The sequence below is a fragment of the Serratia grimesii NBRC 13537 genome, assembly GCF_001590905.1.
GTDB classification, from domain to species: domain Bacteria; phylum Pseudomonadota; class Gammaproteobacteria; order Enterobacterales; family Enterobacteriaceae; genus Serratia; species Serratia grimesii.
Genome location: NZ_BCTT01000001.1, coordinates 1 through 115,343 on the forward strand (window position 1 = coordinate 1; position 115,343 = coordinate 115,343).

Annotated in this window: 102 protein-coding genes (1 of these 102 running past the window's edge); 52 read left to right on the plus strand and 50 right to left on the minus strand. The window is 53.4% G+C overall.

Annotation, left to right across the window (positions count from 1 at the left end; translation table 11 throughout):
* Window positions 1-112: 112 nt before the first annotated feature.
* Entirely contained in the window at window positions 113-1,111 is a 999-nt protein-coding gene (gene add / locus SGR01S_RS00005; protein ID WP_061806117.1) for an adenosine deaminase, read from the minus strand.
* Window positions 1,112-1,248: 137 nt separating this feature from the next.
* Window positions 1,249-2,004 (minus strand): DeoR/GlpR family DNA-binding transcription regulator, encoded by a 756-nt coding sequence (locus SGR01S_RS00010; protein WP_061806118.1) that lies wholly within the window; start codon window positions 2,002-2,004, stop codon window positions 1,249-1,251.
* A 100-nt stretch (window positions 2,005-2,104) separates the two neighbouring features.
* Here SGR01S_RS00010 and SGR01S_RS00015 point away from each other — a divergent pair, with 100 nt between their 5' ends.
* Complete coding sequence (locus SGR01S_RS00015; RefSeq protein WP_061806119.1) at window positions 2,105-2,698, plus strand: NUDIX hydrolase; 594 nt, start codon at window positions 2,105-2,107, stop codon at window positions 2,696-2,698.
* The gene (locus tag SGR01S_RS00020) at window positions 2,698-3,066 is read left to right on the plus strand and encodes a hypothetical protein (protein ID WP_037415882.1); all 369 of its coding nucleotides are present in this window, start codon (window positions 2,698-2,700) and stop codon (window positions 3,064-3,066) included. The genes SGR01S_RS00015 and SGR01S_RS00020 overlap by 1 nt, the downstream gene beginning before the upstream one ends.
* A gap of 68 nt (window positions 3,067-3,134) precedes the next feature.
* Here the strand turns inward: SGR01S_RS00020 and SGR01S_RS00025 are convergent, their stop codons facing one another.
* Entirely contained in the window at window positions 3,135-4,316 is a 1,182-nt protein-coding gene (locus tag SGR01S_RS00025) for a MalY/PatB family protein (RefSeq protein WP_061806120.1), read from the minus strand.
* Window positions 4,309-5,928, minus strand: coding sequence for a maltose/glucose-specific PTS transporter subunit IIBC (gene malX, locus SGR01S_RS00030; RefSeq protein ID WP_037414827.1), 1,620 nt, complete (start codon window positions 5,926-5,928; stop codon window positions 4,309-4,311). The genes SGR01S_RS00025 and malX overlap by 8 nt, the downstream gene beginning before the upstream one ends.
* 275 nt (window positions 5,929-6,203) lie before the next feature.
* Between malX and SGR01S_RS00035 the strand changes: the two genes are divergently transcribed.
* A complete protein-coding gene (locus SGR01S_RS00035) occupies window positions 6,204-7,235 on the plus strand; it encodes a Mal regulon transcriptional regulator MalI (RefSeq protein ID WP_061806121.1) in 1,032 nt (343 codons plus the stop codon).
* Window positions 7,236-7,237: 2 nt separating this feature from the next.
* Here the strand turns inward: SGR01S_RS00035 and SGR01S_RS00040 are convergent, their stop codons facing one another.
* On the minus strand, window positions 7,238-8,125 hold the full coding sequence (locus SGR01S_RS00040; RefSeq protein WP_200875962.1) for a LysR family transcriptional regulator: 888 nt from the start codon (window positions 8,123-8,125) through the stop codon (window positions 7,238-7,240).
* A gap of 192 nt (window positions 8,126-8,317) precedes the next feature.
* Here SGR01S_RS00040 and ampC point away from each other — a divergent pair, with 192 nt between their 5' ends.
* Window positions 8,318-9,454 carry a class C beta-lactamase gene (gene ampC / locus SGR01S_RS00045; RefSeq protein ID WP_037414833.1) on the plus strand — a complete coding sequence of 379 codons (1,137 nt, stop codon included), beginning with the start codon at window positions 8,318-8,320 and terminating at the stop codon, window positions 9,452-9,454.
* 36 nt (window positions 9,455-9,490) lie between these two features.
* Here ampC and SGR01S_RS00050 read toward each other — a convergent pair whose 3' ends face one another.
* The 3 genes from SGR01S_RS00050 to SGR01S_RS00060 form a co-directional block, all read right to left on the minus strand.
* Window positions 9,491-10,645, minus strand: a complete 1,155-nt coding sequence (locus tag SGR01S_RS00050) for an MFS transporter (protein WP_061806122.1) — start codon at window positions 10,643-10,645, stop codon at window positions 9,491-9,493.
* 77 nt (window positions 10,646-10,722) lie between these two features.
* Window positions 10,723-11,325: a TetR/AcrR family transcriptional regulator gene (locus SGR01S_RS00055; protein WP_037414838.1), complete on the minus strand. Its 603-nt coding sequence runs from the start codon at window positions 11,323-11,325 to the stop codon at window positions 10,723-10,725.
* Between the two features lie 147 nt (window positions 11,326-11,472).
* Window positions 11,473-12,387 carry a LysR family transcriptional regulator gene (locus tag SGR01S_RS00060; protein WP_037414841.1) on the minus strand — a complete coding sequence of 305 codons (915 nt, stop codon included), beginning with the start codon at window positions 12,385-12,387 and terminating at the stop codon, window positions 11,473-11,475.
* Window positions 12,388-12,489: 102 nt separating this feature from the next.
* Here SGR01S_RS00060 and SGR01S_RS00065 point away from each other — a divergent pair, with 102 nt between their 5' ends.
* Entirely contained in the window at window positions 12,490-13,641 is a 1,152-nt protein-coding gene (locus SGR01S_RS00065) for a serine hydrolase domain-containing protein (protein WP_061806123.1), read from the plus strand.
* 50 nt (window positions 13,642-13,691) lie between these two features.
* Here the strand turns inward: SGR01S_RS00065 and SGR01S_RS00070 are convergent, their stop codons facing one another.
* Window positions 13,692-15,215 (minus strand): YdgA family protein, encoded by a 1,524-nt coding sequence (locus SGR01S_RS00070; protein ID WP_061806124.1) that lies wholly within the window; start codon window positions 15,213-15,215, stop codon window positions 13,692-13,694.
* 141 nt (window positions 15,216-15,356) lie between these two features.
* Window positions 15,357-16,535, minus strand: a complete 1,179-nt coding sequence (gene manA / locus SGR01S_RS00075) for a mannose-6-phosphate isomerase (RefSeq protein ID WP_061806125.1) — start codon at window positions 16,533-16,535, stop codon at window positions 15,357-15,359.
* A gap of 556 nt (window positions 16,536-17,091) precedes the next feature.
* Between manA and SGR01S_RS00080 the strand changes: the two genes are divergently transcribed.
* The 4 genes from SGR01S_RS00080 to SGR01S_RS00095 all read left to right on the plus strand — a co-directional run bounded on the left by SGR01S_RS00080 (window position 17,092) and on the right by SGR01S_RS00095 (window position 20,314).
* A complete protein-coding gene (locus tag SGR01S_RS00080) occupies window positions 17,092-17,445 on the plus strand; it encodes a hypothetical protein (RefSeq protein WP_061806126.1) in 354 nt (117 codons plus the stop codon).
* Window positions 17,446-17,705: 260 nt separating this feature from the next.
* Window positions 17,706-19,103, plus strand: coding sequence for a class II fumarate hydratase (gene fumC, locus SGR01S_RS00085; RefSeq protein WP_037414854.1), 1,398 nt, complete (start codon window positions 17,706-17,708; stop codon window positions 19,101-19,103).
* Between the two features lie 61 nt (window positions 19,104-19,164).
* Entirely contained in the window at window positions 19,165-19,854 is a 690-nt protein-coding gene (locus SGR01S_RS00090; RefSeq protein WP_061806127.1) for a helix-turn-helix transcriptional regulator, read from the plus strand.
* Between the two features lie 91 nt (window positions 19,855-19,945).
* Window positions 19,946-20,314 (plus strand): VOC family protein, encoded by a 369-nt coding sequence (locus tag SGR01S_RS00095; protein WP_061806128.1) that lies wholly within the window; start codon window positions 19,946-19,948, stop codon window positions 20,312-20,314.
* Here the strand turns inward: SGR01S_RS00095 and tus are convergent.
* On the minus strand, window positions 20,304-21,242 hold the full coding sequence (gene tus / locus SGR01S_RS00100) for a DNA replication terminus site-binding protein (RefSeq protein WP_061806129.1): 939 nt from the start codon (window positions 21,240-21,242) through the stop codon (window positions 20,304-20,306). The two genes, SGR01S_RS00095 and tus, sit on opposite strands and share 11 nt — an antisense overlap.
* 162 nt (window positions 21,243-21,404) lie before the next feature.
* Entirely contained in the window at window positions 21,405-22,670 is a 1,266-nt protein-coding gene (locus SGR01S_RS00105) for an MFS transporter (protein ID WP_172479810.1), read from the minus strand.
* 274 nt (window positions 22,671-22,944) lie between these two features.
* Between SGR01S_RS00105 and SGR01S_RS00110 the strand changes: the two genes are divergently transcribed.
* The 3 genes from SGR01S_RS00110 (at window position 22,945) to bioD (ending at window position 26,050) form a co-directional block, all read left to right on the plus strand.
* Window positions 22,945-23,835: a LysR family transcriptional regulator gene (locus tag SGR01S_RS00110; protein ID WP_037414863.1), complete on the plus strand. Its 891-nt coding sequence runs from the start codon at window positions 22,945-22,947 to the stop codon at window positions 23,833-23,835.
* A 159-nt stretch (window positions 23,836-23,994) separates the two neighbouring features.
* The gene (mlc, locus tag SGR01S_RS00115; protein WP_037414867.1) at window positions 23,995-25,212 is read left to right on the plus strand and encodes a sugar metabolism global transcriptional regulator Mlc; all 1,218 of its coding nucleotides are present in this window, start codon (window positions 23,995-23,997) and stop codon (window positions 25,210-25,212) included.
* Window positions 25,213-25,378: 166 nt separating this feature from the next.
* Window positions 25,379-26,050: a dethiobiotin synthase gene (gene bioD / locus SGR01S_RS00120; RefSeq protein ID WP_037414870.1), complete on the plus strand. Its 672-nt coding sequence runs from the start codon at window positions 25,379-25,381 to the stop codon at window positions 26,048-26,050.
* On the opposite strand, the gene clcB is transcribed toward bioD, so the two are convergent.
* A complete protein-coding gene (gene clcB, locus SGR01S_RS00125; protein ID WP_061806130.1) occupies window positions 26,047-27,327 on the minus strand; it encodes a voltage-gated ClC-type chloride channel ClcB in 1,281 nt (426 codons plus the stop codon). The two genes, bioD and clcB, sit on opposite strands and share 4 nt — an antisense overlap.
* 276 nt (window positions 27,328-27,603) lie before the next feature.
* On the opposite strand from clcB, the gene SGR01S_RS00130 reads away from it, so the two are divergent.
* The gene (locus SGR01S_RS00130) at window positions 27,604-29,091 is read left to right on the plus strand and encodes an MDR family MFS transporter (protein WP_061806131.1); all 1,488 of its coding nucleotides are present in this window, start codon (window positions 27,604-27,606) and stop codon (window positions 29,089-29,091) included.
* Window positions 29,092-29,126: 35 nt separating this feature from the next.
* Here SGR01S_RS00130 and SGR01S_RS00135 read toward each other — a convergent pair whose 3' ends face one another.
* Together SGR01S_RS00135 and SGR01S_RS00140 are read right to left on the minus strand one after the other, a co-directional pair.
* Window positions 29,127-29,426 carry a DUF1161 domain-containing protein gene (locus tag SGR01S_RS00135; RefSeq protein ID WP_037414878.1) on the minus strand — a complete coding sequence of 100 codons (300 nt, stop codon included), beginning with the start codon at window positions 29,424-29,426 and terminating at the stop codon, window positions 29,127-29,129.
* Between the two features lie 89 nt (window positions 29,427-29,515).
* Complete coding sequence (locus tag SGR01S_RS00140) at window positions 29,516-29,884, minus strand: DUF1283 family protein (protein WP_061806132.1); 369 nt, start codon at window positions 29,882-29,884, stop codon at window positions 29,516-29,518.
* Window positions 29,885-30,030: 146 nt separating this feature from the next.
* Between SGR01S_RS00140 and SGR01S_RS00145 the strand changes: the two genes are divergently transcribed.
* The gene (locus SGR01S_RS00145; RefSeq protein ID WP_037414885.1) at window positions 30,031-30,357 is read left to right on the plus strand and encodes a YnfA family protein; all 327 of its coding nucleotides are present in this window, start codon (window positions 30,031-30,033) and stop codon (window positions 30,355-30,357) included.
* 36 nt (window positions 30,358-30,393) lie between these two features.
* Here the strand turns inward: SGR01S_RS00145 and ydfG are convergent, their stop codons facing one another.
* From ydfG to SGR01S_RS00200, 11 genes are all read right to left on the minus strand, one after another.
* On the minus strand, window positions 30,394-31,143 hold the full coding sequence (gene ydfG / locus SGR01S_RS00150) for a bifunctional NADP-dependent 3-hydroxy acid dehydrogenase/3-hydroxypropionate dehydrogenase YdfG (RefSeq protein ID WP_037414888.1): 750 nt from the start codon (window positions 31,141-31,143) through the stop codon (window positions 30,394-30,396).
* A gap of 185 nt (window positions 31,144-31,328) precedes the next feature.
* Window positions 31,329-31,850: a GNAT family N-acetyltransferase gene (locus tag SGR01S_RS00155; protein ID WP_061806133.1), complete on the minus strand. Its 522-nt coding sequence runs from the start codon at window positions 31,848-31,850 to the stop codon at window positions 31,329-31,331.
* 97 nt (window positions 31,851-31,947) lie between these two features.
* Complete coding sequence (locus SGR01S_RS00160) at window positions 31,948-33,390, minus strand: MFS transporter (RefSeq protein WP_061806134.1); 1,443 nt, start codon at window positions 33,388-33,390, stop codon at window positions 31,948-31,950.
* A gap of 166 nt (window positions 33,391-33,556) precedes the next feature.
* Window positions 33,557-35,878: a TonB-dependent Fe(3+) dicitrate receptor FecA gene (gene fecA / locus SGR01S_RS00165; protein WP_082797585.1), complete on the minus strand. Its 2,322-nt coding sequence runs from the start codon at window positions 35,876-35,878 to the stop codon at window positions 33,557-33,559.
* Window positions 35,879-35,989: 111 nt separating this feature from the next.
* Window positions 35,990-36,946 carry a ferric citrate uptake sigma factor regulator FecR gene (gene fecR / locus SGR01S_RS00170; protein WP_061806135.1) on the minus strand — a complete coding sequence of 319 codons (957 nt, stop codon included), beginning with the start codon at window positions 36,944-36,946 and terminating at the stop codon, window positions 35,990-35,992.
* Window positions 36,946-37,467 (minus strand): ferric citrate uptake sigma factor FecI, encoded by a 522-nt coding sequence (fecI, locus tag SGR01S_RS00175; protein ID WP_061806136.1) that lies wholly within the window; start codon window positions 37,465-37,467, stop codon window positions 36,946-36,948. Before fecI ends, fecR begins: the two co-directional genes overlap by 1 nt.
* 92 nt (window positions 37,468-37,559) lie before the next feature.
* Window positions 37,560-38,639, minus strand: coding sequence for an ABC transporter ATP-binding protein (locus SGR01S_RS00180; protein ID WP_061806137.1), 1,080 nt, complete (start codon window positions 38,637-38,639; stop codon window positions 37,560-37,562).
* Complete coding sequence (locus SGR01S_RS00185; protein WP_082797586.1) at window positions 38,639-39,592, minus strand: carbohydrate kinase family protein; 954 nt, start codon at window positions 39,590-39,592, stop codon at window positions 38,639-38,641. The genes SGR01S_RS00180 and SGR01S_RS00185 overlap by 1 nt, the downstream gene beginning before the upstream one ends.
* Before the next feature lie 19 nt (window positions 39,593-39,611).
* Window positions 39,612-40,451: a carbohydrate ABC transporter permease gene (locus tag SGR01S_RS00190; RefSeq protein WP_061806138.1), complete on the minus strand. Its 840-nt coding sequence runs from the start codon at window positions 40,449-40,451 to the stop codon at window positions 39,612-39,614.
* A complete protein-coding gene (locus tag SGR01S_RS00195) occupies window positions 40,441-41,349 on the minus strand; it encodes a carbohydrate ABC transporter permease (RefSeq protein ID WP_061806253.1) in 909 nt (302 codons plus the stop codon). The genes SGR01S_RS00190 and SGR01S_RS00195 overlap by 11 nt, the downstream gene beginning before the upstream one ends.
* 9 nt (window positions 41,350-41,358) lie before the next feature.
* Window positions 41,359-42,609 carry an extracellular solute-binding protein gene (locus SGR01S_RS00200; RefSeq protein WP_061806139.1) on the minus strand — a complete coding sequence of 417 codons (1,251 nt, stop codon included), beginning with the start codon at window positions 42,607-42,609 and terminating at the stop codon, window positions 41,359-41,361.
* 101 nt (window positions 42,610-42,710) lie between these two features.
* Between SGR01S_RS00200 and SGR01S_RS00205 the strand changes: the two genes are divergently transcribed.
* The 9 genes from SGR01S_RS00205 (at window position 42,711) to SGR01S_RS00245 (ending at window position 57,601) form a co-directional block, all read left to right on the plus strand.
* Window positions 42,711-43,883, plus strand: a complete 1,173-nt coding sequence (locus SGR01S_RS00205; protein ID WP_061806140.1) for an ROK family transcriptional regulator — start codon at window positions 42,711-42,713, stop codon at window positions 43,881-43,883.
* Between the two features lie 313 nt (window positions 43,884-44,196).
* Window positions 44,197-45,528 (plus strand): guanine deaminase, encoded by a 1,332-nt coding sequence (guaD, locus tag SGR01S_RS00210; RefSeq protein WP_061806141.1) that lies wholly within the window; start codon window positions 44,197-44,199, stop codon window positions 45,526-45,528.
* The gene (gene xdhA / locus SGR01S_RS00215) at window positions 45,525-46,958 is read left to right on the plus strand and encodes a xanthine dehydrogenase small subunit (RefSeq protein WP_061806142.1); all 1,434 of its coding nucleotides are present in this window, start codon (window positions 45,525-45,527) and stop codon (window positions 46,956-46,958) included. The genes guaD and xdhA overlap by 4 nt, the downstream gene beginning before the upstream one ends.
* A complete protein-coding gene (gene xdhB, locus SGR01S_RS00220; RefSeq protein ID WP_061806143.1) occupies window positions 46,948-49,341 on the plus strand; it encodes a xanthine dehydrogenase molybdopterin binding subunit in 2,394 nt (797 codons plus the stop codon). The genes xdhA and xdhB overlap by 11 nt, the downstream gene beginning before the upstream one ends.
* Complete coding sequence (gene xdhC / locus SGR01S_RS00225) at window positions 49,334-50,107, plus strand: xanthine dehydrogenase accessory protein XdhC (protein ID WP_061806144.1); 774 nt, start codon at window positions 49,334-49,336, stop codon at window positions 50,105-50,107. Before xdhB ends, xdhC begins: the two co-directional genes overlap by 8 nt.
* 331 nt (window positions 50,108-50,438) lie before the next feature.
* Window positions 50,439-51,791, plus strand: coding sequence for a 4-hydroxyphenylacetate permease (hpaX, locus tag SGR01S_RS00230; RefSeq protein ID WP_061806145.1), 1,353 nt, complete (start codon window positions 50,439-50,441; stop codon window positions 51,789-51,791).
* Between the two features lie 42 nt (window positions 51,792-51,833).
* On the plus strand, window positions 51,834-53,462 hold the full coding sequence (locus SGR01S_RS00235; protein ID WP_255212207.1) for a thiamine pyrophosphate-dependent enzyme: 1,629 nt from the start codon (window positions 51,834-51,836) through the stop codon (window positions 53,460-53,462).
* A gap of 461 nt (window positions 53,463-53,923) precedes the next feature.
* Window positions 53,924-56,125, plus strand: a complete 2,202-nt coding sequence (gene dcp, locus SGR01S_RS00240) for a peptidyl-dipeptidase Dcp (protein ID WP_061806146.1) — start codon at window positions 53,924-53,926, stop codon at window positions 56,123-56,125.
* Between the two features lie 270 nt (window positions 56,126-56,395).
* The gene (locus tag SGR01S_RS00245; protein ID WP_061806147.1) at window positions 56,396-57,601 is read left to right on the plus strand and encodes a serine hydrolase domain-containing protein; all 1,206 of its coding nucleotides are present in this window, start codon (window positions 56,396-56,398) and stop codon (window positions 57,599-57,601) included.
* 30 nt (window positions 57,602-57,631) lie between these two features.
* Here the strand turns inward: SGR01S_RS00245 and SGR01S_RS00250 are convergent, their stop codons facing one another.
* From SGR01S_RS00250 to SGR01S_RS00270, 5 genes are all read right to left on the minus strand, one after another.
* Window positions 57,632-58,939 carry an MFS transporter gene (locus tag SGR01S_RS00250; protein ID WP_061806148.1) on the minus strand — a complete coding sequence of 436 codons (1,308 nt, stop codon included), beginning with the start codon at window positions 58,937-58,939 and terminating at the stop codon, window positions 57,632-57,634.
* 144 nt (window positions 58,940-59,083) lie between these two features.
* Window positions 59,084-59,725, minus strand: a complete 642-nt coding sequence (locus tag SGR01S_RS00255) for an N-carbamoylsarcosine amidohydrolase (RefSeq protein ID WP_061806149.1) — start codon at window positions 59,723-59,725, stop codon at window positions 59,084-59,086.
* 9 nt (window positions 59,726-59,734) lie between these two features.
* Window positions 59,735-60,487 (minus strand): maleate cis-trans isomerase family protein, encoded by a 753-nt coding sequence (locus tag SGR01S_RS00260; protein WP_061806150.1) that lies wholly within the window; start codon window positions 60,485-60,487, stop codon window positions 59,735-59,737.
* 15 nt (window positions 60,488-60,502) lie between these two features.
* Window positions 60,503-61,297 carry an alpha/beta fold hydrolase gene (locus SGR01S_RS00265; protein ID WP_061806151.1) on the minus strand — a complete coding sequence of 265 codons (795 nt, stop codon included), beginning with the start codon at window positions 61,295-61,297 and terminating at the stop codon, window positions 60,503-60,505.
* Window positions 61,294-62,445: an FAD-dependent monooxygenase gene (locus SGR01S_RS00270; RefSeq protein ID WP_061806152.1), complete on the minus strand. Its 1,152-nt coding sequence runs from the start codon at window positions 62,443-62,445 to the stop codon at window positions 61,294-61,296. Before SGR01S_RS00270 ends, SGR01S_RS00265 begins: the two co-directional genes overlap by 4 nt.
* A gap of 330 nt (window positions 62,446-62,775) precedes the next feature.
* Between SGR01S_RS00270 and SGR01S_RS00275 the strand changes: the two genes are divergently transcribed.
* The 4 genes from SGR01S_RS00275 to SGR01S_RS00290 all read left to right on the plus strand — a co-directional run bounded on the left by SGR01S_RS00275 (window position 62,776) and on the right by SGR01S_RS00290 (window position 68,644).
* Complete coding sequence (locus SGR01S_RS00275; protein WP_061806153.1) at window positions 62,776-63,834, plus strand: 2,5-dihydroxypyridine 5,6-dioxygenase; 1,059 nt, start codon at window positions 62,776-62,778, stop codon at window positions 63,832-63,834.
* 65 nt (window positions 63,835-63,899) lie between these two features.
* A complete protein-coding gene (locus SGR01S_RS00280; RefSeq protein ID WP_037414946.1) occupies window positions 63,900-64,373 on the plus strand; it encodes a MarR family winged helix-turn-helix transcriptional regulator in 474 nt (157 codons plus the stop codon).
* 160 nt (window positions 64,374-64,533) lie between these two features.
* Complete coding sequence (locus SGR01S_RS00285; protein ID WP_061806154.1) at window positions 64,534-65,076, plus strand: (2Fe-2S)-binding protein; 543 nt, start codon at window positions 64,534-64,536, stop codon at window positions 65,074-65,076.
* Entirely contained in the window at window positions 65,069-68,644 is a 3,576-nt protein-coding gene (locus SGR01S_RS00290) for a molybdopterin cofactor-binding domain-containing protein (RefSeq protein ID WP_061806155.1), read from the plus strand. Before SGR01S_RS00285 ends, SGR01S_RS00290 begins: the two co-directional genes overlap by 8 nt.
* Before the next feature lie 208 nt (window positions 68,645-68,852).
* Here SGR01S_RS00290 and hpxO read toward each other — a convergent pair whose 3' ends face one another.
* Window positions 68,853-70,010 carry an FAD-dependent urate hydroxylase HpxO gene (hpxO, locus tag SGR01S_RS00295; RefSeq protein ID WP_061806156.1) on the minus strand — a complete coding sequence of 386 codons (1,158 nt, stop codon included), beginning with the start codon at window positions 70,008-70,010 and terminating at the stop codon, window positions 68,853-68,855.
* Between the two features lie 150 nt (window positions 70,011-70,160).
* Window positions 70,161-70,655: a DUF1003 domain-containing protein gene (locus SGR01S_RS00300; RefSeq protein ID WP_037414954.1), complete on the minus strand. Its 495-nt coding sequence runs from the start codon at window positions 70,653-70,655 to the stop codon at window positions 70,161-70,163.
* A 238-nt stretch (window positions 70,656-70,893) separates the two neighbouring features.
* Here SGR01S_RS00300 and SGR01S_RS00305 point away from each other — a divergent pair, with 238 nt between their 5' ends.
* From SGR01S_RS00305 to SGR01S_RS00315, 3 genes are read left to right on the plus strand one after another with little or no spacing between them, the layout of a single operon-like run.
* Window positions 70,894-73,101, plus strand: a complete 2,208-nt coding sequence (locus SGR01S_RS00305; RefSeq protein WP_061806157.1) for a xanthine dehydrogenase family protein molybdopterin-binding subunit — start codon at window positions 70,894-70,896, stop codon at window positions 73,099-73,101.
* A 14-nt stretch (window positions 73,102-73,115) separates the two neighbouring features.
* A complete protein-coding gene (locus SGR01S_RS00310; RefSeq protein WP_012145048.1) occupies window positions 73,116-73,574 on the plus strand; it encodes a (2Fe-2S)-binding protein in 459 nt (152 codons plus the stop codon).
* 11 nt (window positions 73,575-73,585) lie between these two features.
* Window positions 73,586-74,890 (plus strand): c-type cytochrome, encoded by a 1,305-nt coding sequence (locus SGR01S_RS00315; RefSeq protein WP_061806158.1) that lies wholly within the window; start codon window positions 73,586-73,588, stop codon window positions 74,888-74,890.
* A 36-nt stretch (window positions 74,891-74,926) separates the two neighbouring features.
* On the opposite strand, the gene SGR01S_RS00320 is transcribed toward SGR01S_RS00315, so the two are convergent.
* Window positions 74,927-76,096 carry a cupin domain-containing protein gene (locus SGR01S_RS00320; RefSeq protein ID WP_061806159.1) on the minus strand — a complete coding sequence of 390 codons (1,170 nt, stop codon included), beginning with the start codon at window positions 76,094-76,096 and terminating at the stop codon, window positions 74,927-74,929.
* A 582-nt stretch (window positions 76,097-76,678) separates the two neighbouring features.
* On the opposite strand from SGR01S_RS00320, the gene SGR01S_RS00325 reads away from it, so the two are divergent.
* From SGR01S_RS00325 to licT, 3 genes are read left to right on the plus strand one after another with little or no spacing between them, the layout of a single operon-like run.
* Window positions 76,679-78,544, plus strand: coding sequence for a beta-glucoside-specific PTS transporter subunit IIABC (locus tag SGR01S_RS00325; RefSeq protein ID WP_061806160.1), 1,866 nt, complete (start codon window positions 76,679-76,681; stop codon window positions 78,542-78,544).
* Complete coding sequence (locus SGR01S_RS00330) at window positions 78,541-79,953, plus strand: glycoside hydrolase family 1 protein (protein WP_061806161.1); 1,413 nt, start codon at window positions 78,541-78,543, stop codon at window positions 79,951-79,953. The genes SGR01S_RS00325 and SGR01S_RS00330 overlap by 4 nt, the downstream gene beginning before the upstream one ends.
* Window positions 79,954-79,978: 25 nt before the next feature.
* The gene (licT, locus tag SGR01S_RS00335) at window positions 79,979-80,818 is read left to right on the plus strand and encodes a BglG family transcription antiterminator LicT (protein WP_061806255.1); all 840 of its coding nucleotides are present in this window, start codon (window positions 79,979-79,981) and stop codon (window positions 80,816-80,818) included.
* Here the strand turns inward: licT and SGR01S_RS00340 are convergent.
* Window positions 80,815-81,735 (minus strand): LysR family transcriptional regulator, encoded by a 921-nt coding sequence (locus tag SGR01S_RS00340; RefSeq protein WP_061806162.1) that lies wholly within the window; start codon window positions 81,733-81,735, stop codon window positions 80,815-80,817. The two genes, licT and SGR01S_RS00340, sit on opposite strands and share 4 nt — an antisense overlap.
* 99 nt (window positions 81,736-81,834) lie before the next feature.
* Here SGR01S_RS00340 and SGR01S_RS00345 point away from each other — a divergent pair, with 99 nt between their 5' ends.
* Both SGR01S_RS00345 and SGR01S_RS00350 read left to right on the plus strand, forming a co-directional pair.
* On the plus strand, window positions 81,835-82,407 hold the full coding sequence (locus SGR01S_RS00345) for a chromate transporter (RefSeq protein ID WP_061806163.1): 573 nt from the start codon (window positions 81,835-81,837) through the stop codon (window positions 82,405-82,407).
* Window positions 82,404-82,925: a chromate transporter gene (locus SGR01S_RS00350; RefSeq protein ID WP_037414968.1), complete on the plus strand. Its 522-nt coding sequence runs from the start codon at window positions 82,404-82,406 to the stop codon at window positions 82,923-82,925. The genes SGR01S_RS00345 and SGR01S_RS00350 overlap by 4 nt, the downstream gene beginning before the upstream one ends.
* Before the next feature lie 56 nt (window positions 82,926-82,981).
* Here the strand turns inward: SGR01S_RS00350 and SGR01S_RS00355 are convergent, their stop codons facing one another.
* The gene (locus tag SGR01S_RS00355) at window positions 82,982-83,341 is read right to left on the minus strand and encodes an AprI/Inh family metalloprotease inhibitor (RefSeq protein ID WP_061806164.1); all 360 of its coding nucleotides are present in this window, start codon (window positions 83,339-83,341) and stop codon (window positions 82,982-82,984) included.
* A 229-nt stretch (window positions 83,342-83,570) separates the two neighbouring features.
* On the opposite strand from SGR01S_RS00355, the gene SGR01S_RS00360 reads away from it, so the two are divergent.
* The gene (locus tag SGR01S_RS00360; RefSeq protein WP_061806165.1) at window positions 83,571-84,290 is read left to right on the plus strand and encodes a 2-phosphosulfolactate phosphatase; all 720 of its coding nucleotides are present in this window, start codon (window positions 83,571-83,573) and stop codon (window positions 84,288-84,290) included.
* A 3-nt stretch (window positions 84,291-84,293) separates the two neighbouring features.
* Here SGR01S_RS00360 and SGR01S_RS00365 read toward each other — a convergent pair whose 3' ends face one another.
* The 6 genes from SGR01S_RS00365 to SGR01S_RS00390 all read right to left on the minus strand — a co-directional run bounded on the left by SGR01S_RS00365 (window position 84,294) and on the right by SGR01S_RS00390 (window position 91,031).
* The gene (locus SGR01S_RS00365; RefSeq protein WP_061806166.1) at window positions 84,294-84,953 is read right to left on the minus strand and encodes a dihydrofolate reductase family protein; all 660 of its coding nucleotides are present in this window, start codon (window positions 84,951-84,953) and stop codon (window positions 84,294-84,296) included.
* 76 nt (window positions 84,954-85,029) lie between these two features.
* Window positions 85,030-86,040 carry an alpha/beta fold hydrolase gene (locus SGR01S_RS00370; RefSeq protein ID WP_061806167.1) on the minus strand — a complete coding sequence of 337 codons (1,011 nt, stop codon included), beginning with the start codon at window positions 86,038-86,040 and terminating at the stop codon, window positions 85,030-85,032.
* 413 nt (window positions 86,041-86,453) lie between these two features.
* Window positions 86,454-88,058, minus strand: a complete 1,605-nt coding sequence (locus tag SGR01S_RS00375; RefSeq protein WP_061806168.1) for a GMC family oxidoreductase — start codon at window positions 88,056-88,058, stop codon at window positions 86,454-86,456.
* A 21-nt stretch (window positions 88,059-88,079) separates the two neighbouring features.
* Complete coding sequence (locus SGR01S_RS00380) at window positions 88,080-88,610, minus strand: sugar dehydrogenase complex small subunit (RefSeq protein WP_061806169.1); 531 nt, start codon at window positions 88,608-88,610, stop codon at window positions 88,080-88,082.
* An 11-nt stretch (window positions 88,611-88,621) separates the two neighbouring features.
* A complete protein-coding gene (locus SGR01S_RS00385) occupies window positions 88,622-89,902 on the minus strand; it encodes a cytochrome c (RefSeq protein WP_061806170.1) in 1,281 nt (426 codons plus the stop codon).
* 223 nt (window positions 89,903-90,125) lie between these two features.
* Window positions 90,126-91,031 carry a DMT family transporter gene (locus SGR01S_RS00390; RefSeq protein WP_061806171.1) on the minus strand — a complete coding sequence of 302 codons (906 nt, stop codon included), beginning with the start codon at window positions 91,029-91,031 and terminating at the stop codon, window positions 90,126-90,128.
* A 178-nt stretch (window positions 91,032-91,209) separates the two neighbouring features.
* Here SGR01S_RS00390 and SGR01S_RS00395 point away from each other — a divergent pair, with 178 nt between their 5' ends.
* The 4 genes from SGR01S_RS00395 to SGR01S_RS00410 all read left to right on the plus strand — a co-directional run bounded on the left by SGR01S_RS00395 (window position 91,210) and on the right by SGR01S_RS00410 (window position 93,803).
* Complete coding sequence (locus SGR01S_RS00395) at window positions 91,210-92,079, plus strand: helix-turn-helix domain-containing protein (protein ID WP_061806172.1); 870 nt, start codon at window positions 91,210-91,212, stop codon at window positions 92,077-92,079.
* A 20-nt stretch (window positions 92,080-92,099) separates the two neighbouring features.
* The gene (locus SGR01S_RS00400; RefSeq protein WP_061806173.1) at window positions 92,100-92,537 is read left to right on the plus strand and encodes a VOC family protein; all 438 of its coding nucleotides are present in this window, start codon (window positions 92,100-92,102) and stop codon (window positions 92,535-92,537) included.
* Between the two features lie 428 nt (window positions 92,538-92,965).
* Window positions 92,966-93,304 (plus strand): MoaF-related domain-containing protein, encoded by a 339-nt coding sequence (locus SGR01S_RS00405; protein WP_037415903.1) that lies wholly within the window; start codon window positions 92,966-92,968, stop codon window positions 93,302-93,304.
* A 10-nt stretch (window positions 93,305-93,314) separates the two neighbouring features.
* Window positions 93,315-93,803, plus strand: coding sequence for a nuclear transport factor 2 family protein (locus tag SGR01S_RS00410; RefSeq protein WP_061806174.1), 489 nt, complete (start codon window positions 93,315-93,317; stop codon window positions 93,801-93,803).
* 31 nt (window positions 93,804-93,834) lie between these two features.
* On the opposite strand, the gene SGR01S_RS00415 is transcribed toward SGR01S_RS00410, so the two are convergent.
* The 3 genes from SGR01S_RS00415 to SGR01S_RS00425 form a co-directional block, all read right to left on the minus strand.
* Window positions 93,835-95,031, minus strand: a complete 1,197-nt coding sequence (locus SGR01S_RS00415; RefSeq protein WP_061806175.1) for a multidrug efflux MFS transporter — start codon at window positions 95,029-95,031, stop codon at window positions 93,835-93,837.
* Window positions 95,032-95,155: 124 nt separating this feature from the next.
* Window positions 95,156-96,370: a glycosyltransferase family protein gene (locus tag SGR01S_RS00420; protein WP_061806176.1), complete on the minus strand. Its 1,215-nt coding sequence runs from the start codon at window positions 96,368-96,370 to the stop codon at window positions 95,156-95,158.
* On the minus strand, window positions 96,363-97,193 hold the full coding sequence (locus tag SGR01S_RS00425) for a mannosyl-3-phosphoglycerate phosphatase-related protein (RefSeq protein WP_061806177.1): 831 nt from the start codon (window positions 97,191-97,193) through the stop codon (window positions 96,363-96,365). Before SGR01S_RS00425 ends, SGR01S_RS00420 begins: the two co-directional genes overlap by 8 nt.
* A 227-nt stretch (window positions 97,194-97,420) precedes the next feature.
* On the opposite strand from SGR01S_RS00425, the gene SGR01S_RS00430 reads away from it, so the two are divergent.
* The 8 genes from SGR01S_RS00430 to SGR01S_RS00465 all read left to right on the plus strand — a co-directional run bounded on the left by SGR01S_RS00430 (window position 97,421) and on the right by SGR01S_RS00465 (window position 105,456).
* The gene (locus tag SGR01S_RS00430; protein WP_073963393.1) at window positions 97,421-98,269 is read left to right on the plus strand and encodes a GNAT family N-acetyltransferase; all 849 of its coding nucleotides are present in this window, start codon (window positions 97,421-97,423) and stop codon (window positions 98,267-98,269) included.
* Between the two features lie 247 nt (window positions 98,270-98,516).
* Entirely contained in the window at window positions 98,517-99,389 is an 873-nt protein-coding gene (locus SGR01S_RS00435) for a MurR/RpiR family transcriptional regulator (RefSeq protein ID WP_061806179.1), read from the plus strand.
* A gap of 18 nt (window positions 99,390-99,407) precedes the next feature.
* The gene (gene ddpX / locus SGR01S_RS00440) at window positions 99,408-99,971 is read left to right on the plus strand and encodes a D-alanyl-D-alanine dipeptidase (protein WP_061806180.1); all 564 of its coding nucleotides are present in this window, start codon (window positions 99,408-99,410) and stop codon (window positions 99,969-99,971) included.
* 83 nt (window positions 99,972-100,054) lie between these two features.
* Window positions 100,055-101,557: an ABC transporter substrate-binding protein gene (locus tag SGR01S_RS00445; protein WP_227021854.1), complete on the plus strand. Its 1,503-nt coding sequence runs from the start codon at window positions 100,055-100,057 to the stop codon at window positions 101,555-101,557.
* A 48-nt stretch (window positions 101,558-101,605) separates the two neighbouring features.
* Window positions 101,606-102,622 carry an ABC transporter permease gene (locus tag SGR01S_RS00450; protein ID WP_061806182.1) on the plus strand — a complete coding sequence of 339 codons (1,017 nt, stop codon included), beginning with the start codon at window positions 101,606-101,608 and terminating at the stop codon, window positions 102,620-102,622.
* Window positions 102,623-102,627: 5 nt separating this feature from the next.
* Window positions 102,628-103,515, plus strand: coding sequence for a D,D-dipeptide ABC transporter permease (gene ddpC, locus SGR01S_RS00455; protein ID WP_037415905.1), 888 nt, complete (start codon window positions 102,628-102,630; stop codon window positions 103,513-103,515).
* The gene (locus SGR01S_RS00460) at window positions 103,515-104,519 is read left to right on the plus strand and encodes an ABC transporter ATP-binding protein (RefSeq protein ID WP_061806183.1); all 1,005 of its coding nucleotides are present in this window, start codon (window positions 103,515-103,517) and stop codon (window positions 104,517-104,519) included. The genes ddpC and SGR01S_RS00460 overlap by 1 nt, the downstream gene beginning before the upstream one ends.
* Window positions 104,509-105,456, plus strand: coding sequence for an oligopeptide/dipeptide ABC transporter ATP-binding protein (locus SGR01S_RS00465; RefSeq protein ID WP_037415043.1), 948 nt, complete (start codon window positions 104,509-104,511; stop codon window positions 105,454-105,456). Before SGR01S_RS00460 ends, SGR01S_RS00465 begins: the two co-directional genes overlap by 11 nt.
* Window positions 105,457-105,554: 98 nt before the next feature.
* Here SGR01S_RS00465 and SGR01S_RS00470 read toward each other — a convergent pair whose 3' ends face one another.
* Both SGR01S_RS00470 and SGR01S_RS00475 read right to left on the minus strand, forming a co-directional pair.
* The gene (locus tag SGR01S_RS00470; protein WP_051922508.1) at window positions 105,555-106,241 is read right to left on the minus strand and encodes an ATP-dependent Clp protease proteolytic subunit; all 687 of its coding nucleotides are present in this window, start codon (window positions 106,239-106,241) and stop codon (window positions 105,555-105,557) included.
* A gap of 192 nt (window positions 106,242-106,433) precedes the next feature.
* Complete coding sequence (locus tag SGR01S_RS00475) at window positions 106,434-106,715, minus strand: YjcB family protein (RefSeq protein WP_037415046.1); 282 nt, start codon at window positions 106,713-106,715, stop codon at window positions 106,434-106,436.
* Window positions 106,716-107,010: 295 nt separating this feature from the next.
* Here SGR01S_RS00475 and mrdA2 point away from each other — a divergent pair, with 295 nt between their 5' ends.
* Both mrdA2 and SGR01S_RS00485 read left to right on the plus strand, forming a co-directional pair.
* Complete coding sequence (gene mrdA2, locus SGR01S_RS00480; protein WP_037415049.1) at window positions 107,011-108,936, plus strand: peptidoglycan DD-transpeptidase MrdA2; 1,926 nt, start codon at window positions 107,011-107,013, stop codon at window positions 108,934-108,936.
* Window positions 108,937-109,038: 102 nt separating this feature from the next.
* Window positions 109,039-110,757, plus strand: coding sequence for a penicillin-binding transpeptidase domain-containing protein (locus SGR01S_RS00485; RefSeq protein WP_061806184.1), 1,719 nt, complete (start codon window positions 109,039-109,041; stop codon window positions 110,755-110,757).
* 35 nt (window positions 110,758-110,792) lie between these two features.
* Here the strand turns inward: SGR01S_RS00485 and SGR01S_RS00490 are convergent, their stop codons facing one another.
* Both SGR01S_RS00490 and osmB read right to left on the minus strand, forming a co-directional pair.
* Entirely contained in the window at window positions 110,793-112,031 is a 1,239-nt protein-coding gene (locus SGR01S_RS00490; protein WP_061806185.1) for a putative porin, read from the minus strand.
* Window positions 112,032-112,484: 453 nt separating this feature from the next.
* Window positions 112,485-112,697: an osmotically-inducible lipoprotein OsmB gene (gene osmB, locus SGR01S_RS00495; RefSeq protein ID WP_037415059.1), complete on the minus strand. Its 213-nt coding sequence runs from the start codon at window positions 112,695-112,697 to the stop codon at window positions 112,485-112,487.
* Window positions 112,698-113,169: 472 nt separating this feature from the next.
* On the opposite strand from osmB, the gene SGR01S_RS23520 reads away from it, so the two are divergent.
* Complete coding sequence (locus tag SGR01S_RS23520; RefSeq protein ID WP_037415062.1) at window positions 113,170-113,304, plus strand: AcrZ family multidrug efflux pump-associated protein; 135 nt, start codon at window positions 113,170-113,172, stop codon at window positions 113,302-113,304.
* 185 nt (window positions 113,305-113,489) lie between these two features.
* Here the strand turns inward: SGR01S_RS23520 and SGR01S_RS00500 are convergent, their stop codons facing one another.
* The gene (locus SGR01S_RS00500; RefSeq protein ID WP_061806186.1) at window positions 113,490-114,380 is read right to left on the minus strand and encodes an alpha/beta hydrolase; all 891 of its coding nucleotides are present in this window, start codon (window positions 114,378-114,380) and stop codon (window positions 113,490-113,492) included.
* Window positions 114,381-114,563: 183 nt separating this feature from the next.
* Between SGR01S_RS00500 and SGR01S_RS00505 the strand changes: the two genes are divergently transcribed.
* Window positions 114,564-115,343, plus strand: partial view of an MFS transporter gene (locus SGR01S_RS00505; protein WP_061806187.1) — the 5' portion only. Its footprint extends 657 nt past the window's final position; the window shows 780 of its 1,437 coding nt (coding positions 1-780); it begins with the start codon at window positions 114,564-114,566; its stop codon lies beyond the right edge, outside the window.

Genomic DNA, 115,343 nt, shown 5'->3' on the forward strand with positions numbered 1-115,343 from the left:
TAATTGCCCTACGTTTGTGGCAATTCCCCTTGCACGCAACTAACAGGTACCAACGAAATCATCTGTCAGGCTTAACTGACATGTATGACGCAACATTGGACCCATTCTTCAATTAGCCGCGAACTTTATCGCGCAGCGCCTGCTTTTCCTGCTCGCTGAGGAACGCCATTTTCAGGCCATTTTCTTGAGCGGTGCGGATCTCCGCCTCTGTCAGCCCGGCCTGTGGTGCCGCGACCAGGTATTCATGCTCAATTTCGATGCCCTGAACCGCCGGGTCGTCGGTGTTGATCGACGCCATTACGCCGTGGCGCAAGAATTTCGCCAGCGGATGCTGCGACAGTGACGGCACAGTGCTGGTCTGAATGTTAGAGGTCAGGCAGGACTCGATACCAATACCCTGTTCCGCCAGGAAATCCATCAATGCCGGATCTTCAACGGCTTTCACACCGTGGCCGATGCGTTCGGCACCCAGTTCGCGGATCGCCTGCCAGATGCTTTCCGGACCAGCGGCTTCACCGGCGTGCACGGTGATGCGCAGACCTGCATCACGGGCACGGTTGAAATGATTGAGGAACAGGCTGCCAGGGAAACCGAGTTCGTCACCGGCCAGATCCAGCGCGGTAATACCATCACGGTGTGCCAGCAGGCCTTCCAGCTCTTGCAAACAGGCGGCCTCGCCGAAGGTACGGCTCATGATGCCGATCAGGCGCACATCAATGCCCAAATCGCGAGAACCGGAACGAATGCCATCAATCACCGCTTCTACCACCCCAGCCACCGGTAACTGGTGTTTCATCGCCATGTAATACGGCGAGAAACGCAGTTCGGCATAGTGCAGACCGGCGTTGGCAGCATCTTCAACATTTTCGTAAGCGACACGACGACAGGCATCTAAATCGCCCAACACCGCCACACCCCAGTCCAGCTTTTGCAAAAAGCTGACCAGATCCGGTTCGGCATGGGTAATTTGCACGTGTGGACGCAGGGCTGCCAATTCGTCGGCCGGCAGGGCAAGGTTAAACTGACGGCCCAGATCGAGGATGGTTTGCGCACGGATGTTGCCGTCGAGGTGACGGTGGATGTCGGTCAGCGGAAGGCGGGAGTCAATCATGATGTGCACTCGTTATTTTGTTGTAGGTAAAGTGCAGATCAGTATAAAAACAAAATGATGAAAATTGCCATGTCGTTGCATAAAAAAGTGACATAAATCACAAATAATGCGGAATTTGCCGCATTATTTGACGTTGTTTAGGCCTTAATGACAGTCACTCCGGCTTGTTCCAACGGGGTAATCAGTGTGGCATCGGTCGAGCGTTCGACAATAATGCTTTGCGCCAGGGTGATATCACCAATCGCATATTGTGAGGCGGCATTCAGCTTGGCGGCAGAGGCCAACACCACGGTTTCGGCCGCTCGCGCCGCCAGCGCGCGTTTAATATAGGCCTCTTCAAGATCGCCGGTGCTCAGGCCGGCGGTGGGGTGTACGCCGGTCACACCCATAAAGTAAATATCGGCACGAATGTGCGACATCGCCTCAACCGCCGCCGCGCCTACGCTGACGATCGAATGTTTGTACAACCGCCCACCAATCAGGATCACTTCCACTTTGGGGTGATCAACCAGACCGACCGCGACGCTGGGGCTGTGGGTGACAATGGTGGCCTCAAGCGTGGGCGGCAGGTGTTTCACCAATTCAGCGGAGGTGGTTCCACCATCGAGGATCACCACCTGTCCGGGGGCGATCATTGCCGCGGCGGCTTTGGCGATCGCCCGCTTGGCGGCGGATTCCTGGCCGTTTCTTTCGGCAAAGGCAGCAATGGCAGGGGAGACCGGCAGCGCCCCGCCGTGTACGCGTTGCAGCAAACCTTCACTGTCCAGTTCGCGTAGATCGCGTCGCAGTGTGTCTTCAGATAACCCAAACATTTCACTGAGTTGTTTGGCCAGAACCTGTCCGTCTTGGGCCAGTTTTTCCAGAATGATCTTTTTACGTTGGCTGGTAAGCATGGCGTTTCCCCGTTAAATTTACTCTGCACGAAATATCTTGATCATACACGAAATTGCACGATAGTATCAATTTCCTTTCCTGCCTGTGGAGTTAACCAACATGACTGCTACCCAAGATCGGGTTCGTATTGTTGAAACCCGAGTGCTGTCCGATGACTGGTATCTGCTGAAAAAGACCACCTTTGATTTTTTACGACGTGATGGTGTATGGCAACGACAGAGCCGTGAAACCTACGATCGCGGTGACGGTGCGACTATTTTGTTGTTTAACCGGCAGGCGCAAACCGTGGTGTTGACGCGCCAGTTCCGTTTCCCGGTGTTCGTCAATGGCCATGATGGCATGCTGATCGAGGCCGCTGCTGGTCTGTTGGACAATGCATCGCCGGAAGAACGCATTCGTGCCGAAGCAGAAGAGGAAACCGGCTATTTCGTGCAAAATGTGCAAAAAGTATTCGAGGCTTACATGAGTCCCGGTTCGGTCACCGAGAAATTACATTTCTTTGTTGGTGAATACCACGCAGACAGCCGGGTCGGTGATGGTGGTGGAGTGGAAGCCGAAGGCGAGGATCTTGAAGTGCTGGAACTGCCGTTAACGGAAGCGTTGCAGGCAATTCGGCAGGGGGTAATCGTTGATGCTAAAACCATTATGCTATTGCAGTTTGTTGCTCTGAATCACACGCTGGACAAAATATGATGAAAGCTCAACTGATTTTGATTGCCGGTCCTTATCGTAGCGGCACGGATGGTGAACCCCAACGTATTGCCGCTAATTTGCAACGATTGGAGCAGGCCGCGCTTGAGGTGTATCAGCGTGGTCATGTGCCAGTGATTGGCGAGTGGTTGGCACTGCCCTTGGCAGCAGCGGCAGGTTCTACGCAGCATGGCGATGCTATTTGCGAAGAATACCTTTATCCGGTTGCCCACCGTCTGATTGCTCAGTGTCAGGCGGTTTATCGTATTGAAGGGGCGTCGGCAGGGGCTGACAATGACGTGCGGTTGGCCAATGAGCGTGGTCTTGCGGTGTATCACCGGCTGGCGGATATCCCCCAACTCTTGGCCTAAGCTTGCACTGGGTTCCGAGTGATATGTCTCCCTCTCCTAAAGGAGAGGGAGTTAACCGTGCGGGTATATCAAGCCTGTGCCAGCACAAACGTCAGTCCGCTAATCAGCTTGTCCATCCCGGCTTCAACCTTACTGCGCGGACAGCCGACGTTTAAGCGTAGGAAACCACGGCCTTCTTCACCGTAGGTGAAACCGGGCATGATGGCGACTTTCTCGCGCTCAATCAGCACCTGTTGTAACTGACGATCGTCAATACCTAACGGCCGCAGATCGATCCAGGCCAGATAGGTCGCCTGCGGTGGTTGCCAGCCCAGTACAGGGAATGCCTGATTCAATCGCTCTGCAACGTAGGTAAGATTGGCCTGCAGGTAATCGCGTAATGCATCCAGCCAGGGTTCTCCGTGGCGATATGCGGCAATATGCGCTGCTACAGCTAACACGGCGGGTGACGATAACCCATCGCGGGCCTTCAACTGTTGAGTGTAGGCATCACGAGCAGTGTCCTCGCTGATAAAACCGTAGGCGCCGGTCAGAGCCGGAATATTGAAGGTCTTGGAACCCGATGTCAGCAATGCCCAGGGAGTGGTTGCGATCTGGCTCCACGGGGTATGACGCTGTTTTCCCCATACCATATCCATATGGATTTCATCGCTGATCACACGCACATCGTGGCGCTCACAGAGCTCCGCCATGTGTTGCAGTTCCTCTACGCGCCACACTTTGCCGGTCGGGTTATGTGGGCTGCACAGCAACAAAATTTTGGTTTGAGGCCGTGCCAACAAGGCTTCCAGGTGCGCCATATCACACTGCCAATCATTGCCGTTTTTATGCAGGGGACAGGCCAGCAGTTGACGCTGATTCCCGAGGATTACCTTATAAAAAGCGTCATAAGCGGGGGTATGAGTGACCACGTATTCACCCGGTGCCGACCACTGGCGAATCAATTGTGCCACCATGTAAATCACCGATGGCCCATAGACCGCCATGTTGGTATCGATGGGGGTATTAAACCGCTGCTGATACCAGTGACGGACTGCACCAAGGAAATCTTCATGCTGCCAGCGACTGTAGCCGAGTACGCCATGCTGCAGGCGCTGTTGCAGCGCCTCAATAATGCAGGGGGCGGTGGCAAAATCCATATCGGAGATAGTGAACGGCAGCAGGTCATCGCTGCCAAAACGGTCGGCGATGTAATCCCATTGCGTGCACCAAGTGCCGTGCCGGTCGACCGGGGTAGAGAAATCAAACATGTGATGCTCCCTGCAAGGGTGCAGCAGGTTGTGCTGCAGCTATCAGTGAGTCTAATTCATCTTTCACCGATTGCACCTGCGGGCCGATCACCACCTGCAGATTGTGTTCATTGAGGTGTACCACGCCAATGGCGCGATGGGCTTTTAGCGCGGCGTCATCCACTTTGGTCATATCGTCGACCGACAGACGCAAACGGGTGATGCAGTTATCCAGTGAAATAATATTCTCACTCCCACCCAGTGCCGCCAGAATAGCGGGCACGTTGTAGCCTGACTTGCCGACTGAGCCCACAGGTGCGCTTTGGCTACCAGCCGTTTCGCTCTCGCGGCCCGGTGTCTTGATATTAAAGCGCTGAATGGAGAAGCGGAAAATGGCGTAATAGGCAGCGAACCAGATGGCGGCGACAAGGGGGACCAAATACCACTTTGTGGCGGTGCCGTGCAGGATGCCGAAGACGACAAAGTCGATAATATTGCCGTCGGTATTGCCGATGGTTACTCCCAGCAGTGCCATTACGGTAAAGCCCAGTCCGGTTAGAATGGCGTGAATGAGGTACAGGAAAGGTGCGACAAACAAGAACAAGAACTCGATCGGTTCGGTTGTACCGCCGACCACGCAGGCTACCACGCCGGAAATCAGCAGGCCTTTAATTTTATGGCGGTTTTCCGGTTTGGCACAGTGGTACATCGCCAATGCCGCACCTGGCAGCCCACCGAGAAAGGCTGGCATCTTGCCCTGTGACAGGAAGCGGGTCGCACTTTCGGCAAAGCCGGTCGTGGTCGGGCAGGAAAGCTGTGCCTGGAAGATAGTCAGTGCACCGCTAACGGTATGACCGCAGACATCCAGTGTGCCGCCCGCTTCGGTAAAGCGGATCAGCGCCACCAGAATGTGATGCAACCCAAACGGCAACAACAGTCGCTCGCCAGTGCCGAAAATCATCGGCCCAAAAGCACCAGCACCATTAATCACCCAGCCCAGACCGTTGATACCTGCGGCAAACCACGGCCAGATCAGCGGAATAACCAGCCCACACAGGCCCAGCACGACGGTCGTGACGATAGGTACAAAGCGGGTGCCACCGAAGAACGCCAGTGCATCCGGTAAGCGAATGGTATTGAAACGCTCATGCAGCAGATAAACGATAATCCCGACGATCACCGCACCCAGAATCCCGGTATCAATAGATTGAATACCGAGGATATTCTGGATGTTGTTGGCTTTCAGCACTAGCGGATCGGTCGTAGGTAAAATGCCGGTGGTAGTCAGGTAAAAGTTGGTCGCCAGGTTCAATACGGCGAACCCGACAAAACCGGAGAAGGCGGCAACCCCCTTGTTTTCACGCGCCATGCCCAACGGAATGGCAATGGCGAACATCACAGGCAGGAAGCTGAAGGCAAAGGAGCCGATCTTGCTCATCCAGGTGAACAGTAACTGAAAGGCAGGATGACCAATAAACGGCAGTAGGGTGATGACATCGCGGCTACTCAGCGAACTGCCGATCCCCAGCATGATGCCGCAGAACGACAGCAAGGCGACGGGCAGCATGAATGTCTTGCCCAGACTTTGGAAAAACTCCCAAAGCGTTATTTTTTGTTTTTTAGATGCTGGCATAACCGGCTGCTCCTGGCGAAAAAGCGTGCAAAAGTAATGTGTACCCTGTTAGGTAAAAATAAGATAAAACGTTTTACCTAGCAAAAATGCGCCGCTAATCACAATTCCAGCGTACGCTTTGCGGTGACAATGGTGATGTCAGTAAAACGTTTTACTGGCCAAACAGATTCGGTATACCATTTGTTTCAAGAGACATATTCCGTTGTCTTTCACGGCCTTGCTAAGCCGTGTAAGACGATGGGGACAAAATGCCCAGGATCGGGCTCGCAGAGGTTATGACCATCAAAAAAATCACCATCACCGATGTCGCCCAGCAAGCCGGTGTCTCTGTTACCACGGTTTCGTTGGTGCTCAGTGGCAAAGGGCGTATCTCATCTACCACCGTGGCACGGGTGAATCAGGCGATTGAACGCTTGGGCTATGTGCGTAACCGCCAGGCTGCGACACTGCGCGGCGGAGAGTCGGGCGTGATTGGACTGATTCTGCGTGATATATGCGAGCCCTTTTACGCAGAAATGACGGCGGGCTTGAGCGAGGTACTTGAGGCGCATGGCAAAGTGCTGTTTCTTACTCAAAGTGGCCGTGACGGTAAGGGGTTGATGCGGTGTTTTGATACTCTGCTAGAGCACGGGGTGGACGGCATTGTGCTGGCGGGGGGCGTCCGTCTGGCCGAAGGGCTGAAGGAAAAAGCGGCAGAACAGGGGGTGCCTTTGGTCTGTGCAGCACGCTCCAATGGGCTCGAAGGGGTTGACGTAGTGCGGCCCGACAACATGCAAGCGGCCAAAATGGCGACTGAATTCTTGATCAAACGTGGGCACAGCCAAATCGCTTATCTGGGCGGTGAAAGCAGTTCTCTGACCCGTGCCGAACGACTCGGAGGGTTTTGTTCCACGCTGGTACAGTATGGCCTGCCTTTCCGCTCCGATTGGATTATTGAGTGTGACTGCCATCAGCGTGCGGCGGCTGAAGCGGCTGAACGTTTGCTGCGGCAACACCCGAATATTAGCGCTCTGGTTTGCCATAAGGCATCGGTCGCGTTGGGCGCCTACTTTGGTATCGTGCGCAGTGGGCGCAGTATTGGTTCGGAAGGGGTAGACACCTACTACGGTCAGCAGGTGGCGTTGATTGGTTTTGGCGACGTGCCCGAAGCCGAACTGACCGAGCCGCCGTTGACATTGGTTTCCAGTTCGGCACGGGAAGTTGGCCGCAGTGCCGCTTCACGCCTGCTACAGCGGATTACGGATGCCGAACTGCCGCCGCAAAACGTCATCCTGCCACCGATGCTGATCAAACGCGGCTCGGCCTGATCTCAATCCTGCTCATCGTTGGCCTGTTGCAGCAGCCAACTGACAAACATTTTCATCGCTGGCGTCATATCGCGTGATTTCAGGTGGGTGAGCCAATACCCACCCAGATTCGCTTCGGCGGCGAAGGGGCGTTGCAAGACGCCTTCCCGGAGTTCTCGGGTAAACATACGTGCCGGGGCTAACGCTACACCGCTGCTGTGAATTGCGCCTTCCACCATCAGCCGAGACGAATCGAACACCGGGCCGTTAATACGCCACGGTGTGATCCCTGCTGCGGTGAACCAGCATTCCCATTCGTCTTTGCGGTAACTACGCATCAGCCGCTCATTTTGCAGGTCTTGCGGTGTGTGCAGGCGTTCAGCGACATCGGGTGGGCATAACACCGTCAGTGGTGCATCAAACAGTTTAACGTTATGGGTTGCCGGCCATCGGCCCTCACCAAAGCGGATAGCAAAATCCATCCCGTCAGCCGACAGATTGACCAGGTTGTTATTGGTCAGCACCCGCAAATCGATAAACGGGTGTGCTTCTCTGAAGGCTGCCAGGCGGGGCATTAGCCAACCGACGGCAAAGGTACCGACCACGGCGACTGTCAGCACCTCATGGAAATGCCCACCTTCAAACTGTTGCAACACTGATTCAATGCGGTCAAAAGCATCCGTCAATATTGGCAGCAGTGCCTGTCCTTCCTCGGTCAGATCCAGCCCACGCGGCAGGCGGCGGAACAGCTGAATACCCAACTGTTGTTCGAGTGTGCGTACCTGCTGACTGACAGCGGCTTGGGTCACACTCAGTTCCAACCCAGCGCGCGTAAAGTTCAGATGACGAGCGGAAGATTCAAACGCTCGCAGGGCATTCAGGGGAAGTCGGTTGCGCATAATGTTAGCCATAAGTTTTTCTTTATGCTGGCTGAAATTATTATCGCTTGTCAACTCAAGGCTAAACCACGATATTTTGCGCAGCTGTTGCGGTAATCACGCAGTCAGAAAAGGAATCACATCACCATCCAAGGATATTCGCGTGTTGAATGACAACAAAATCTTTTGTCATCGGCCGATACCCTGCAACCCATGAGCTTTTACATGATGAAAATAAATCGCCTGGCAGCCGCGCTGCTCGCCACATTGATCCTGCCTGCTGGCCATGCTGCCGATAAAGCAGACATTGACGCCATCGTTCAACCATTGATGCAGAAGTACGGTGTGCCGGGCATGGCAATCGCCGTGTCGGTGGGGGGAAAACAGCAGTTCTATCACTACGGCGTTGCGTCCAAACAGACAGGTAAACCGATCACCAACCAAACGCTGTTTGAGATTGGGTCATTGAGCAAGACTTTCACTGCCACACTGGCCGCGTATGCGCAAAATGAGGGCAAACTGTCGTTCTCTGAGCCAGCCAGTCGTTATCTGCCTGAACTGCGCGGTAGCGCATTTGACCATGTCAGCTTGCTGAACCTGGCGACGCACACTTCCGGATTGCCATTGTTTGTGCCCGATGAGGTAACCAACAACACACAACTGATGGCTTATTATAAAAACTGGCAACCGCAGCACCCGGCAGGTAGCACGCGCGTATATTCGAACCTGGGTATTGGCATGCTGGGGATGATCACGGCGAAAAGCCTCAACCAGCCGTTTGCTCAAGCGATGGAAAAGACTTTGCTGCCGGCCTTGGGCATGACGCATACCTATATCCATGTACCTACCGCTCAAATGGCCAATTATGCACAGGGCTACGACAAGCAAGATAAACCGGTGCGTGTCAATCCAGGTCCGTTGGACGCTGAATCCTACGGTATCAAGTCCAACGCCCGCGATCTGATCCGTTACCTGGACGCCAACCTGCAACAGATTAAAGTGACAGAAAAATGGCGTAGCGCACTTGCAGCGACTCATGTCGGTTACTACAAGGCAGGGGTTTTCACCCAAGATTTGATGTGGGAAAATTATGCTTACCCGGTCGATTTAGCTCGCCTGACCGAAGGCAACAACGCGGGGATGATCATGAACGGCACCCCAGCAACGGCTATCACGCCACCACAACAGGAACAGGCCGCCAGTTGGTATAACAAAACCGGCTCGACAGGCGGCTTCTCAACCTACGCTGTATTCATCCCATCGCAAAAAATCGCTGTGGTGATGCTGGCTAACAAATGGTTCCCGAATGATGATCGGGTTGCGGCGACCTACCGCATTGTTCAGCTACTAGATAAGCCGTGATCACCACAGGGGCGCCGTGGCGCCCCTGTTTTTATATTAACTCCAGCCTTGTTTACCGTTACGCAAATAAGGTAAAACGGAGGTTAATGCCAATATGGCTAATACCATCCCAATCCACAATGCTGAACGCAAACCATAACCTGATGCGATCGCCATACCGCCAAAATAGGAGCCACCACCTAAACCAATATTAATGACCGAGGTATGCACGGCATTAACCATTGGTCCCGGATGAGCTACGCTGACAATTCTCGCCATCATGGCAGGATTCATTGGTACGCCGGATAACCCAATCAGAATTACTGCGATAATAGCGATTGCTTGATATTCCGCGAATAACGCCATGCCCAATAAAGACAGACTCAGAATCGTTAATCCTACGACCATAATCGCCAGGCTGTGACGATATGCCAGTCGGCCCGTTATCATATTGCCCACGATATTGGCTAATCCATAAAGCATTAAAATAAAGGGCACGGCTTGCATACTAAAATTGCTTACATCGACCAATACAGGGACAAAGTAACTGAATGCCGCAAAGCTAGCACCCAGAATTAAACAGCTTGTTGTGCAGGCTTTCCAATAGGCTTTATTTTTAAATGCGTTGAGTTCCTCTGCCATTTTTAGCGTTCCACCTGCGGCCAAAGAAGGTAACAGGCGAGCCAGGGCGAGCAGGCAGATGAAAACCAGAACGGCAACCAGACCAAAGCTTATACGCCAGCCCCAGTGTTGATCAATGATGGTTGCAAGCGGGACGCCGAAAACGTTGGATACCATAAAACCAGCGATGACAACCGAAGCGGCGCGAGGGCGATGTTCGATAGGCACTAACGCCATGCTTGTTGCAAGCGAGAGACTCAAACATCCAGCACACAAAACGCCCGTCACAATTCGGATCGCAACTAAAAGGGAGTAATCCGAGATAAAGGCGCTCGAACCTTGCACGACGACATACAGAGATAATAGCCACAATAATGTGGTTCGATAGGGGGCTTTAAACTTGAGGAAAAAATAGGTTAATACAGGACCACCCAACATGACACCAAAGGCATAATAAGAGATCAAATGACCGACTTCACCTACGGTGATCCCAAAGGCTTCGGATAAGGTAGACATCATGCCTGCCACCATTAATTCGGCCGTGCCAAGTGAAAAAATAGACAGCCCCAAAACATACACTGCTAACGGCATAGTGTTAATATTCTCCTGGTATTTGAATGATCGTTACAAAAATAATTAATAAAATGGGTGGTTTTTTTATTTTTGTTTTATAAGTTGATTAACAGGCCAGCGACGACATCTTCGAGGGTATTTCTATCCGAAATGTTTTTATTCAACACACGTAAACCGTAATAACCGGCCATAAAGCCTCTGGCCATTTCAATTGCCGATGCGCGGGTACCGAGCTCTCCGTTCTGTTGGCCTTCGATAAACACGGCGACCAGTGTTTGTTCCAGGCGTTGCCGATATTCTTGATTCAGACTGGCGACCGCTTCATCTTTACTGCCTCGTTCCAGCGCGGAGAACAAGACCATGGCATCATGTTGTTCGGGCTGTGAGAGATCTTCGGCAATACCCCATAGCAGAAGAGTGCGTAATCGTTCTTTGACTAACCCCGGTTGTGTGAGAATCGCTAGTTGTGCTGACATAGTGTGCTCATGACTGCGCAACAACGCCTGCTCATACAGAGCTTGTTTGCTACCAAAGGCATTATATAAGCTTCCTCTCCCCAATCCGGTCCCATTGCATAAATCTTGCGCAGAAGTGCCAGCATAGCCATTGGCGCTAAAGACGGCCACGGCGGCATCAATGACATCCTCATCTTCGAACTGTCTTGGACGGCCTGGATAGATAGGTTTTTCAGCACTCATGGAGGATCGGGGGGCTTGAAATGAGTTGAGGCCGTATAGTATTGATTGTGGAACGATCAGTCAAATAATTTTCCATCTTATTCATCATGTTACATGAAGGTTGTTTTTATTGTTATTTATCAATGTGTTGATTGTTTTTCATTATCTTTAGGCCTTGGGGTTGTGCTGCTGAGCCCGCTTCTCACGCATAAAATCAATAAACACCCGTAGCTTGAGCGGCATGTGTCGATTGGCGGGAAAGTAGATGAAAAAGCCGGGGAAGTCACTGCTGTAATCCGCCAGAATTTCCACCAACTGCCCATTGTTGAGCTCGTGCTGTACGGTACTGGCAAAGCGTTGGGTGATGCCCAGGCCGGCGAGCACGGCGTCTTTAATCAGCCTGTCTTCGTTAAATATCAGGCTGCCACTGGCTTCCAGTGTGAGTTGCCCGCCGTCCTGCCTGAAATACCAGGGCTCAAATTTTCCGCTGCCGGGGAAACGGTAGCGCAGGCAGTTATGTTCGCTCAGGGCCTGCGGTGTCTGAGGAGTGCCGTGCTGTGCCAGATAGCCCGGTGTGGCGATGATCACACGCCGTTGGTTATTGTCGATAGGCACCGCAACCATGTCTTTTTGCACCATGGCACGCATACGGATACCGGCATCGAAATTGTCCAGTACCAAGTCAGAAAAGTGGTCGTCAGTAAACAGCTCGAGCTGTACCTCAGGGTAACGCGTCAGAAACTCCGCCAGATAGGGCATCACTAATAATGAAGCGGCTAACTGCGGCAAAGTAATGCGCAACAAACCAGAAGGGCGGCCGTGCAGGCTGCGGACGTCATCAGCAGCCACGTCTATTTGTCCCATTGCCGGGGCCACTCGCTGGTAAAACAGGCGTCCTTCATCGCTCAGCCGAACCGACCGGCTGGTACGATTAAATAACCGGACACCTAAACGTGTTTCCAGAGCCTGAATGTTTTGCGATACAGCAGGTGGGGTGACCCCAAGGTGATTGGCCGCCTGGGTAAAGCTGCCTAACCGGGCCACGGCTTCAAAAAATGGCAGTAACTGCAACAGTGAGCTCATCTATTGGTAATCTCTGCTTAATGATTCGTTAAGTAACCCGGTATTTAATTTTATAATAATCACATTAGACTGATTTTATTACCCCTCAGAGAGCAATAAAACATGTCGACAGTGAATCCGTCATTAGCAGAAAGAGTTCAGGCGGTCAGCCTGCGGGCGATTGAAGAAGAGCGTATCGTCGGCAGTGTGGTGTTGGTGGCGCAATATGGCACAGTCATTTACGCTGAAGCCAACGGGTACGCTGACCGTGAACAACAGCGACCTATGCGGCGTAAGACACAATTCCTGCTGTCGTCTGTGTCCAAGCCCTACATCACCTTGGCGGCGATGCGCATGATCGAACAGCAAAAACTGAGTTTGGATGATGCGGTCAGCCGCTGGTTACCTTGGTTCACGCCAATACTGCCCGACGGCCGTTGCCCAGAGATTAAAATCCGCCATTTACTGAGCCACACATCCGGGTTGAGTTACCGCTTTAATCAGCCAACAGATGGGGCATATCAGCGCTTGGGCATTCAAGACGGTATGGCGCTGTCGTCATTGACGCTGGAGCAGAACTTGCGCTTGTTGGCGCAGGCGGACTTGTTGGCCGAACCTGGTCGCGAGTTTAATTACTCACTGTCTATCGACGTATTGGGGGCAGTGCTGGAGCAGGTGGTGGGTAAGCCATTGCCACAGTTATTCAATGACTGGGTTGCACACCCGTTGGGATTGGAGAATACCGGTTTTTACACCACCGATGCCGACAATCTGGCAACGGCTTATTACGATACGGCTGCCCGTCCAGAGCCGATTCGTGATGATATGCGCTTGGCATTGCCGGAAGGTTTTGGCTTCGATATTGAATTATCGCCCTCACGAGCGCGTGATCCTCAGGCCTATGCCTCCGGTGGAGCCGGTATGGTCGGTGATGCTGACGACGTGTTGCGGCTGGTGGAAACATTGCGCAACGGCCGCGAAGGTATTTTACAACCGGCCACAGCAGAACTGATGCGCCAACCTCATGTTGGGGCAGAGGCCGAAATTCAGGGCCCGGGTTGGGGTTTTGGTTTCGGTGGCGCGGTGTTAGTGGACGCGCAGTTGGCGGCGACACCACAGCATAATGGTACTTTGCAATGGGGCGGCGTGTATGGTCACAGTTGGTTTTATGATCCGCAGACGGCATTCAGTGTGGTGGCGTTGACCAACACGGCATTTGAGGGAATGAGTGGGCTCTATCCGCAGCAGATCCGCGATGCGGTGTACGGGATTTAGCGATAAAAAAAGGGCCCGCCAAGCGGGCCCCAACTTATGCGAACAGAGAGTTATTGGGCTGGAGCAGGCACTGCGTCCTGCGCCGGGGCACCGTCATCAGCTGGAGCACCCAGCAGACCGAACGTGCCGATGAACTCCTGCAGTGACATCTTGTTGCCGTTCAGATCAACCTGATTGTCGGCGTAATGGAAGCTGCTGCCGATCACGCCGTCTTTCAATGTGGTCAGTTTGAACATCTGTCCCATTGCTGCCAAGCCTTGCACCTGCTGCTGCGCCAGTTTCTGAGATTCTTCGGCACTGTAGCCCTGCAGTAACGCAGTTTGTGAGGTGGTTTCAGTTGCCATCGCGACAGGAATGCTCAGGTTCGCATCCAGTTTTTTCACTGAACGCGCAATCAGTTGGTCTGGCGACTCTGCCGGAGAGCCTGCTTGTGCAGGGTCGGTCAGGTCCAGGTTCAGGGTAAAGGTACTTTCACCCTTGCTGTTTTTCCAGCTCAACGGTGCGACGCTAATGGTCGGGTTGCCTTTCAACAACAGCGGCAGGTTTTGCAGCAGGATATCGGTGGTTTGTTGCTGATAGGCGACAGGATCCATCGTTTGTGCCTGTTGCAGCATTACCATCGCTTGTTGGTTGTAACGGTCGGCGAACTCTTTCAGTGATTTTGCATCCAGTTTGTCGATTTTCAACGTCAACTTACCGGAGCCGAAGTCACTGTTTTGGATCTTCAACGCGTCCATGGTGTAATCGATCTGGCCGTTCAGATTACTGTCTTTTTCACCGAATTGACTTGCTAATTTAAAGCCGTCCAGCGTCAGGGTTTCTTTACCGTCAACGGCAACCTTGACCTGTTTCACGGCCATATTCTGGTTACCCAGGCTGAGATCGAACTGACCCGCGTGGGTATTGCTCTTCAGCGTAGCGCCCTGCAACTGGACTTGTTCGATTTGACCAAACTGGTTCGGGCCACTGATCACGGCGCTGTCGCTGCTGGCGTCCAGGGTGATGGCTTTCATATCGCGTGATACATCGGCATTGATGGTCGCACCGCTGAACTTCAGTGCTGACTTGTCTTTTTGATATTCCAGCGGGATCACGTCAATAGCAGACGAGGTATCGCCTGAGTAAGAAATGCGTGATTCAGCGGTGAACAACGATTTGCCCTTGGTGATCTCAAACAGGCCTTTGGTTGCTGGGGTGTTTTCCAGTTCGGTATGTACCGATGCCATGCTTGGCAGCAGGTTGAATTTCTTTAACTGGGCCAACGGGAAGGGACCATGGTCGATGGTTTCCATGAACGCGACTTCGTCACCGGCTTTCAGGGGAGCATCGTCAGTCGTAACGCTGCCGTCAGCGCGCAGGACATAGCGAATTTTGCTGCTGAAGATACCACGTTGGTAATTTTCATAACCCAGTTTGACACCGGCTTTTGGCAGATAGGCTTTGAGTTGGCTGTTGGCGTTATCAACCACTTCACCCATCCGTTGTTCGATCAGTTTGCCGGTGTACCAGGAAGCCCCGGTCCATGCTGCGCCAAGAACCACAATGACGCTAACAGCGACTAACGATTTTTTCATAGTTCTGTTCATCCTTATTAAGCCATCTGTCTTAAGCAGATGGATGGGCAAGTTTGGGCCAATAAAAAAACGCCCGCAGGCGTTTAATTGTGAAGGTAAGCCACTCTTTCAGCAACCAATTTGCGGAAATTTACCGAGCGTTTACGACAACAGGTTATAAACACGGGCGATTCGGCCCGAACCACTGACGCTAACCGGCGATTCAAACGCGCCGATAAAGCAGGATTCACCCGGTTTCAGTACCAATTGCTGGTTTTGTTTAGTTAGCACGGCTTCGCCGTCAACGCAGAACAAGATAGCTGCGCTATTTTGTTTCAGCGCCTGTGGATTGGCGGAAAGATCGTGTAATGAGAACGCGAAATCGTCAACCGGGATAGGGAAGAATAGCTCATCGCCGCGTTTTTGTGGCTCAGTCAGCAGGCCGGCAGCGGGTTGCGGGCGGAACTGTAGATTAGCCAGTAATTCTGGGATATCAATGAACTTTGGTGTCAGACCGGCACGCAGTACGTTGTCCGAGTTGGCCATTACTTCCAGTGCAACGCCTTTCAGATAGGCGTGTGGGGTTTCGGCATACAGGAACATGGCTTCACCTGGCTTGAGCTGAACCACGTTCAGCAGCAATGGTGAGAACAAGCCGCTGTCTTCCGGGTAGAAACCTGCGATAAAGCGCACGGTATCCCAAGGTTCACCCTGTTGGTTGTTCAACGCGGCTTTCAGTACGCCGAGTGCCAGCGCTTTTTGCTCGCCGCTCATCGCCAACAGGCTGGCAAACAGCGCTGACAAGTGGGTGACGTCAGGTTGTTGCAAGAACGCCGCAATATCGTGATGTGCACCGGCAAGTGGCTGCAACAGGGAAACAATATCGGACAATTCACGGAAGCCGTTCATCGCCAGGAATGGTGTCAGGGCAAACACCAGTTCAGGCTTGTGATTGGGATCTTTATAATTGCGCTCGGCCGCATCCAAAGGAATGCCCGCTGCGTTTTCTTTAGCAAAACCCATTTCAGCTGCGGACTTGCTTGGATGCACTTGAATCGACAGCGGCTGATCGGCGCACAGCACTTTAAACAGGAACGGCAACTCGCCAAAACGGCGGGCGACGTCGGTGCCCAACTGCTTGGACTGATCTTCATCAATGACATCGCGCAGTGAGCGCAAATTGCCGTCGGTACCTGCTACGCGTGAGCTGCTCTTCGGATGAGCGCCCATCCACAGCTCGGCCATCGGTAACCCTTGTGGGTTGGCGATACCATACAGCTGCGTTAATGCGTCGTGACTGCCCCACGCATAGTTTTGCACTGCGTTGATCATTTTTTGCATCTTGATAAACATCCTTTACGTTCGCCGCCGGGTGACGGTAAGTAGCTGACTGATTTATCCCCTTTGGTTTTCACGCTGCCATTTGAAAGCCAGAAGGGATAAAAGGCTAAAACAAACAAATTAGGTGAGCCCCATCCTACACCCGAACGACAGCGCGAAAGTGGTGTGTGATCAAACATGTGGCTCATCTGTGCCGCTGCCCCGCGGCGAGCAAAGTATAACGTGAGAGCACCAACAGTCACAATTCCCATATCCCTTGGCAAAGACTGCGGTGGCACAACAGAGCGCGGGGGAGGCGGAAAAAAAAGTGTGTTGCTACGGCACAGTTTAAATCTGATATGCATACCAAAATAAATATTATGGGCGCAGTGTTTTCCTCCAATATATTTCAATCTGTGTTTTTTGACGTGAATTATTACCGGGTGAATATATCTTTCATCTTAATTATTTCGATTTCATCTGCAATCACACAAATGGCTTAAATTGCCTAACAGCGTCGCTATACAGTGCACACCAATAAACCGACTCTTTGATAATTACTTACGCTGAGGCGCTAATGAAAAAACTTTTACTGGCTCTGGCTCTGTGCACTTCGGGTGCTAATGCGGCTGTTGTTGTTACCCATGCTTATGGTTATGGCGTTGCCAGGCCCGTGGTGGTCGCGCCCAGACCGGTGATCGTGGCACCACGTCCGGTGGTCGTTGTACCGCGGCCGGTGGTTGTGACACCAGCACCTGTGGTGGTGACTGCCGCGCCGGTGGCAACAACCACGGTCGCTCATCCAGTCGCTGCGGTGGCCGGTGCTGTCGGTGTGGGAGTTTATCGTCATAATGAGCGTCAGGATGCCTACGATGAAATCAACCATCTGCAAGACCAAAGAATTAACGCCTATAATCAACACCACCATTAATACTGTAATAAGACCTAAATATTAAGAGCGCCAGATGGCGCTTTTTTATTATTCAGTGGTGTCAGGTCCAAAAAAGAGGCGGGAATAGGCTGTCAGAAAATAATGCCCGCACACTGTCTATGACAATGGGGGAAAAATGCTGTGAGGCAACTCTCTTAATGCGAATAGTTATTATGTCACTATACTGGATGGGTGTGCCGGCGGGCTTGAGCACGTTGGCGTAATCGTACATTTTTAGGAATTGTACTAAGGAGATCGTGATGGCAGCCGTTCGTATTGAAAAAGACTCTATGGGACCTATCGAAGTGCCGGCAGATCGGCTATGGGGCGCGCAAACGCAGCGTTCTCTGGAGCACTTTCGCATTTCTTCTGAAAAGATGCCGACCGCTTTGATTCACGCGCTGGCATTGACCAAGCGCGCCGCGGCCAGCGTGAATATGGACCTGGGACTGCTGCCGGCCGAGCGGGCCAATGCGATTATCCGCGCCGCCGATGAAGTGCTGGCGGACCAGCATACCGATGAATTCCCTTTGTCAATCTGGCAGACCGGCTCTGGCACCCAGACCAACATGAACATGAATGAGGTGTTAGCTAATCGTGCCAGCGAGCTGTTGGGGGGCGTACGTGGCGAAGAGCGGCGGGTGCACCCGAATGACGACGTCAACAAGAGCCAAAGTTCCAACGACGTGTTTCCGACCGCGATGCATGTCGCAGCTGTGATTGCTGTGCGTGAGCATCTGATCCCCGAATTGAAAGTGCTGCATAAAACCTTAAGCGATAAAGCGGATGCTTTCCGCGATATCGTTAAAATAGGCCGGACCCATCTACAGGACGCCACGCCGCTGACGCTCGGCCAGGAAATTTCCGGATGGGCAGCGATGTTGACACATAATCTGCACCATATTGAAGCCAGCATTCCACATATCTGCGAACTGGCGTTGGGCGGCACCGCCGTGGGCACCGGGCTGAATACACATCCGGAATATGCCGTTCGGGTTGCCAAGGCGCTGGCCGATCTGACGCAACAGCCGTTTGTCACGGCACCCAACAAATTTGAAGCACTGGCAACCTGTGATGCGTTGGTACACGGCCACGGTGCACTCAAAGGGTTGGCAGCTTCGCTGATGAAAATTGCTAACGATGTGCGTTGGCTGTCATCCGGCCCACGTTGTGGCATTGGTGAAATCTCCATCCCTGAAAACGAACCGGGCAGCTCTATCATGCCGGGTAAGGTGAACCCGACTCAGTGCGAAGCGATGACCATGTTGTGCGCTCAGGTTCTGGGCAACGACGTCGCGGTGAATATTGGTGGTGCCTCTGGCAACTTTGAGTTGAACGTGTTCCGCCCGATGGTGATCCACAACTATTTGCAGTCCATTCGCCTGTTAGCCGACGGCATGCAAGGCTTTAACGAGCATTGTGCGGTGGGTATTGAACCTAATCGTGATCGTATCAGCCAGTTGCTGAATGAGTCATTGATGTTGGTGACTGCGCTGAATACGCATATTGGCTATGACAAAGCCGCAGAAATCGCTAAAAAAGCGCACAAAGAAGGACTGACCCTGAAGGCATCGGCGCTGAAACTGGGTTACCTGACAGAAGAACAGTTTGATCTGTGGGTACGCCCGGAAGAGATGGTTGGAAGTATGAAGAAGTAATTGATTGTCTCAATGGCGCAGGGCTTACTTAAGGTAAGCCCTTTTTTATGGAGAGAAATAGATGTCACGTACCGAGCGTTTACTCGATCTGATGCAGATACTGCGGCGGCATCGCTACCCGGTTACCGGCCATGCGTTAGCGCAGGAAATGAAGATCAGTATGCGTACGCTGTACCGCGATATTGCCACGTTGCAACAGCAAGGGGCTGAGATAGTCGGCGAGGCGGGTGTCGGTTATGTGCTGCGGCCTGGTTTTATGTTGCCACCGCTGATGTTTTCACAACAAGAAATAGAAGCGCTGGTCTTGGGGATGCGCTGGGTAGGTCGCCGTGGTGACAGTCAACTGGCGGGGGCAGCCAATAACGCGTTGGCGAAAATCGCCGACGTATTGCCTGCGGCGCTGCGCGATGAGCTGGAGTCCAGCACGTTACTGATTGGCCCGATGGATTTAGTGAAAGTCGCCGATGAGACGCTGGTGCTGATTCGTGGCGTCATCCGTCAGGAGCGTAAACTCGCGGTGGATTACTGTGATCGCGATGGTAAGGTCAGTGAACGTATTCTTTGGCCATTTGCGCTGGGGTATTTTGAACAGACGCGAATGCTGGTTGCCTGGTGCGAGCTACGCCAGTCATTTCGCCATTTCCGTCTCGACCGCATTCACCGGGCGACGCCAATGGTGCAGCGCTATCCGAGAGGCCGCCGCTTGTTGATGAAAGAGTGGCATGAGGCTCATGGGATCCCTCCGCAGTAAATCATCACTGCTGCCAAAAACTGTCAGCAGACACGTTTAGCCTTGGGTTATCGGGAGCCAGTCGGTTCCCTTCAGCCATAAGGTGAGTACGATGACAACGCCGAATATGACCCTCCTGTACGTTGATAATCCAGAAAAGAGTGCTGCTTTTTACCGCCGGTTATTGGGGTTGGCACCGGTGGAACTTTCTCCAACCTTTGCGCTGTTTGTGCTGAGTAACGGCTTCAAATTGGCGATGTGGTCGAAACATACCGTGGAACCTGCCGCAACGGTTACCGGTGGTGGCGGAGAAATCGGCTTTATGTGTGAAGAGTCGCAACAAGTGGATGCGCTTTACCAGCAGTGGCATGAACAAGGACTTGAGATAATTCAGCCACCCGTGACGCTGGATTTTGGTTACAGCTTTGTCGCCATCGACCCGGACGGCCACCGTCTGCGAGTTTACAACCTCAGCGAGTAGGGACGTCGGTATAAAGATGCAGTCGTTTAACCAGCAGTCGTAGCGGTTTTGCGTCTGGCTTGTATTTGTGTTTGACCGCAGCGGCGTCGTAATTAAGCAATTCGCCAATTTTTGGCACTTTGGCACCGTGTTCCACCTGACACAGGGCAATTAGCGGCAGCGGGCAGGGGTGTTGCACCTGCTTTTGCTGCGGTTGATACCAAACCCGTGCGATAGGCTGTACTTTTACCGGGCGTTTGATTTTCAGCGCCGCTTGCTGTGGCAGACGGCTGACGTCATCGATCTCGCGGCTGACCAATTCGGCCCATTGCTCGCGATTATAGGGCGGGACTGCGCGGCCAGCCTTCAGACTTTTTTCCAACTGAGCCAGAATGTCGTCGCGTTTCACGTTCTTGATAATATGCTTGTTGGCCCAGCCGAAACGAACCGAATCCGGGTTCGTCAAAACGGTAAGAGTACGATAGGCGCTGAGGGTGATCAGGCCATGCAGGTGAGTGTGAACAAAGTCAAAACGTTGTTCCGGTGCCAGGCCGGAGTCGACGGTAATAATCTGCTCCAACTCGGCCTTGAGCCGGTTAATCAAAGCAACGTGCTCTTGTATTCTCAGGTATTCCGGTTGTTCCACCGCCAGGCAGATCACGCCGGGCAGGCGTACCGCCGCTTTACTGCTGACATTATGCTTGTTGTGGTGGATAAACAGCCGTTGGAAGTGCTCTAGCGCTAAATCACGCGCAGTTTGGCCAAGGTGCTGTTCGACAGCGATCTGCTCCACTGTCACATGCTCTTTGCCTTTTTCGATCTCCGGCAAACTGAACACCCGCCCAGCCAACAATCGCAGAGGAAGGATCTGCTGGTGGAGAGCGGCCAGCGCCTGTTCCAGCTCATTGAAACAAGCATTCATCCTGCTGATTAAACCGTACTTGTCCATTATTCACCTCTCATTTTAGTTACAACATACAATAAGAGAACAGCAAACAAAAGGGCAACATCAGCCACTGTGGTGAATTTAACCTCGCGTAGTCCAAGTCTGACAGGGGAATCAAGGTCACCGCCTGCGTGAATTAATCACAGGCAGGCGATGAACAGAGGATTAAATGCGTGCGGCTTCCGGTAATTTCTTCAGGTAATGTACGACCAATAAAGCCAGCAGCAACATCACGCTGATAAACGCGACTACGCCATTCCAGCCGAAACTGTGCCAGAAAACGCCGCCAAGTGTCCCCGCTACGCTGGAACCTACGTAGTAACAGAACAGATAAAGCGAGGATGCCTGGCCTTTGGCCCGGCGAGCGCGACGGCCGATCCAACTACTGGCGACAGAGTGGGCGGCAAAGAAACCCGCAGTGAACAGCATCATGCCAATAAAAATAACCGCTACCGGAGCTAGGGCAGTGATCAGAATACCGATCAGCATAATCAGCGTTGAAACCAGCAGCACGGGCCCGCGACCAAAACGGCTGGTCATGGCACCGGCTTTCGGTGAGCTGTATGAACCGGTCAGATACACCACCGACAGCAGGCCGACAATTGCTTGGCTGAGATGGTAAGGATCCGACAACAGGCGGTAGCCGATATAGTTAAACATGGTCACGAAGCTGCCCATCAGTAGAAAACCTTCGGCGAAGAGCAATGGCAGCCCCTTGTCGTGCCAATGCAGACGAAAGTTGATCAGCAAAGTGCGTGGACGCAGTGAACTTGCGCGAAAATGCGTTGAAGCGGGCAAAATGCGCCAGAACATACAGGCGGCAGCCAGGGCAAATAATCCGATTACGGCCAGTGACACACGCCAGGAGAAGAAATCGGTCAGCACCCCAGTCACCAAACGACCACTCATACCACCGATCGAGTTACCGCTGATATACAACCCCATTGAAAAAGCGACGAAGCTAGGATGGATCTCTTCGCTCAAATAGGTCATACCGACGGCAGCGACACCGCTCAGTGAAAGCCCTATCAGCGCACGCATCAGCAGGATGCCTTGCCAACTGGTCATAAAGGCGCATATCAGGGTGCAGATTGCCGCCAGCAGCAGTGCCACAACCATGACCGGTTTGCGACCGATGGCATCAGAGAGTGGGCCGGTAAACATCAGGCCGAGTGCCAACAAGCCGGTGGAAACCGACAATGACAGGCTACTTTCGGCGGGGGAGATGCCAAAGTCTTGCGATAAAACCGGCAGAATCGGTTGCACACAATATAGCAAGGCGAACGTCGCCAGACCGGCAGAAAACAACGCTAGCGTGACGCGTATAAATTGCGGTGTTCCGCGTTCGATGTAGGGAAGCTTGTTCAGGGTGGAACGTTGGGTTTTTGGCGCAGCAGCCGCATCGTCGTTGGCGGCTAGCGTCGACGGCATACTGGCCGTAGAACGCACAGGGGTTGTCACAGTTTTTCCTTACCGAACTTGGTGTGATTGATACCCGTCATCTTTCAAATTACAGCGTTGTTACCTGCATTCGCTTACGCCAGTCGCTTACTCAAGTAAGCGTTTGGGGATGTGCGAGCTGGGCGCCTGGCTGCAACTTGAAAGCTATTGGGCATATATCAGCATTTAATGAGTTAACAAAATCATAGGGAGAGGGCAGTTTTTTGTCTAATATATTAATAATTAAAATTGAGATGTTTAAAGTATGAATATTGAGTTGAGACACCTGCGTTATTTTGTCGCCGTGGCGGAAGAATTGCATTTTGGTCGTGCAGCAGAGCGCTTGCGGATTTCACAGCCACCGCTTAGTCAGCAAATCCAGGCGTTAGAAGAAATGGTTGGTGCGCGTTTGTTGGCACGTAACAACCGCAATGTCAGCCTGACGCAGGCGGGAGAAATGTTCCTGAAAGAAGCTTATCAGGTACTCGATCAGGTCGGCCGGGCGGCGGAGAAAGCGGCCCGTTTGGAGCGCGGGGAATTGGGGGAATTAACCATAGGTTTCACGTCTTCAGCCCCTTTTATCAGCGTCGTATCGCGTAGCTTGCGGGCTTTTCGGCAACAACACCCACAGGTGCATATTAAAATGCGCGAAGTAAACACCAAACAGCAGATCGAACCCTTGCTCAATGGTGAGCTGGATCTGGGTGTTATGCGTAATACGCGTTTACCAGACGCATTGAAACATCAGCTTTTGCTGTGTGAGCCGTTGGTGGCCGTGGTGCCGGAAGGGCACCCGTTAACCTATGTTGCACCAGGCACATTGCGCTTCCAACATTTAGCTGAAGAGCCTTTCGTGTTTTTCTCACGTGAGGTAGGCACCGCGCTGCATGACGAAATTTTATCCTTGCTGGCCAAAGCGGGGATCACCCCTTACATCACGCAGGAGGTTGGCGAGGCGATGACCATTATCGGTCTGGTGTCTTCCGGATTGGGTATTTCTATTCTGCCGGCGTCTTTCGCACGCGTTAAAATCGACGGGGTGCAATATTTGCCGTTGGCAGAACCGGACGCAATGACGGAAGTGTGGCTAGTGCACCATCGACAAAGGCCATTGACCGCAGCGGCCAAATCGCTAATGACATTGCTGTTAACCTGAATGTCTGGCTGGGTAAATAAAACACAATCCGCAGTGAAAGTGGGGTGAATTTGTGCAGCAAATCACATAACGAATCAAATAGTTGACGCTGTATTACAAAAGCCCCACCATAGCCGATAGTCTTTATTTAGAAGCGCGAAAAATAGTAGGAGCAGGTTTGTGATTGCTGTTGGGCAGCCTGGGCATATTGATCAAATCAAGCAAACAAATGCAGGGGCAGTTTATCGGTTAATCGATCAACTGGGCCCCATTTCGCGTATTGAATTATCCAAACGCGCGCAGCTCGCCCCCGCCAGTATCACCAAAATCGTTCGCGAACTGCTGGAAGCGCACCTGGTTAAAGAAACCGAATACCAAGAAGTCGGCAGCCGTGGCCGTCCTGCAGTGGGGTTGGTGCTGGACACTGAAGCCTGGCACTATCTGTCCGCTCGCATCAGTCGTGGCACCATTACGCTGGCGCTGCGTGATATCAGCAGCAAATTGGTGGTCGAAGAGCTGTTGCCTTTAGCCGCCGAGCATCCCGACCCCCTGTTAAAACGTATTCTTGGTGAAGTTGACCAATTCTTCATTCGTCATCAAAGCAAGCTTGAGCGGCTTACGGCTATCGCTATTACGCTGCCAGGCATGGTTGACGCTGTTTCTGGTGTCGTGCACCGCATGCCATTTTACGACGTAGAAGACATGCCCTTAGGCCCGGCGCTGGAAACGCGTACCGGTCTGCCGGTTTATCTGCAACACGACATTAGCGCCTGGACAATGGCCGAAGCCTTATACGGTGCATCACGCGGCAGCCAAAACGTGATTCAGGTGGTGATCGACCACAACGTAGGGGCGGGTGTGATCACTGGCGGTAGAGTCCTGCACGCCGGTAGCCACAGCGTGGTTGAGATTGGTCATACTCAGGTGGATCCTTATGGCAAACGCTGTTACTGCGGTAACCACGGTTGCCTGGAAACTGTTGCCAGTATCGAAAACATGCTGGAAATCGCGCAGCAACGTCTTGGCACGTCGATGAGTTCAAGTCTGCATGGCGCACCACTGACGGTTGAGTCGTTGTGTGATGCCGCGATGGCGGGTGATCAACTCGCGAAAGACATCATCCTTGGGGTTGGACACAGCGTAGGCCGGATTTTGGCTATCATGGTCAATCTGTTCAATCCGGAAAAAATTCTGGTCGGTTCACCGTTGAACCGGGCGGCGGACATTCTTCATCCGGCAATTGCCTCCTGTATCCGCCAACAATCGCTACCGGCTTACAGTGAGCATGTGAAGGTAGAATCCACGCAGTTCTTCAATAAGGGCACTATGCCGGGTGCCGCGCTGGTAAAAGAAGCGTTATATAACGGCTCTCTGTTGGTGCAGTTGTTGCAAGGATAGGCCATATACCCTCATTACCAATCAGTAATTCTTATCGTTTAACGACAAAAGGTTGAGCTACCTCAAGCCCCGTCGCCCCGGCATCCTCTAGACTTTTCCCGTTCGTCTCTTTCGCCGTCTTTGCGGTGATATTTTGGTTAACGGTGCATCTCGGGGCAATTAAGTCATGTTAACGCGTTTATTTGTTACAGGTACGGATACCGATGTCGGTAAAACCGTGGTTTCCCGCGCTTTGTTGCAGGCATTTGCTGCACAAGGCCGCTCTGTGGCCGGCTATAAGCCTGTTGCCGCACGCTGTCAGGAAACCAGCGAAGGCCTTCGCAATAAAGACGCTTTGGTTTTACAGACATCCTCAACCATGCCGTTGTCGTATCAAGAAATTAATCCTATCACCTGCCTGGAAGAGGTGTTTCACGCCCAGCCTACCGACGACATCAACTACGGCGTGATGAGCAGCGGTTTGCAGCATTTATCCGCGAAAGCCGATACCGTGGTGGTTGAAGGAAGTGGCGGTTGGCGTGTGTTGATGAACGACATGCGGCCTTACGCCGAATGGGTTATCCAAGAGCAATTACCGGTGGTTTTGGTGGTAGGAATTAAACTAGGTTGTGTTAGCCACGCATTACTAACCGCACAATCCATTATCAATGATGGTCTGCCTTTATTGGGCTGGGTGGCAAACCGCATTAATCCAGGTTTGGCGCACTACGCTGAAACCATCGAGGCGTTGCAGCAGCGCATTCCTGCGCCGCTGCTGGGGGAGATTCCTTATTTGCCGCGTGCTGAGCAGCGTGAGTTGGCGCATTATCTGGATATTACGCCTCTGCTGGGCCGTTAAGCATTGTGATAGACCGATACTGAACGTAAGCCACGTGACACGGTGGTTGCGATCACGCAAGCCAGCAAGATGCCAGGCAGCAGCGTATATTCACCGGTCATTTCGAACACCATTAATGCAGCCATAATTGGCGCGTGGGTGGTTGCAGCCAACAGCGTGGCCATGCCGGTTAACGCCATCAGCAGCGGCACCGCACTGCCTAATTCCGGCCAAAGGGCACATAATTGCCCAACCACTGAACCGAGTGCAGCGCCAACAAACAGGGTGGGCGTGAACACCCCGCCAGGCGCACCGGAACCGCTACTGGCGAGTACAGCCAGCAACTTGCAGATCAGAATCGCGCCAACCAATAATACCCCGGGCGGCGCGCTAAGCAGTGACTGCACCACGCTGTAGCCGTTGCCCCACACTTCAGGAAACAGTAACGAGAGTAACCCCACAATCAACCCACCGAGCGCCAATTGCAGTGGTGGCTTCAGACGCAATGAGCGGAAAGCATGGCCGGAAGCCGACATTGCCCATAAAAATAGCGGCCCGCAGACACCGGCTAATATGCCGAGTAGCGCCATCAGCAGATATTGTATTGGCCAAGGTGCAGGCAAGGGTTCGACCAAATACAGCGGCGCTTGGCCACCATTGAGCAGGTTGGTTACCAATAGTGCGCTGACGGCGGCAATGACCACCGGCCCGAGAGAGGCCAGCATCAGGGTACCAAACAGTATTTCAGCGATAAACAAGCTGCCCGCCAGTGGTGCATGGTAGGCACTGGCCATCCCGGCTGCAGCGCCGCAGGCCACCCATAGCTTCCACTCTTTCTCGTGAGTGAAGCGTTGGGCAAAGACCGACCCCACCAATGCTGCCAACAGAATCATCGCGCCTTCGCGACCGATAGCGCTGCCGCTCGATACCACCAGCAGTGAAGCCAGACATTTGACCAGGCTGGCGCTGACGTCGAGTCGGCCGTCGCCTGTTTCGATCGCTTCCATATAATCGGTGGGAGCTATCTGCCGCTGGTGCTGATAACGCTGATAAATCCACAGCAGCAAGCCGGCGGCCAGGCCACCCAGTGCAGGCGTTAATGCTCTGCGCCAGCCAGGTAACGCGGCTGCGGCAGCCACCAGGCTGCCTTCACCATGATCAAGCAACAACCACTCTAGCCCGAGCATTGCACGGTGAAACAACCAAACCACCAACGCGGCGGCAATACCAAGAAAAATGGCAATAAACAGACGGCGCAGCAGGGCGCGATAGTGGTGCAGGTGGACCAATCGTTTCATGCGTCAATAAAATCGTGAGAAAAATGAAAGGTTCAGCTTTGCATTGTGCTTGGCGGCCCGACCGAAGGCCAGAGAATCTTTACAGATTCGCCGATAGCTTCGCGCTTTGTTGGTTATGTAGATAAATTACCCTGACTTACAGTGACACTGTCACTATGCGTTCAAATGGTGCGCTTTACGCCAGTAAAAACAGCTAAGTAGACTCAGATAACGGCAGCGTTTCTTTCGGCTGGTATAATTGGGTGAAAATAAGAATCCACGGTTTGTAATAACGCTATGACAAATAACGAAGTATCTGCACCCATCGCACACCGTCCCTTGATCCTGATTGCCTGCATGTTGGCGATGTTTATGTCAGCGATTGAAGCAACCATTGTCGCCACGGCGATGCCGACCATTATTGGTGATCTTGGCGGGTTTTCCCTGCTCGGTTGGGTATTTGCGGTCTATTTACTGGCCCAGGCCATTACCATTCCAATTTATGGTCGACTGGCGGACCTGCTGGGGCGCAAGCGGGTATTTTTCTTTGGCGCATCGCTGTTCTTACTGGGTTCGGTACTGTGCGGTTTCTCGCCGAACATGTACTGGCTGATTGGTTTTCGGTTGCTGCAAGGGTTAGGCGCCGGGGCTATTATGCCAACAGCGACCACCATTATCGGTGATATCTACAGCCCTACCGAGCGGCCAAAGGTTATGGGCTATATTTCCAGTGTTTGGGGTGTGTCGGCGATTATTGGCCCTTTGCTGGGGGCGTTTATCGTCCAGCATTTACCCTGGGCGTTGGTATTCTGGGTAAATTTGCCGATCGGTCTGTTGGCGATGTTTTTCCTTGCTCGTTATCTCCCTTCTCGCCAACAGGTACGTAAACACGCGCTGGATCTGGCGGGTACCGCCTGGTTGACGCTATTTGTTACCGCGCTGCTGCTGTCACTGTTGCAGGCAGAAAACCTCGGTTGGTGGGTATTGCCTTTGTTGGTATTGGCGGCCGTCTCGCTGATGTTACTGATCCGCCAGGAACGACGCGCACCAGAGCCGTTATTCCCGCTGGCGCTGTGGCAAAGCCGGGTAATTGTGGCCGGTAATATTGGGGGGCTGGTGATTGGTGCTGCGATGATGGGGATCAGCGCCTTCCTGCCAACCTTTATTCAGGGTGTGATGGGGGGAACGCCGTTGGAGGCCGGTACCACGCTGGCATTAATGTCGATCGGTTGGCCGTTGGCCAGCACCTTTAGTGGGCGGTTGATGCTCATGACCTCTTATCGAACCACTGCATTGCTGGGGGCTTTGCTGTTGTTGGCAGGGGGACTGATTCTGTTGCTGCTGCAACCTGCCGGCGGTCTGTTATGGGGAAGGGTCGCGGCCTTTATGGTTGGTGCAGGTATGGGGTTGTGCAACACGACATTTTTGGTGTCGGTGCAAAACGCTGCGCATCACAGCATTCGCGGTATCGCCACCGCCTGTACGGTGTTTACTCGAATGATGGGCTCAGCCATTGGTACCGCTATTTTGGGTGCGACGTTGAACATCAATCTGCAAATTCGTTTGCCACAAACGGTCGATCCAGTGCAGCAACTGATGGAACCTGCAGCGCGTAGCGCGATGACGCCAGAAATACTGGTGGATATGACGCAACAGGTTGCCGCTTCGCTACACTGGGTGTTTTTGGTTTCTGCGCTGTTGTCATTGCTGGCGCTAGCGGCGGCGATGCTGATCCCGGCGCGGCACCGGCCACAGGGTGAAGGTGAAGAGGCGGAACAGGCGTAAAAGAGAAAGGGCGCCTAGCGCGCCCTGAACGGCAATTATTGCGAGGTTTTTGTGTCCTGACTGGTGCCGGTTTGCGCCGCATCACCATTGTCATCACCGTTACTTATGCGGGTATAGACAATCTTCTGTGTGTCATTTTCGCAGTGGCCTACCACCAGCCCGCCAGCTTGTTGGGCCTGGTCATTAGGCACAATATCCAGCTTGAAACCGGATTCTGGCACACCGTTGTTGACAATTTTCTGTGATATATCAGCCTTCACGCTCTCGCACGAGGCCAGGGCAGCTAGCGGTGCTGAGGCCATCAGCAGTGCACCCAGGATAAGCGCTTTTTTCATCAATTCATCCTTATTTGAGAATGGGCTTCCTTTATCAGGATAGCAGCAACGGCGTCGTGGGGTAACGACCGCCGCGTGCTGCGGCAAGATTAAGGATTAATCTGACGGCCCGTCTGGCGATCCAGGCACTTACGGGTGTTTGGTTCCCAGTAAGCGTTAACATTCAGGCTGTCATCGCAGCGCTCTTCGTTATCAATGGCCTTATCTACCTTGTCGAACTCTTTCTCCACGCGGGTGTTGACCTTATTGCGCAGAGATTTGGTGTCGTTGAACTGCTGTTTGCTCTGGCGAGCCGCTTCGGTGCTCATGGCACCGCTGTTACTGCCATCGACGGTAACGCAGGTACTGCCCTGAGTGCAGGTGGCGGCCAGTGCTGGCGCCTGCCAGGCACCCATCAGCATCAGCATAGCGACCGGCAGCATCCCGCGCAGCAGTCGTTGAGTCGAAAGTGTTTTCATCGTTTCATCCTTATGAGTTAGTGTTGCCTGAAAACGGCAACACTGGCTTACTGCGCCCTCTGGCGTGTTGATAAATATACCATCGCGCCCTTAGACTGCACCAGCCAAGCACGGCCTCGTTTACTTTATAGAGAGAAAGCTTTCCCATGGTCAAGACCACACTGTTATTTTTCGCCACGGCATTGGCCGAGATCATTGGCTGTTTCTTACCCTACCTGTGGCTGAAAAAAAGTGCCAGCGTCTGGCTGTTGCTGCCGGCGGCGGCGAGTCTGATGCTGTTTGTCTGGTTGCTGACGCTGCATCCTGCGGCCAGCGGGCGAGTGTATGCGGCTTACGGCGGTGTTTATGTGGCGACTGCGCTGTTGTGGCTGCGGGTGGTAGACGGCGTTAAATTGTCCGCGTTGGACTGGCTGGGGGCCGGTGTGGCCTTGGTGGGGATGTTGATTATTGTTTCCGGCTGGCGTACAGCCTGATAAACGGCGGCAGGGCAAGCCCTGCCACACACAGGATCAGGCATCGCGGTGGATGTTCAACCCGGCAAATGACTGACTAACCGGCATGATTTCCAGCGAGTTGATATTGACGTGACCCGGCAAGGTTGCCACCCAGAACACCGACTCGGCGATATCTTCAGGCGTCAACGCGTTGGCTCCGTCATATACCTTGTCAACTTTGCTGTCGTCACCTTTGAAGCGCACGTTAGAGAATTCGGTGCCACCTACCAGGCCCGGTTCAATGTCGGTAACGCGGATGCGCGTGCCGTGCAGATCGGCGCGTAGGCCGAGGCTGAACTGTTTCACGAAGGCTTTGGTGGCACCGTAAACGTTACCGCCTGCATAGGGCCAGTTAGCCGCGACGGAGCCGATGTTGATGACATGACCGATGTTACGTTCAACCATGCCAGGCAGCAGGGCGCGAGTCATGTTGACCAAACCTTTGGTATTGGTGTCGATCATCGTTTCCCAATCGTCAGCATTGGCTTTATGGGCCGGTTCCAGACCTAACGCTAGCCCGGCGTTATTCACCAGCACGTCAATTTGGCGGAGTGCCGCAGGCAGTTCGTCAATCACTTGCTGAATTGCCGCCCGGTTGCGTACGTCCAGGCGGACGATATGCAGCGGATCACCCAATTCGTCTTTCAATTCTTCCAGGCGTTCAATACGACGGCCGGAGGCAATCACCTGATGGCCTTCTCGGATAAAGCGTCGTGTAATAGCTTCGCCAAAACCGGATGTGGCGCCCGTGACAAAAATGATCATGTTGCTGTTCCTCAACTGTTTTTACCCTACATGCTAATAGGATTAGCATAATCCCACTTCAAGTGGCAGTGGTTATCGGCATCCACGATGAAAAACCGCTATCGCTGCTGCCAGACGGGCGGTTTTCGCTCAGTTTATCATGTGTGTTTTAAAGCCGGGCCGAGTAGAGCGACCCGATAACGTGATTAGAGCTGTGGGGGAACGTGATACACCACGCAGTCGTATTTGGTATTTTCACGTCGACCGGCCACTACACCACCTAAAGATTCGGCGATGCGCCGACTCGGTGTATTTTGCTCTGCCACCGGATAGATAAAGTGTTGCGGGTGGTAGCGTTCACTGGCCCATACCGCCATAGCGTGGACAATTTCACGGCCATAACCTTTGCCGTGCAGGTTCTCTTTTACCCAGATGCCCAGCTCAGGCGTAGTGCCGTGCAAATCGTGTACGCCACCCACACCAACAAACTGTTTGCTGTCACGCAGGCGAGCGATAAAAATCACTTCCTCGCCTTCGCGGATTAACGGTAACCAACCTTGCCACACGTTCTCAAACGCCTCCGGCGACTCCTCCGGTTCAAAATTCATAAAGCGCGTCAAGGTAGGGGTGATCGCCTGGTAAACATCGTCGGCGTCTGCTGCTGTAAAGGGGGCAATCATCAACCGGTCGGTGTTAACGCGGCACTGAGAAAGGTCACTGTGAATCATTATTATTACCTCGCTTTTCAGGCCAAAACGGCAAAAAATCCGCACCGGTGAAATGGGGCGGATCATCGATACTACGTTGATTGGCAGCAGATGCGACTTATTTTTGCAATCGTTGAGGTGCGTTCGTCAGTGGTGACTCTGGGGATTTTCTTTGACGAACCTCGCTACCGGCGTTTGCATTCAGGGTTGCACTGTCGAATACGGCCACCAGTGCAATCACACCGATGACCACAAATGCCCACTGAAAATCGGCCAATGGGATACGCTCAGTTGACTGTGGCATCAGCATCTCCGCCACTCGCAACGCCAATGCGCCGATGGCAATACCCAGGCCGCTGCCCATTTGTTGTGACACATTAAACAGGGTGTTGGCACCGCTCATCTGTGATTGTGGTACTTCTGAAAATGCCAGCGTATTGAGTGCGGTGAACTGCATGGAACGCGTCAGCCCGCTGACGAACAGCAGCGCCAGAATCAGCCAGGTCGGGGTTTGTGGCGTCAGCAGGGCACAGGCGAAAATAGTGGCGGCGTTCAACAGGCCATTGACCACCAGCGTGGTGCGAAAGCGAAAACGGTACAGCACCGCCGAGGTAAACGGCTTCATCACCAGGTTACCGGCAAATACCGCCAACACCAAGAGCCCGGCGTCGAAGGCGTTCAGGCCAAAGCCGATCTGGAACAGCAGCGGCAGCAGGAAGGGCACGGCGCCAATGGCGATGCGGAACAGCGCACCACCCCAAATAGTGACGGCGTAACTTTTTATGCGCATCGCCCACAGATTGATCAGCGGGTGCTCAGTGCGTTTGGCGTGACGAACCGCCAGTGCGCCTAATGCCAGGCTGCCGATAATACAGAGTGCAGGCACCCACCCAGAAAGTTGCGGGTGGTTGATCAAATCCAGACCGAACATCAGGCCGAAACAGGCAATCCCGGTTAACACGAAGCCGAGCGCGTCAAATGGCACGCCTTTCTGCGATCTTTCCTGTGGGATCAGTCGCCAGGCCAGCCACAGGGCGGCGATGCCCAAAGGTACGTTGAGAATAAAAATCCAGTGCCACGAGGCATAAGTCGTAATAAAACCGCCGACGGGGGGTCCGAGAATGGGGGCAACCAATCCAGGCCAGGTAATGGTGGCAATGGCTTTGATCAAATCGGGTTTAGCGGTATTGCGTAGCACCACCAATCGGCCAACCGGTACCATCAGTGCGCCGCCAAAGCCTTGCAGGATACGGGCTGCGGTGAAGGTAGGCAGGTTAATACTGGCAGCACACAACACCGATGCCAGGGTAAAAATTAGCACCGCTGCGGCAAAGATATTACGGGCGCCAAAACGGTTGGCAATCCAGCCGCTGGCGGGAATAAACACCGTTAACGTCAAAATGTAAGCTGAAATACCGATGTTCATGTCTACCGGTCGTACGCCAAAAGCGGCTGCCATTTGTGGCATGGCGGTAACAATCACTGTGCCGTCGAGATTCTCCATAAAAAAGGCACCGGCCACCAACAAAGGCAGTGCACTTGCACGTGAAAAAAAACTCATGGCAGAGCGCACCGAATGGCGCACAGACGGAATGCAGACATGACAAAAACCCCGTTTCAAAAATGTTAATGCCGGAAGGGTTTTTGAGCATAGCGCATTGGGCAGAGGTTAAAAAGAGGTTAGGTGGGTGATTATTAGCGGGCGCAGCGATTGCGCCCGCAGGAGCTTAGAACTTCACAGAGCCTTGCAGATACAAGGTACGTGGTTGGCCGATGTACAGCCCTTTATTATTGTCGTCATAAGCACGAGTGAAATACTCATGGTTAAACAAATTCTTAACGCCGGCGCCCAGGTTCAGCCCAGCCATTTCTGGCCCAAAGTCATAAGCGGCGCGCATGCCCCACAGCATATAGCCAGGAATGCGGCCGGTGCTGCCGTCAGCACTTTCGGCTACAGTGTTGGCGTTATCGGCAAACTGACTGGACTGGAATTCACTGTTGACATTAAACCGCCAATGTCCTGGGTTGTAATCCAGTCCCAGCGTACCCTTATGTTTTGGTGAGAACGGCACCTGATTTCCCCGGTAAGCACCATCTTCACGGATGGTTGCGTCGACATAGGCATAGCTGGCGTATACCGTCATATCATCAAGTGTCGGTGTCAGCTGTGACAGATCATAACGCAAGCTGCCTTCCAACCCGGCGTGACGGGTTTTGCCGCGCGCGGTGACGCTGTCGGTGACCTGATTGGAATCGTACTGATTATTGAAGTTGATCAGGAACAGGCCGATTTCCCCCTGCAGCGCATCGCTCTCATAGCGAGTTCCCAGCTCCCAGGTGCGCGCTTTTTCCGGCTCGATATTACCGCTGTCGACCGCTTTCCCCATCTGGCTGTATTGCACGGTACCGAATGAGCCTTCAGTGTTCGCGTACAGATTCCAGTATTCATTCAGGTGATACATCACGTTCAGCGCTGGCAGTGGCGCGTTATAGCTCACATCCAGACGGTTATTCTTGATGTAGTTGTTCTGATACGAGGTGATATGTTCGTAACGCATGCCCGGCGTGATGGTCCAGTCGCCGATATCGATACGGTCATCGATATAAAATGCGTGGGCATCGGTACCGGATTGGGTATCACGATCGTAAGGGCTACTGGTTGACGGCAGTATGCCGTTGCTGGCCTTGCTGTAATAACGCAGCTCGTGAGTGGACTCGCTAACATAGCGGTAGCCCACACCAACTTCATGCGCCGATTGTCCCCAACGGAAGCTTTGGCTGTAACGGGGCTCCACGCCGCGCACCCAGTATTCACGTGGGGACAGTGTCAGGTTCTTGCCCTGATCCAGATAACCGCTGCGCAGGGTATAGGTATAGAAACTTTGTACGTCGAACTTGTGTTGCTGGTCCGGCTGGTACTGATAGCCGAAGTTTGCCAACTGGCGGCGGCCCCAGAATTTGTCGTACGGACGCGTCGATTGAAATGGGTTAGCATTGTAATCTGCCCGGCTCAGACCGCCTGGCATGTCCGCTTCACCTTCATAATATTGCAGCAGGCTATTAAAGGTGTGTACGTCGTTGGGGGCATAGCGGCTTTTCAGCATCACGTCGTCAATTTTGGTCGAACTGTGTTCGCGCCAATCGCTGCCACGGGTGCCGGAATAAAGCAGTGCGCTGCCAAAACCGTTGTCGGCGGTGCCGCCAATCATCAGGTTACTGGTACCTTTCGGATGATCCTGACGGGACGTCGGACTCAGTTGACCTTGCATCCCAGCTTCCATACCGAAGGTCTTCGGGATAGCGCGAGTAACAAAGTTGACTACGCCACCGACGCTCTGGGGCCCATAACGAACGGCACCGCCGCCACGCACCACATCAACGGCATCCATATTGCCGAGGGAAACTGGCGCCAGCGACAGCTGTGGCTGGCCATAAGGGGCGAAGGGAACCGGAATTCCGTCCATCAGTACCGTTGAACGACTGGCCAGACGCGGGTTTAGTCCGCGAATACCGAAATTGAGTGCCATATCGTGGCTACCGGTGCCATTGTTTTCTGGTGCAACAACGCCAGGAACGCGGTTTAGCACTTCACGTAGTGTAGTGGCACCGGTTTTGGCGAACTCTTCTCGGCGGACGACGTCACGTGCTCCTGCGTGTTCGAACACGTCAATTTGTCGGCCTTCAGCCAGCCAGTCGCCCACGACGGTGATGTCTTGTTCTTTCTGCGTGGTTGGAATATTGATCAGGGTGTAGCCATTGCCACCGAGCGCCTTGGCTTGCAAACCGCTGCCGGCCAGCAGTGCGTTCAACCCTTGGTCGAAGCTGTAGTTACCATTCAATCCCGGCGAACGTTTGCCGGCGGTGAGTTTTCCGTCGACCGACAGCGCAATCCCGGCATGAGCAGCAAAGGTATTCAACGCGCTATCCAGATCACCTGCGGGAATATGGTATGCAGCAGCTGTTTGTTGTTCTGCTATCGCCGGTGCTGCGAATGCCAGACCTATAGCCATAGCCAGTGGCTGAAGTGGTTTTCCCCAAAAATTGGTCATGCTTTCTCCTGAATTATTCTATTTTTTGCTGCAGTGTTTTATCTGGAGTCGGATGAGAATGGAAAAGGGACAATCAAGAATGCGATTTTTTATCATTTTCATTTAAATAAATTAGGCGGGAACAATTTTTACCCAATAACGGGTAAAGCTTTGTACTCGTATCGGCAGGGTTTGGCTGAGTAAAAGAAGGGCGCGATCGGGGTCCCTCAGCGGGAAGCTGCCGCTGACACGCAAGTCAGCGACGGCGGGGTCGCATTCCAAACGGCCATGGCGGTAACGTGCCAGTTCGGTAATCACTTGGTCCAGACGCCATTGGCTTGCGTTGAGCACACCGCGGGTCCAGTCATCACCGGTATCAATTGCCTGTTGCGGGTTAAATGCTGTGGCACTAAAGCTGATTTTCTCGCCAGCGTTAACCCGGCGTTTTTCCTGTGGATGTTGTGCCAATTGGGCCTCGACGGCATGTTCAAGCACGGCCAACTGAGTGTGCCCTTCGGATTCACGTACCAGAAAATGGGTGCCAAGAGCGTGCATTGCGCCTTGCTGGCTCTCTACCCACAGTGGACGTGGGTCACGCCCGGTTATAAGGCTAATTTCACCGGTGTGCAGCAGGATCAGCCGCTTTTCAGTGGTGTAGTGCACATCGACTGCACTGGCGGTGTTGAGCACCAGTTGGCTGCCGTCGCTGAGGATGATCGGTTTGATTTCACCCGTGGCGGTGCGGTAGTCGGCACGCAGCTCACGCCCCAGCGGAGACTGATAGCCTATCCAACTGCCTCCAACGCCGAGCAATAGCAGCAAGCTTTTCAACAGCGTGCGGCGATCCAGTGTGCTATGGCGATCGGCCTGGTCGAGCGTGCGATAGCTAAACTTGCCAGGAACGCCCTGTAGTTGACTTTGTAGCGCTTCGACGCGTTGCCAGGCCCAACGGTGGTCATCATGTTGTTGATGCCAAGTCTGCCATTGCTGTCGTTGGCGCTCGGTGACATGTTCATCGCATAACAGAGCAAACCAGTGGGCGGCCATTTTTAGTGCATGGCGTTGTTCGGGGGTGATGTTGTGACTCATTACAGATATTCGTTTTCCAGGCTGAACAGCAGGCAGTGCTCGGTGGCTTTCGCCATATATTTCTTCACTGAACTGACCGACACACCAAGCCGCAACGCGATGTCGGCATAACCCAACCCTTCAAGCTGCGACAGTAAAAACGCCTGTTTGATTTTTGGGCCCAGTCCGTCGAGCATGCTGTCGATCTGCTGTAGGCTTTCCAGCAAACATTGGCGCTGTTCAGGTGAGGGGGCAAGAGCTTCCGGGGCTAATGCCAGCATATCCAGATAGGCACGTTCCAGTGTTTTACGACGGAAAAAGTCGACCATTACCCGTTTGGCCAGGGTGACCAAAAAATCTTTGGGTTCACGGATGGCGGTGGCGGAATCACTTTTTAGGATCCGAAGGAAAGTGTCTTGCGCCAAATCGTCAGCATCAAATGCGCAACCTAGTCGACGGCGTAGCCAGCCCTGGAGCCAACCATGGTGGGTCGCATAAAGGCGTGTGAGCGCATCAGAGGGATAAGGGGCTGTGGCTGACATGGATTCCGCGCTGCCGGTCAATAAAGATGCGCGGATGATAATTGAGAATGGTTATCGTTTCAAGTTTGATGCCGTCCCTGGCAGGGTGTTCCTCAACTTTCACTCAATCGTTGCCCTGTCGCGGCGTCAAACAGGTGGATTGCATTGCTGTTGGGTGCCAACCACAGCAACTGACCGCTGTCTGCATTCACCCGTCCGCTGAATTGGACATGCAGGCGATAACTGCCCCAGGTGAGATGTAGCAGGCTGACATCGCCCGTGATCTCCATCAGTCGCAGCGTGGCGGCCGGTTGCTCGCTGTCTTCCACTAAGTGGAAATCATGCGGACGCAAGCCGAGGATCACTGCGCTGCCAGGGATGGCTTGATGCCATTTTGCGGGCAGTGGAAACCACAATTCACCACAGGCCACACCGGGCCGATCGTCACGTGGTGTGACGATGCCTTCCAGCAGATTCATTGGCGGTGAGCCGATAAAACGCGCGACAAAGGTATCAGCAGGTGCATCGTAGATTTCCAGCGGTTTACCTTGCTGCACGATATTACCGTCTTTCATCACCACAATTTGGTCAGCCAGCGTCATCGCTTCGATCTGGTCGTGAGTGACATACACCGTGGTGGTTTTAAATTGCTGATGCAGTGACTTGATCTCGGCGCGCAGCTCCATACGCAGTTGGGCATCGAGATTGGACAGCGGCTCATCAAACAAAAAAACCTTAGGATTGCGAACCATGGCACGTCCCATCGCCACGCGTTGGCGCTGACCGCCTGACAATTCTTTCGGATAGCGCTGTAAAAGATGGTCGATCGCCAAAATACGCGCAGCTTGTTGTACCTTGGCCTGCTGCTCGCTTTTGGCCACTTTCATCACCTGCATGTGGAACGCCATGTTTTCCGCTACCGTCAGGTGCGGATAGAGCGCATAGCTCTGAAACACCATGGCGATATCGCGATCGGCCGGGTCCAGATCGTTAATTTTTTGCTTATCCAGCAGGATTGCGCCGTCGGTAAGCGTATCCAACCCGGCTAACAGACGCAGTAGTGTGGATTTTCCACAGCCGGAGGGGCCAACCAATACGGTAAAACTGCCGTCGGGAATGGTCAGGTTCAACGGGTTTAGCACGCGTTGTTTACCGTAGTATTTGGCTACTTTTACCAATTCTACACTTGCCATCAGACCATTTCTCCGGCGCAGGTTTTCAGGGTGTTCCAGTCCAGGTACTGGCGCGGTGAGCTGCTGATGGCATGACTTGCGGCATGGATACCCCAGCGTAATGCTACCGCAGAGGAATGGCCGCACAGGCAGGCGGTCAGGAATCCCGCGTTAAAACTGTCGCCGGCGCCGATGGTGTCGACCACCTTTATCGGATGTGCTGCCGCTTGCAACAAGCGTTCGCCACACCACATACGTGCGCCGTCTGGGCCGCATTTCACCACACAGGCGGCATCGGTCGGTTGTTGCCGGTTTAGAGTGCGGGCGGCAGTGTACAGATCTTCATGACCGGCCATGCCGCAGGTCTCCACTTCATTGAGTAACAGAATGTCGCAGAACGGCAGCCAGTCGGCGAGCTGCCCGCGCAGTGCATCACTCCAGCCTTGTGGCGGCCAGCCGGTATCAACCGCAATGCGGTAGCCGCGCTGACGCAGGGTTTGTAGCAGCGCCGGATATTCCGCCATCAAGGTGGTACACAGGAAGGTGCCGCACAGCAACACGGTGTCGCCAGTGCCGGCGAACAGCGGGATCTGATGCAATACATCGTCCTGACTCAGGCGGGTTATATGGCCCTGATTGCTGAAAAAGGTGCGCTCGTTATCGGGGTGCGTGACACCGAAGGTCAGTGAGGTTTCGCAACTGTAGGTTGGCCAGTACAGCGAACTTTCCGGGAACAGCTGTGCCAGCCAAGGGCTGAAATAGTCGTTGCCCTGGTTGGCCACCAACCGGTAAGGGGTTTCCAGCGCCGCCAGCGCCAGTGCGCAGTTACCGGCCGAACCGCCCGGGCGCAGTTCGCTGTGATCCAGCATCGCCTCGGTACCTTTTTGCGGCCACTGTTGCAATGTGCTCATGATTACATCGACGTTAATATTGCCAACCACATACAACGTGGGTCTGGTGTTGGTGTTCATCATATTAATTTCCCTGAATAAATTAGCCCTTGCTGCCGCCGCTGGTTAAACCGCTAACCAGCGTTTTTTGCAGCCAGATGGCAATAAAAAGAGGCGGAATGGCGGCCAGAATGCCGACGGCGGCGATCAAACCGTCATCGGTGGCACGTCCGGCGGTGAAACCGGCGATGGTCACCGGTAACGTCTGTGCCTGAATATTGCTGGTGAACAACAGCGCGTAAAAAAACTCGTCCCAGGCCAACAACCAACCGAATAACGCTGAGGCGCCCAGTGCCGGTTTGGCCAATGGCAGGGTAATGCGCAACAGCACCTGCCACTGACGCAGTCCGTCCAGCCGCGCGGCTTGCTCGATGTCTATTGGCAGGGCATCGAACTGGTTTTTCAGCATCCAGGTGAGGAACGGCAGGATCAGCGAGCAGTAGACCAGTACCAGACCGATATGGGTGTTCAACAGCGCCAACTGCTGCAAAATAAAGTACAGCGGCAGCACAAAGGCCACGGGGGGCACCATGTAAATGGCCAGGCTGGCAAACAGCCAGCCATCGCGTCCTGGATAGCGTGAAAAGCTGAACGCTGCGGGGATTGCCAGCAATAATGAAATGAGCGTAGCGCCGCAGGCCACCAGCAGGCTGTTGAATAGCGCATGCAGGAACAAGGTGCCCGGCTGGCCTGGCTGCATTGAAAGCAGGCTGTCGTAGCGTGAAAAGTCCCAATGACGCGGCAACCATTCCAGCGGTACACGAGTCAAATCAGCCGAGGAACTGACGCTCATCAGAAACAGCCACAGCATGGGGGCAAGGATTGAAACCGCCAGCAACAGCGCTGCACTGTAGCGCAGTACCAAACGAATTTTACGCTTCATCGGCGAGGCTCCTTCTGCGCTGACGGAACAGCATCAGCATGTACAACGCGATCAGCAGGCCGCATAGCAATGTCATCAACACCGCATGGGCTGCGCCGCTGCCGGCCCGCAGATAGCTGAACGACTCCTGGTAAACGAAGAAGCTGAGGGTCTTGGTACTGTCCATCGGCCCGCCACGCGTCATCACGTAAACGATGTCGAACACTTTGAAGGCATCAATCGTCCGTAGCACCAACGCCACCGCCAGCGGTGCCAGAATGGCGGGCAGGGTGATGGCTTGGAACCGTCGCCAGGCAGTGGCACCGTCCAGTCGCGCAGCTTCGTACAGATCGTCAGGGATGGATTGCAACGCTGCCAGCGTTAGCAGGGTAATCAGCGGGTAGTTCTTCCAAATATCCGCCAGCATCACTGCGTTCAGCGCCGAAGCAGGATCGCCCAGCCAACTGCGATAATGGTCAATCACCCCTAGTTGGGTTAACAGCGCGTTGATACTGCCGTAATCCGGGTTGAAGTTCAGCCGCCACATCGTGGCGTTGACGATGGTGGGTAGCGCCCAGGGCAAGATAACCAACACCCGCAGAACGTTACGACCATAGAATTTCTGGTTAAGCAGCAGCGCAACCAATACGCCAATCACGCCTTCAAATACCACTGACACCACGGTGAAATACAATGTGCGCCACAGTGCAGCCTGGAAATCCGGGTCGGTCAGTGCGTAGAAAAAGTTATCCGTACCGACCCAGGCGGGCGTTACGCCGTCGCCCACCAGCGCCACGTCGGTAAAGCTCAGCCATAGGGTGCGAGCCAACGGCCAGGCGGTTAACAGCAGCATCATCAGCAGCATGGGTGCCAGCAGCACCCATGCCTGACGCCGCTCACGTTGAGGTAAAGTGAGCATCGTCATCGCTTAACGCAGCCGTGCAGCGCTTTGGGTCGCGGCATCCAACCCAGCCTGTGGCGTGACCTTGCCCTGCAAAATTTGCTGCAAATCCTGTTGCAAACCGTTGGACAAGCGGGAGTAGTCAGCGGTTTCAGGGCGCGACAACATCACGTTCAACGATTGTTTGGCGGCGGCGATCAACGGCTCCTGATCCTTCTGCACTGCCGGATCATCGTAGGACGATTTCCAAATCGGCAGGCTCAGCTTGGCGTATTTGTCTTGCACCGGTTGTGAGGTCATATAGCTGATGTACTGCCAGGCCTGATCGGGGTGGGCGCTCGCCTTGGCGATACCAAGCCCCATCGAACCATTAACCGCAGAGACCTGACCTACCACCGATCCCGGAGCCGGGACAATCCCGACGTCACCGGCCACTTTGCTTTGCTTCGGATCGTTAGCCATGTTGTACATGTAGGTCCAGTTAAGGGCGAAGGCTGCATCACCGTTGGAAAACGCCTTGCGCACGTCTTCTTCCAGATACTCGCGGGAGTTTGGGTTGGTCAACCCTTTATCCAGAGACGCTTTCATATAGTCGACAGCTTGCAGTGAACCCGGCGTAGAGAAGGTTATTTTCCCTTGCTGGATAAACTGTCCCTTAAAGGCAGACACCAAGGTGGTGTAGTCGCAAACCAATGCCTCTGCCTGCGACCAGCTCCACACCAGCGGGTATTTGACCACGTTTTTCTGTTTCAGGATTTCTGCCTGTTGTGCCAGCTCCTGCCAGGTTTTCGGTGGGGCAGTGATCCCGGCCTTGGCTAGCATGGCTTTGTTGTAATACAGGTATTTAGTGTCGAGTATCCACGGCATGCCCCAGCGTTTGTCCTTATAGGTAACGGTGGTCATGGCTCCGGCAAAGATCTTGGCGCTGTCGTCGGCACTGATGCGCGAGGTAACGTCCTGCAACAGGCCGAATTTGGTGAATTCCGCCGGCCAGATAGCATCGAACAACACCACATCGTAGCCGTTGCTGCCGGCACCGCGCGCCGCGACGATTTTGTCGTGTAGCGCTTCGTAAGGGACGAATTCCAGGTTAACGGTAATATCCGGATGTTGTTTGCTAAAGTCTGCGGTCATGGCACGGATATCATTTTCGCTGTACGCCGCTTGAGTCATAAACAACGCGTTGATTTGCGTCGGGGCGGCATAGGCAGATGACAGGCTAAGCGCCAGGGCAGAAAGGGTACAGACTGCCGTAGCGGCAAGGGTATGGCTTTTCATTGTGCGTTCTCCGGTGTTGAAAAAGATTCTTAAATCAATTTGATTGCTTTATTGGAGGGCACCATACTGCAAAGACGATTTCCCTTTCTGCATAGGCAGTTATGACGACTTCCGGCACTAACCTTGAACATGCTCGTGCACACAACCGGCGCGTAGTGATAGAGGCTATCCGTCTGCACGGTGAACTGACCCGTGCTGAAATTGCCCGACTGACCTCACTGACGCCGCAAACCGTTTCAAACATTGCAACAGAACTGGAACAGGCCGGAATTCTCTCCTCGCACCTGCCGCGTCGTGCCGGCGGGCGAGGTCAACCGGCCACGCCGTTGACCCTGAACCCAGACAGTGCGTATTCCATCGGCATCCATCTGGATCACCAGTCATTGCTGATCATCGTGGTTGACTTATCAGGCAGCGTTCGTTTCCACCGGCTGATTATGGTGCAAAAGCCGCAACCTGCTGCGACCTTGAAACTGATTTGTGATGTACTGCAAGAAATGCGCCAGCAGCCGGATCTGAGCTGGGGAAAAATGTTGGGGGTCGGTGTCGTGATGCCGGGGCCGTTTGGCGTAGAAGGGATCTCATCTGTCGGGCCGACTACGCTTAACGGCTGGGAAAATATCGATGTAGTGGCTGAACTTAACGCGCAGAGCGGCCTGCCGGTGACACTGGAAAACGATGCTACCGTGGCGGCCATTGGTGAGCGTTTGCACGGTGTAGCCAGGCAGCTTAACTCGTTTATTTATTTGTATCTTGGCACCGGTCTTGGTGCAGGGATTTTCACCGATGGCCGAATTTATACCGGCCATGCGCACAATGCTGGTGAAGTCGGCCACATGATTGTGCAACCGGGGGGGCGGGCGTGTTATTGCGGTAATCAGGGGTGCCTGGAACGCTATGTTTCATTACAGGCGGCCTATGAAAGTTGCGGGCTGGATCCGATGCGCGCTATGCCGCAAGACCTGCTGACGTTACCACAGTCGCAGATCGACGCCTGGCTGGATACGGCGGTGCCGGCGTTACGTCAGGCGATTAACATTATCGAATGCATGTTTGACGCTGAAGCCGTGATTATTGGCGGCCTGATGCCGGAAAGTCTTGTCGAACAACTGATCAAACGGCTCGCGCCATTGCATCGCTCTGTGCGCAGTAAATACCTTGACGGTCTGCGTGTACGACTGGGGACCACCGGTGCGGATACTGCCGCATTAGGTGCGGCGGCATTACCCTTGTTTGATGAGTTTAACCCACGTTATGAAGTGCTATTGAAGTAATAAAACCCATTCCTCCATTTGTATTCTTGCCCAATATTGGTGCGCGCACACAATTAACGCAATATAAGCAAACGGTTGCTATTTAAATGCAACCGTTTGCTTATTCCTGCCTTATTTCCATTGATTCAGAATGTTGTGTAATTTGTTTTTATTGCTTTGTTTTTAAAGATAAATATTCAATAAAAAACCAACTGGCACGCTGATTGCTATTCTTAAATCAACACCTGCGATCGATAAAAAGACCGCGATCATTCCCTGGCCTGAATTGACTCAGCCGGGAGCTGTGCGCTGGTCGGTAAAGAAGGAAAGCAAAATGAGCATCCCATTCACCACGGCAATCCGTGGAAATTTTTTCGATATCACTGCCTGTGTGGATAATCCGCAACAGTTGAGTCAGCAATTACGCCATCTTCCTGACGGATTAATTCTGCTGAATGAAGGCACCATTGCCTGGTTTGGTAGTTGGCAGCAAGGGGAGTCGCTATTGCCGCCGGGATGTGAGGTCACACACTATCAGGACAAACTGATCGTGCCGGGTTTTATCGACACCCATATTCATTACCCACAAACCGAAATGATTGGCGCCTACGGCGATCAACTACTGGCGTGGCTGAAGCGTTATACCTTCCCGACAGAAAGCCAGTTCTGCTGCGAACATCATTCCGACAAGATGTCTGCGTTTTTTCTACAACAACTGTTAAGCAATGGCACAACTACGGCGCTGGTGTTTGGCACAGTGCATCCGCAGTCAGTTGAAGCCTTGTTCAGTCAGGCCGCGGCACTGAATATGCGCTTGATCGCCGGCAAGGTGATGATGGACCGCCACGCGCCGGACGAACTGTTGGAAACCCCGGAACAGAGTTATCAACAAACACGTGCGTTGATTGAACGTTGGCACGGTAAGCAACGGCTGAGCTATGCCATTACACCGCGTTTCGCTCCTACCAGTACACCGGCCTTGTTAACTCAGGTGCAACGGCTGCGTGAAGCCTTTCCAGATGTGTATTTGCACACCCATCTGAGTGAGAACCTCGATGAAGTGGCATGGGTGAAAGAACTGTTTCCGGACAGCCGCAGTTATCTGGATGTTTATCATCAGTATGGAATGACGGGAGAGCGGAGCGTGTTCGCCCATTGTCTGCATTTGGAAGAACAAGAATGGGACTGCTTATGCCAGACCCGGTCGGCGATCGCCTTTTGTCCGACCTCCAATCTGTTCCTTGGCAGTGGCCTGTTCAATATACAAAAGGCCTGGCAAAAACAGGTGAAACTGGGTATCGGCACCGATGTTGGTGCGGGTACCACGTTCAATATGCTGCAAACGCTGGGTGAGGCCTATAAGGTTGGTCAGTTGCAGCGTTATCAACTTTCTGCCTGCGAGGCGTTTTACCATGCCACGCTGGGCGGAGCCCGCGCACTGTCGCTAGAGGATAAAATCGGCAACTTTGACGTCGGCAAAGAGGCGGACTTTGTGGTGCTGGATCCTGCGGTGTCACCGTTGCAGAAGCTGCGCCATGAAAACAGTCGCGAACTGGCGGAACAGCTGTTTGTGCTGATGACGTTGGGAGATGATCGCAACGTTTACCGTACCTACGTCGACGGTAAAGTGGTCTATCGACCAGCTACGCATCAGGAGGCGGCATGATCCAGTTTCTGCTTAATCAAACGCTGAAAATCGAAACTGCGCTCGATCCCAACACCACGGTGCTGAACTATCTGCGTCGCGATCTCGGCCGTTGCGGTACGAAAGAAGGCTGTGCTTCTGGTGACTGTGGTGCCTGTACAGTGGTGCTGGCGGAGCCGGACGGCGAGCAATTGCGCTACCGTAGCGTAAACGCCTGTCTGACCTTTGTCAGCGCACTGCATGGCAAACAGGTGATCACCGTAGAGGATCTGAAACAGCAGGGAGAGTTGCATAGCGTGCAACAAGCGATGGTTGACTGCCATGGTTCACAGTGCGGTTTTTGTACGCCGGGGTTTGTCATGTCGATGTTCTGCCTGCAAAAGAACAGTGAAACCTACCAGCGTGAACAGGCGCAGCATGCGCTGGCCGGTAATCTGTGTCGTTGTACCGGCTACCGACCGATTTTGGCGGCGGCGCAGCAGGCCTGCAATACCAGAACACCTGACAGTTTCGATCGCGACCAGTTACAAACACGGCAGCGCTTACAGGCGATCCGCGCGGCGACTTTGGTGGCGTCTGCGGGAAAACGCTGCCTGTTGCCACAAACCCTCGATGAACTGGCGACGCTTTATCAACAACACCCCCAGGCCAAACTGTTGGCCGGTGGCACCGATCTGGCCCTGGAGGTGACACAACGCCATCAGGATTTACCTTTGATGATCGCCATTGGGCAGATTGACGCGCTCAAACTCGTCAGTTGGCAAGGTGATCGTCTGATCATTGGCGCCGGGGCCACGTTGAGTGACTTATCCCCGCTGCTGGCCAGCTATCACCCGGCCTTTGGCGAGCTGCTGGCGCGTTTTGCTTCGCAACAAATTCGCAATCAGGGCACGTTGGGCGGCAACATCGCCAACGCGTCTCCGATTGGTGATGGTGCACCGCTACTGTTAGCACTGGATGCACAGCTGACTTTACGCTGTGGTAGGGAACGTCGTGAACTGCCGCTGAAGGATTTCTTCCTGGGCTACCGCCAGACCGCATTGCAGCCGGGTGAATTTATTGAAAACATCGTGCTGCCAGCCCGTGCGCCGACTGACTTCCGTGCCTGGAAAGTGTCCAAACGGTTGGAGGATGATATTTCAGCGGTGTGTGGTGCCTTCAATCTGACCATTGAACAAGGCGTCATTCGTGACGCCCGCTTGGCGTTTGGGGGTATGGCTGCAACGCCGAAGCGTGCCTTGCTGAGTGAACAAAAACTGATAGGGCAGCCGTGGCAGCGTGCAACGGTAGAGCAGGCAGCGAAGGCGTTGGCACAGGACTTTACGCCGCTGAGCGACTTTCGCGCCAGTAGCGCCTACCGTTTGCTGGTCGCGCAAAACCTGCTGCGTCGCTATTTCATAGCGCTGACCGAGCCACAGATGGCAATCGAGGTGACCGCTCATGAGTCATAACAAACACAGCGAACAGACGCAGGCACAACTGGCCGAACACTTCCGTCAGTCGTTAACCAGCGGTGTGGGACGGAGTCGTAAACACGAAAGCGCCGACAAACATGTCAGCGGAGAGGCACAATACATTGACGACCGGCTGGAGTTTCCCAATCAATTGCATCTGGCGGCCAAACTGAGCGAACGGGCGCATGGACGTATAGAAAAACTGGATCTGTCCGCCTGTTACGATTTTCCCGGTGTCGTGCGAGTAATCACTTGGCAGGACGTGCCAGGTGAGCTGGATATTGCCCCGTTAACGTATGGCGATCCGCTGTTGGCGAAGGAAGTGGTGGAATATGTCGGACAGGTGATCGCCGTGGTGGCCGCGGAAGATCCTGAGATCGCCTGGCGTGCCGCTCAGGCGGTCAACGTGATCTATCAGGATTTACCTACCCAGTTGGACGTCACGCAGTCTTTGCGTGACGGTTTTGTTGTGCAGGAGGCACATCATCATCAACGTGGTGACGTTGAGGGCGCGCTGGCACAAGCGAAACACCGCATCCAGGGAGAATTGCACGTCGGTGGTCAGGAGCATTTCTATCTGGAAACCCAGATAGCCTCGGTGTTGCCGGTCGAAGACGGCGGCATGCTGGTCTATTCATCAACTCAGAACCCGACCGAGATACAAAAACTGGTCGCTTCCGTGCTCAACCTGCCAATGCACAAGGTAACAATCGACATGCGTCGTATGGGCGGTGGCTTTGGTGGCAAAGAGACCCAGGCCGCAGGCCCTGCGTGCTTGTGTGCCGTGGTGGCGCATCTCACCGGACGACCGGTAAAAATGCGACTTAATCGCCGTGACGACATGTTGATTACCGGTAAGCGTCATCCGTTTTATATTCGGTATGACGTCGGCTTTGACGACAACGGCGTGTTGCACGGCGTGAAAATCGACCTGGCCGGTAACTGTGGTTACTCGCTAGATCTTTCAGGTTCTATCGTCGATCGTGCGATGTTTCACGCCGATAACGCCTATTTCTTGCAAGATGTATTGATTACGGGTCATCGATGTAAAACCCATATTGCGTCCAATACCGCCTACCGTGGTTTTGGTGGGCCGCAGGGCATGATGGCTATCGAAGAGATCATGGATTGTATCGCGCGCTATCTTGCGCTCGATCCACTGGCGGTGCGTAAAACCAACTATTACGGCAAAGATCAGCGCAACGTCACCCATTACTATCAACCGGTGGAGCAGAACCTGCTGCAAGAGATCACCGCCGAACTGGAACACAGCGCCGACTATCAGGCGCGGCGTCAGGCAATTCGGCACTTCAACAGACAAAACCCGATTTTGAAGAAAGGGTTGGCGCTGACACCGGTGAAGTTTGGCATCTCTTTTACCGCCAGTTTCCTCAATCAGGCAGGGGCGCTGGTACTGGTTTATACCGATGGCAGTATTCAACTCAACCACGGTGGTACCGAAATGGGACAGGGACTGAACACCAAGGTGGCACAGATTGTCGCTGAAGTGTTCCAGGTCGAGGTGGAGCGTATTCAAATCACCGCCACCGATACCGGTAAGGTGCCGAATACTTCGCCGACGGCGGCGTCGTCTGGCACGGACTTGAATGGCAAGGCGGCGGAGAACGCAGCCCTGATCATTAAGCAACGTTTGATCGACATGCTGAGCAAGCAGCATCACGTCGATGCTGCGCAGATCACCTTCAATAATGGTCAGGTTAAGGTGGGAGATCACTATTTCAGCTTTGAACAGGTGGTTGAACAGGCTTATTTCAATCAGATTTCACTCGCCAGCACCGGCTATTACCGCACGCCGAAGATTTTCTACGATCGTGACCAGGCCCGTGGCCATCCGTTTTATTACTTTGCCTACGGAGCAGCCTGTGCGGAAGTCATGATTGATACCCTGACTGGCGAATACAAGTTGTTGCGCGCCGATATTCTGCACGACGTGGGCGATTCACTGAATCCGGCGATCGATATCGGTCAGGTTGAAGGGGGATTTGTGCAGGGAATGGGTTGGCTGACCAGCGAAGAACTGGTGTGGGATGAAAAGGGCAAGTTGCTGACCAATGGGCCGGCCAGCTACAAAATCCCGGCGATTGGTGATGTGCCTGCCGATCTGCGAGTCACACTGCTGGAGAACCGTAAAAATCCGGAAGACACGGTGTTTCATTCCAAAGCCGTGGGTGAGCCGCCGTTCATGTTGGGGATCTCGGTCTGGTGTGCAATCAAAGATGCGGTGGCTAGTCTGGCGGATTACCGCCTGCAACCTAACATTGATGCGCCGGCTACGCCAGAGCGCGTGCTGTGGGGCGTACAGCAGATGCTAAGTAGTGACATTGTCACTAATTTGATGCGGGAGAACGGTGATGGATGAGTGGATTGAGGCTCTGGCCGACCTTCGACGGCGCGGAGAGCCCTGTGTGCTGGTGACGCTAGTGGACGAATTGGGCTCCACGCCGCGTAACCGCGGAACTAAAATGCTGGTGACCACAGAACGGGCGGTGAATACCATTGGTGGGGGGCATCTTGAGTTTCAGGCACTGGCGATAGCCCGTGACATGCTTAAACAGGGGACTGCCATGCTGCGGCTGGAGCGTTTTCCTTTGGCGGCGCGGCTGGGACAATGCTGTGGAGGAACCACTAACGTGCTGTTCGAACCGCTGATACTCCCTCGACCACAGATTGCCCTGTTTGGCGCAGGACATGTGGGGCGGGCGTTGGTGAATATCCTTGCCACACTGCCGTGCCGGGTGCATTGGGTGGATGGTCGCGCAGCGGAGTTCCCTGCTGTGATCCCGGCCGGGGTACAACAAGAAGTTTGCGAAGAACCGCTGGAGATCGTCGACGCCATGCCGCCGGGCAGCTATTTCATCGTCATGACCCACGACCACGCGCTGGATCTGGCGCTGGCGGAACGGATTTTACGTCGTGGCGATGCCGGTTACTTCGGCCTGATCGGCTCGCTAACCAAACGCAAACGCTTCGAATATAAATTGGGTCAACGTGGTATCAGTGAACAGATGATTGACGGCATGCGTTGTCCACTGGGTCTGCCGGACGTGAAAGGTAAACTGCCAGCGGAAATTGCTGTGGCGGTGGCTGGGGAAATTATTGCCTGTTATGGGCGCTCACACGCTTAGTCAATCTTGGCATAATTTCCCTGCTTCAGTACGGGACATTGGATGCTTTTTGCTATTTATAAATAAATTAACGAATGGCGATATTAATTAATTTACAAAATCGCCATTGTTGTTAATTAACTAACGGTATGTTTTATATTTAAATTAAAAATCGTTAAGCCAGTCACAAGTTCCCATCAATAATTTTGCGGTTTCAATTCCCTCTATGTATATCTCTATTCATTAACATATTAATGATGAGTCTTGCGTCATGGCGCAGACATCGAAAACGTGCCGGTCGGTGCCAGTGCCCACGCCGTCTGGTCTGAGAAAACGCCAGTCAGGAGCAGGTATGAATTCCTTTACCGTACAAGAGAGTGCTGAACAGCCAACGGAAAGCGATCATGTCATTATCCGAAAACTGTTCAGACGTCTTATTTCTTTCTTATTTATCTTGTTTGTATTTTCTTTTCTCGACCGGATTAATATCGGTTTTGCCGGATTGACTATGGGCAAAGATCTTGGCTTGAGTGCCACGATGTTTGGCTTGGCAGCCACGCTTTTTTATATTACTTATTCGACATTTGGAATTCCGTCCAATGTCATGTTGGGGATTGTTGGCGCCCGACGCTGGATTGCGACCATTATGGTGTGCTGGGGAGTAGCGTCCACCCTGACAATGTTCGCAACAGGACCACTATCACTTTACGCTCTGCGGATGATTGTGGGTGTCGCAGAGGCCGGCTTCTTCCCCGGTATCATGCTGTATCTCACTTACTGGTTCCCGGCTTACTACCGGGCTCGTGCCAATGCACTGTTTATGGTCGCTATGCCGATCACCATGATGCTGGGCTCCATCCTCTCCGGCTATATTTTGGCGTTGGACGGTGTAATGAACCTGAAAGGCTGGCAGTGGTTGTTCTTGCTGGAAGGGCTTCCTGCGGTGGTGTTGGGCGTCGTGACTTGGCATTTTTTGGATGATGGCCCGCAGCAAGCGAACTGGTTAACCGCTACAGAAAAGGTGCGGCTGGGCGAAATGCTTGCGGCAGAGCAAGACAGAGGTGTCGCCACAGCACAACGGCTCGGTCTGCGCTCGGTGTTCACGCCTGTAGTAGTGTTGTACGCACTGGCCTACTTCTGTCTGACCAATACCCTGAGCGCGATTAATATCTGGACCCCACAAATACTGCAGAACCTGAACCAGGGCAGCAGTAATCAAACCATTGGTCTGTTGGCGGCTATCCCACAGTTTTGTACCGTTCTGGCAATGGTAGGGTGGAGTCTACGCTCCGACCGTTATCGAGAACGTAAATTTCACACTTGGTTCCCTTTTGCCGTTGCGGCAGCAGGTTGGTTGGTGACGATCATCTCTGCCCAGCCATTTTGGCAACTTACCGGAATTATTCTTGCGTCTGCGGGTTCCTTCACCGCCATGGCAATCTTTTGGACAACCCCAGATCACGTGATCGCCGCGCCATCGCGCGCGCTAGCCATTGCACTGATATGCGCGATCGGCAATCTCGGCTCGGCATTCAGTCCGGTGCTACTGGGCGTTCTGCATGACATGACAGGCAGTTTTTCTGCCGGGATTGGTGTGATGGGTATATTGCTGTTAGTGGGGGCCGCAGTGATCACGGTTATCCCGATGACGGAAACACCTTTACCGAAGGGCAATGCATCAGACTCGGTGTTCAGACCTCGTTGAGGCAACCCGCAGCTGATTGGATAGGTTAACAACGGAGAGGTAATGATGGGAAATACAGCAACCACCGGTCAGACCATGGTTCGCTCGCTTATCGCGCATGGCATAGATACGGTATTTGGTATCCCGGGTGCACATATGTACGATTTCAATGATGCCCTGTATCAACAGCGGGAGCAGATTCGATTCATTCACACTCGTCATGAACAGGGCGCGGGCTATATGGCTTATGGCTATGCCAAATCTACGGGACGCATCGGTGCTTATACCGTGGTACCCGGCCCAGGCGTGCTTAACTCCGGAGCAGCATTGTGTACCGCTTATGGTGGCAACACCCCAGTATTGTGTCTGACGGGCAATATCATGTCCCACCTGATTGGTCAGGGGCGTGGGCAATTGCATGAGTTGCCGGACCAACTCAATACACTGAGTGGAATAACCAAGGTCGCCCGTCGGGTCAACCATGTAACCGAAGCCGCTCCGGAAATGGCCGAGGTGATCGGCCATATGTTGTCGGGACGACAAGGACCCGGCGCTATCGAAGCCCCGTGGGATGTATTCGGCATGCAGGGGGTGGAGACGGAGTTACCCTTAGCCAATCTGCGCCCGGCGCCGGCGATCAATCCTGCGGCGATAGAGGCGGCGGCGAGCCTGATAGCACAGGCTAAAAATCCGCTCATCATGGTTGGCGGTGGTGCCGTAGCGGCAGGGGACGCAGTGGCCGAACTGGCTCGGCGATTACAAGCTCCGGTGACGTCACATCGTTCCGGTAAGGGTGTGGTGCCTGACGACTCGCCTTATGCGCTTAACTTTGTCGCGGGCTTCGACTATTGGCAACAGACCGATCTGTTAATCGGTATTGGCAGCCGGCTTGAACTGCAATTTATGCGCTGGCGCTGGCTGCCGAAGAATTTGAAAGTGATACGCATTGATATTGACCCAACCGAAATGGTCAGGCTCAAACCAGACGTCGCTGTTGTCGCGGATGCACAACAGGGTGTTGAGGCGTTATTAGCGGCACTGCCGCCCGTGCAGCCGGTGGATCGGCGTGCGGCGCTGAGTCGGTTGAACCAGCAGGCCAGAGAGCGTTTCTCCTGTGTACAGCCGCAGGTTGATTACCTTAATGCCATTCGCGCTGCGTTGCCGAGGGATGGTTTTTTTGTAGAAGAAGTCAGCCAGGTAGGTTTTACCGCTCGTTTCGCTTTTCCGGTGTATGAGCCGCGTCATTATGTGACCTGTGGCTATCAGGATAATCTGGGGTTTGGCTACAACACGGCACTGGGCGTCAAAGTGGCGCATCCAGATAAGGTGGTTATCTCAGTGTCCGGTGACGGCGGCTTTATGTTCGGGGTGCAAGAGCTGGCAACGGCAGTGCAACACGGCATCAATGTGATCGCCATCGTGTTCAATAATGGCGCTTATGGCAATGTGTTACGCGATCAGCGGGATAGTTACCAGGGGCATTACCTGGGGTCTGAGCTAACAAATCCGGACTTTGTCAGACTGGCGGAAAGTTTTGGTGCCTTGGCCTATCGTGCGACGACCCCTGATGAACTTAGAGTGCGGTTGGCGGAAGCGATAAACGCCGAACGTCCCGTGGTGATCGAGGTGCCTGTTGAGAGAGGATCAGAAGCCAGTCCTTGGCCGTTTATCCACCCTCAAGCACCGCAGTAACATGCGCAAAATTAGGCAGGTATCACGTGTAACGCTCGCGCTATTGAGCCTTTTTTGCAGCCAAAGGCTCAACAGTGCTGAAACGAAGGCACTTAGTGCACAGAGTAACAGCAGTGACGGCAAGCTTTACGGCGTGATGCCGACACCATAGTGAAATGGCATTGCGTGCCGTGCTGGCGGGGGTAGGATTCGCCATTTTGTCTGAACCAGCCTGTCGACATTTTTGGACGATGGCAGAGTGCAGCAAATATCACTGGCGTTGCCGTCTGCGCCGTTGCTGTTATTTGCCTGCCAAAACATGGGCGCTGTTGGACTTTATAAAACAGCGGCTCGATGTCGACCGAATCTTCTAATCACTTGTTTTTGCTCAAACTGCCAACTGCGCCTAAGCTAGGATGTGACTCAAGGGGAGATGAGCTTCCCGCGACATTATTCTGTGAACATGGAGGAGTTTCGATTTGATGCGTTTATCAACATTGGTGCTGGCGATCGGCATGGCGCTGGGTACCCAGGCACAAGCAGAAGAGACCAACTCGCACGCGGATCATAGCGCGTTGCCAAGCGGCCAGGCGAAGGAGGCTACCGTGACCGGCGAAGCCAACAAACACGACAATAAAAAGAACGAAAACCCGTTCTTCTACCAAAGTCGCCTGCCATTCCAGGCGCCCCCCTTCAATGAGATCAAAGAAAGTGACTATGCGCCGGCGATTGACGCCGGTATTAAGCAAAAGTTGGAAGAAGTGGAGAAGATCGCCAACAATCCAGCCAAGCCTGACTTTAAAAATACCTTCGTAGCCTTGGAGCAAAGTGGCGCATTGTTGTCGCGAGTGATGAATGTGTTTGGCGCCATGACTTCGGCCAACACCAGCGACGCATTACAGAAGCTGGATGAGGAAAGCTCACCGAAGCTGGCAGCGTTGGACGATGCCATTATGCTCAACAGTAAACTGTTTGCACGCATCAAGGCTGTTTATGAACAGCGTGACGCGTTAAAACTGGATCCTGAATCACGTCGACTGGTGGAAGTGACCTACAAGAACTTTGAGTTGGCAGGGGCTAATCTGTCTGATGCTGATAAAACCAAGCTGAAGGCACTGAACCAGGAAGCGGCAACGCTGAGCACTCAGTTTTCCAACAAATTACTGGCAGCGACCAAAGACGGCGCGCTGGCTATCGCCGATAAAGGCAAGCTGGACGGCCTGTCGGAAAGCGAACTGGCCGCCGCAGCCCAGGCAGCCGGTGAACGTAAGCTGGATAAACAATGGTTGTTGGTATTGCAAAACACCACCCAGCAACCAGAGCTGCAGAGCCTAAAAGATCGTGATACCCGCAAAGCACTGTTTGATGCGTCCTGGAATCGGGCTGAAAAAGGGGATGCTAATGACACACGCCAGACTATCGCTCGTCTGGCCAAGGTCCGTGCTGAACAGGCCAAGCTGCTAGGCTTCCCAAATTATGCTGCCTGGAAACTGCAAAACCAGATGGCCAAAACACCGGATGCCGCGCTGAGCTTTATGCGTAACATCGTCCCTGCGGCGACGGCCCGGGCCGAACGTGAAGCCAAAGACATTCAGGCCGTGATCGACCAGCAGAAAGGTAGATTTAAAGTCGAAGCCTGGGACTGGCAGTTCTATGCAGAACAGGTCCGTAAAGCAAAATATGACCTTGATGAGTCGCAGATCAAACCTTATTTCGAACTGAATAACGTGCTGAACAACGGCGTGTTCTATGCTGCGAATTTGCTGTACGGCATCAGCTTCGAAGAACGCAAAGATATCCCGGTTTACCAACCGGATGTGCGGGTTTATGAGGTATTCGATAAAGACGGTAAATCATTGGCATTGTTCTATACCGACTTCTTTAAGCGCGACAACAAGGGCGGTGGCGCCTGGATGAGCAACTTTGTTGAACAGTCGAAGCTGAAAGGCACCAAACCGGTGATTTACAATGTTGCCAACTTTACCAAGCCTGCGCCGGGCCAGCCTGCATTGCTGTCATATGACGATGTGATCACCATGTTCCACGAGTTTGGTCATGCGCTGCACGGCATGTTCGCCGATCAGGAATATCCAAGCCTGTCTGGTACCAACACGGCGCGTGACTTTGTGGAATTCCCATCACAGTTCAACGAGCATTGGGCCCGCGATCCTAAAGTTTTCGCGCACTTCGCCAAGCATTACAAAACCGGTGAAGCGATGCCGCAAGAACTGGTCGACAAAATCAAAAAAGCCGACAAGTTCAACAAAGGCTATGACATGACCGAGCTGCTGTCTGCGGCGCTGTTGGATATGCACTGGCACATGTTGAGTGCTGATCAACCGCAACAGGACGTGGATAAGTTCGAAGCCGAATCGTTGCAAAAAGACAAGATCGATCTCAGCTATGTACCGCCGCGCTACCGTTCCAGCTACTTCAAGCACATTTGGGGTAACGGCTATGCTGCCGGTTATTACGCCTATCTGTGGACCGAAATGCTGGCGGATGACGCTTTCCAGTGGTTCACCGAACACGGTGGCCTGACGCCAGAAAACGGCCAGCGTTTCCGCGACATGGTGTTGTCACGTGGCAACAGCCAGGATCTGGAAAAACTGTACATCGACTGGCGTGGTCAAGCACCAAGTATCGAACCCATGCTGATTAACCGTGGTTTGAAAGACCAGTAATAGGTTACGTTGGGTGCTGAGGCTGTTTGATGCTATACCCGTTGTCAGACGTTTAACCAAGTTCGTTATTAGGGAGAGCGTGCCGAAGGGGTCGTAGCAGCTTTAGCTGCCGGAGTCGCCCCTCGGTGCGCTAGGCCCGGGTATCTCGGGATCAAAGACAACTTTGTCATCAAATTAAGGACGCAAGCTTGCTTGCGTCCTTTTTTATTCCACGGGGACATGGCCGGTGTGATCGTTTATTATGCGCCGGTTATTTTTGACCCGTGAGCAATGAAGATTAAAATTCCCCTAAAGCGCAGTGTCGCCCTGATTATGCCATTGCTTATTTCCGCCTGTGGCACGCTGTCGCGCATGCCGACCGACACATCGTCGCTGGAAAGTCAGCGTCTGGCATGTAGTGGTGATCTACGCGCTGAAGTCGACAGTTTGGCGCAGCCGCTCATTGACGGTCAGCAGACACCGGGGCTGGTCGTCGGGGTGCTGACGGCAGATGGGCAAGCGCGTAGTTTTGGCTATGGCATGACGGACGCGCAGCAGCGCTATCCGGTCAATGGCAAGACGCTGTTTGCCGTGGGGTCGGTCAGCAAAGGGTTCATTGCCGAAGTCACCGTGGTGCTGGTTAATAAGGGCGTCCTGAATTGGGACGATACCTTGGCGACGTTGCTGCCCGTTGGTACACCGCTCAGCAAGGATGCGGCCAAAATTACCTTACTGCAGTTGGTGACACACACCTCTGGGCTACCGCGCCAAATGATGACGCCGGAGATGCTTGGTGCATTTGTCCGCTACCTGTTTACGGGGGATAATTTTTATCGCTCTCTGGATGCGCCAAAATTCCTCGATTACCTTGCACAGTTTGAAGCCCCTTCAGTGGAGGAACCGCGCTATTCCAATCTGGGTTATGCGCTGCTGGATTACATTTTGCAACGGCGAACTGGAAAAACGGTCGATCGCCTGACAACGGAAAATATCCTCCAGCCATTGGGGCTGACGCACACCAGTTACGATGCGCAGCAGTTGCCGGGTTACGCGCTGCGGGCTATTGGTCATGCGGGCGATCAACCCAAGTTTATTCGACGCGGGGAGCCGGTGCCGGATTGGCAGTTTTCTTCTTATATGGTCGGTGCCGCAGGGCTGTATACCGATGCCGATGATCTGCTGCGTTATGCGCAGGCGCATTTTGTCCCTACTGGTTCAGCGGCGTTGAACAAAGCCCTGAAAGATTCGTTGACCGTGCACTTTGCACGTACAAAAGAAGCCGCGGCCATTGCCTGGGTAGTGGATGATGTGGGGACTCAGCAGATTACGTATCAGGTCGGGTTTATCGGTGGTTACTCCAGCTATATCGGTATGGATCTGCGCCATAAGACGGCGGTAGTGGTGCTACAAAACAGTTTCAACTGGAGCAATAATATCGGCCACCGTCTATTGCAACGTATGGGCGAAGCCGCGGACGGGCATTTTACTTGCCAATAAGCCGGGCTCCGCGAACGGAGCCCAACACCCTTAGCGGTTAACCACTTTAGCGGGCAGAGCAATCACCAGTAACGAACTGATCAGCAAGCAACCGGCGAACGCCCAGAGAGCACCACCGCTTTTGCCTGTCAAATCCAGTGCCAGCCCCATCAGCGAGTTACTCACCAACCCGGCGATATTTGCCAGTGAACAGGCCAGGGCAAAACCAGTTGCCGCCGCAGTGCCGCGCAGAAAGGTGGCTGGCAGGCTGAAAAACACGGGTACTGCACCGATGATCGCCGCCTGAGCGACAGAGAACAGCAGCACGGTGGCAATGACGTTATGTGTGAAGAACGTGCTGCCCGCCATTGCCATTGCACCAACAATAAACGGCACGATGATATGCCAACGTCGCTCACGCATGCGGTCGGAGCTGGCACCGATCAGCAACATACCCAACAGGGCAGCGACGCTCGGCAGCGCAGTTAACATGCCGATGGTGGTAATGTTGGTCACTCCGGCGGTTTTGATAAAGGTCGGCATCCAGAATCCCATCGCATAGGCACTCAGCAGGATCGAGAAGTCTATGCCACCCAGCATCCAGACCTTGAGATTAAAGAAGCCATCACGGAAACGGTGTTTACTGTGGTCGGCCTCGGCTTCATCCTGCGCCAAATCATCGGCAATGCGCTGTTTTTCCTCGTCGGATAACCATTTGGCCTGCCCGAAGTTGTTCGGTAATACCCAAAAAGTCAGCACACCCAGCAGTACACTGGGAACACCTTCCAGCAGGAACAGCCATTGCCAGCCGTGCAACCCGTGGCGCATATCAAAATGCCCCATAATCCAGCCGGAAATTGGGCCACCGATCACGCTCGACAGCGGTAGGCCAATCATGAATAGCGCAATAATGCGACCGCGACGGTAAGTCGGGAACCACAGCGTCAGGTAATACAACACGCCAGGCAGAAAACCGGCCTCTGCTACACCGAGAAGAAAACGGATAACGTAAAACTGATTAGGGGTAGTGACGAACATGGTACAGGCAGAAAGCAGACCCCAGGTGATCATAATACGGGCAATCCATACCTTGGCGCCGACGCGTTGTAAGATCAGGTTGCTCGGTACCTCAAAAAGGATGTAGCCAACAAAGAACAATCCTGCACCCAAACCAAAGGCGGCTTCGCTCAATTGCAGTTGGTCGGCCATCTGCAACTTGGCTAATCCGACGTTGATACGGTCGAGGTAGGCCGCCAGATAACACAAACATAGGAATGGGATCAGCTTCCAGGTTATTTTGCGGTACAGAAGCGATTCTGCGCCCGCTTTCCCGGTTAACGGGGTTTCAACAATGGCCATGATGATGTCTCCAGGTGGTGCATTGTGGCCTCCGGAGGAGGAGCGTTGTGTGTTTGCTTGGAAGCCGCCCTGTCTCGGGCGGTCACCTGAGGCGCTTGCCGCGCCTTCTTTATTTTCAGCTCTCCATGCAGGTGAAACTCTGGATTACAGCCGGTTCAGATAATCGATAGCCTCCTGTTTTGCCACGACGTCGCCGTATTTACTGTCGATGTCGAACAGGTTGGCCTCATGTGGGCCAGGGTGACGATCGCCCACACATTCCCGTACCACTATGGTACGGAAGCCGTGCTGTACTGCGTCCACCGCACTGGCGCGGATACACCCGCTGGTGGAACAGCCGACTAACAGCAGGGTATCGACGCCGAGTGCCACTAGCATTGAGGCCAACGAGGTACCGAAAAAGGCGCTGGCATATTGCTTGGTCAACACCACTTCCGTTGTCCGCGGTACCACCTGTGGGCAAAACGCCGCCAGCGGGTTACCGTCCACCATGTCCTTCATAACCGGTGCTTTTTTCACCCAAATACCACCATTGGCAAAATGCCCTGCATGATAGCGGATATTGGTGTGGATCACCGGAATTCCCGTCTGGCGAGCGGTAGCCAACAGCGCCATGCTTTCTTCGACCGCACTGACTACGCCGGGAGCGAACAATGAGGCGCCCTGGGTGGTGTAACCCTGCATAAAGTCGATCAGTAGCAGGGCCGGTCGCTGGCCGAAGCCAATACGGTTGCCCCAAACGCCGCTGTAGTTATCGCTGAGCGAGTCATTGGCTGTGGATGCCATGATTCCTCCTTAATAGGCGCCGGACAGCAGGGCACCGGCGCCGGGAACGATCGGTTCCAGTTCCAGTGCAGTCAGCATGGCGTAAGTGGTGGCGATAGCGGCCGTCAGCACCGGTTTTCCGGTTTGCGCCTCAACGGTAGCGACTGCCGGCAAGGACGGCATTTGCACGCAGGCGGACAGCACGATGGCGTCAACGTCGTTCAGATCCATCTCAGCGACAATACCGGGCAGTTTGGCCGGTTCATGACGGCCTACGGCCAGGTTGTCGGCAATTTCCAACGCCCGCCACACCGTGACCTCAATGCCTTCGTGCTCGATATAGTCCACCACCATTTGGGTCAGTGGCTTCATGTAGGGGGCCACCAGCGCAATGCGTTTGGCACCCAACACCTTCAGGCCATTGACCAATGCCCCTGCGCTGCTAATCACCGGGGCCCCGGCGTTATTGTCCTGGGTAACCTGCGCCAGCCGGGCCTGAGATTCACGGTGATAACCTAAGCCCATCGACATGATCGCTACCAGGCAGGCATACCCCAGTACATCTACCTGGGCGTCGGAAAGCTCCAGTGCGCAGCGGTCTGATTCGGCATCCATCGCCGCCAGTTCTGCCTTGCTGACGTGCTTCATACGCATGCGGCTGGAGTGAAAGGTAAAGCGTTCCGGACGGATCAACTGGCGTGCTGTCAGCATTGCTGGGATCTCGGTTTCCATCGTGGTGTTGGAACTGGGCACTATCTGGCCGATACGGTAATTTTTACTCATGACAACGCTCCTTAATTAATCCAGAAAATCGCCCAGGGCGCGGAAGAAACCGTCAAAGTCGTCCCACGGGATCATATGTCCTGCATTTTCAACGTGTGTGATAGTGATCTCCGGTTGCAATGTGCGGATCTCCGCCTCGTCTTCCGGTTGGATCACGCCTCCCAGGCCTGCCACCATCAGCAAGGTTGGCATGTGCAGCGCGGGGTAATCACGATGGCTGTCAACCTGATGAAAATCTTCATAGGCGCGCTGAATCGCCGGTTCATAGCAGGTGTGCAACCACTCGGCACGCAGTTGACGCTGTTGTTCGCTCCAGGTCGGGCAGTAGGCACGCATCTGTTCCGCGTCCATTCCCAACAGTGACTGACGAATCGAATCCACGTACCAAGGCCATTTGCCTGGATATTCACGACGGCCGGGCCCTGAAACAGGCGGATCGACCAATACCAATCGCCGAACGCCAACCGGTTGCAGTGCTGCGGCGCGCAGGGCAAAGCGCGCCCCCATTGAATGGCCGAGCAGGGCGTAGTTTTCCAGATTTAGTGCTAGGGCGAAGGCGTTGACGTCTGCGGCGCAGGTTTCGGCGTCATAGGCTAGATCCGGGCCGCTGGCAGACAGACCGCGGCCACGCACGTCCAGCACGTAGGTGTCGTAGCGCTCGGCCAGGCGTTCGGCAACAAAACCCCAGGTGATCGCTGGGCTCGTGATGCCGGGGATAAGGATCACTACGGGGCCTTGGCCGCCATAGCGCAGGTAGTGTTGACGAATGCCGTTAGCCTGCACGTTGGCGCCATACAGAAAGTGGCTCATGCGGCGTTCTCCGACTTCAGCGTCTGTGCGTACAGGTCATAACCATAAACCCAGGCCGGATCTTCCTGAGTGCGCAGGAAAGTGTTGGCATTGGAGACGGCCTGGACGCGGGAGGCGCGCTCTTTACGGTTGGCTTCATACAGTTGGAAAGCGGTGCGGTAGTCAGTCAGGCCAGTTTCCTGCAGACAGCGCGCCAGCATAGCGGCGTCTTCGATCGCCATCGCCGCGCCTTGCGCCATGTGTGGTTTCATTGGGTGGCAGGCATCACCGAGCAGCACCATGCGGCCTTCGCTCCACAGCGGTAACGGTTTACGGTTCAACAGTGGCCATTTGGTGACCTGCTCGCTGGATTCGATCAGCGCTTGCACAATCGGGTGATAGCCAGCGAAGGTTTCGTACATTTCTTCGCGGCTGCTGTCGATAAAACTGCCCTGAAAATCCCATGCAGGGTGTGGTACACCGCTGACATAGTAATATTCGTCACGTTTTTGAGTGGTGTAATAGACCATCAGGTGACGATCTGCCGACCACCATTTCACGCAGTCTTCAAAGCTCAGATTGTATTTGGCCAGCTTCTCACCGCGGATCAACGCGCGGTGGGCAACCCAACCACTGTAGGTTGGCGCTTCTGCCCCCAGCAGATGTTCGCGAATACGGGAGTTGATACCATCGGCACCAATCACGATATCGGCGCTGGCCTGGGTGCCATCGGCAAAGTTCAGCACCACTTCGTTGTCACGCTCCTCAATTTTGCTCAGACACTTGCCAAAATGCACAGTGCCCGGTTGCAGGGCCGCCATCTGCAACGCCTGTAAATCGCCCCGGTGCACCGTCACGTAAGCGGCACCGTACTCTTTACGTGCAAAGGCCCCCAGTTCAATCCGCGACAGGTAATCACCGCTTTCGGCATCGCGGCTGAACCAAAAATCCGGATGCGAGGCCATTTGTTCCAATGGTTGCTCGATACCGAGACGGCGGAAAATCTTCAGTACGTTTGGCCCCATATGGATGCCGGCTCCCAGGCGGGAAAACACCGGACTCTGTTCGTACAGGTCGACGGTAAAGCCGGCTTTCTGCAGCAGACCCGCGACGGCGGCGCCACCTAAACCGGCACCGACCACGGCAATGCGTTGTTGTTTGCTCATCATTTATCCCCTGACTGTTGGTTTTTTACCTGGGCATCTTAAGTGATGCCAGATGATCGATTTATAGTGTATACGCTAAGTAACGCAAAGTTGCACAAGTGTTAATTTAGATCTGGCTCACGCTTATCCATAGCCGATTTCTGTTAATATCATGTTAATCACAGGATTGTCAGGGGTTAAAATAGGATTTGCTTATGGTCGACTCCGACGCCTTGCTTCCTGGTTGATTTTGGTCTTAGATAACTAAAAGAGCGTATTCACTTTAATTTGCGCAAAATAACCTCACCGACACTGGGTGTGTCGGCCAACCCTTAGCGAAACAGGAGATACACCATGGCGGTCCATGATAGTCAGTTGGTTCAACTGTTCGAGCAGGTGCTTACGCTGTCGAAGGTTGATGCATCGCAAAGCGTAGCGATCCTGAAAAGTCACTATTCCGATGCGCGTACGGTGCGTGCCGCCACCGATGCAGCACTGCGCCTGGGTGCCAAGGTTTATGCGGTAGAACTGCCATCGTTCAACCATCCGCGCGCCATGGGTAATGACATGACGGCTTACTGTGGTGATACGGCACTGACCGGTAATCACGCGGCACAACGTGCTCTGGAGGCAGCCGATCTGATTGTCGACACTATGATGTTGCTGCACTCGCCGGAGCAGGAGCAGATCCTGAAAACCGGCACGCGCATTCTGCTGGCCGTTGAACCACCGGAGGTATTGGCACGGATGTTGCCTAATGCAGAGGATAAAGCGCGGGTGCTTGCAGCGGCTGCGGTGCTGGAACAAGCAAAGCTGATGCAGGTGAAATCCGCCGCTGGCAGCGATTTCCGTGCGCCATTAGGGCAATACCCGACAGTGACTGAGTACGGGTATGCCGATGAACCGGGGCGCTGGGACCACTGGCCGAGCGGCTTTCTGTTTACCTGGCCGAATGAAGAACAGGCGGAGGGGGTGCTGGTGTTAGAAGTGGGCGATATCCTGCTGCCATTCAAAAGTTATACGCGTGAACGCATTACGTTGGAGATCGACAAGGGCTTTGTGACGCGTATTCACGGTGGTTTTGAGGCTGAATATCTGCGGGAGTACATGAAGTATTTTAACGATCCGGAAGTGTATGGCATTTCGCATATCGGTTGGGGCTTGCAGCCGCGAGCGCAGTGGACGGCAATGGGGCTGCACGACAAAAATGACGGTATGTGCATGGATGCCCGCGCTTTCTACGGCAATTTCCTGTTCTCCACCGGGCCGAATACTGAAGTCGGTGGCACGCGCAAAACCCCGTGCCATATGGATATAGCGCTACGTCATTGCGACATCAGTCTGGATGGCAAGACGGTGGTGGCGGATGGTGAAGTGGTAGCGCCAGCAGCATCGCGAGTCAGCCAGGGTTAACTTGCTGCCAAACGCGGGGGTTTGTACTATTCTCGGTGGTTTCCATAGATGGTGAGAGTAACGCAATGACGCCCCCCGAATACCCGACTGCTGATAACGGCAAGACCGAAAATTATCATTTTACCGAACAGGTCGGGCACTTGCTGCGTAAGGTTTATCAGCGCCATGTGGCGATTTTCCAGCAAAACGTTGGCGATTCGCAACTGACCGCCGTGCAGTTTATTACCCTGTGCGCAGTGCGCGATATGGGCCCAAGTTCCTTGACCGAGCTGGTACAGGTGACGGCGGTCGATCAGGCCACCATTCGCGGCATTATCGAGCGGCTTAAAGCGCGCGATTTGATCACCGTAATGCCGGATCCTGTCGATCGACGCAAAGTGGTGGTTGGGCTGACTGATACCGGCGCCGCGCTGCTGGTGGAAACGGTGCCGCATGCGGCGACGATCACAGAATTAACTTTCGGTAAGCTTAATCCGGCCGAACGTATAGCACTGATGTTCCTGCTTAATAAAATGCTGGAAGACCAGCCGTCTGACTGATTCGCTACCCGCAACTGCGGTTGTCTGGTGAGTGCGGTGGCGGCGAGGTCACAGCCCACAGCCCACAAGACATACCCTATAGCTTTCAAATTGCAGCCAGGTGACCAACTGCGGTTTGAAAGATAACGGGTATAACCAAAGCGCAGGCGGAGACGCGACAATGGCGATAGCTGAAGTGCAATTGCCCAGGGAAGGCGCGATAAAAACACTGACGGAGCATCCGCTGATGCTGTCAGTCAACGGCGAAAATATTCATACCCGGGTCATGGCGGATACCCCTCTGCTATTGGTGTTACGTAACGATCTGGCGCTCAACGGCCCGAAATACGGCTGTGGCCTCGGTGAGTGCGGCGCTTGCACCGTGTTGGTCGACGGCATTGCCGCACGTTCTTGTGTGATCCCAGCGGTGGGTATGACCGGCCGCGCGGTGACCACGCTGGAAGGTTTGGGCGATCGCGACTGCCTGCACCCTGTGCAGCGCGCCTTTATCGAAGAACAGGCCGCGCAGTGCGGTTACTGCCTCAATGGCATGATTATGACCACCAAAGCCCTGTTGGATCGCAATCCGTCGCCCAGCGATCGCGAAATCCGCCAGGCGCTGTCCGGCAATCTGTGCCGCTGCGGCACCCATATTGAAATTCTGCGTGCGGTTCAGCGCGCCATCATTCTCTGCCGCAGTGAGGAAACCTCGCCCCATGACTGACGCCCATTCCTCATTACCGAGCCAGGCTGAATTATTACAGCGTCATGGCACCTTGCTGATTATCGATCAAATCCAACCGCCGCCGGGCCTGGTACCGAAAGGCCAGACGCCGAGCCTGAAACCCAAAGAGCAGGGGCTATTTATTGCTATTTGCGACAGCGGTGAGGTCTACGCCTTCAACGGCCATGTTGATCTCGGCACCGGTGTGCGCACCGCGCTGGGGCAAATTGTCGCCGAAGAACTCTACCTGCGTATGGAGCAGGTGAGCATGGTGTTGGGCGATACCGAAAGCACGCCGAATCAGGGCGCGACCATCGCCAGCGCTACGCTGCAGATTTCCGCCGTGCCGCTGCGCAATGCTGCCGCTGAGGCACGTCGCTGGCTGCTGCAACAGGCTGCGCAGCATTTTAACGTCACGGTTGAGCAACTGACGTTGAACGACGGCATGGTTGTTAGCCCCCAGGGACAGGTGGTGAGCTATGGCGAGCTGGTCACAGGTGTACATATTGAACTGCCGATTTCCGGCGATGCGCCGCTCAAGCCACAGGCCGAATATCGCCTGGTCGGCACCAGCACCGCGCGCGTTGATATCCCGGCCAAGGCCACCGGCGAATCCACCTATGTGCACGACATGCGGTTGCCGAATATGTTGCATGGGCGGGTGGTGCGACCGCCGTATGCTGGTTATGACAGTGGTGAGTTTGTCGGTACCAGTTTGTTGGCGGTGGACGAGCGGTCAATCGCACATATTCCCGGTATCGTTAAACTGGTGGTGATCGGGGATTTTATCGGCATCGTCGCCGAGCGCGAAGAACAGGCGATCAAGGCAGCAGAGGCGTTGCAGGTCAGCTGGAAGGACTGGCGGCGTAACCTGCCGCAGATGACCGATGTGGCGCAGGCGCTGCGTGATAACCCGCATTCGACACGGGTGGTGCATGACACCGGCAACGTGGATGCGGCATTGGCCGCCGCCGATCGTCGCTTTACCCGCAGTTATCTGTGGCCGTACCAACTGCATGCCTCGATCGGCCCCTCCTGCGCATTGGCGGACTACCAGCCGCAGCAGTTACGGGTGTGGTCAGGTAGCCAGAACCCGCATCTGCTGCGTGCCGATCTCGCCTGGTTGCTGGAATACCCGGAAGAACAGATCGACATTATCCGCATGGAGGCGGCGGGCTGCTATGGCCGCAACTGTGCCGACGATGTCTGTGCCGATGCGGCGTTATTGTCGCGTGCGGTTGGTCGTCCGGTGCGGGTGCAGCTCACCCGCGAGCAGGAACACCTGTGGGAACCCAAGGGCACGGCACAGTTGATGGAGGTTGACGGTGGGCTGGACGCCGCCGGTCATCCGGTGGCCTATGATTTTCGTACTTATTATCCGTCTAACGGCGCCCCCACACTGGCGTTGTTGCTGACCGGCATGGTGGAGCCAGTGCCGGTGGCTTATGAGATGGGGGACCGCACCTCGGTGCCGCCATACGAATACCCGGAACTGCGCGTCAGCATTGAGGACATGGCACCCATCGTGCGAGCCTCCTGGATGCGTGGTGTGTCGGCACTGCCGAATACCTTCGCGCACGAGTCCTATATTGATGAGCTGGCCATGGCTGCCGGTGTGGATCCGCTCGAGTACCGCCTGCGTTATATTAAGGATCAACGTGCCACTGAACTGATGCTCAGCACCGCCGAGCGTGCTGGCTGGACGCCGCATACCGAACCGATGCAAACCCCTGCGGAAGATGGTGTGCTGCGCGGGCGTGGTTTTGCCTATGCGCGCTATATTCACAGCAAGTTTCCCGGCTTTGGTGCCGCCTGGGCGGCCTGGGTCGCTGATGTCGCTATAGACAAGGTCAGTGGCGAAGTAGCGGTCACGCGGATTGTGGTCGGGCACGACGCTGGCATGATGGTCAACCCGGACGGCGTGCGTCACCAAATCCACGGCAATGTGATTCAGTCGACCAGCCGGGTGCTGAAAGAGCGGGTGACTTTCGAAGAATCGACCATTTCCAGCAAGGAATGGGGCGCTTATCCGATCCTGACATTCCCGGAGGTGCCAGAGGTGGATGTGGTAATGATGCCACGGCCCTATGATCCACCGCTGGGGGCTGGGGAATCCGCTTCGGTGCCTAGCGCTGCAGCTATTGCCAACGCTGTGTTTGACGCCACCGGCATTCGTTTTCGTGAGTTACCGATCACATCCGATCGACTGCGCGAGGCGCTGAACGGTCCGGATAGCGCCCGACAGGAATCCGCACCAGTGACTAAACCCAAGAGAAGTAAATGGTGGTTTGGCGGTGCGGCCGGTATTTTCGGTGCGGTGTTTGGCGTAGCGGCTACGGCACTGCCATGGCGTGCTGAGATTGCCCCAGTGGCAACACCGGGTTCCGGTACCTGGTCGGCAGCCACCCTGGAACGCGGCCGTCAACTGGCTGCTGCCGGGGATTGCGCGGTGTGCCACACCGCCTCAGAAGGGGCGACCAACGCCGGGGGATTGGCGATGGCAACGCCGTTCGGCACGCTGTATAGCACCAATATTACTCCGGATGTGGAAACCGGTATTGGCAACTGGTCGTTTACTGCTTTTGATCGGGCGATGCGGCAGGGCATTAGCCGCGATGGGCGTAATTTGTACCCGGCATTTCCTTATACGTCGTTCAGCAAGATGACCGACGGTGATATGCAGGCACTATATGCCTACATGATGTCGCAACCCGCAGTTTCGCAGAGTAATTCAGCTAATCAGATGCGTTTTCCGTTTAATATCCGTCCGCTGATGGCCGGTTGGAATGCACTCTTTTTGCGCCAGGGCGAGTTCCAGCCAGACGCTTCGCAAACTGAACAGTGGAACCGGGGTTCTTATCTGGTCAATGGTTTGGGGCACTGTGCGGCTTGCCATTCACCACGCAATTTGATGGGAGCGGAAAAGGGCGGCGCCAGTTTTCTGGCAGGTGCGATGGTGGACGGTTGGGAAGCCCCGGCGTTGAACCAACTGGCCAATGCGGATAAACCCTGGGACGAGGAGCAACTGTTCCAGTATTTGCGCAGCGGTCACTCTACCGAGCACGGCGTTGCGGCTGGGCCGATGGGGCCGGTCGTCAGTGAACTGGCTACATTACCGGAGTCTGATGTGCGCGCGATGGCCAACTACCTGATATCCTTGAGCAACCCGGTTACATTGAACGTAGAGCCGCAGGTTAAGCTGACCACTAATCTGCAACCTGTTCTGGGGCAACAGGTCGGTGAACGCCTGTTTCAGGGGGCCTGTCAGGCCTGCCACAGTGCCGCCAGTGGAGGGCCACAACTGTTTGGTGTCAGTCCGGATTTGGCAAACAATACCAATATCTTCAGCGATCGACCGGATAACCTGATCAATGTGATCCTACAGGGTATCGCCAAACCAGCCACCACCGATCTTGGTTTTATGCCGGGTTTTAAGGATAGTTTCACCGATCGTCAGGTGGCTGATTTGGTGAACTATCTGCGCCAGCGCTATGCCAGTGATAAACCGGCCTGGCGTGACGTCGAGGCGCAGGTAGCCAGATTGCGAGCTAATCCGGGCAGCCATTAGCAGTTACTGGCGATTGACGTTATTGCGTTTGCAGTAACGCGATCAATCGTTGCGCCGGTTACGGTAACTGGCGCGTGGCCCAGTGGTTGGTGTGACAACATGCGTTGCCGGGCGCATTTTGGGTAAAGAGATGATCCAGGATGAATCGGCTTATTCACCCGTCTGGTGTTGGGCGGCAACGCTTCTTTTAGCTGTAAAGAGGAAGAAATCAGGCCAGCGGCCCACCCATAATGGTTTCTTTCATGCCAGAGAGAATGCGTTCGCCGGTTTCGGTTTTCAGCTCTTCATACCAACTACGGGTGATCTCCATTTCTTTGCCGTGAGTCACATCGCAACGTTTACGTGCTTTGAGCACCAAATCCTTTACGCGATAGCTGCGTTTTTCCTGATAGCGTAGCAGTGCGTCTTCAATACCCAGTGAATTTGTCTGCAAGGCAATCGCCAGTACTACGGCGTCCTCCATTGCTGCGCATCCACCTTGGCCGATATCCGGTGTGGTACTGTGTCCGGCGTCCCCCAGCAATGCCACGCGACCGCGTACCAGTTGTTCGAAAGGTTCGATATCGTGGATTTCAATGCGGTTGATGGTGTCGGGGTTGATCGCCGCGATCAATTTTTGCACCGGTTCAGCCCAGCCCGAGAAGTAACGCTGTAGATCGGCCCGCGCGGTGCTGCGATCTTCCGCCAGCCCCGTGGGCAGTGGAACGTCGAAGAAAAAGTAGAAACGGTTGCCGGACACAGGCATTAGCGACACGCGTTTGCCTTCGCCGACAAAGGTGGTCCACTGGTCAGCCGGTGCGATGGATTCATCAATGGTTACCAGCCCGTTCCAATTGACGTAACCGGCATAGCGGCGATCAACGCCATGGCCCAGCACATACGGACGAATGACGGAATGGGTGCCGTCGGCGGCAATCAGGAAATCACCGCTGACCTGGCTACCGTCTTCGAACCAGGCCGTCACGCCTTCCGGTGTTTCTTCAATGCCGCTGACACGCTTGCCAAAACGCACCTGATCGCGGCCATAAGTATCGAGTAACATAGCTTGCAGTTCGGTGCGGGCTACCGGGTAAGGGCGTTCGCCAACGCTGGCGATGAGCGGGTCAAGGCTAAAGCGCGTCAACGTCTGGCCGTGCAGATATTCCTGATAGGCCATGTAGTGCATGGTGCCGCCGAGCGTGCGCAGCGGTTCTTTCATCCCCAAATAATTGAGGCATTTGACTCCGTTGGGCCAGATGGAAATTGCTGCACCAACCGGTTTGACCTCTTTGACAGCTTCAAAAACTTCGGTGTCGATGCCACAACGCTTTAATGCGATGGCGGTGCACAGACCGCCGATGCCGCCACCAATGACGATTGCCTTCATATTCTTCTCCTTCATAGCTATGCTGAGGAGAAGCAATTTCCATACCAGTCCGTGAACAAGGCACTGGCGCGGTATCAGGCGACGGATTGATGCAAAGTGGTGCAATGCATGAATGCGATAGTGCATTTTTGCACCAGAAAAGCCAACACGCTAAGTGCGATCCCGGTTTGCCAACTGGATAGCCAGGTTTTCAATGCGCTCTGCCATTTGTTTCGTCAGGGCGGTTAATTCTGTGTTTTGTTTTAACAGCGCCAGTAACTGATCAGATTGCTGCGCGGCGAGCGTTTGCCGTTGTGCCATGGCCTCATCCAAATCCTCACGGTGCTGAGCATCGGTCAGCGCATGCGCCTGATCGCGCTCGGCCTGACGGGTCTGTGCAAGCAAGATCAATGGGGCGGCATAAGCGGCCTGTAAGCTGAACGCCAGGTTAAGCAAAATGAATGGATAGGGGTCAAACTTGGTGAAACCTGCCAGATTGAGATAAATCCAGACGGCAACGACGACGGTCTGGCCAACCAAAAACGTGGGTGTACCGAAAAAACGGGCGAAGGCCTCAGCCTTCAACGCAAACCATTGGTCACCAAAGGTGTGGGTTAAGCTTTTCAGCGGGCGATAAAAACGAAACTTTTTATTGGGTTGCGACATGGCTTTCACACTCGTGGATATAATGAAGAGATACCTAATTTATAGCATGGGGGCCGAAATCCCCACGCAATACACAGCACAAATCCACCACAGAAAACCCCGCCTGAATGTTAAATAGACAAAATAATAGACTACGCTAACTATTAGCCCGTTGTGCTGGTGCATGCAGACGGTGCGTATAAAAAGAATGACTTCGCCGCATTGATTAAGGTTGATCGGCATTTTGGAGCTATGAGCAATGAATCTACCCGAAGTCCCGCTTACCCGGCGGCGTTTTATCGTCGGCGCCAGTGCGTTGGTGATCGGTGCCTATCTGCCGTCTACCGGCGCTCTGGCCCGCTCATCATCGGCTACCGCGCCTGAAATCAATCCTCATGCAGCCAATGCTTTTGTGCAGATTGACCAAGAAGGCATTGTCACTGTGATCAGTAAACATACCGAGGTGGGTCAGGGCGTATATACCGGCATGGCAACGTTGGTCGCCGAAGAGTTGGACGCCGACTGGGCGCAGGTGCGGGTCGTTGCCGCGCCGGTTGACACCAACGTTTACAAAAATCTGTCGTTCGGTTTCCAGGGCACCGGTGGCTCCAGCTCGGTAGCTAATGCCTATGAGCAGATGCGTCGCATGGGCGCCATGGCGCGGGCGATGCTGGTTCAGGCTGCTGCACAAAGTTGGAAAACCTCGGCGCAGGAAATTACCGTGCAGGCGGGCAAGATCCGCCACGCGGCCAGTGGACGTGAAGCGGGCTTCGGTGAGTTTGCCGTGTTAGCCAGCCAACTGCCTCCCCCCGATCCCGCTACATTGACACTGAAAGATCCCGCCAATTTTACCCTGATCGGCAAGGCCAGTGGCCTGCACCGGGTGGATTCATTGGCGAAGACCAACGGTACTGCGCAATTTACTCAGGATATTCATGAGCCGGACATGCTGACGGTGACCATCAAAAAGCCGCCGCGCTTCGGTGGTAAAGTGGCCTCATTTGATGCCAGCCAGGCGTTGGCAGTGCCGGGTGTGGTTACGGTGAAACTGACCGATACCGGCGTAGCGGTGTACGCCAAAAACACTTGGGCGGCGATCCAGGGACGTGAAAAATTGCAGGTGGAATGGGACGACTCGCAAGCCGAACGCCGCAACACTGAACAGATCTTTACTGAGTTCCGACAGGTGGCCCAGAAGACCGGCGTCGTAGCGAAAAGCCACGGCAATCCGGATGATGCTTTTGATAAAGCCGATAAGGTCATCGAAGCTGAATATACTTTCCCGTATGTTGCCCATGCGCCGATGGAGCCACTGGACGGCTACCTGTTCTGGGATGGCGAAAGCGTCAAGGCACGTTATGGCTGCCAGATCCAAACCCTCGATCATAAACAGCTGTGCGATCTGTTCCAACTGCCACCGGACAAGGTAGAAATTGAAACCATTTTGGCGGGCGGCAGTTTTGGACGACGTATCGATTTGGGCAACCCGACGCTGGGGCCGGATCTGGCAGCGGATATGGCGGCAGCAGCCAAAGCCATTGGCCCAGGTCACGGAGTAAAGGTGGTATGGACGCGTGAAGATGATATTCGCAATGGGTGGTATCGCCCGATGATTTTGCACCGGTTACGTGGTGCGATCCGTGGCGGTAAAGTGGTGGCCTGGAGCGATACCATCGTCGGTCATTCCTGGACGCTTAACAGCGCGATGACGGCACTGGTGGTTAATGGCCTCGACCAGATGATGGTTGAAGGCGCCAGCGAGGTGCCTTATAGCTTTGAAAGTTTCCGCTGCGACGCACATATCGTACCGGGCAAGGTGCCGACGACGTCATTGAGATCGGTCGCCAGTACTCACACTGGCCATGCGGTGGAAAGTTTTATTGATCAACTGCTACAGGAGACTGGGCAGGATCCTGTGGAAGGGCGTTTGGCGTTGATGGGGGATGCGCCGCGTGAGGCCGGCGTGTTACGGGCGGTAGCGAAAGCGGCCAACTGGCAAGGCGCGAAAGTGGTGGATGGTCGGGCGCGTGGTGTAGGTGTTGCCAAGGCATTCGATACCCGGGTGGCGCAAATAGCCGAGGTCTCTATCGGCGAAGGCGGTATTCCACGTGTACACAAGGTGTGGTGTGCGGTGGACTGCGGCGTGGCAGTGAATCCCGATGTGATTCGTGCACAGATTGAGGGTGGTATCGGTTATGGCTTGAGCATGGCGCTGTACGGCAACATCACATTGAAAGATGGCGTGATTGAACAATCCAACTTCAACAATTTCCGCCCACTGCGCATTGATGAAATGCCGGAAATAGAAGTGATTATTGTGCCTTCAACCGAGAAACCCACCGGCGTGGGTGAATTAGGTGTACCAACGATTGCACCTGCGGTTGGCAATGCGTTGGCGTTGCTCGGGCGGCCCCGAACTTCGCTGAGTCTGCCTTTACATCGACCGAACCGTGACGCCAGCGTCTGATCAAGGAGAACAGCATGATAACTTTAACCGTGAACGACCAACCGCTGACGTTTGATGGCGATCCCCATATGCCTCTGTTGTGGTTCTTGCGTGATGAAGCCGGGTTGACCGGCACCAAATTTGGTTGCGGTATTGCGATGTGCGGCGCGTGTACCGTCCATTTGGACGGCGTGCCGGTGCGTTCTTGTATGACGCCGGTCTCTGCCGCAGAAGGCAAGAAAATCACCACCATTGAAGCGATCGGCGAGACACCGACGGGCAAAGCGGTGCAGGCGGCTTGGGTCAATCTGGACGTAGTGCAGTGTGGTTACTGCCAATCCGGTCAAATTATGAGTGCCAGTGCACTGCTGGCCCAGAGCAAAAATCCGAGCGATGCAGATATTGACGCGGCGATGAGCGGTAACGTTTGCCGCTGCGCTACCTACGTGCGCATTCGCGCCGCCATCCACCAGGCCGCCAAGGCGTTGGATTAAGGGAGAAACCCATGAGCAACGCCCTGAGATGGCTGTTATGGCTAATTGTCGCGGTAGTGGTGTTAGCGGGCGGTTACGCGCTCTATACCTTGTTACGCCCGGTCGGCCCCGAGCCCGTAGCACCTATCGCCGGTGCACCTGCGGGGATAAGCGATAAATTAGCGCGTGGCGAGTATCTGGCTCGTGCCGCCGACTGTGTGGCTTGCCACACGGCGCCTGGCGGTAAACCCTTTGCCGGTGGTTTTGCCTTTAAGCTGCCGTTCGGCACAATTTATGGCACCAACATTACCGCCGACGCAGAAACCGGTATTGGTGGCTGGAGCGACGATCAGTTTGTGCGTGCGGTGCGTGAAGGGGTTGGGCCGCAGGGTAATCTGTATCCTGCCATGCCTTACACCTCATACACTGCCATGAGCCGCGACGATGTGTTGGCGATCAAAGCCTACCTGTTTAGCCTGCCACCGGTGAAGCAGGCTAATCCGCAAAATGGACTGTCGTTTCCGTTTAACCAACGCTGGGGCATGAAGTTCTGGAACCTGGCATTCTTCAATGAAAAACGTTTTGAACCGAACCTGAATCAGGATGAACAGTGGAACCGTGGGGCTTATCTGGCAACTGCGCTGGGGCATTGCAGTGAATGTCACACGCCACGCAACCTGGGCTTTGGTATCAATCAAAGTAAAAACCTCAGCGGTGAGGTGATCCAGGGGTGGTTTGCAGGCAATATTACGCCGGACCCACAAACAGGTATTGGGGGCTGGAGTGAGCAGCAACTGTCGCAGTATTTGGCAACCGGTCATGCGGAAGGTCGTAGCAGTGCTTCCGGCCCGATGGCCGAAGCAGTAGAAAACAGCCTGCAGTACCTCACGCCGGAGGATAATCAGGCGCTGGTGAAATACCTGCGCAATATCGAACCTATCGCCACCGACAGTGCCAGTACGGTAAACCTACAGCCGAAAGGAGCGTCATCTTCAAGTGCGGTATTACCGGGTGGGCAAGAGGATTCGCTGGGGCGCCGCTTGTTTGCGGGAGACTGCAGTGGTTGTCATCAGTGGAACGGTACAGGCCGCCAGAGTAAATATGCGTCTTTGGTCGGCAGCACCGCAGTAAACGATCCACAGGGCCGCAGCGTAGTGCAGGCAATACTCAAAGGTACGCGTATCAGTATCGGTGAACAGCACGAATTTATGCCGGATTTTGGCGCTCAATATTCGGATGAGGAAGTGGCTGCAGTAGCCAACTACGTGGTTGGTCAGTTTGGTGAAAAACAAGGAAAGGTAACGGCCAAGCAGGTCGCGGAACAGCGTAAGCAGTAGCCGTTGGCGAGGGGGATTGCTCCCCCTCGCTATCCATCAACGCCTGTGTCGGGACATCACCAGTTTATCCTTGGGGCGATCTTGCCAGTCGGCAATCTGATTATTGAAGTTATCTGCCAGAAGATAGGCCGGGGTTTTTGCCAGCCAGTCAGACAGCGAAATATCCTGGTAAATACCGTTATCCAATACAATTAACACCTTTAGATCCTCATCACCCATATTCTCAATGTAATGGCCAAAACCTTGCGGGACATAACCAACGTCGGTAGGTGCGTATTCTGCGGTCTGCGCGTGGCCGTGTGAGCTAAATACAGTCATGCGACCCTTTCCGGAAATATAGTATTGCCACTCATTGGCATTGGGGTGCCAATGTAATTCTCGCACGGCTCCGGGCTTGACGATTTCTATAATGCCGGTCATGGTGGTTGAGATTGGGAATTCTTTTGACGATACTAAATGAACGCTGCCTGCATCATTTTCAAAAAAAGGTTTTTGTTTCATTAATTCATAACGATGAGCCAACGGAGCATTATTCAAACCGCCGTCGTTGGCGGGCAGAGGGAGAGCCGGGGGGATGGAACCGCCGACAATATAGGCCTCACCCTGTTTTGCTTTGGAAAATACCGATGCCGGCATATTGACGCTTTTTTCCAACACTTCTTTGGGCATGTGCGCTACCCAATCGGTAATGCTGAAAGTACCGAATTCGGAAAAATGGCCGTTATCAAAGGTCAAGACAAAGTGCGCGCCGTCTGCCAGCGCCTGGATCGAATGTCCGTAGCCTTTGGGGAAATACCAGACGTCACCTGCGCCGAAATCCGCCACTTCGCACTTTCCTTCCGGGTCGATGATGGTGATGCGCGCATGGCCTTCCAGCATAAATGCCCACTCGGCGGCAATGGCGTGCCAGTGCAGTTCACGTACACCGCCTGGTTCCAGTGTCATATCAACCCCGGCAACACCTTCAGAAATCGGGAACTGTTCGACGGTAGCCTCTCTGGCCCAACCGTTGGGCAGGCTGCGCTTTTTACTGTTGGCAAAGACATACTTATAAACGTTTTGCGCATCGGCTGTGGGTTGGAAAGTACTGGGTGGGACAATATTACGATGTTCGTCGGCGCTGGTAGATTTAATCATACCACCCATGACGCTGGCTGCCGCTGCGCTGAGCGCAGAGGCTTTTAATATATCACGACGCGATAGCATATAACTTTCTCCAATATAGACTGCCTGCCAAAATACCGGCTTGGTTTATCTGTTTCTTATTGTCTACCAGTGTTAATTGCTGAATTTAAAATGTTCGGTGACGGTTAAATCATAGTGGGTTAAGCTGCGTTCGCAGCGAATAATTTATTTGTTTATGTTACCAATTGAGTGTGGTTGTAATTATTGATTTTGTTTTTAAATAATAATCTATCGTTATCAATTTAATTGCATTTTTATTAAATAAATCATAAACGGAATTAACCCATTAGGCCGAGATTTTTATTGTTGGTGTTATTTTAATCGGTTAATTCAACCTCGATATGTTCACGTGGGGCGTGGCGAACAACATTGCAGTGCATTTCCGAAAATTAGTGATGTCAATCACAAAGCTTAACGCAGGCTATTGCCGAAAAATCACAACTATGACGATACTTTCGCCGCGATCTTAGCGATCGTCAGACATTTTTATTACGGCGTGTTACTGCTCAGGCAGGCAAGACCAAAATAGGAATGCACCTCTCATTGCGATGAGGCGCATTTTGATTTTGGTCTTTTTTTTTGCTTTTTTACCGGGGAAACATGATGGATTACAAACAGCTGGGGTTAGAAATACTGGCGCGGGTCGGTGGCAAGGGTAATGTCAGCAAACTGACACACTGTGCCACCCGTCTGCGTATGGAATTTAATGATGACAGCAAGGTGAAGGCGAAGGCTATTGAGGCATTGCCGGGGGTGATCAGCGTGGTAGAACGCGGTGGCCAGTTCCAGATCGTGATCGGCAACAACGTGCAACAAACCTTCCGCACGCTACAAAAAGAAATTGGCAATCTCAGTGGCCGTCAAAGCGAAAAGACATCTCAGGCACGAGGTGGGGTCATTTCGCAGATTATCAGCGTGATATCTACTACGTTCACTCCCGTGATCCCGGCGATTACCGGGGCGGGGATGATAAAAGCGCTGCTGGCGATCCTCAAGCTGACGGGGGTGATAGATGCTGCCAGCCCGACCTATCATCTGCTAGACACCATAGCCGATGCGGCCTTTTTCTTCCTGCCGGTGCTGCTGGCTTATGGGGCGGCGATCAAATTCGAGTGCAACCCGATCTTGGCAATGACCATCGCCGGGGTGTTGCTGCACCCCAATCTGGCACAAATGCTGGCGGCAGGCACGGCGATTGATTTTATCGGCGTTCCTGTGCGTTTGGCAGATTACGCAGGCTCAGTGCTGCCGATTATTTTCACCGTATGGCTGATGTCTTATATCGAGCGCTTTGCCGAGAAAGTCTCACCGACGATGATCAAGTTTTTCACCAAGCCAATGATTATCTTATTGGTCACCGCACCGCTGGCGTTAGTGGTGGTGGGGCCGTTTGGCATTTTCCTTAATGACCTGGTTGCGGCTGGTGCGGCAATCGTTGACGGTAAAGCCAGTTGGTTGATTCCGATGCTGATGGGGGGATTACAGCCTTTCTTGGTGATCACCGGCACCGCCTGGGCCATGACGCCGATCGCCACTGGTCAGTTGAGTAAGAACGGTTTTGAAATGATCAATGGACCTGGCATGTTGGCATCTAACATTGCACAGGGCGCGGCAACTTTGTGTGTGGCTTTTCGGACTAAAAATAAAAACCTGCGCCAACTGGCGTCTTCTGCCGGTTTCACCGCGCTGTTGGGCATCACCGAGCCTTCGTTGTATGGCGTTACGCTCAAGCTGCGCAAGCCACTGATTGCGGCGATGATCGGCGGGGGCTGTGCAGGCATCTATGCCGGTTTGAGCGGGCTGGTTCGCTATGCCTTTGTCTCCCCTGGGCTTGCTGCACTCCCTGCGTTCATTGGCGAAAACCCGATGAATATCGTCCATGCATTGATTACCTGCGCCATCGCTATTGTGGTGACCTTTGCACTGACCTGGATACTGGGTTTTGAGGATCCGGTCGATGAGCAAGACGTTAAGACAGCAGAGCCACTCATTGACGGAGAACAGCAGATTTTCAGCCCAATGTCTGGTCAACTTGTGGCGTTGGATCAGGTGAATGACGATGTTTTCTCTCAGGGATTATTGGGCCAGGGTGTCGCTATACGGCCGCAAGAAGGGGTGCTACGCGCACCGCTTGACGGCGAGGTCGTGACCTTCCTGCCGTCGAAACATGCGGTCGGGATCAAGGGTGACAACGGCGTCGAACTGCTGGTGCACATCGGCATTGATACCGTCAATCTGGCCGGTCAGCATTTTAGTTCTACCTTGCAGATTGGCGATCGGGTCAGGGTCGGGGACGAATTGGTGTGTTTCGATCTGACGGCCATCACCGAGCTGGGGTATGACGTAACCACGCCGGTATTGGTGGTCAACAGTGAGGCATTTCCACAATTGAGTTGCCGACTGCCTGGTTCTGTGGGCTTTGGCGAGCAGATTATCACTCTCAACAATGCGAAACAGGGGCAAGCATGATTTATCAACGACTGAATGATTTCCCTGCAAATTTTCTGTGGGGGGCTTCCACTTCTGCCTATCAGGTGGAGGGCGCCTGGGACGAAGATGGTAAAAGCCCATCGATCGTGGACATGCTCGATCATCCGAAAGAGACCGCTGATTTTAAGGTCGCCAGCGATCACTACCACCGATTTCGCGAGGACGTTAAGTTATTTGCCGAACTCGGGTTAAAGGCCTACCGTTTTTCGATCGCCTGGTCGCGGGTATTGCCTAATGGCACGGGTGAGATCAACGCTGTCGGGCTGGATTTTTACCGTCAATTGATTGATGAGCTTTTGAGTCAGGGTATAGAACCTGTAGTGACGCTGTATCACTTTGATTTGCCTTATATACTGGAACGACAGGGCGGCTGGTCTCATCGCGCCACCATCGACGCCTTTGTCGAGTATGCCGGGGTATTGTTCGATGCCTTTGGCGATCGGGTGAAGTATTGGCTGACTATCAATGAGCAGAACACCATGATCTTGCACCCGGGCGCCATTGGCATGCCTAAAGGGGGCGAGTTGCCGTCCAAACGGGCGTTGTATCAGCAAAGCCACCATATGCTGGTGGCCCAGGCCCGCGTGATGACGTTATGTCACCAGCGCTGCCCGGGCGCTAAAATCGGCCCGGCGATTAACACCACTTCCATGTATCAGGAAACCTGTAACCCGCTTGACGCTATCGCTGCCCACAACTGGGAGACACTTCGTTGCTGGAGTTTCCTCGACGTGGCGGTACATGGTCGTTATAACCCGCTAGCCTGGCGTTATTTGCTGGATCGTGAACTGGCTCCGCAGATGGATCCGGGCGATGCGGCGCTGTTGCTGCAGGGCAAACCGGACTATGTAGCGATAAACTACTATTCTACCGCCACCATTGCCGCCAGCCGCGGCGACGCCTCCGACATCAGCGCACGTGCAGGCGATCAGCAAATCATGCTGGGAGAACCGGGAGTTTACCGTGCAGCGGAGAATCCGTTTGTTGGTAAAACCCGCTACGGCTGGGTGATCGACCCAGTTGGGCTGCGGTTAACCTTACGCAAAACCGCTGAACGTTATCATTTGCCAATATTAATTACTGAAAACGGCATCGGTGCCCCGGATGAATTACAGGCCGATGGTACAATTAACGATAATTATCGCATTGAGTTTATGCGTCAGCATGTCGAACAGATGCAGTTGGCGATCAATGACGGGGTAGAACTGATCGGCTATTGCCCGTGGGCGGCGATAGACGTGGTCAGCACTCATCAGGGCTATGCCAAGCGTTACGGGTTTATCTATGTCAACCGGGGTGAGCAGGATCTGAAAGATCTGCGGAGAATTAAAAAGCGCAGTTTTGACTGGTATCAACGGCTGATTGCCTCCGGTGGCCGGCAACGCTAAAAAATAAAGGGTGATGGCCGCGACGATGAAAGTCATTAAGGTACTCAATAATAGCCTGGTGCTATCGACGGATGGCGATAACAATGAAGTTATCGTTATGGGCAAGGGTATAGGCTTTAACAGCAAAGTGGGTGACATTCTCGATCCTGACGCGATCGAAAAAGTGTATGTGGTGCAAAATGGCCAAAAGGGTCGAGATTATCTGCGATTGATAGAAACGACGCCGGAAGAGCATATTGAGATTGTGCAGATGATCCTCGCAGAGGCCAATCGACAGCTCAACGGACGGATTAATGAGCAGATTTTCTTCACCTTGGCGGACCATATCAGCTTTGCTATTGAACGCTATCACAAAGGGATCGCGATCCAAAACCGGCTGTTATTTGAAGTAAAGCGTTTTTACCCGCAGGAGTTTGCGGTAGCGGCGCAAGCGCTGGCACTGCTCAACCAGAGGCTGAACATTAGGCTACCGGAAGAAGAGGCGGGTAACATCGCTTTCCATTTGGTTAATGGTCAAACCGATGTGCAAAATATGGAGCACACGCTGCTGGCGGTGAAGATGTTGAAAGATATATTCAACATCATCAAATATCACTTTCGCATCAATATCGACACTGATTCACTGAATTACGCACGTTTTTTGGTACATATGCAGTTTTTTATTCAGCGAATGGTAGAAGGACAACAGGTGGTATCGAAAGACGACTTTATTTTTGAGCAGGTAACCAAAGAATATCCACATGCTTATCGCGGTGCGTTACTGATCCGCGATTACGTGAAGAATCTGCTGCAGATGGAGATGTCGAACGATGAACTGCTGTACCTGGTGATCCACCTCACGCGTATTACCGACACACAAGACTAGTCAGTCGGCTGCTCACTGACCGCCTCTGTCACCAGATCGCGAAAGCGTTTGATGATGGCGGAGGCGCGATTGCTGCGTAATGCCAGGTAAAGTGGCGCACTCAACTGGGCACGATCGCTAATCGGTCGATAGATAATGCCATCCCCCCCCAAACGCCGCATCGAGGCAGGCACGATGGATAGCCCCAAACCGGCACCGACCAAACTGAGGGTTGCGGGCAGGCGCGGGGCTTCCTGAATGACGCGTGGGCTGAACCCTGCGCGGTGGCAGGCTGCCAGAATAGCGTCGTATAAACCCTGGCCCGCAGGTCGTCGATAAAGGATAAAGGATTCGTGGGTTAGTGCCTCCAGCGGCAGGGGTTGCTCACTGTTGACAGCCAATGGATGCCCGACCGGCAAAGCGACCAGCATGGACTCACGTAACACCGGCTCAATCGTTAGTCCTGGAATGCCTCCCACCGGCGAACGCACAAAGGCAACGTCAAGCCGCTCATCCACCAACGCGTCCAGGAGTTCTCCGCTGCCGGCCTCTTCCAACTGGGTGGTAATACCGGGCAGGATCTCACGATAGCGGCGCAGCAGATTGGGTACAAACGGATGCAGCGCGGCGGAACTGGTGAAGCCGATGGCAATATGCCCTTGTTCACCACGAGCTGCGCGGTGCACTGCTTCGGTCAAGTGTTCTGCACGCGCCAACAGGGCTCGTGCCTCATTGAATAGCACGCTGCCAGCCTCTGTGACGCGTACCCCGCGTGGCAGGCGTTGCAGCAGTTTGACCCCCAACTCATCTTCTAATCCTTGCAACAGCCGGGTCAGCGGTGGTTGCTGAATAAATAAGCGTTCGGCAGCACGGGTGATATTACCTTCTTCTACCACAGTAACGAACGCCCGCAAGCGGCGAAGTTCGATCATAGCCATACCTTATAGGTATCCTTATTGCTTCCGAAATGCATTAGACATCATGGCATGGCGGCGCGCATCATACCAGTCATCACAATAAGCAATGTGGAACGGACAATGTCTGAATCTGATGCGGTAAAAAACGATCAACTTGCGACCCCGCCAGGCAATGGTGAGTTGTTCTTGGGTTTTCTGATGCTTGGGCTGATTGGCTTTGGTGGTGTATTGCCGCTCGCGCGCAATATGCTGGTGGAAGATCGGCGTTGGCTGAGTGGCGAACAGTTCACCGAGCTGCTGGGATTGTGCCAGTTTTTGCCTGGGGGCAATGTGATCAACCTTTCGGTGGCCGTGGGGATGGAGTTTCGCGGCCTGCGTGGTGCTTTCTGCGCATTGCTGGGGCTGATCAGTGCGCCGACGGCGATAGTGGTCGGTCTGGGTATGGTTTACGCCCGGTTCCAGAATGATGCTCATGTGCAACATGTCTTTGCCGGATTGGCAGCGGCAGCGGCGGGTTTATTGCTGTCTACTGGAATCAAAATGCTGTTACCGTTACGCGGTAAATGGTTGGCGCTGGGGATTGTCGCACTCAGTCTGATTGCCATCGCCTGGCTGCGTCTGCCGTTACTCCCGACCATGTTGGTGCTGGCGCCGCTGAGTATTCTGCTGATGTGGTGGAGGAGCCCATCATGATCGGTGTTTTGATTTCGCTGGCGATTATCTTCACTGAATTGTCACTGTTGGCGTTCGGTGGTGGTATGACTATTTTGCCGGAAATGCAGCGTCAGGTGGTGGAGGTTCATCAATGGATGAGCGCGCAAGAATTCAGTGCACTGTTTGCTATGGCGCAGGCCGCGCCGGGACCGAATATGATGATCGTGCCGCTGATTGGCTGGCATGTGGCCGGTTGGGCCGGGCTGTTGGTGTCATCCGTTGCCAAATTCGGCCCATCGTCGATAGTCACGTTGCTGGTGATGGGCGCCTGGCGTCGCTTTAAGGATAAACCTTGGCGGCGCCGCGTGCAGAGTGGATTAGTGCCGGTTACCGTTGGGTTGGTGGCGGCGAGCGGAGTGTTGATTGCTGAGGCGTCAGCGCCCAGTTGGCCGTTGGCGGTGATTATTCTATTGGCAACGGTGTTGAGCATGAGCAAACGTATTCATCCGCTGTGGGTGTTGGCGGGCGGGGCGTTAATGGGATTGTTAGTCGCGTAATGAAAGGGCTTAGGCGGCAGAATAGTCACACTGCCGCCACGTAAACAACTCAGTGACTATGGGCGAGGTGTTAGCGTAAAACGAGCTTTGCCAGTGTGATTCATCACTTCATAGTGTTTTGGCGCGGTCAGCGCCAGAAACGCGACCATGCTGCCATCGGCATTGGTCAGTGTCATGCCGTCCGGTGTTGGGCGCCAGGCGACCGGCAATTCTTTAAGTGCCAGTGGGTGCAGGCATTGCGCGGAGGCAGTGAAGCGATAGGCGTTAGTGCCTTCAATGGGTTCATCACTAAGTTCAACGTTGCAGGTGGCGGCTTTGTCCTCAGCGTCGATCAGTTGCCAATGTCCCTTCAGTGCCGAGGGGGCCAGCAGAGGCAGTGAGCTGGCAAAAGTACTGTTGCTTAACATAAGGCTCATAACAACTCCTGTCAGGGCAACGCGCCGTAATGCGCGTAAAGAGATAAATCTCGGCATCGGCCACTCCTTACTAAAATCCGTTAATACCATAGCACGATCCCCGGTAATGGGTGAGTGAAGGGTAAGGGATTTTGATCCTCGTTTATTTTGTTTGTCTGATACTCTCATCAGTCTTATCGCTACCAGAATTAGGGCCATTTGGCCCTTTCTTTCCGTTTAGGAGCCGTCGATGCGTTATTTCTCGCAATTTGAGTTCGATACCCGTCTTGAATGGGGAGAAAACGCCATCGAGCACATGGCAGGTGATGCTGACTGTGTCATCATCGTTGATGTAATGTCATTTTCAAGCTGTGTGAGTGTTGCAGCCGCGCGCGGGGCAACGGTTTATCCTTACCCATGGAAAGATGCCACGGCAACGGAGTACGGTGACAGGTTAGGTGCTATCACAGCCAGTACTACTCGCCGCTTTGAAGGTGAAGGCTATTCTTTGTCACCGGCTTCGCTGGTAAATATCCCCCCGCAGACTAAACTGGTGCTTCCTTCGCCTAATGGTTCGGCGTTGGCTTTTAAAGCAAGAGATTCAGGGGCGGCCGTGTTTTGCGGTTGTTTACGTAATCTTGAAGCGACGGCCATCGCTTGTGCGCCATTTCAACATATTCTGGTGGTCCCTTGTGGCGAAAAATGGCCGGATGGCCGCTTGCGGCCGGCACTGGAGGATTGGGTTGCGGCGGGAGGGATTATTTCTCACTTGGCAAAGAGAAATTTATCGCCGGAAGCACAGGCCGCGGGAGCGACCTTCCGGGCGTTGACGATGGATGTATTGCGTCAGTGCAGCTCAACCTGCGAATTGGTTGAACGTGGGTTTACCGCTGATGTTGACCTCTGTCTGGCAATAGATACAGATGATAAGGCTTGCCGGTTGCAGAACGATCACTTTGTTTATGTCTAGCCGTTACTTAGCCTCGCTGGCTTCCAACGCGAAAGAACCCGTGGTGATGTTACCGGCGCGCTGATAGTGCGCGATGATCACCCCACTGGGTGAGATAACGGATTTAACCAGTTTAAAGGCGGCCGGTGATGCGCCATTACCGAACAGACGTTTACCGTCGCCGAGCACCAGTGGGTAGGTCAGTAGACGCAGTTCGTCCACCAAATCCTCCGCCAACAACAGTTGGATTAACTCGGTGCTGCCTTGCACCACCAGAGTCGGTCCTTGACCGGCTTTGATCTCTCGCAGGCGTGCGGCGACATTCTGACTCAACCATTGGCTGTTTTCCCATGTCAGCGTCTCACCGTGGTGGGTAGCCACATATTTGGTCGCCCGATTGAAGGTGTTGGCAATCTCTGCGTTGATCTGTTCAAAACCCTCTGCGTTGGGATCGGTTTCGATACGTGGCCAGTGTGCGGCGAAAATGTCATATGTTTTACGACCCAGCAGCAAATCAAACGGCTGAGAGAAGGTATCACCCATTGCTGCGGCAATGCTGTCATCCCAATAAGGTACTGTCCAACCACCAAACTGAAAGCCACCCGTCGTATCTTCTTGTGGGCCGCCAGGGGCCTGCATCACACCGTCGAGGCTGATAAACGCGCCAACAATAATCTGTCGCATGGTCGTCTCCGCTTCTATTGCTGTCTGTAGCGCAAAGTTTAGGCAGGCGTGGACGACAGATCCAGCTTGCGGATGCTTAGCGTTGTAATGCCTTAATCAGCGCACTGTTAAATTGTGCCGGCTCCTCCATCTGAGGTGCATGACCCAATCCGGGGAATTCGATCAGGTTGGCGTGCGGAATCAGCTTCGCCACCTGCTTGCCCAGTACGTTGTATTTGCCAAGGATGGCTTTAATCGCTGGTGGCGCGATGTCACTGCCGATGGCGGTGGTATCGGCGGTACCAATCATCAATGTGGTCGGCGTTTGCAGATCTTTAAACTCGTAGTACACAGGTTGGGTGAAGATCATGTCGTAAATCAGTGCCGAGTTCCAGGCGACCACGCGATGGCCTGGCCCATTGTTCAATCCGGCCAACATATCGACCCAGCGGTCATACTCTGGTTTCCAGCGGCCCACATAGTAAGTCTTCAACTCATATTGTCGAATCCCGGCCGCAGAGGTTCTCAGCTCGCGTTCGAACCACTGATCGACGCTGCGCCACGGCACGCCTTTAGCTTTCCAGTCTTCCAACCCAATTGGATTTACCATTACCAGACGTTCAACTGCCTGCGGATACATCAGGCTATAACGCGTCGCCAGCATGCCACCGGTGGAGTGGCCGATAATCACCGCTTTACTGATTTTCAGGTTATTGAGCAACGCGTGAGTATTTTGTGCCAACTGCTGAAAGCTGTATTGATAATGTTGCGGTTTGGTCGAACTGCAAAAGCCGATTTGATCCGGGGCAATCACTCGGTAACCGGCTTTGCTCAATGCCTTAATGCTCTCCTGCCAGGTAGCTGCACAGAAATTTTTGCCATGCATCAGCACCGCCGTGCGACCGTTGGCGTCGCCTTCTGGCGGCACATCCATATAGCCCATGCGTAAAGTTTGTCCCTGAGAGGTGAAGCTAAATTGTTGCAATGGGTACGGGTAGTGAAAGCCCTGAAGCTCTTGGCCATATTTTGGTGTTTCTGCGGCTGTCGCGGTCGTTGCGAATGTAATAAGGGCCGCTGATAACAGCCAACGATGAGAGAATCTCAGCATCCTGATGTCCTTATGAAAAATCGGCAGAGTCTGAGTATAGCCCCTAAGGTGCTGGTCTTTAGGATGAAAAGGGGATGTTCGCGATAACCGCCAGTGCACTGGCGACGGGTTTCAGTAAACCGGAACCACTATAGCCAGCCTTTGGCGCAGAAGTCATGACGAGTTTTGGCGACAAAGGGGAGTGCCGAGCGAAATGGGAAACAAGGCCTCTAAAAGAGAGATGAAAGAAAACATGCCAGCTTTTAATGTGTCGATTTTGCTTAATTAAAGTTAACTGGTGCACTAGAGTGCACCGACATGACTAGGTAAGTAACTGCACCAAACAACGCTTTTACTTGTGCCATTTCGTATCTGTTGAACTGAAACTGCCCCCCGAATTCAGACGGTTGTCCAGCATTCGGGGGCATACGTTATTAAATCTCTTTATTAATAATATCGGCAACGCGCAGAGCCATCGCATACCCGGTCAGAGTTGGGTTCACTACGGTGGAGCTGGGGTGGACGCTGGTGCTGGTAATAAAGAGGTTGGCATGATCGAAAGAGCGGCATTCGTGATTGACCACCGAGTCTCGTGGATCACTCCCCATGATGGTGGTGCCCATAATATGGGAACTGGGCACCCAGGCGTGGATATCATTCAGCACTTCAGTCGCGGCGAATAGGTTTTTGAACTGGTCATAGTCTTTATACAATCTGGCCATGGCGTTCATGGTGTATTCATGGGCAATATCATAGTTGATACGTGGGGTGGGCAGATCGAGTGCATCCCGCCGATTGCTTAAGGTAACCCGGTTTGCCGGGTCGGGTAATACTTCAACATACGATGCAATCTTCAAATAGCGCGCGGAATTGTGTCGAATCAAACGATCGAGCGTCGGGCCAACAATACCCTGATCCAGCAAGTGTTGGGTGATCAACTCATTAGGAACGGTGTTATCGAGGAAATGTCGAATCGCCGCATGTTGGTGCCGGAGTGGCGTGTCGCGCCAGGTGTTGATACTGCCTTGTTGGGTAGGCCCCCGACCAGCCCAAACGGGATCTTTTGCCAGCATCGAGATAGCACGACCGGTGTGGCCCATCATGTTACGGCCGACCTGATCAGACGAATTACCGATGTCTGACATCAACATCAGCTTCGGTATTTCCACCCCATGTGCCGCCAGGACGAAATAACGTGCAGTGAGACGCGTTCTTTCCCCTTGTGGGTTTTTATAATGGATGGCGGTGATCTTGTTATCCGGCCCTTTTTCGATACGGTAAACCACTGCATTCACTAACAGTTTGGCGCCGTGCTGTTCGGCCCATACGACAGGTTTATCTCCAGAGAACTGTGCTCCAATTGGGCAGATAGGTGCGCAGTTGTTATTACCTGCACAAATGGGCCGCCCTTGGTATGGCGTCGTCGCGCGTGCATTCGGCTCGTCAACAAAGTGATGGTTTACGGTTGATACCTTTTCCGCCACTTGGCGAGTGAGATAGGTCCAAGGTTGCATTGCCATGGGGTAAGGCTTGGATCGCGGAGGATAGGGCGTTTTCCCTTGTCCTCGCTGGTCGTCGGTATCCGAGCCACTGACCCCAATTTCTTCTTCAGCCCGCTGATACCAGGGCTCCAGCATATCGTAATCAATCGGCCAGTCGCGGCCATGGCCGTACAGCGTTTTCAATTTGAAATCGCTGGGCAAATTGCGCCAGGTTGCGCCGCCCCAATGCCAGGTCGTGCCGCCTACTAAACGTAGGAAAGCCGGTTTTTGAGTGATAGCACCGACGCTCTCAATGTAATCGTCAGAATATTTTCCCGTGGAGGACTTAGGCGCCCAAGGGACGTCCGGGTAAGGGCCGTTATAGTCCGACTTATTGCCGTACTGGCGGAATGCCTCCAGGATTTCCGAGCGCTTAACGCGCGGGCCTGCCTCTAAAATGATCACTGACCGCTGCTGTTTGGCAAGGCTATTGGCGATCGCGCCGCCCAGAATACCGGCACCCACGACGATAATGTCGCAATCATATTCAATGGACATAGTTTTACTCACTATTGATCTTTAATTATCTAAATTTGGCGTAGCAACCCAGTAATTAGGTCGGGCGCGGATATAGGTTGGGATGACGGTGACATCAAGGGTTTGTTGGAACATCAAGGCCTTTTCGTAACTCACGACGACGGCTTGGCGTCCACGACCAACATTACCGGTATAAAAACTTTCTATGATAAGCAGCGCGAATATCCGATCTTCATCCTCATTGGGCAGTGCGGAGATAAAGGATTGCACGTCCTGCGCACCGTTTGCCGCCAGCCTTTTTTCTAATGCCGCCAGCCTGACGCTAAAGTGGTCCGTGTGGGAGGCCATGGTTGAATACATGGCGGTCGCAAATGCCGGATCGAGTTCCGGTCTGTTGGTCAACTGCTGGGCCAGTTTAAAAAAAGTACCCGCTGAAGGTTTATCCTCAATCGACGTGAGTGGGGCTGATGCCGTATTGAACGACAGCAAGGCGGCCCCGACGATGGCGGTGCTTTTCAGCAAATGCCGTCGGGATAAACCATAGCTGGATTTACTTTTGCGCTCGTTTTTCATGACACGACATCCTAATTGCTGGTTCCACGGAGCTTTTTAACCTGATCAGAAGTCACCGTAAGCGGGTGCCCACCGAAGCTTTGCACCAGATATTCGGCCAGTTGTGCCACTTGTTCATTGCTTAATTGGTCAGCAAACGCGGGCATAAAGTAGTGGTCCTTGCCATTGTTGACTTCGGCTCCGTGCAAGATGACCTGAAGCAGATTGTTGGCGTCTGTCGCGCCGACCACGCTGTTGCCGACCATGGACGGATAATAGCCGTCGGCGGTTCCTGCACCGTCTCTGCCATGACAGCTGGCACAATTATTCAGGTAGATCTTGGCCCCCGGCATTACGTTTTGCTGTGTTGTTTGAACCTTGAAGGAGCGTGGTCTGCTCTGCTCATCGCTAACGGCTTTTATGTCCTTCAAATACAATGCAATAGCAGATAGGTCTGCATCTTTCATTTTGCTGAAACTGTGTGTGACGGCTTCTGCCATAGAACCGGCCGCCTGGGCTTTAAACGGGACATTGCCTGTTTTTAGATATTGCACGACGTCTCGCTGCGACCAGTTACCGATGCCAGAGGCTTTGTCGCTGGTGATGTTAAAGGCTTCCCAGCCGCCAATTTTCGCACCGGATAGAAAACCATCCTGGCTTTCGTCATAAGCTTTTTCTTGCATACCCAGCCCACGTGGCGTGTGGCAAGAGCCACAGTGCGCCGCACCCTGCACCAAATAAGCACCACGGTTCCACTCTGTGCTTTTATCAGGTTTATAGTGATAAGCGCCTTTATCGAGAAACAGGGTGTTCCAGGCTATCAGTGGCCAGCGTATGGTAAGTGGCCATGGGAAATCGGGCGTTTTATTTGGTTGATTAACAGGTTCTACCCCATGCATAAAATAAGCATACAGATTGGCAATGTCTTCATCGGTCAGTTTGGTATAAGACGGGAACGGCATGGCAGGATAGAGATTTGAACCGTCGGGTTTAATCCCCTCGCGCAACACCTTCTTAAAATCATTCAGTGAATACGTGCCAATACCGAAGGTTTTATCTGGGGTGATGTTGGTTGAGTAGATATTCCCCATCGGCAGAGGCATTGCCAGACCTCCGCTAAATGGCTTGCCGCCGGAGGCCGTATGGCAAGCAACACAGTCAGAGGCAACGGCTAAATAACGGCCTTTTTCCTGTGGAGTATCATTGCCTGTATCGACAATTTCAGCGTAACTCAATGAAGAGGATAAAGATATTACGGCGACGGTGACGCCGGCACAGATCTTTATGCCTAAATGAGTGTTTTTATTGCTCATTTTCATATTCCAAACCAACAAGTTGATATAAGTGGCTTAACTAAACCACAATACTGTAACGGTTTAGTATTAACTGTATTGATTTGTCGTTACGACTGTCAACGCTTACTTCTGGCGTGCCGCATTAATTGTTAATTCTTTGTGGGTTATATCGAGGGGCCAAAAATTCACATGGGGAATTGTTGATGTTTGGGCAAGCGCCTTACAGGAAGGCGCTTGATACTTAAACGGTCCTATGACGCCATAACGCACTCAACATGCTGGGTTTGGCGAACATTACCAGATTACCCAGCAGTATCAGGCACAGACCAACCACCGCATTCAGGTGCCATTGATACCCCTCGTAGAGTGTTGAAATGCTCAACGCGACCAGCGGGAACAACAGTGTACTGTAGGCTGCTGCTCCGGCACCAATACGGCCCAGCAGACTGAAGTAGGCTGCAAAGGCAATCACTGAGCCAAAAATTGCCAGATACAGCAATGAGCCGATATAGCGAGTGTTGAATTCAATCTGGAACGATGCTCCCTGAGACAGGGCGATCAATGCCATCAGAACTGCGCCGTAGCTCATCGCATAGGTATTGGTGGAGAGAATATCCAGCCCGCGCCGCTGGTGGCGAGCACTGATCATATTCCCCAGAGAAAAACCGTAGGTACCGAGTGCGCTCAGCCCAATGCCTTTCAACAGCTCTGGTGCCATTTGCGTGGCTGCCAGATCTTGCCAGAACAGGGCGACGATGCCGGTTAAGCCCAGGACTGCCGCCGGTAACAGGTTTGGGCTAGGGCGTTGGCGAAAGAAAATCATGCCGTTAACGGCATTGAACAGGACTGCCATTGAAAAAATCACCGATTCCAAACCACTGCTGATATAGGCTGCAGCATGGTAGAAGCAGTAAAAATTAAACCCGAACACGCAGCAGCCTTGCAGGATGCAAAACAAATGGTCTCGTGGGGCAATACGGCGCAAGCGTCGCATGAATAACAGAATGACAAACATCGTTATGGCGGCGACCACAAAGCGATAACTGATGGAAACAGGAATGGCCACCGGCCCTGCCTGCTGTAAGGTAATGGCAATCCAGGTGGTACCCCAAATCAGTACCACGGCAAGGTACAACAGCGCGTTCATAATAGACTCCGACAAAATAGACCGGGTCAGTATCCGTCGTGGCACGTTATCGCGCTTTCAGCGCATTGCGCGCAATTGCATATTCTTGCGCTTTTTTTGGCAAAAGCGTGGGCCAGCGTCTGGTGTGGCACGGCACCACTCACTACACTGGAAACATTGAAGAAAGCGGGGTTAGGTGATGTCCAGGTACAAAGCGTTTGAAACACTGCGGGAACATAACGCGCGGTTGCACAACAGTGTGCAACTGGGGTCCGGTGTGGAAATTGCGGCCTGGTCCAACTGTAACGATCGCATTACTCAGGAAAGTGCCGATCACCACACTTTGAGTCTGTATGTTGCAGATGGGTATGAGTGTTATCAGAAAGTGCCCGGTGGTTGGAAAAATGGCGGAGGGCCAGACCGCTTCTGTATTATGCCGCGCCAGTACGAGTCCACCTGGGATGTGCGCAGCGATTTATCTTTCGTACACCTTTACTGCACCGATCAGCACCTGCGTCAGGTGGTGGAGCAAACCTGGGATCGTAGCCCAGCCACGATTAATCTCGATCAGCGTGCGTTTGGTGAAGATCCAAAGATTACGCTGCTGTTCCGCCAGTTTCTTCTCAACTGCAACTGGCAGGAGAATGCCAATCAGCTGGTGCTCAGCAGCGCGACAACCCTCTTGATGTCGCATTTGGTGCAGCGCTACAGCCAACTGCACTGGACGTTGCCGCAGGTGCGAGGTGGGTTGGCACCTGCCGTCGCCAAGCGGGTGAAAGCGTATATTGAGCAACATCTTGACCAACCGTTGCTGTTGGCCGATTTGGCGGCGGAGGCCGGGCTGAGTGAATTCCACTTCGCCCGTATGTTTAAACATGATACTGGTTTGGCGCCGCACCAGTTCGTGATGCGTGCGCGGCTGCAACAGGCAGAAAGGTTGCTGTGCCACAGCGTACTGTCACTGACGCAGATTGCGTTGGAGTGCGGTTTTAGTTCGTCCAGCCACTTCAGCAATCGCTTCAAAGCGGCCTACGGATTTTCCCCAACACAAATGCGCCGGGGGCGTTGATACCCCCAACAGGAGAGAACATGGAACAGCAGTTCGCAGGACTGGGTGTGTTATTTATCGCTGGATTCGGGCCTATTACTCAGCAGACGGATAGCAGCAAAGCATTGTATGTTGAAGCACTGGGATTGCCCCTTAAACCAATGGAAGGCAATGCCGACTATCTGTTAACCGAACATGGTGCACTGGCAGGGGTGAAACACTTTGCGCTTTGGCCGCTGGCGCAAGCTGCACAATCGTGTTTCGGCAATGATCAATGGCCGGCAGACTTGCCGGTGCCACAGGCCTGGATGGAGTTTGATGTTGCCGATATGGCGGTGGCGACGCAAGGGCTGAAAGATCGCGGCTATCGCCTGTTGGTTGCCAACCGTGAAGAGCCGTGGGGCCAACGTGTGACCCGTTTACTCAGCCCGGAAGGCTTGTTGATCGGCGTGACTTATACTCCTTGGTTGCGGGATTAATCGCTGCTTATTACATTCCCTTTCCGCTGGAGAGGGATATTTTCTTTTTAAGAACACTTTATTATTAGCTTATAAAAAAACGAATTTAAACACTTCCTATATCCGAACTATATCCCCAATTAACGAAAGTAACTCCTGTTATTAAGATAAAATCAACACTCATGGATCGTTATTTCCTGTTCATTGAAGCCAAATTAACGTAGCAAGTTAATGGTTACTTTTATCTCAAAATGAAATAGAGACAATTCTTATATTTCCTCTTCTATACTGAAACAATAATGATTCTTGTTTTCAACCATAAAAGGGAAGAGGGAACGATGAGAAAATTACGGATGGCAGGGATTGCAGCAGTAATATCCTTGGGGATGACAATGATATTACCGGTGGCAATGGCGGGAAATATCACCACATCTAATAAGGATGCTAGGGTGCAAAAGAATAATTCGAACTTTATTGCCGTGGGGAAAATCGTACAGGTCACTTTCGGTGAGTTTGCCTTCACGTTGGACTTTACTGATGACAAAACCATGACCTTTACTGGCATCGGAGCCGCATCTCAGGGGGTGACCGACACCGTGCAGTATACGGCGGTCGAGATACGCCCACGGGTGTATATGGTGTACTGGAGCGAGCCTAAGTCTGGCGATAATGTCACCCATGTTGAAGATTTCGAGCGTGGTGAGGTCTACACCAACATTGCCAGTAAAGACGGTACATTTACCCATTTGAAAGGGCAGTTAAAGATTGTGGGTCATTCAGGAAAATAAAGGAGCAGTAATGAAAAAGGCATTTATTCCGTTACTTATCGTCGGCAGTATGCTGGCCAGTTATCCTGTTCTTGCCGTTGAAAACAATGCGCCACAAAAGCGAACTGGGAAAAATCATCTGCACAGCCAGAAGAAATTAAAGGTCGTTGAAGATCTGTATGCCGGTTTCTTTAATCAGCATGACATCAGCGTGGCACAACGGTTGATTGTAGAAAACTACAAACAGCATAATCCGTTTGTCGGCGACGGTATTAAACCGTTCCTGGACTTCTTCAGCCAAAATTTTAAAGATAACCCGCAGTTCAGTGCAAAAATATACCGCAGTGCGGTCAGCGGTGATTTGGTTTTCGTCCACGTGTTGTATAAAAACAACCCGCAGGATCGTGGGACTGCCAGCGTAGATATTTATCGTGTAAATGATCAGGGAAAAATTACCGAGCATTGGGACGTCAATCAGGAAGTGCCTGAAAAATCGGCTAACGACAATACCATGTTCTAGTGCAACAGGGCCGCTGCTGCGGCCCTATTAATCACGCCGGGTCACCCTCGACTTTTTTAAACTGACTGCGAACCTGCAGGCAGTTGATCAACACCAGCACTGCCGTTACGGCGAATACCCAGCGGAAACCCATCAGTGCCGAAACACCTGAACCTATCAGCGGGCCGACCACATTACCCAGGTACATAAATGACTGGTTATAACCAAAGATACGGCCAGTGACTTGATCGGACGAATACTTCAGCAGCAGTGTCTGTACGGCAGGCATCAAGGCACCATCAGCAAACCCCAGCATAAACCTTAAGATCCCCAGTTGGAGTGGCGTTTCTACCCAGGCCATGATCGCGAACAACACCGTTGTTAACCCCAGCGCTGCTAACAAAATACGTGAGGTGCCGATACGATCGCCCAGCCGGCCGAGGCGCGGAGCGGAAATCAAAGCCGCAATGCCGGGAACGGCGGCAATCATGCCGCTAATGAAAGCAATGTTGCTGCTATCACCGGATAATTCCTTGATAAAAAGTGTCAGGATTGGGCTAATGGACGAGTTGGCTAATTGGATCATCAGCGTGCTGACAAACAGCGTAACGATCAGCGTTGGATAGGGCAGCGACTGGAATACCGCCTTGCCGCTCAGCCGATCGGCTTTTTTGACTTCGATGCGATGTTCTTTTATCAGGAACAGGGTAATCAGGAAACTGACAAACATCAGCCCGGCAGTGACAAAAAACACCACGCGTAAGCCCAGATGGTCGGCCATTAGGCCCCCTAATAGTGGGCCAACGATCACCCCGGTCACCGGGCCGGTAGATAAGGTGCCTAAAGCCCAGCCGCTTTTATCACGTGGCACCTGCGAGGCGACCAATGCCATTGCGTTGGGGATATAGCCGGAGGTTAGGCCCATTAACGCCCGTAATGCAAAGAGTTGATAAACATTAGTGACCAAGCCTTGCAGCGCAATCACGATCGCCATACCCAGGGACGCACGCAGCAACATCAGTTTACGGCCTTTGCGGTCCGCCAGGCTGCCCCACAGCGGCGATACCAATGCAGATACTAAAAAAGTGCCACTGAATACCAGACCGGACCAAATACTCAGAGATTGATGGCCGCTAATACCGAGCTGTTCGACATACAGCGGGAGAAAAGGGAGGATTTGGCTCATTGCCAGCCCGGTAAAGAAACAACCGAGCCAGACCGAAATCAGATTGAGTTTCCACGCTTCCATCAGCTTGTCGTACCACTTTGAATTAGGAGGGAATTATTGAGCAGAATAATAATAACACCAGTTATCAGACCGTGCCGGGTGAAATAAGTGAGCAAAAGTAAAACCCGCCGGGCGGCGGGGAGATTTACGGCTGGTTATCTTGCTCTACGGCGTCGTAAAGTCGCTGCAAAATATCAGGGAAGGCGGACTGCACACGGTTCCAACTCGGTACAAAAGGCTTATCGCCGGGATTTTCGCTAAAGGCGTGGCCCGCCTGTGAAATCACGCGGGAAAACAGTTCGACCGCCGATTCTTCGCTGTGACGATCGAAGCTCAATCCATTCATTTTTGCATCATGTTCGAAGGCGTCGATCATATCCAGCGCAGTGCGATAATACGTGGCGCGCAGTACACGGAAAGAATCGCTGGTAATCGGCACACCCTGTATCGCCAATTTGCGATACAGCGCTTTGGTAATGTCATTCGCCATACGTTGTAGGCCAGTATGTGGATCATCCTCTGACATGGGTTGATGTTTGTGGTCGTAATGGTCGGCAATGTCCACCTGGCAGATGCGGTTGGTGGCAGTATTGCGGTGGATTTCTGATAATACGCCGATCTCCAGACCCCAATCGCTGGGAATACGCAGGTTGTTGAGGATATGGGTGCGCATGGCGAATTCGCCGGAAAGCGGGTAACGATAGCTGCGCAGATAATCGAGAAAATCCGAGTTGCCGTAGACTTTTTGTAGCGATTTCAGCAATGGAAACACCAGCAGACGGCCCACACGGCCATTAAGCTTACCGCCAGCCACCCGGGCGTAATAGCCTTTGCAGAAATCGTAATGGAACTGCAGATTGGCTACGGGGTACAGCAAACGTGCCAACATGCGCCGATCGTAGGTGATGATGTCGCAATCATGCAGTGCTACGCAACTGCTACGACGCGATGCCAGGGTGTAGCCGACGCAGAACCATACATTGCGGCCTTTACCCGGTTCGTTGGGCGCCAGACCTTCAGCACTAAGCTGCTCGGCAATTGCCGTTAGACGCGGTCCGTCATTCCACAAAATGCGATGGCGTTGTGGCAGGCGCGAAAAGAAATTTTTGGCATGTAAAAACTGCTGATGGTTGGCACGATCCAGGCCAATCACGATCTCTTCCAGATAGGGCACTTGCGCCAGTATATCGACAATCTTGTCCAGAGCAGGACCTTCAAGCTCGGAATAGAGCGAAGGTAAAATCAGCCCCATGGTGTTGCGCCCGGAAAATACCTGCAACTCGTATTCCAGCTCGGCCAATTCACGCTGGGCGAGGTTATGGAAGTTGGTGATGATGCCGTCTTGGTAAAATTCACTCATGGTGGGCACTCCCGTTTAGCAGAAAATAGTCCAACCCTTCGCGCCACCCGTGTGGGCCTTGTTGCCGTGTGCGGTACAGACGACCGGCGAAGTCGCCCGGCAAGTCGAGTGGTTTGGCTTGTTGGCCGCGAATCAATACCGCCAGATTGCTGGCGTACAGCAACGAGAGATCATTGGGGCCATCGCCCAGACTGAGGGTAATTAGTGGGAAACCTTGGCTTAATGGAAAGCGTGCTGCCAGCCAGCGAGCGGCATTGCCTTTGCTGATCTGTTTGCTCATTACGTGATAAAAGCGCCCGCCCTGAGTCAGGTGTAAATCATGCTGTTCCAGCAACCTGCGCAAGCATTCTAGCTGTTGGGCAGTGCCTTCCCAGCGCAAGGGTTCGGAGCCCGTACGCTGTCGTGCCTGATGTGCTTGCGCCAGTGTCAATCCAGTCCATTGCGCTACCGTCGCGTCATCCACGTCAGCAAACCCCAGAAAGGCAAACCCCGTCTGGCGGCGCAGTTCGTGCAATGTTGTCGTCAGGTGGGTGTAATCCATACCCAGGGTTTTCGACGGGTAGTCGGGATCATTGTGCCAGCCTTCGGGGAAAACAATCTGCGCGCCGTTTTCAGCGATAAAGGGCCAGTGACTCAGCCCCAGTTGCTGTTGCAACGTGCAGACTTCGGCCGCGGTTTTACTGGTGGTAATGATCAGTGGTGTCTGAGCTCGTGCCAGACGATCAAGCCAGGGTTGTGCCGGTTGCCAACGGTAGCTGTGATGGTCCAGCAGTGAGCCGTCCAGATCGGTAAAAATTAACAGGTTGGGACTCAGCTTTAGCATTTCATCTCCATTCTATCGTGCACAATTCACTGATAAATAGGCGGATTACTTTGTTATTAACCGGGAAGTCGACAGCGATATCTTCGCCGTAAGGACCCTGGAATTGTGATGCGAGTCACAGTTAACCCTAACGGCTTCTCACCGGTGGTGCAAGTTTGCCGATTGCCGGCGGTTATGCTGTCATGGTGCTATAGCAAGGAAACAACGTTGATCAGGAGATGCGGGGCATGACATTTAAGCTGCGAGAAATGGGGGCGGCCGATGTGGTACCAGCCTATTCACTGTCGCAAAAAGTACAGTGGCCTCATCGGCTTGAAGATTGGCAGCAGTCGTGGTCATTGGGGGCTGGGGTTATCGCTGAGGCTGACGGCGTGCTGGTCGGTTGTGCTCTGCGTTGGCTGTGGGGCGAGTATCGTGGCACGCTAGGATTGGTGATTGTGGCTGAGCAGCATCGCGGGAAAGGCATTGCCAGGGCGATGATGCAGAGATTGATGGCCCCGTTGGGCGACTATCAGCTTCAACTGGTGGCAAGCGACCAAGGGAAACCGCTGTATCGGCAGTTGGGGTTTGTCGATAAGGGCCCCTTGGCGCAACACCAATACCGGGCGTTACCTGCGCGTAACACCGCGCCATTGCCTAAGGGGTTAAGCCTGCGTCCCGCATTACCGCAAGATATTCCCGTATTGAGTGCATTGGACTTTTCCGCCAGTGGTATGCAACGTCAGCCGCTGTTGGCCGCATTGTTGGCAAGTGCAGATCAAGCGTTGGTGCTGGAACGACAAGGTATTGTGGTGGGGTTTGCCCTGCGGCGTCGTTTTGGTTATGGCAGTATGATCGGCCCCGTCGTTGCACCTGAACTTGCGGGGGCCATAGCCCTGATTGATGCTTTGTGTCAGCCTTGCAGCGGCCAGTTCGTGCGGGTGGATACACCGCTGGACAGTGGTCTTAGCGAATGGTTGGTTGGGCGGGGGTTGCCCTGTATTGATACACCCACCATCATGGTCAGAGGCGAGTCTTATAGACCGAATTACGATTTTGCACAGACGTTTGCATTGGTTTCGCAAGCGCTGTCATAAAATTGAAAATCAGTGGTTCATGGCAGTGCATTGCCAGATGCATTGCCCAAATGTTGTGCAATAGTTATCAACTGATGACTATGTTGTAACCGTTGGCGCTGCTGTTCCTGCACCGCTGTACGCCGCCGCGCGAGAATTATTCCCCAGCTGTTCGCAATTGGCACAGGCCATGCATTGTCATCATCAGTCTTTGTTATCTTAGTAACAAAGGGTGGCGTGATGACAACTCAACAACAGCGGGCGAACTATGGCAGAGCATCCAGATGTAATCGCACAAATCGAAGCGTCCTTTGCAGTACAGACCCCGACCGGAAAACGTATTGCCGGATATCTGCTGGCCAATTTGGCACAGGTGCCGTTTGAAACCGCCGACAGTATCGCTCGCAGCACAGCCACCAGCGGCATTTCAGTCGGACGCTATCTACGCAGTCTGGGTTACCGCAATCTTGACGATTTTAAACGCACGCTGCGTGAACAGGGTACGGCGCTGTATCAACCTTGGGGTGTGACCGATCGCCTGGGCGCTTATCGCCAACGACGCGAACAGTCACAGCCGCAAAAACTGCGCCAGTCGCTAACGCTGGAGCTTGAAGCGATCGAGCATGTGTATCAATTAGCCGGTGGTGATGCTTTTGCCTTGGTCAGTCGACAGTTGGCGCAGGCGGAAGCGGTGTTTGTGGTCGGTATTCAGTCCACACGTGGCATTGCCAACGCCTTCTACAGCCATCTGGAATACCTGCGGCCCAAGGTTTACTACGCCGATGGACTGTCTGGTACCTACGTAGAGTCACTCAATTCAGAATTCAATTCACCGTATCTGGTGCTGACCGATACCCGTGCCTATTCAACTATCGCTCAGAAATACTGTCAGGCGGCCTGCGCGCGTGGGCTGCGGCTGGCACTGATTACCGATATTTACTGCCCCTGGGCACGAGATTATCCCATTGACCTGTTGCAGGTGAAGACTGACACCGGCCAATTTTGGGATTCATTGGCACCGCTGAGCTGCTTGTTCAACCTGCTGCTGTCCTCCGTGCTGGAACAAGGGGGGGCGGCGGTAGAACAACGACTGGCGAATAACCGCATCCTGCAAAAAGAATTGGGGCAATTTGAATCTTAATCGCTATGGGAAAATGCAATGAGTGACAATGTAACGTTAATCGATCTGGCAGCCACATTCCCCGACTTGCCGATTGATCTTAAATACGCCACCACGGATAACCTGACCGGTCGGGCGATCTACCGTGAAAGCCGCTGCTTGCTGCATCCTGATGCAGTGAAGGGGTTACGGCGCTGCTTATTGGCTACACGTCTGGCCGGTTTTTCTCTACAAGTGTTTGATGCTTATCGACCGCAGCAGGCGCAGGCACTGTTGTGGCTGGCATGTCCCGATCCACAGTATGTCACCAGCACACAAACCGGTTCACATCACAGCCGCGGTGTTGCGATCGATGTGACGTTGCTGGACACCAACGGTGTAGCGCTGGATATGGGCACTGGATTTGATGAGATGAGCGAACGTTCTCACCCGTTCTACCCTGACTTCTCTCCGGAGGTGCAACGCAATCGGCTGCTGCTGAATGCGGTGATGGCCGCCGGAGGTTTTCGCGGCATTGCCAGTGAATGGTGGCATTTTGAACTGCCTAACGCCGGTGATTACCCGCTGCTGGCCGATCAATTCGGCTGTTTTTCTTACGACTAAAACAACACACATTCAACGCATCAGGAGCTTTGTTTATGAATAAGATCAAATACGCCGCTCTGGCGGCTGCAGTGACGTTGGGCATGGTAGTCATGGGCCAGGCGCAGGCAGCGGTACCTAAAGACATGCTGGTGATTGGCAAGGCGGCCGACCCGCAAACGCTGGATCCGGCGGTGACGATTGATAACAACGATTGGACGGTAACTTACCCAGCTTACCAACGGCTGGTGCAGTACAAAACCGAGGGCGGTAAAGGCTCGACTCAGGTTGAAGGCGAACTGGCAGAAAGCTGGACGGCTTCAGACGATCAACTCGTCTGGACCTTTAAACTTAAACCGGGCAACAAGTTTGATGACGGTTCGGATGTCAATGCCGATGCTGTGAAATGGTCGTTTGAGCGCCTGATGAAGATTGGTCAGGGGCCGTCCGAAGCCTTCCCGAAAGACTTGCAGGTTACGGCGGTGGATCCGCTAACCGTGCGGTTCACCCTGAAAACTCCGTTTGCGCCATTCCTGTACACCTTAGCCAACGACGGGGCCGGTATTGTTAACCCGGCCATTGCCAAGGCTAATCCGGCCGATGAAGGTAAAGCCTGGTTATCGAATCACAGTGCAGGTTCCGGCCCGTACAAGCTAGATCGCTGGCAGAAGGGACAACAACTGGTATTGGTGCCGAACCCTCATTACAACGGAGCCAAACCGGCGTTTAAGCGTGTGACGGTCAAAATTATCGGTGAAAGTGCCACCCGTCGTTTGCAACTGACACGCGGCGATCTGGATATTGCCGAATCACTGCCGATCGATCAGCTCACTGCGTTGAAGAGCGAAAATAAGGTAGCGGTAAACGAATATCCGTCATTGCGGGTGACGTATTTATATCTCAACAACGGCAAAGCACCGCTGAATCAGGTGGATCTGCGCCGTGCCATCTCTTACGCGGTGGATTATCAGGGCATGGTGAAGGGGATTCTCGGCGGTAACGGCAAACAAATGCGTGGCCCGATCCCGGAAGGTATGTGGGGCTACGATGCTACCGCGCAACAGTACAGCCAAGATGCAGACAAGGCCAAAGCAGCGCTGGCGGCGGTGAAGGATAAACCCGCGTCGCTTAACTTCTTGTATTCGGTCAGCGATCCTAACTGGGAGGCGATTGCGCTTTCGGTACAAGCCAGCCTGGCGACAGTGGGCATCAACGTCAAGCTAGAGAAATTGGCGAACGCCACCATGCGTGATCGCATCGGTCAGGGTAATTACGATATCGCGATAGGCAACTGGAGCCCAGACTTTGCCGACCCCTACATGTTCATGAACTACTGGTTCGAGTCCGACAAGAAAGGGCTACCCGGAAACCGTTCGTTCTACAGCGATCCGCAGGTCGATGCACTGTTGAAGAAAGCGGTATCGGTGTCCGATCAACAGATACGTACTGCTGATTATCAGGCGGCGCAGAAAATCGTTATTGACCAGGCGGCTTATGTCTATTTGTTCCAGAAAAACTATCAGGTAGCGATGAACAAAGAAGTTAAGGGCTTTGTATATAACCCAATGCTGGAGCAGGTATTCAACGTTGGGCAGATGAGCAAGTAATATTCTTCGGGCAGCCGTTTGGCTGCCCATGCACCATGGGAAATCGCTATGAACGTTTGGAGCCTTATCCGTCAGCGTTGCTGGGGACTGGTGCTGGTGATGTTCGGGGTGTGCGTGATCACCTTTACCATCTCACACTTGATTCCCGGCGATCCGGCACGGCTGTTGGCCGGTGATCGGGCCAGTGAGGAAATCGTCCAGCACATTCGCCAGCAACTCGGGCTAGATCAGCCGTTATATGTGCAATTTGGCCGCTATGTGCTGGATCTGCTGCATGGCGATCTGGGGACATCTATCCGCACCGGGCGGCCGGTATTAGAGGATTTACGTGCCTTCTTTCCCGCTACATTAGAGTTGGCTTTTTGCGCGTTGCTGCTGGCGATCGCGTTGGGGGTTCCGCTCGGCGTGGTGTCGGCAGTTTACCGTAATAAATGGCCCGACCATTTGGTACGGCTAATGTCGGTGACCGGCATATCTACCCCGGCTTTCTGGTTGGGGCTAGGGGTAATCATTTTATTTTACGGCCAACTCAATCTGTTGCCCGGCGGCGGCAGGCTGGACGACTGGCTAGACCCACCCACGCATATCACCGGCTTTTATCTGCTTGATTCATTGCTGACCGGCAATGGCGAAGCGTTTTGGAACAGTCTGAGACATCTGATTTTGCCAGCACTGACCTTGGCGTTCGTACACCTCGGCGTGGTGGCGCGGCAAATCCGCTCGGCAATGCTTGAACAGTTGGGGGAAGACTACATCCGTACCGCGCGTGCCAATGGCCTCTCACACTGGCGGGTGGTGCTGGGCCATGCTTTGCCGAATGCGTTGATCCCTTCGGTAACGGTGTTAGGGCTGGCGCTGGGAGACTTGTTGTACGGCGCGGTGCTGACTGAAACGGTATTTGCCTGGCCAGGTATGGGGGCTTACGTCGTGGACTCCATTCAGGCATTGGACTTCCCTGCGGTGATGGGCTTTGCCGTTGTGGTGTCCTTTGCCTATGTAATGGTCAATTTGATCGTCGATCTGCTCTATCTGTGGATCGACCCGCGAATGGGGCGCGAGGGATAATGACGATGACTCAAATCGAACAACCGCCCGTGGCGGAAGTGCCGTTGCGTTTTGTCAGCCTGCGTCGTGCCTGGTACCGGGTACGTCGCAGTCCGCTAACGCTGTTGGGGGCGGCCATCATGATTGCTGTACTGTTTCTGATGCTGTTTTCGCCGTGGCTGGCACCGCATAACCCAGACGCTATCGATCTCACTGCACGGTTATTACCGCCTTCAGCAGAACACTGGTTCGGTACCGATGAGGTAGGCCGCGATCTGTTCAGTCGGGTGCTGGTTGGCAGTCGGCAGTCTGTGGCCGCCGGGTTGGCGGTTGTAGTGCTGGCGGGCGGTATTGGTTCATTGCTGGGCTGTTTTTCTGGTGTGATGGGGGGCACGGTGGATGCGCTAATCATGCGTTGCATGGACATCATGTTGTCAGTGCCCTCGTTGGTGCTGACCATGGCATTGGCGGCGGCGCTGGGTCCCAGTCTGTTCAACGCCATGCTGGCGATTGCCGTGGTGCGCATCCCATTCTACGTCCGGTTGGCGCGCGGGCAGACATTGACGCTTCGCCATCAGGCCTATATGCAAGCGGCACGTACCTTTGGCGCCTCACGCTGGCACCTGATCAGTTGGCACGTACTGCGTAATGTGATGCCACCGCTGGTGGTGCAGGCATCATTGGATATTGGCACCGCGATTCTGATGGCGGCCACACTGGGCTTCATCGGCCTGGGTGCGCAGCAGCCAACCGCCGAGTGGGGCGCGATGGTGGCCAATGGCCGGAACTATGTACTCGACCAATGGTGGTATTCGGCGTTCCCCGGGACGGCGATCCTGATCACCGCCACGGGGTTCAATCTCTTCGGCGATGGTCTGCGTGACCTGCTGGATCCTAAAACCCGGGGGCGTTGATGAGTGAAGCTACCGTTTTATCTATTGATGAGTTGCAACTGGAATTCCCGGTTTACGGCGGCAGTATCAAAGCGCTTAACCGTGTGTCGCTGCAGGTGAAGGCTGGCGAAATTGTTGGCGTGGTCGGTGAGTCTGGTTCCGGCAAGTCGGTGACGGCGATGATGACGTTGCGTCTGTTGGCTGAGGACGGCTACAGCGTTACCGGCGGCTCGCTGGAAATGTTGGGCACTGACGTGCTTAACGCCAGTGAACAGCAAATGCGCCAACTGCGTGGCGCACGGGTGTCGATGATTTTTCAGGAGCCGATGAGTGCGCTAAACCCAACGCGCAAGATTGGGCGGCAAATGTGTGAAGTGATCCGCCTGCATCAGCAGTTATCTTCGCAAGCAGCACGAAACAAGGCGATCCAACTGCTGCGTGAGATGCAAATTGCCGACGCGGAACGGGTGATGGAGCGCTACCCGTTTGAGTTGTCTGGTGGTATGCGCCAGCGAGTGTTGATCGCCATGGCGTTCTCTTGCGAACCGGAACTGATCATCGCCGATGAACCGACGACCGCACTGGATGTCACGGTACAGCGGCAGGTACTGCGTTTGCTGCAACAGAAAGCGCGTGCCAGCGGCACGGCGGTGCTGTTTATCACCCATGATATGGCCGTGGTATCGCAGCTGTGTGACCGGGTGTACGTGATGTATGCCGGACACGTGATCGAAAGTGGTACCACGGCCAGGGTGATAGACAACCCCCATCATCCGTACTCTATCGGATTGTTGTTAGCCGCGCCGGAACGTGCCGAACCACGCAGTCTGTTACGCGCTATTCCTGGCACGGTGCCCAATCTTAGTGCGCTGCCGACTGGGTGCGCCTTCAGTAATCGCTGTAGTCATGCTGACGCTCAGTGTCTGCAAACACCGCGGTTGATGCCATTAACGTCTGAACCCACCCAGCACGTGGCCTGTTGGCATCCGCAGTCTATTGATTTGGAGGGGCGAAATGAACGTTGAAGCACTACTTGAGTTGCGCGATGTGCGTCTGCGTTTTCCTGCCAGTTATAACTGGCGTGGCAAACCGCAAGAGTATGTGCATGCACTCAATGGGCTGGATCTCAATATCATGCGTGGCGAAACGCTGGGTATCGTCGGTGAATCCGGCTGTGGCAAAAGTACCTTAGCGCAGTTGCTGATGGGATTGTTAAAACCGAGTAGCGGCGAATTGCTGCGTGCACGCAACGAGGGTTCTTGGTTTGGCAGCGGTATGCAAATGGTGTTTCAGGATCCGCAGTCATCGCTCGATCCACGCCTGCCGGTGTGGCGCATAATCACTGAGCCGGTTTACGTGCAGCAGCATAACAGTGTGGCACAGCGGCGATCACTGGCGGCGGAGTTGGCACAGCAGGTAGGCCTGCGGCCGGAGGCGATTGACCGATTGCCGCATGAATTTTCCGGTGGGCAACGCCAGCGTATCTCCATTGCGCGAGCGCTGTCTTCGCAGCCGGATATCATCGTGCTGGATGAACCGACCTCTGCGTTGGATATTTCGGTACAGGCGCAGATCCTCAATTTGCTGGTGGAATTGCAGCGCGAACGCAATCTGACTTATGTGCTGATTTCGCACAACGTCTCGGTGATTCAGCACATGAGTGATCGTGTGGCCGTGATGTATCTGGGGCAAATCGTCGAACTGGGGCCGACCGCACAGGTACTGCGTCAACCGCAGCACCCCTACACACGGTTGTTGTTGGATTCGGTCCCGCGAGCAGGCCGTTCGCTGAGTGACAGCGCGATTGAAGACCGCAAGGGTGAGCTGCCGGGTAATCGCCAATTACCGCCAGGCTGTTTCTTCCGCGAGCGATGTCCGTATGCCGGTGAGGGGTGTCAACTGCCGCAAAGTTTACGGATTAATCTGGGGGGATCGGCGGTACGTTGCCATAAGGTGACATGACGGGCATAGTGGTTCCATGCCATTCACAGCGCCCCCTATTAAAATCTGGGGCACTGTGAATGGATGGGTGTCAAACAGAGGCTCAACGTGAAACGCAATCAGTTATTGGTTTCTTCATTCAATATGTAATAAGACACAGGAACAGTTTCCATCTTATTAGCTTTGTCGGTCGTCATCTTTCGTGCTAATGCGGCATCGACATTAATAAGCTGGCGGCCATCTTCATTGAACAACATTTTACTTATTTCTTCGTCATTATACGTGGTGCATTGTTTATACACGTTGCGGAATAACGCATTGTAACCGTCGGAGAACTGCTTAATTTGTGCTATTTCGTTTGGCTTTAAATAGTCTTGCTTGATGTTTGACGCGGCAGCGGGGTGCAGCATAAAACTGGCGGCGGGCATGGCGAGCCTTTCTTTACCGGCACAATAGAACATAGTTGCCGCTGAACCAACAAACGCCGAGTTAATCGTGGTAATGGGTACCGGTGAGCTCTTGACTGCCTCATAAGCCATGTAGCCGCTGGACATATCACCGCCACCGCTGTTGATATACAAATACAGATGTTTTAATTCTGGGTAGGTGGCGTTAATTTCATCGATGGAGGCAATCAGTTCGGTGACACTCTTTTCCGTGACATTGCCGACATACAGAATTTTGGCGGATTCGACGTTATTGTTTTTTATATTGCTCTTTTTGACGACAGATACGGTCGCAAAAGAGGTCGTTGAAAATACCGCTGCGCAGACAAGTGTTATTATTTTAAAGGTGTTTTTATGCATTTGAATATTCCTTATTCAATTAAGTCGTGCACTATTGTAAAGCGAGTTGGCGAACAGTTTTTGAATTAATTAGGTTGGTTTAGTGTTTATTTATCCCTACGAACAATACGGAAAGAATATAACATTGGCAACCGAGGCCAGTATTCACGACAGGCAAAGTGCAACGCACTCCACCTGTCTATCTATGCGGTTTCAGGGCATAGGCCAGTCGGTAGGGGTGTTGCTCACCACTTCGACATACATATCCCACGCGTTTGACCAGAAATGCACAAATCCTTCCTGGCTGAAACTGATGCCCATCAGGCCCATAACAAACCAACAGGTGGTAAATAGCCCCAGACTACTGAACATAAATGCCATACCGTTGCGGCTGGTCTTACGGCAAACGACATTTAGCTGACTGGCCAAAAACATCATAACAGCGCTCAGTAACTCCCAGCGCATCATAATAAAACCTGTGGCTATGGTACTCATCGAACATGATCCTTGGTGAAAAAGCCGCACCCGGCGGTGCGTCGGGAAATCAGTGCGGGCAAGGGTAGGTTAGTGTGATATGCGTCACATTGTAGCATCGCTGCAAATCATCGCTCAATCCCTGAGCGGGAGAAAAATCTGCATTTGGTAACATTCAAACATGCTGAAACATTTATGCCATTTCATTAGCAACCTTTTAATGGGGAGCGTTAGCCAATAACGCTATGCTTGCCGACTTTTCACTGCCCTGATTTATCTTGGGAAAATGTGACGTCAGACAGGTAACTCGCCACGTATGGCCCTATTAAAAGATAAAATTCGTGACCATTCCGCTGAGGAAATGTTGTTTATTCGCCGTGCTGGCGTGGCGATGGTGTTGGTTGTCGCCTGTTTTGGCGTGTTGATCGCAAACCTGTACCGCCTACAGGTTAAACAGCATGCTTTTTACCAAACACGATCCAATCAGAACGACATTAAAATGGTGCCGATTGCGCCGAGTCGCGGGCTGATATTTGACCGTAATGGTATCCCATTGGTGCGTAATATTACGCTGTACCAGATCCAGATTATCCCCAGTAAAATTGACAATATGGCTGCACTATTGCAGGCGTTGACGCCGATTGTCGATCTGACCCCCGAAGATATCACTGCTTTTCGCGATGATATGCATCACAACGGTCGCTATAAACCGGTGACGTTGAAAACGGGCCTGACAGAAACCGAAGTGGCACGTTTTGCGGTAAACCAGTATCGCTTTGACGGGGTGACCATTGATACCTATCAGCAGCGTGAATATCCCTATGGGGCTGAATTAGCCCATGTCGTGGGCTACGTCTCGAAAATCAATGACAGTGATTTAAAGCGGTTGGATAAAGCTGGTTTGAGTGAGAACTATGCTGCCGACCACAATATCGGTAAGCAGGGCATCGAGGCTTACTATGAGTCTGAACTGCATGGCACGACCGGGTATCAAGAAGTGGAAGTGGACAACCATGGCCGCGTGATCCGCCTGCTGAAGGAGCAACCGCCACAGGCCGGAAAAAATATCTATCTGACGCTGGATTTGTCTCTGCAACAGTACATCGAGTCGGTATTGAAGGGGCAGCGTGCGGCGGTGGTGGTTGAAGACCCGCGCGATGGTGGCATTTTGGCCATGGTTTCCAGCCCCAGTTACGATCCCAATCCTTTTGTGAAAGGCATCAGTTATAAAGCCTATAAAACACTGCTGACCAACCCAGATTTACCGCTTATTAACCGCGTCACGCAGGGATTGTACCCACCGGCCTCCACCGTGAAACCGTACATGGCAACGTCGGCGTTGTTTGCTGGTGTTATCACCCCCAACACCACTTTTTTTGGTGCGCCGACCTGGACACTGCCGGGCACCCAGCGCCGTTATCGTGATTGGCTCAAGAGCGGGCACGGTATGTTGAATGTGACCAAGGCCATTGAGGAATCTGCCGACACCTTCTTCTATCAGGTGGCGTTTGAAATGGGTATTGACCGCATCCACAGTTGGCTAAGCCAATTTGGTTACGGACAGGCGACGGGGATCGATCTGAACGAAGAGTATCGGGGTGTGCTGCCAAGTCGTGAATGGAAACAGCGGGTGCATAAGAAGCCTTGGTACCAAGGGGACACCATATCGGTTGGTATTGGTCAGGGATATTGGGTCGCCACGCCTATCCAGATGGTGAAAGCATTAACCACGTTGATCAATAACGGTAAGGTGAAAACGCCCCATTTACTGTATTCCATGCGGCAGGGTAATCAGGTAACGCGCTATTTGCCACCGAAGCAGGCGGCACAGGTAGGTGATGCCAAATCGCCGTATTGGGGCATCGTACGCAATGGGATGTATGGTATGGCCAACCTGCCGAACGGTACTGGCTATAAGCTTTTCCATACAGCACCGTACCAGATTGCCGCCAAGTCCGGGACTTCACAGGTATTCGGTTTGAAAGAAAATCAGACTTATAACGCCAAAATGATCCCGGTGCGGTTACGTGATCATATTTTCTATACCTTGTTTGCCCCTTATAAAAATCCACGAGTGGCAATGGCGCTGATTCTGGAAAATGGCGGGGGTGATGGTGTGGTGGCAGGGCCAACCGCGCGGGCGATTCTCGACCATATTTTTGACCCGGCTAATGCGCCGCAGCCTAACGCGGACCAGAAAGTTAAACCGGAGTTAAACGACAGCGCGGATGTGCAACAGTAAACGCGTTTGTTTTTACTTTCTTACAAACTGCAATCTTCTAAAGATTTCCGTCAGGTTAGACTGAAATAATTACATAATCCGAATAAAAACGCAGGGTTAACAGTGGCGCCATCAACAAAAAAAAGCGGTAAAAATTATTCAAGCCTTCGCTTTGGCTGGATTTGCGGCGGGATACTGGTGTGCTTTTTTCTGCTGGCGTTCAGGGTCGGTTATTTGCAACTGCTGGAGCACCAGCAGTTGGCTGACCAGGCGGATCAACGGTCGATCCGCACGCAAGTGGTGCCAACCAATCGGGGAATGATCACCGACCGCAATGGCGAAGCTTTGGCGGTGAGTGTGTCATCACGAGATATTGTGTTGGATCCTAAGCATATTCTGGATACCAATACCGATACCAGTAATGAGCGCTGGCAAAGTCTGGCTAACGTACTGAAAATGCCGCTGAGTGAAGTGCAGAAACTAATACAGACGAATGCTCATAAGCGCTTCGTCTATCTGGCACGTAAGGTAGAAGACGATAACGCAAACTATATCAGTAAGTTGCATTTGACCGGTGTGAGCACAGAACAGGACTTCAGTCGCTTTTACCCGATGAGTCAGGACGCTGCCGGGCTTATCGGTATTGTCGGGCAGGACAACCAGGGGTTGGAAGGCATTGAACTGGGCTTTAACCACCTGCTGCAGGGCAAAAATGGTCTGCGGGTATATCAGAAAGATGGCAGCGGAGCGGTGATTGGCGTAATCAAAAGCGTCGATCCTGTGCCGCCACCGAACGTGACACTGAGTATCGATAAATTCATCCAGTATGTGTTGTACGCACAAATTCGCGACGGTGTGGTAGCCAACCAGGCTGATTCCGGTTGTGCAGTGCTGGTGAAAGTGAACACCGGTGAAGTGTTGGGGATGGCCAGTTACCCGTCGTTCAACCCGAACAACTATGCCAATACGCCGGCAAAAGATATACGCAACGTGTGTAGCAGCGACAGTTTTGAACCAGGTTCCACGGTGAAACCGGTGGTGGTGATGGTGGGGCTGGAACATCGTCTGATTAAGCCGGATACCGTACTGGACACTACGCCTTATCGGGTCAACGGCCACTTGATTAAAGACGTGGGGCACTGGTCGAAGCTGACCATTACCGGCGTGCTGCAAAAATCCAGTGACATCGCGGTATCACATATTGCGCTGGCGTTACCCGCAACCGTATTGCCCGCTGTTTATAAGAGCTTTGGCCTGGGTATGCCGACGGATTTGGGCATTGGGAACGAAAGCAGTGGCTATTTGCCGCAGCACCGCGAACGTTGGGCGGATATTGAACGTGCGACCTTCTCCTTTGGCTACGGCTTGCGCGTGACACCACTGCAGATGGCCCGTGAATACGCCACTATCGGTTCCTATGGTGTGTATCGTCCCTTGTCGATTACCCGGGTTACGCCACCCGTCATGGGGCAGCGTATTTTGCCGGAAGATACGGTAAGAACGGTGGTGCATATGATGGAAAGCGACGCTTTACCTGGTGGCAGTGGGCTCAGTGCCGCCGTGCCGGGTTACCGGTTGGCGATTAAAACCGGTACGGCAGAGAAGATGGGGGCTAACGGTAAATATGACGGGGGTTATATCAACTACACCGCGGGTGTGGCACCCGCCAGCGATCCGCAAGTAGCCTTGGTGGTCATGGTCAACAATCCGAAAGCCGGTAAGCACTTCGGCGGCTCGGTGGCGGGGCCGGTGTTTGGCAAGATTATGGCTCAGGTGTTGGAACATATGAATATCCTGCCTGACGCACAACCGCTGAACGTGGTGTCCCAGGTTAAGGGATAGCGCAATGCCCCCCGGTATGTAGGGGGGCGGTCTGATTAGAAGTAGTAGCCGATGTTCAGGTTAGTACGGAAATACCATTTATTGCTGCCGGAGGACTGGGTGCTGGTCCAACCGGTGGCATTCTCGGCACCGCCCCACGGGTTGGCGTTTTGCGCCCAGGTCAAATCAACCCACACCATCACTGGTAGGGCAAAGACCTGCACCCCTAGGGTATTCATTTTAGAGTCAGAACCGCCGTCTTTATCCTTCCACAACACGCTGTAGTCGTTATAAAAACGCAGTTTTTTCACTGGCCCCCAGGGTACCTCGACATCACGCGCCAGGTTGATTGATGCCGTGGTGGCCTGCGCCGGAATTAAATAGGCAGGCGTCAGGCCGTTACCCCCCATTAAAATTACCGAGTTGTTCGCTCCCTCAGGCCCTTTGGCATCATAAGAATAACGGATGATTTGCGTCGACAGATGCCATGGATCGTGGTTCACCAAAGCATGCAGGCCTGTTGCCCAGAAGGTGCCATTATCCCCGGTGTCATGATTATAGAGTCGGGAAACGGCCAGCGAACCGCCGAGCTCGTTGTTCCAGTCGCCCTGATGGAATTCACGCGCCAGGCGTAGGTTTACCTGGTCGCGTTTCTCGTTAGCTTGCAAATGCTGCGAACCGTAGTTGGTATTTTTCAAATCGTCGAAATTGCCCACTTCCGGCGCATAGCGCACCCCTGCCGGCATCATGCGGGGAAAATAGGCGGCATCCAGCGCCCAGCCATTGTCATGGAATTGGTATTTGGCACCTAACCCGTTATTGACCCCGAAACCGAGATAAAATGGAATGCCATAGGACCAGCCGAACTGTGGGTAAGGCTGTAAGCCAAAGGGTTTGAAAGGTGCGCCCAGCTGTAGGTCAGAACTCTCGCTCAGGTGATAACCAACATAGGCACGGTCTATGGCGTATTTCCGGTGGTCCTGAAACCAAAAGCCGGAGTCGAAGTAAGCTTCATTATAATTGCCACTGGTATCGATACGAAAGGCATCAAAACGTAAGTGGGGTGGGTTGCGGTAATTACTGCTGCCCCAGTCTTCATAACGATAATTGGCGCGCAATGCGCCACCGATATCAATGTTTTTATTATTATCCTCACTCTGCCAATGCAGATGTGGGAATGCCGAACTACTCTTCTTTTCCACAGGTTTTGTGACGGACTTCTCACTAACTGGCGTGAGGGTGCTTGCGTAACTCATTGGTGAAATTAGTAAAAATGCGATAATGGTTTTGCGCATAACGTTCCCCTGATGCTATCGGGTGTTTAAAAAGGCGAGCGTATTTCGCCATGAAATAATGGAATTGCTCGTTTTGTTTTATATGTGAGACAAGTTTTAGTTAAGTATTTATTATTTTTATTCGAGAAAGTTTCAAATATGAAACTTTGTTTCAAATTTCTTGTGAAAACTATAATCCTGACGTTCTGTAAGTCAAGAAATAAAAATAACCGGGCAGGGGAAGCGGTAACATCGGTTGTGAAGACGTTGTAAATCGAGGGCGAGTGTTAGCAGGGCTGGGGTGATATTATAAATGAGGTTTATGGTTCCGGCTTTATTTTGTGGAAAATAAGAACCGCTGACTTTATTAAGTGTTAATCAGAAATGATAAAAATAATAGATTAGCAAAACTTTCAGGTCGGTTATTTATCTTTAGCCCATAACCGACCCGAAATTTTATTTTTCTTGCAGGGATCAGCGACTGGTCTGGTGACCAATGATGCCGCCCAAGGCCGCACCACCCAGGGTTCCCAGTGTACTGCCATCAGTCAAGACTGCACCACCCAGTGCGCCGACGCCAGCGCCGATAGCGGTGTTGCGATCGCGGTGAGACATATTCCCACAGGCAGTCACGGAAAGCGTTGCCATGATAACAACCATTACGCCTGCGGCACGTTTAAGGTTCATAAGAGTTTCCTGGTAAATTGCCTAATTAACAGACAAAGAAAGTACTGATTAATCGGCCAGTAAAAGTTGAGATGAATGTATTCTTCCGGAAGAAAATAGAATAGGTAAATATTCTTAATTTTGAGAAAGCGCTTTTATTTAGCCACTGCTAAATGCGTGCTTGGTGATTAAAACATCAGCGCCCCCTTCAGTGGGATGGGCTGGGAGGTCATTCAAATCCGTTAAAAATCCGAAGGCTCGTCATTATTATGACTTTTCAGAGCGTCGGGTGGAGAGGCCGTAGGGGCGGATCAAAAGCCCTGGAGAGAGCATTTTTTTGCATTGCGGTAATGCAACTGTGTAAGTTACATTAGCGACGTAAGGTTGTGATCTCCATCACAGATTGAAATCAAGCAAAAATAACCTTAAGAAATTCCAGGGAAATACCCCTTTCTGGAAGGGTATTCCTCTGCTTCAAAACCAGGAGAAAACGATGTTAGAAATGATTGAGAGTTTGGCAACCGTGGTGATCCTGGTGCCGGTAATGATAGCCGTGTTGCTCGGCTCGATTTATGGCTTGGGTGAGTTGTGCAATATTTTCTCTGCCATTGGCAGAAAAAAAGACTGAATTTAATGCTCTGGGGGCGCAATGCCCCCCGATGCAGGTTTAACGCAACGTCGTCACAAAGTCGTATGTTTTTTGATACAACGGCCTATCAAATGTCGGTTATAGCCTAGCCGGTTTTCTTGCTTTTCCCTGACTTATCAACCAGGCAGTGGATGATACGTACTCATGGAATAAATTACCCTTCATTACGCCGTATTCCTCCCATGGGTAGATGACAGAATCATCGCCATCACGTTTTTGAACATGCTGCTATCAGGATTCGCCAGTGCGTTTACCAGCGTAAAATGATTGCTATGCCTGTCTTCCAGTAGCCTGACGTTGAGGCCTTTTTCTAGGCAGGCGTTGTAATAGGCCAACGTTTGGTTTTTAAACCCTTGTGTTTCATGGGCTCCGACGTCGAGCAGAATCTGCGGTGCATTCGCATTATCCGGCAGCATAAACAGTGGGCTGAGTGTTGCTGCTTGCTCAGGCATGAGACGCATCCAGTCGTTGACGTAGATATCACATAATGGGCGAATGTCGTACAGACCGCTCAACGCCAGTACACCCTTGATCACATTGACCGGGACCCGGTAAAGATGCTGCCAGTCATCGGCGATCAACATGCCACTAAGATGGCCGCCAGCCGAACTGCCGCTGACAAAAATTCGCTCGGGATCGATGCCATATTGGCTGGCATGGTGATAAAGCCAGCTAATTGCGCTGCGTACCTCACGGACGATCTCAGCGAGTGTGGCTTCCGGCTGTAAGGTGTATTCCACTGTAACGACTGCCACGCCATGGCGCGTGAAACTGGCAGCCATTGAACAGGCTTCTTCTTTACGTTGGGAGTGCCAATAGCCGCCGTGAATAAAGACCAGGAGTGGCGAAGGCTGGTTGGCTGCCGGGAACAAATCCAGCCGCTCTGCGGCACCCATTCCGTAATGAATGTCATAGATCCCCGGCGTTTGCGCTTTGGCCTCTGTGGCCAGCGCTGAGTATTGCGCCATACAGGCGTCAAAATCGTCAACCGAGGCACGGGCGTTGTATTGCACGGCGCGTTCAGCAAGGTCATTAAACATCAGGTCGATTTTCATCATGCCTCCTTGAGCAGGTTCTCCCATCATCTGCCCGAAGAGGTTTTGGTGCTTGCGCCTTAATGCGGGTCTATTTAGACAATGGCATGGCGTTCTATGCACTAATAAACTGCATGTGCTGCGTCTTCCGCCATGCTCTGTGCTGGAATAGGCTACTGAAAGATTCTTTCAGGAGACAACGCGATGAAGCGCAATGTTCACTATGCTACCGGCAATACAAACTCAAGCGGGATCCTCATCAGCCTTTCCCTGTCGATGCTGGTTTCATCGCTGGGTGCCAGCATTGCCAATGTGGGGTTACCCACGCTGGCACAGGCATTCAATACCTCTTTCCAGGCAGTTCAGTGGGTAGTTATTGTCTACCTGTTGGCCATCACTACATCCATTATCGCCATCGGTCGCCTGGGGGACCGGATGGGGCGGCGTCGTTTGTTGTTGTTGGGAATTGCACTTTTTACCTTGGCGTCTGGGCTATGTGCCGTTGCACCGGGTATTTGGCTGCTGTTGGTGTCGCGCATTGTGCAAGGCGTGGGAGCAGCAGTCATGATGGCGATGACTATGGCGTTGGTGGGAGAGACGATCGATAAAGAAAACACCGGTCGTGCCATGGGACTGCTTGGCAGTATGTCGGCGATCGGCACGGCACTGGGTCCGTCTCTCGGCGGTGCGTTGCTTTTTGCTTTTGGTTGGCGGGCGATGTTCCTGGTTAATATCCCAATGGGGTTGCTGGCGTTTATTCTGGCCTATCGCTACCTGCCGAGGGGACATCAGCCGTCACAAAAAGATCGCGGCAGATTTGATTTGCCTGGCACCTTGCTGCTCGGGATGACGCTGGCCTGCTATGCGCTATCTATGACGCTGGGGCGTGGTGATTTCGGTGCCATTAATTTGGCATTGCTGCTGTGTGCTGCGTTGGGGATCGGAGTATTTGTGCGGTTGGAAAACGTCACGGCATCTCCCCTA

Bases quoted from the DNA above. Each gene is read 5' to 3' on its own strand.
- SGR01S_RS00320 (WP_061806159.1), bottom strand. From the start codon at position 76,096: ATGCTATCGCGTCGTGATATATTAAAAGCCTCTGCGCTCAGCGCAGCG.
- bioD (WP_037414870.1), top strand. From the start codon at position 25,379: ATGTTAACGCGTTTATTTGTTACAGGTACGGATACCGATGTCGGTAAA.
- SGR01S_RS00110 (WP_037414863.1), top strand. From the start codon at position 22,945: ATGAATATTGAGTTGAGACACCTGCGTTATTTTGTCGCCGTGGCGGAA.
- SGR01S_RS00465 (WP_037415043.1), top strand. From the start codon at position 104,509: ATGAACGTTGAAGCACTACTTGAGTTGCGCGATGTGCGTCTGCGTTTT.
- SGR01S_RS00460 (WP_061806183.1), top strand. From the start codon at position 103,515: ATGAGTGAAGCTACCGTTTTATCTATTGATGAGTTGCAACTGGAATTC.
- SGR01S_RS00375 (WP_061806168.1), bottom strand. From the start codon at position 88,058: ATGTCCATTGAATATGATTGCGACATTATCGTCGTGGGTGCCGGTATT.
- malX (WP_037414827.1), bottom strand. From the start codon at position 5,928: ATGCCAGCATCTAAAAAACAAAAAATAACGCTTTGGGAGTTTTTCCAA.
- SGR01S_RS00420 (WP_061806176.1), bottom strand. From the start codon at position 96,370: ATGAGTGAATTTTACCAAGACGGCATCATCACCAACTTCCATAACCTC.
- ydfG (WP_037414888.1), bottom strand. From the start codon at position 31,143: ATGATCATTTTTGTCACGGGCGCCACATCCGGTTTTGGCGAAGCTATT.
- SGR01S_RS00350 (WP_037414968.1), top strand. From the start codon at position 82,404: ATGATCGGTGTTTTGATTTCGCTGGCGATTATCTTCACTGAATTGTCA.
- SGR01S_RS00435 (WP_061806179.1), top strand. From the start codon at position 98,517: ATGGCAGAGCATCCAGATGTAATCGCACAAATCGAAGCGTCCTTTGCA.
- SGR01S_RS00355 (WP_061806164.1), bottom strand. From the start codon at position 83,341: ATGAGCCTTATGTTAAGCAACAGTACTTTTGCCAGCTCACTGCCTCTG.
- SGR01S_RS00500 (WP_061806186.1), bottom strand. From the start codon at position 114,380: ATGAAAATCGACCTGATGTTTAATGACCTTGCTGAACGCGCCGTGCAA.
- SGR01S_RS00010 (WP_061806118.1), bottom strand. From the start codon at position 2,004: ATGCTTACCAGCCAACGTAAAAAGATCATTCTGGAAAAACTGGCCCAA.
- SGR01S_RS00340 (WP_061806162.1), bottom strand. From the start codon at position 81,735: ATGGCTATGATCGAACTTCGCCGCTTGCGGGCGTTCGTTACTGTGGTA.
- SGR01S_RS00325 (WP_061806160.1), top strand. From the start codon at position 76,679: ATGGATTACAAACAGCTGGGGTTAGAAATACTGGCGCGGGTCGGTGGC.
- SGR01S_RS00385 (WP_061806170.1), bottom strand. From the start codon at position 89,902: ATGAGCAATAAAAACACTCATTTAGGCATAAAGATCTGTGCCGGCGTC.
- SGR01S_RS00415 (WP_061806175.1), bottom strand. From the start codon at position 95,031: ATGGAAGCGTGGAAACTCAATCTGATTTCGGTCTGGCTCGGTTGTTTC.
- add (WP_061806117.1), bottom strand. From the start codon at position 1,111: ATGATTGACTCCCGCCTTCCGCTGACCGACATCCACCGTCACCTCGAC.
- SGR01S_RS00265 (WP_061806151.1), bottom strand. From the start codon at position 61,297: ATGAGCCACTTTCTGTATGGCGCCAACGTGCAGGCTAACGGCATTCGT.
- SGR01S_RS00270 (WP_061806152.1), bottom strand. From the start codon at position 62,445: ATGATGAGCAAACAACAACGCATTGCCGTGGTCGGTGCCGGTTTAGGT.
- SGR01S_RS00090 (WP_061806127.1), top strand. From the start codon at position 19,165: ATGTCACGTACCGAGCGTTTACTCGATCTGATGCAGATACTGCGGCGG.
- ampC (WP_037414833.1), top strand. From the start codon at position 8,318: ATGATGAAAATAAATCGCCTGGCAGCCGCGCTGCTCGCCACATTGATC.
- SGR01S_RS00185 (WP_082797586.1), bottom strand. From the start codon at position 39,592: ATGATGAACACCAACACCAGACCCACGTTGTATGTGGTTGGCAATATT.
- SGR01S_RS00140 (WP_061806132.1), bottom strand. From the start codon at position 29,884: ATGAAAACACTTTCGACTCAACGACTGCTGCGCGGGATGCTGCCGGTC.
- SGR01S_RS00410 (WP_061806174.1), top strand. From the start codon at position 93,315: ATGAAAAAGGCATTTATTCCGTTACTTATCGTCGGCAGTATGCTGGCC.
- SGR01S_RS00205 (WP_061806140.1), top strand. From the start codon at position 42,711: ATGACGACTTCCGGCACTAACCTTGAACATGCTCGTGCACACAACCGG.
- SGR01S_RS00315 (WP_061806158.1), top strand. From the start codon at position 73,586: ATGAGCAACGCCCTGAGATGGCTGTTATGGCTAATTGTCGCGGTAGTG.
- SGR01S_RS00285 (WP_061806154.1), top strand. From the start codon at position 64,534: ATGGCGATAGCTGAAGTGCAATTGCCCAGGGAAGGCGCGATAAAAACA.
- hpxO (WP_061806156.1), bottom strand. From the start codon at position 70,010: ATGAAGGCAATCGTCATTGGTGGCGGCATCGGCGGTCTGTGCACCGCC.
- SGR01S_RS23520 (WP_037415062.1), top strand. From the start codon at position 113,170: ATGTTAGAAATGATTGAGAGTTTGGCAACCGTGGTGATCCTGGTGCCG.
- SGR01S_RS00400 (WP_061806173.1), top strand. From the start codon at position 92,100: ATGGAACAGCAGTTCGCAGGACTGGGTGTGTTATTTATCGCTGGATTC.
- fumC (WP_037414854.1), top strand. From the start codon at position 17,706: ATGGCAGCCGTTCGTATTGAAAAAGACTCTATGGGACCTATCGAAGTG.
- fecA (WP_082797585.1), bottom strand. From the start codon at position 35,878: ATGACCAATTTTTGGGGAAAACCACTTCAGCCACTGGCTATGGCTATA.
- guaD (WP_061806141.1), top strand. From the start codon at position 44,197: ATGAGCATCCCATTCACCACGGCAATCCGTGGAAATTTTTTCGATATC.
- SGR01S_RS00445 (WP_227021854.1), top strand. From the start codon at position 100,055: ATGGTAGTCATGGGCCAGGCGCAGGCAGCGGTACCTAAAGACATGCTG.
- SGR01S_RS00360 (WP_061806165.1), top strand. From the start codon at position 83,571: ATGCGTTATTTCTCGCAATTTGAGTTCGATACCCGTCTTGAATGGGGA.
- SGR01S_RS00365 (WP_061806166.1), bottom strand. From the start codon at position 84,953: ATGCGACAGATTATTGTTGGCGCGTTTATCAGCCTCGACGGTGTGATG.
- SGR01S_RS00430 (WP_073963393.1), top strand. From the start codon at position 97,421: ATGACATTTAAGCTGCGAGAAATGGGGGCGGCCGATGTGGTACCAGCC.
- fecI (WP_061806136.1), bottom strand. From the start codon at position 37,467: ATGTCAGCCACAGCCCCTTATCCCTCTGATGCGCTCACACGCCTTTAT.
- SGR01S_RS00145 (WP_037414885.1), top strand. From the start codon at position 30,031: ATGGTCAAGACCACACTGTTATTTTTCGCCACGGCATTGGCCGAGATC.
- SGR01S_RS00300 (WP_037414954.1), bottom strand. From the start codon at position 70,655: ATGTCGCAACCCAATAAAAAGTTTCGTTTTTATCGCCCGCTGAAAAGC.
- SGR01S_RS00015 (WP_061806119.1), top strand. From the start codon at position 2,105: ATGACTGCTACCCAAGATCGGGTTCGTATTGTTGAAACCCGAGTGCTG.
- SGR01S_RS00370 (WP_061806167.1), bottom strand. From the start codon at position 86,040: ATGCTGAGATTCTCTCATCGTTGGCTGTTATCAGCGGCCCTTATTACA.
- xdhA (WP_061806142.1), top strand. From the start codon at position 45,525: ATGATCCAGTTTCTGCTTAATCAAACGCTGAAAATCGAAACTGCGCTC.
- SGR01S_RS00180 (WP_061806137.1), bottom strand. From the start codon at position 38,639: ATGGCAAGTGTAGAATTGGTAAAAGTAGCCAAATACTACGGTAAACAA.
- SGR01S_RS00250 (WP_061806148.1), bottom strand. From the start codon at position 58,939: ATGGCCATTGTTGAAACCCCGTTAACCGGGAAAGCGGGCGCAGAATCG.
- fecR (WP_061806135.1), bottom strand. From the start codon at position 36,946: ATGAGTCACAACATCACCCCCGAACAACGCCATGCACTAAAAATGGCC.
- SGR01S_RS00330 (WP_061806161.1), top strand. From the start codon at position 78,541: ATGATTTATCAACGACTGAATGATTTCCCTGCAAATTTTCTGTGGGGG.
- SGR01S_RS00310 (WP_012145048.1), top strand. From the start codon at position 73,116: ATGATAACTTTAACCGTGAACGACCAACCGCTGACGTTTGATGGCGAT.
- SGR01S_RS00065 (WP_061806123.1), top strand. From the start codon at position 12,490: ATGTCGACAGTGAATCCGTCATTAGCAGAAAGAGTTCAGGCGGTCAGC.
- SGR01S_RS00245 (WP_061806147.1), top strand. From the start codon at position 56,396: ATGAAGATTAAAATTCCCCTAAAGCGCAGTGTCGCCCTGATTATGCCA.
- SGR01S_RS00055 (WP_037414838.1), bottom strand. From the start codon at position 11,325: ATGAGTGCTGAAAAACCTATCTATCCAGGCCGTCCAAGACAGTTCGAA.
- SGR01S_RS00450 (WP_061806182.1), top strand. From the start codon at position 101,606: ATGAACGTTTGGAGCCTTATCCGTCAGCGTTGCTGGGGACTGGTGCTG.
- SGR01S_RS00280 (WP_037414946.1), top strand. From the start codon at position 63,900: ATGACGCCCCCCGAATACCCGACTGCTGATAACGGCAAGACCGAAAAT.
- clcB (WP_061806130.1), bottom strand. From the start codon at position 27,327: ATGAAACGATTGGTCCACCTGCACCACTATCGCGCCCTGCTGCGCCGT.
- SGR01S_RS00160 (WP_061806134.1), bottom strand. From the start codon at position 33,390: ATGAGTTTTTTTTCACGTGCAAGTGCACTGCCTTTGTTGGTGGCCGGT.
- tus (WP_061806129.1), bottom strand. From the start codon at position 21,242: ATGGACAAGTACGGTTTAATCAGCAGGATGAATGCTTGTTTCAATGAG.
- SGR01S_RS00060 (WP_037414841.1), bottom strand. From the start codon at position 12,387: ATGAGCTCACTGTTGCAGTTACTGCCATTTTTTGAAGCCGTGGCCCGG.
- dcp (WP_061806146.1), top strand. From the start codon at position 53,924: ATGCGTTTATCAACATTGGTGCTGGCGATCGGCATGGCGCTGGGTACC.
- SGR01S_RS00025 (WP_061806120.1), bottom strand. From the start codon at position 4,316: ATGTTTGATTTCTCTACCCCGGTCGACCGGCACGGCACTTGGTGCACG.
- SGR01S_RS00070 (WP_061806124.1), bottom strand. From the start codon at position 15,215: ATGAAAAAATCGTTAGTCGCTGTTAGCGTCATTGTGGTTCTTGGCGCA.
- ddpX (WP_061806180.1), top strand. From the start codon at position 99,408: ATGAGTGACAATGTAACGTTAATCGATCTGGCAGCCACATTCCCCGAC.
- SGR01S_RS00390 (WP_061806171.1), bottom strand. From the start codon at position 91,031: ATGAACGCGCTGTTGTACCTTGCCGTGGTACTGATTTGGGGTACCACC.
- SGR01S_RS00260 (WP_061806150.1), bottom strand. From the start codon at position 60,487: ATGAGTAAAAATTACCGTATCGGCCAGATAGTGCCCAGTTCCAACACC.
- SGR01S_RS00190 (WP_061806138.1), bottom strand. From the start codon at position 40,451: ATGAAGCGTAAAATTCGTTTGGTACTGCGCTACAGTGCAGCGCTGTTG.
- osmB (WP_037415059.1), bottom strand. From the start codon at position 112,697: ATGAACCTTAAACGTGCCGCAGGCGTAATGGTTGTTATCATGGCAACG.
- SGR01S_RS00050 (WP_061806122.1), bottom strand. From the start codon at position 10,645: ATGCCGTTAGCAGTGTATGTTTTGGGGCTGTCTATTTTTTCACTTGGC.
- SGR01S_RS00195 (WP_061806253.1), bottom strand. From the start codon at position 41,349: ATGCTCACTTTACCTCAACGTGAGCGGCGTCAGGCATGGGTGCTGCTG.
- ddpC (WP_037415905.1), top strand. From the start codon at position 102,628: ATGACTCAAATCGAACAACCGCCCGTGGCGGAAGTGCCGTTGCGTTTT.
- licT (WP_061806255.1), top strand. From the start codon at position 79,979: ATGAAAGTCATTAAGGTACTCAATAATAGCCTGGTGCTATCGACGGAT.
- SGR01S_RS00020 (WP_037415882.1), top strand. From the start codon at position 2,698: ATGAAAGCTCAACTGATTTTGATTGCCGGTCCTTATCGTAGCGGCACG.
- SGR01S_RS00290 (WP_061806155.1), top strand. From the start codon at position 65,069: ATGACTGACGCCCATTCCTCATTACCGAGCCAGGCTGAATTATTACAG.
- SGR01S_RS00255 (WP_061806149.1), bottom strand. From the start codon at position 59,725: ATGGCATCCACAGCCAATGACTCGCTCAGCGATAACTACAGCGGCGTT.
- SGR01S_RS00130 (WP_061806131.1), top strand. From the start codon at position 27,604: ATGACAAATAACGAAGTATCTGCACCCATCGCACACCGTCCCTTGATC.
- SGR01S_RS00490 (WP_061806185.1), bottom strand. From the start codon at position 112,031: ATGCGCAAAACCATTATCGCATTTTTACTAATTTCACCAATGAGTTAC.
- SGR01S_RS00040 (WP_200875962.1), bottom strand. From the start codon at position 8,125: ATGGCTAACATTATGCGCAACCGACTTCCCCTGAATGCCCTGCGAGCG.
- SGR01S_RS00035 (WP_061806121.1), top strand. From the start codon at position 6,204: ATGACCATCAAAAAAATCACCATCACCGATGTCGCCCAGCAAGCCGGT.
- SGR01S_RS00105 (WP_172479810.1), bottom strand. From the start codon at position 22,670: ATGCCGTCGACGCTAGCCGCCAACGACGATGCGGCTGCTGCGCCAAAA.
- SGR01S_RS00275 (WP_061806153.1), top strand. From the start codon at position 62,776: ATGGCGGTCCATGATAGTCAGTTGGTTCAACTGTTCGAGCAGGTGCTT.
- SGR01S_RS00235 (WP_255212207.1), top strand. From the start codon at position 51,834: ATGATGGGAAATACAGCAACCACCGGTCAGACCATGGTTCGCTCGCTT.
- SGR01S_RS00155 (WP_061806133.1), bottom strand. From the start codon at position 31,850: ATGATTCACAGTGACCTTTCTCAGTGCCGCGTTAACACCGACCGGTTG.
- xdhC (WP_061806144.1), top strand. From the start codon at position 49,334: ATGGATGAGTGGATTGAGGCTCTGGCCGACCTTCGACGGCGCGGAGAG.
- SGR01S_RS00135 (WP_037414878.1), bottom strand. From the start codon at position 29,426: ATGAAAAAAGCGCTTATCCTGGGTGCACTGCTGATGGCCTCAGCACCG.
- hpaX (WP_061806145.1), top strand. From the start codon at position 50,439: ATGAATTCCTTTACCGTACAAGAGAGTGCTGAACAGCCAACGGAAAGC.
- mrdA2 (WP_037415049.1), top strand. From the start codon at position 107,011: ATGGCCCTATTAAAAGATAAAATTCGTGACCATTCCGCTGAGGAAATG.
- SGR01S_RS00345 (WP_061806163.1), top strand. From the start codon at position 81,835: ATGTCTGAATCTGATGCGGTAAAAAACGATCAACTTGCGACCCCGCCA.
- SGR01S_RS00470 (WP_051922508.1), bottom strand. From the start codon at position 106,241: ATGCATAAAAACACCTTTAAAATAATAACACTTGTCTGCGCAGCGGTA.
- SGR01S_RS00380 (WP_061806169.1), bottom strand. From the start codon at position 88,610: ATGAAAAACGAGCGCAAAAGTAAATCCAGCTATGGTTTATCCCGACGG.
- SGR01S_RS00395 (WP_061806172.1), top strand. From the start codon at position 91,210: ATGTCCAGGTACAAAGCGTTTGAAACACTGCGGGAACATAACGCGCGG.
- SGR01S_RS00425 (WP_061806177.1), bottom strand. From the start codon at position 97,193: ATGCTAAAGCTGAGTCCCAACCTGTTAATTTTTACCGATCTGGACGGC.
- SGR01S_RS00305 (WP_061806157.1), top strand. From the start codon at position 70,894: ATGAATCTACCCGAAGTCCCGCTTACCCGGCGGCGTTTTATCGTCGGC.
- SGR01S_RS00080 (WP_061806126.1), top strand. From the start codon at position 17,092: ATGAAAAAACTTTTACTGGCTCTGGCTCTGTGCACTTCGGGTGCTAAT.
- SGR01S_RS00095 (WP_061806128.1), top strand. From the start codon at position 19,946: ATGACAACGCCGAATATGACCCTCCTGTACGTTGATAATCCAGAAAAG.
- xdhB (WP_061806143.1), top strand. From the start codon at position 46,948: ATGAGTCATAACAAACACAGCGAACAGACGCAGGCACAACTGGCCGAA.
- SGR01S_RS00475 (WP_037415046.1), bottom strand. From the start codon at position 106,715: ATGAGTACCATAGCCACAGGTTTTATTATGATGCGCTGGGAGTTACTG.
- manA (WP_061806125.1), bottom strand. From the start codon at position 16,535: ATGCAAAAAATGATCAACGCAGTGCAAAACTATGCGTGGGGCAGTCAC.
- SGR01S_RS00200 (WP_061806139.1), bottom strand. From the start codon at position 42,609: ATGAAAAGCCATACCCTTGCCGCTACGGCAGTCTGTACCCTTTCTGCC.